Source organism: Acidobacteriota bacterium (assembly GCA_030949985.1).
In the GTDB taxonomy this organism is placed as follows: Bacteria; Acidobacteriota; Polarisedimenticolia; order J045; family J045; genus JALTMS01.
Genome location: JAUZRX010000051.1, coordinates 1 through 115,343, shown reverse-complemented (window position 1 = coordinate 115,343; position 115,343 = coordinate 1). Strand labels below are relative to the sequence as shown.

The window sequence follows — 115,343 nt, the reverse complement described above, 5'->3', positions numbered from 1 at the left end:
CGACCGGGGCCGCATCCGAAGCGGGCGCGACAGGAGCATCCGCCGCCGGCCCCGAAGGCAGCGAGGCGACGGCCACCTCCTCGGGAATGCCATGCTCCTCGAGCACGTGGGGGTCGGGGTTGTAGCTGCGCCCCCACAGCAGCTGATGCTCGAACTTTTCCTTGTACTCCACGTACTTGACGCCGAGGAAGACCGTGGCGAAGACGAGGGTCAGGATCAGCATCCAGACCAGCCCCCGCCGCTTGCCGAGCTGGGCCAGCCGCACACCCCAGGCCATCGTCAAGCTCGAGCAGATCAGAACCAGGGTATTGAAGGCGCCCAGTTTCCAGTTCAGCATCTTGTGGGCGTAGTGGAACATCTCCGGATCGTGAGCCCGAAAATACGCGTAGGCCGCGAAGAGCCCCCCGAAGAAGAGCACTTCCTGGGCCAGGAACAGCCACATCCCCAGCTTGCCGGCCTCGACCTGCTGCGCGGGGTCATCGAAGTGGTGGGCCAGGTTCCGGGGATGTTCGTGGCTCACCCCGCCCGGCGCTCTCGCCGCCTCGCTCATGAAACTATGCCCTCCCCTCGGCCGCAGCCGCAGATCGATGGACCCAGCCTTCCGCCTCGCCCTTCCAGGTCAAATCCGTGAAATCGTAGGGATCCCGCGAACCGTCCGGGGTCGACTCGAAGTTCGTCGGAGGGGGCGGTGAGGCCGTCTCCCACTCCAGCGTCGCACCACCCCACGGATTGGCCGGAGCCTTTCTGCCGTTGCGCAACGAGGCGAGCAGGTAGAAGAGCACCATGACCAGGGCGATGCCCGTCAGGTAGGCCCCGACGGTCGAAATCACGTGCCCGGAGTGATACTTGGGCAGGTAGTTGTAATAGCGCCGGGGCATACCGTTGTAGCCCATCAGGAACTGCACGAAGAAGCTCAGGTTGAAGCCCAGGAAGACGAGAACCGCGGCGATCCGCCCCAGTTTCTCGTTGTACATCCGGCCCGTGATCTTGGGCCACCAATAGTGCAGGCCGGCGAGAAACGCCGTCACGGTCCCACAAACCATCACATAGTGAAAGTGGGCCACGACGAAGTACGTGTCGTGCAGGTGGACGTCGACCGAAAGCGTGCCGAGAAAGAGGCCGGTCAGCCCGCCGATCAGGAAGAGGAACATGAAAGACAAGGCATAGATCATCGGCGTGTCGAGCCGAATCGAGCCGCCGTAGAGCGTCGCCAGCCAGTTGAAAACCTTGATCGCGGACGGAATCGCCACGGCAAAGGTCAGGAACGAGAAGATCGTACTGGCCAGGTTCGACTGCCCCGAGGTGTACATGTGGTGTCCCCAGACGAAGAAACCGATCAGGGCAATGGCCACCGAGGAGAAGGCGATGAACTTGTAGCCGAAAATATGCTTGCGCGAGAAGACCGAGATCGTCTCCGACATGATCCCCATCGCCGGCAGCACCATGATGTAGACCGCCGGGTGGGAGTAGAACCAGAAGAAGTGCTGGAAGAGCACCGGGTCACCACCGAGGTTGGGGTCGAAGATCCCGATGCCGAAGACCCTCTCGAGGGCCAGCAGCAGGAGGGTGATGGCCAGCACCGGGGTGGCGAGGATCTGGATCACAGAGGTGGCATAGAGCGCCCAAACGTTGAGCGGAAGCTTGAACCAGGTCATGCCCGGCGCACGCATCTTGTGCACCGTGACAATGAAGTTCAGTCCCGTGAAGATCGAGGAAAAACCCAGGATGAACGCCGCGAGGGTCATCGACACCACGCTGGTGTTGGTCGTCGTGCTGTAGGGCGTGTAAAAGGTCCAGCCGGTGTCGACCCCGCCGGTGGCCAGGGTCCAGATCGCGAAGAACGCGCCGAACATGTAGATGTGGTAGCTGGCCAGGTTGAGCCGGGGAAAGGCCACGTCCCGGGCACCGAGCTGCAGGGGCAGGACGAAATTGCCCAGGGCCGCTGGAATCGCCGGGATCAGGAAGAGGAAGATCATCACCGCTCCATGGAGGGTGAACATCTTGTTGTAGGTATCGGGCCCCATGATCGTACGCTCGGGCGTGAGCAGCTCCGTACGCACGAGCATCGCGAAAAAGCCCCCGAGCGCGAACATGGTCAGCGTCGAGACCAGATACATCACGCCGACCCGCTTGTGGTCGAGGGTGAAAATCCACGAGAGAATCCCGCGGGAGGCGCCGAGGTAGTTCGTCTCCGCCTGCGCGCCGGCATCGATGGCGGTCATGGCTTCTCCTCCGGGGCCGCCTCGGGGCCGCCCGAGCTGAGGCTCTTGATGTACTCGATCAGGACCGTGATCTCTTTGTCCTTGATTCTTCCCTGGAAGGTAGGCATCACCGGTTCGTATCCTTCGACCACCTTGGCCTGCGGATTGAGGATCGATTCGCGAATGTAGTCTTCGTCGACCAACACCCTGGTGCCGTCCTTCATCGTCACCTCGTGCCCGAAGACACCCTTGAGAGTCGGTCCGATGCCCCGGTTGCCATCGACCGTATGGCACTGGGTGCAGCCCCGGGTCTTGAACACGCGCTCGCCGGCCTCCACGGGAGGCATCGCCGCGATGAAATCCGAGGCCAGGGTCAACCACTGATCGAACTCACCGGCGGGATGGACGATCACCTGGGCCAGCATGTCCGAGTGACTGGTCCCGCAGTACTCGGCGCACAGCAGCGTGTAGGTTCCCGGCCGATTGGCCTTGAACCACAGCTTGTTGTAGCGCCCGGGAACGACGTCTTTCTTGACCCGGAAGGCCGGGATGAAGAGGCTGTGAATCACGTCGTTGGAGGAAAGCACGAGGCGGATTTCACGATCGACCGGAAGGTGCAGATCCTTGTCGACATAACCGTTGGGATAGGTGAACTCCCAGGACCACTTCTGGGCGTTGACCAGGATCTCGTAGGCGTTCTGCTGCGGCAGGTTCATCTGCATGTAACCCTTGAAGCCGGAGTAGAACATCACGATCACCAGGATGCTGGGGATGATCGTCCAGGTCAGCTCGAGAGCGGTGCTGTGGGAAGGCCCCTGGCCGAGTTCGCGATCGCCGCGGTAGCGGAACTTCACCACGAAAATCACCGCCAGCGCCGTGATCAGCACGAAAAAGAAAACGCTGACATAGAAAATGTAGTTGAAGGTCCAATCCACCGAGTCGGCCACGTCGGCCGCCCGAACGGGCAGGCTCAAACCATCGCCGGGCCCCGCCAGCGCCACCGCGCCGAGGAGGTGATCGAACAGGCTCATCATCGTGCTTCCGTCGCGGCCATCTTCTTTTTTCGGCGCCTGTCAACCCGCCAAAGCACCAAGAGGACCGATCCGAGTGCCGCGATCGTGATCGCCCCCATCACCCGCATCAGCGCCATCGCCGCGGGGGTGTAGCGTCTTTCCTTCGCGTCGTAGTGAAAGCAGTAGAGAATCACCCGATCGAGAGTCGTACCGATCGTACCCTCCGAGGCCTCGACCAGGGCCAGGCGAAGGGTCTTGGGCTCCTGCGAGACTCCATAGAGATAGCGTACGATCTTCCCTTCGGGCGAGAGCATGAAGAGCACGGCCGTGTGGGCGAACTCGTCCTGCTCCCGGAGATAGCGGTAATCGAATCCGACTTGAGTCGCCAATTCGGTGATCACCGGCTGCTCGGCGGTCAGAAAATGCCAGCCCGCCGCCGCCGAAGGCCGCTGGTAGCTGCGGATGTAGTTTTCTTTCTTGGCCGCCGCGAGGGCCGCGGTTTCATCGGGATCGATGCTGACGGTCAGGATCGTGAATTCCTGGCCCGCGGTCCACTCCAGTTCACGCAGCGTATCGACCAGGCTGTTCCAGATCAGGTTGCAGAGCATCGGGCAACGAAAATAGCCGAGACTGAGGATCACCGGTCGGCGGCCATCGAAGTAGTCGCCCAGGACCACCCGCCGCCCGTTTTCGTCGACCAGTTCCAGGTCCGCGGGAAGCCTGCGGCCCAGGTGCTCGGTCACGCCCACTCCCTGGAGTTCGTCGGGTACCGCCTTGACGGTCTGGGCCGCCGCCGGTCCCGCGACGAGCAGCGCCAGCAAGGCGATGGGCAGCGACGGCTTCACCGTCCCCCCCCACCCCGTGCCTCATCCTCGATCACGAGCTCCATGGCCCGCTCGATGGGCACCTGCACCCGGCCCGCCTGCTGGTCGATCCAGCGATATTCCGTCAGTTTCTCGAGTTGCTCGGCACGGACGCGGGCGAGGGTCGTATCCTCGACGGCCACGACTCTCTGTTCGAGCATCCGCCGCTCCGCAAAGTTGTAGAAGCCCTCCAGGGCCAGCACGGTCGCAATGACGATGATGCACCCGGCGGCCAGGACGAAACCCAGGGCCAGGGGGTCAGGATCGCCTTGTCCCTTGCTCCACATCACGCTCTCCTCATCCCGCCGCCGCGGACCCGGCGCGGGCGTCGCCGGACGCCCGGCTTGCCACGGGATCAGACATTTTCGAAACTCAGCGACTCGCCGAGGCGGGGATCCTTCTCAGGCACCAGCGCCGCCTTGCCGATCAACCGGGACCAGCCCGCCAGGTAGAAACCGCCGATGCCTACCAGGCACAGCAGGTCGAACAGGCTCCAGGGCACCTCCGCCGCCTCGTGGTTCATCTCCGGCAGCACGATCCAGTAAAGCTCGATCCAATGCATCGCCAGCAGCCACAGTCCGGCCAGGACCAGGATCGGCAGCCTGCGCTTGACGTGCTTGGACATCAGGAACACGAAGGGCAGCATGAAATGCCCCACGACGATCAACCACGCCACGTCGGACCAGGTCCCCGCTTCCCGGCGAAGGTACCAGCCGATCTCCTCGGGGAGGTTGCCGTACCAGATCAGCATGAACTGGGAAAAGGCGATGTAACCCCAGAAGACGAGGAAGGCGAACATGAACTTGCCCATGTCCTGGAAGTGCTCGGGGGTAATGGCCCGCTCCAGGCGGCCACGGCCTTGCAGCCACCAGACGATTCCCGGCAGAAGCGCGAAAAAGGCCAGGAATCCGCCGGCGAAGAAGTACACGCCGAAGATCGTGCTGAACCAGTGGGGATCGAGGGACATCAACAGATCGAAAGCGGCCAGGGTGACGGTCAGGGCGTAGACGAACATCAGCGGGGCCGATACCTTCTCCATGCGCTGGGTCAAGCGATAGTCACCGGTCCGGTCCTGCTTGATGGATGTCCGCAACAGGAAGAGACTCCCACCGACCCAGGCGATGAAGTAGAGCGCCACGCGGACGAGGAAGAAGTCCAGGTTCAGATACCCCGCCTTGTGCTGCAGGATATGATCGTGGGCCACGGCTTCGGCATCGAGCCAGTGATAGAGATCGTGAAGCCCGAAGTAGAGGGGCACGAACAGCAGGCCGCAGATCAACGTATTGGCCGCCAAGCCCTCGGCGATCCTCCGGAGCACCACCGACCAGCCGGCCTTGGCCAGGTGCTGGATCAGGACGAAGCCCAGCGCTCCCAACGAAATGCTGAGAAAGAAAACCCAGTTCACCAGGTAGGACCACCACAGGCGGTGCATCCCCCCTTCAGCGCCCTGGGCCAGGCCGAACGCCGCCCCCAGGCCCAGCACGCCGAGAACCAGTCCAACAAGGGTCAGCCGGGCCGACAAGCCCTCGAGAAAGCGGTTTTCCCGGCTGATGTCCGTGATCTGCTGCATCACCCACCTCGCCTCAGCGGAGAGTCGACCGCTTGTCCGCCGGAACCTCGTCGATGCTCGCGCGCCGGCTCCGCTGAAGCGCGCGAACGTAGGCCACGATGGCCCAGCGATCGGCCACTGGAACCTGCGAACCGTAGGCGGGCATGTTCCGGATTCCGTTGGCGATCGTGTTGTAGATGTGCCCCACGGGTCGCTCGACCACCGTCTGGTCGTGCAGGTTCGACGGCGGCGTCCAGGTGCCCTCCCCGAGTTCTTCGGCGCGACGGGCGACCATGCCGTCGCCGTCACCGGCCTGGCCGTGGCACGGGGCGCAGTAGATACCGTAGCGCTCTCTTCCCCGTTCGAGCAGGGCGCGGTCGACCCGCACCTGCCCGGGGAAAGTCGTCGCGAAGGCCTCGCCGACCTTGCCCCGGTAGTAGTGGTCGTCCTCTTGCAGCTCACCCTGGGCGATGGTGCCATCGACGGGCAGCCTCATCGCCCTTCCGTCCGAAAAAAGCAAACTCGCGGACTGGGCCTTGAACTTTTCCTGGGAATCCATATCCGGAACGATGTGGATACGGGGCTGGGAGGACACGCGGGTCCGCGCCCGGGCGATCCACGCCAGGGGAACGAACGACAGGCAAACCAGCAGGATCAACAGGTAGACCATCGGTCTCGGCATCGCCTCAGTCCTCCACGACTTCGACGCCGAGTCCTCCCAAGGACTCGAGGAAAGCGCGGGTTTTCTCCGGATCGAAGCTGGGATCCCGCGCCTCGATGACGATGAAGAAGCGGTCGTTGGTCACCCGCCGGAAGCGTTCACTGCGAAGCACCGGCTGATACCAGCGCGGCAGGCCGTTGGCAATCAGCATGCCCACGAACGCGGAGATCGCCGCGAAGAGGACGGTCGATTCGAAGACGATCGGAATGTTGGCCGGGATGCCGAACAGCGGCTTGCCGGCGATGTTCAACGGATAGTCCACCCCGTTCATCCACAACTGCATGGCCAGGCCCAGGGTGGCGCCCGTCGCTCCGCAGGCGAGCACGAGCCAGGGCAGCCGGGTGTCCCGCATCCCCATCGCGTCGCTCAGGCCGTGTACCGGGAAGGGGGTGTGGGTGTCCCAGTACTCGTAGCCGGCGTCCCGCACCTTCTCGGCCGCGTGGACAGCTTTCGCCACGTCGTCGAACTCGGTCATCATCCCCCAGATCCGGGGTTCCTGTCCGCTCACGATGCATCCTCCCCGTGCCGCGGTCGCTGGCGATCCGGATGCGGAGCGTCGGGCCAGTAATCGCCGAAGGGCCGGTGTCCGTCGTGGGAGACGAGCGCCTGCGGCATCACGCTCTTGACCTCCGCCATGGCCACGATCGGCAGGAAGCGGATGAAGAGCAGGAAGAGCGTGAAGAAAAGCCCGAAACTGCCCACAAGTGTGAGAATGTCGATCAGTGTCGGCGTGAAGTGCCCCCAGCTCGAGGGCAGGTAGTCGCGGCTGAGCGAGCTCATCACGATCACGAATCGCTCGAACCACATGCCGATATTGACGAAAATGCTGATGATCCAGACCCCCAGCGCGCTGGTCCGAACCTTGCGGAACCAGAAGAGCTGCGGGATGAAGGCGTTGCAGGTGAACATGATCCAGTAGCCCACCTTGTACGGGCCGAAGGCCCGATTGATGAAGGTGAACTGTTCGGCCAGATTCCCGCTGTACCAGGCGATGAAGAACTCGACGGAATAGGCGTAGCCGACCATCGAACCCGTGACGAGAATGATCTTGGCCATGTTCTCGATGTGCCGCCGCGTGATCAGGTCTTCGAGTCCGAGGAAGCGGCGACAGGGGATCAGAATCGTCGCCACCATGCCGAAGCCGCTGAAAATCGCTCCGGCCACGAAGTAGGGCGGGAAGATGGTCGTATGCCATCCAGGCAGGATGGAAACCGCGAAGTCGAAGCTGACGATGGAATGCACGCTGAGCACCAGCGGCGTGGCGAGGGCGGCGAGAATCAGGTAGGCCCGCTCGAAGCGAAGCCAGTGACGATTCGACCCGGTCCACCCCAGGCTGGCGATGCCGTAGGCGATCTGCCGGATCTTGCCCGTCGCCCGGTCACGCAGAGTCGCCAGATCGGGCACCATACCCATGAACCAGAACATGGTGGAAACCAGCGCGTAGGTGCTCACGGCGAAGACGTCCCACAGCAGGGGACTGCGGAAGTTGGGCCACATGGCCATCTGGTTGGGCAGCGGGAAGAGCCAGTACGCCAGCCAGACACGACCGATGTGAATCGCCGGGAACGTCCCGGCGCAGGCGACCGCGAAGATCGTCATGGCCTCCGCGGAGCGGTTGATGCTCGTCCGCCACTTCTGACGGAAGAGAAAGAGCACCGCCGAAATCAGCGTCCCCGCGTGGCCGATGCCGACCCAGAAGACGAAGTTGACGATGGGGAAGCCCCAGGCCACGGGCACCTGGTTGCCCCACACGCCGACACCGGTGGTGATGAGGTAGACGATGCAGGCCTTGAGGATCAGGAGCAGCGTCAGGGCCACCCCGAACGAGGCCCACCATCCCAGGGGCCAGCGCTTGCGCTCGGCGACCGCGCAGACCGTCTCGGTGACCTCGGTAAAGCCCTTGCCCCCGAGAACCAGCGGTGCCCGCTGCCGGGGATCCTGCCCCAGATTGTCGATCGGTGCCGTACTCATGGGTCAGTGGTGCTCCTTGGATCCATGCCCACCGCCACCGGGGGGAGGATTGCGAACCTTCCCCAGGTAGCGGGTACGCGGCTTGACGTTCAGTTCCTCGAGCATGCCGTAGGCCCGCCGGTGCGCATGGGCCCGGGCGACCCGACTCTCCGGATCGTTCAGGTCGCCGAAGACGATGGCCTGGGTCGGGCAGACCTGGGCGCAGGCCGGAACGATCTCGCCGTCGGCGATCGGCCGCTGCTCGTTGGCGGCCTGGATCTTCACCGCCTGGATACGCTGGGTGCAGTAGGTGCACTTTTCCATCACACCACGGGAACGGACCGTCACCTCCGGGTTGTGAACCAGCGATTCGAGCTCGGTCAAGTTCTTGTGGTAATTGAAGTAATTGAAGTGCCGCACCTTGTAGGGACAGTTGTTCGAGCAGTAGCGCGTGCCCACGCAACGGTTGTAGACCATCACGTTGAGCCCTTCGCTGTCATGGACGGTCGCCGCCACCGGGCAGACCGATTCGCAGGGAGCGTCTTCGCAGTGGTGGCAGGCCACGGGCTGGAAAGCGATACCCGCCTCGTCCGGCTCGCCCTTGTAGTACCGGTCGACCCGCAGCCAGTGCATCTCCCGCCCCTCGCCGACCCGCTCCTTGCCCACCACGGGAGTGTTGTTCTCCGCCTGGCAAGCCACGACACAGGCACTGCAACCGATGCAGGTGTTGAGGTCGATGGCCATGCCCCACTTGTGGCCGTCGTACTCCCACTCTTTCCACATCGACATCGGCTCCATCTCGTGGACCCGGTGCCGAACGAAATCAGGCTGCTCGCGGTATTCGGCCAGGTCCGCCTCCCGCACCAGCTCGCCGGCCCGTCGACCGGTCTCGTCCCGGCCGAGCTGGTCGATGGCGAAGTGGTCCTGGGTGCAGGAAAGGGGATAGCTGCGACCGAGGGGAGTGACGCGAACCCCCTCGATCCAGCCGGCACCGGCCACCGTACGCAAGGTGTAGGCGTCGACCCCCACCGAAGTGCCGACCCGCCCCGCCCGACGGCGACCGTAACCCAGGGCCAGGGAAGCGGTGCCGCGGGCCTGGCCCGGCGCGACGAAGACCGGAACCTCGAGACGACGCCCGTCGACCTCGAGAGCGACCAGCTCGCCATGCTCGGCCCCCAGCGCCTCGGCGGTGGAAGGCCCGACCATCAGCGCATTGTCCCAGGTCAGCTTGGTCAGGGGGTCCGGCAGTTCCTGGAGCCAGGCGTTGTTGGCATAGCGACCGTCGTAGGTGGCCCCCCGGGTGAAGACCAGGTCGACGGCTCCCTTGACCGCGGCGGAACCCGCGAGAGCCGCCAGCTCCGGCCGCAAACGATCCATGGCCGAGGCGGAGGGGCGGACGGTGATGGGCTCGAGGGCCGAGCCGGCGACCACGCCGTCGTGAACGCTGCGGCGCCAGGCCTTCTCGAAACCGACCTCGCCGAGCCAGTGGCGGAGGGTGCGGCGCACGATCTGGTGACCGGACGTCAAGACCCCCGTCGTCAGCAGGGAGAGCAGTTCGATGGCGCTGCGCCCATCGTAGAGCGGCGCGATCAGCGGCTGGGCCACGCTCACCGTGCCGTCCCAGGCCCGCGCATCGCCCCAGGTCTCGAGGAAATGAGCCATCGGCAGATGCCAGGAGCAGAGTTCGGAGGTCTCGTCCTCGTAGAGCCCCAACCGGATGCTCTGCCGCACCCGGCCCAGCTTCTCCGCCAGGCCGAGTTCCGCCGGAGCGTCGTAGGCCGGGTTGCCGCCGATGATCAGCAGTGTGTCCACGGAACCGGCGTCGATGGCGGCGGCCAGCTCGGTGACGGCCTGGAAGTGGGACGGACGATCGCCGTCCGGATCGGCGGTGTAGGAAACGGTCGCGCCTCCAGCACCGAGAGCGGCGTTGATCAGATGGGCCAGGGCATGGAGCACGGCCGGCTGCCGGGGGCCGACGGCAAGCACCACGTCGGGAGCGTGAGCCGCCAGGTCCTCGGCCAGGCCCGCCGCAAACGCCGCCGCGCGGGGCTCGAGGCCATCGGCCGCCAGCCCGGCTCCCCCGGGGAAAAGGCCCCGGCGCGCCAGCTCGCCGGCCACGGCGATCAGCACGCGCCCCACCTCGGCGGGAGCGACCGGCAACCGCTGATCGGCGACCGCGCCCGTCAGGGAGTAGGCGCTCTCCACGGCGTAGAGCCGGCTGGGGTCCGCCTCGTCCACCCGCCGGCGGGAATCGGCGAAGTCCCTGGCCTGGGCCAGCGCCGCGGGGTGATCGAAGATCGGGTCCGCGTCGAAACAGGCGATCACCGCCGCCCGGGCCAGCCGCAAGTGGCTGCGCAGCGGGCGCCCGAAGGCCATGCGGATCCCCTCGCGCTCGCTGTCCCGGGAAAGCGCCTCGTACTCGTGCCACCGGGCCTGGGGAAAGGCCTGGCGGAACTCGGCAGCCATCCGCCGGAAGCTGGGCGAAGAGGAGGCGGCGGTGAGCACATGCAGCCCCCGGCCGCCCCGGGCACGCAGATCGCCGAAGGCGGCGGCGGCGAAGCCGTCGAAATCGCTCCACGCCGGGTGTACCTGCTGGCCCCCTTCCCGCCGCACCAGCCGCGTCGACCGGTCGGGGTCGTAGAGCTCGAGCACCGCCGCCTGGGCCAGCGCGTCGGTGGCCCCCCGCGAGGCGGGATGGCGCGGATTGCCTTCCACCTTGACCGGGCGCCCGTCGTAGCTCGTGACCAGCAGGCCCGAGGCCGCGCCGCCCACGTCCATCGCCGTGGCGTAACGCTCGGGCACACCGGGGACATGTCCTTCCGGCCGGCGGGCGAAGGGCAGGATGGTCTCCTTCGGCCAGCGGCAGGCCGTCAGCCCCGCCAGGGCCATCGAGGCCCCCATCAGTCGCAGGAAAGAACGGCGGGAAGAGCCGGAAAGCTCCGGCATGGCGGCCGGGAACTCGCTCTCCAGCCAGCGGCGGAACTCTGCGGTCTCTCCGAGCTCTCCGAGAGAGCGCCAGTACTTCTTGTCGGGCACCGGGTTCTTCATCGATGACATGTCGAGCAGTCCGTGGAGGGTTGAAGGTTACGCTTCTCCCGCACCTGGCGACCGACCTCGGCACGATCCTCCTCAGGCGCCCAGTCGAGCTGGGTCACGTACTGGGGGGGGCGCAGGTGGACATCGGGATTGCGGTGACAGTCCAGGCACCAGCCCATGCTCAGCGGAGCCACCTGCCGGACCTCTTCCATGCGATCCACACGGCCGTGGCACTCCACGCATCCCACACCGCGGGTCACGTGAGCCGAGTGGTTGAAATAGACGTAGTCGGGCAGGTCGTGCACCCTGACCCAGGGGATCGGCTCGCCCGTGGCGTGGCTCTGGCGGACGAGAGCCAGCTTGTCGCTGGTCGCCCGGACCCGCTGGTGGCAGTTCATGCAGGTCTGGGTCGGGGGGATCGCGGCCTTGGCCCCCACCTCGACGGTGTTGTGGCAGTAGCGGCAGTCGATACCCAGCTTGCCCACATGGAGGGCGTGGGAGTAGGGCACCGGCTGGACCGGCTGATACCCGGCATTGATCGTCTTCGGCGAAAAGCCCAGCCAGACGACCACGACGAGATAGACCGGCCCGCCCACCAGGGCCAGGCCGATGATCGTCCTGATATGGTTGGCCCACTTGGGGAATACGAAACGGCGATCAGATTCCATGGTTTCCAGGCCCCGGGGTTTTCACCCAGCGCGCGCCGCCCCGCCCTTCCATCGCAAAACAGATCCTCGGCGAAAGTCGATCACCCGCTTCTTTCGCTTCGTTCCCGCGTCGCAGGGAGGTAGATGACGGCTTGGTCGAAATGATTACCCGCTCAAGGGGCCTAATCATGCATGGATAACCGGGGCAGACAAGAGGCGCCCCTTGATCCAGATCAAGCCCGCCGCTGCCGGCGACGGGGCGCCGGCAGCGGAGAGAAACCCGGCGGAGCACGGCGGCGGCTGAATAATCGGTCAGCCACCCCCCTTTTGAAGCGCCCCCGGGTCCTGCATGATGGGCGACGGCTTTCGCCCCTGGCTGAAAATGGAGTAAAAAGGGGCTGCGTGAAACCCCGTCAGGGGCCCGAAGAAGAAGTCGCGAGTGCTCAGCAGGGGCCGCCCGGCCCGAGGAAGGAACCCCGATGAAAGCTGGAGTACCCAAGGAAACCTGCCCTGGAGAAAAGCGCGTGGCTCTCGTTCCCGGAGTGCTGGCGCCCCTGCTCAAGGCGGGCGTCGAGGTCTGCGTGGAACGCGGCGCCGGCATGGCGGCCGGCTACACGGACGAGGACTACGCCGAAAAAGGCGCCACCATCGTCGAAGACCGGGCGCAGCTCTTCGCCGACTGCGAGGTGATCTTCCAGGTCCGCACGCCGGGTGCGAATGCGGCGACCGGTGACCAGGACCTGGAGCTGATGCACGCGGGTCAAGTCGTCATCGGCCTGGCCGACCCGCTGTCGCATGCCGAACGGATCCAGGCCTTCGCCGGCCGCGGCATCACGCTCTTCGGCCTCGAACTCCTCCCCCGCATCACCCGCGCCCAGAGCATGGACGTCCTCTCGTCCCAGGCGATGGTGGCGGGCTACAAGGCGGTGCTGCTGGCGGCCAACGCCCTGCCCCGGCTGTTCTCCATGGAAATGACCGCGGCCGGCACCCTCGCGCCGGCCCATGTCTTCGTCATCGGCGCCGGCGTCGCCGGACTCAAGGCGATCGCCACCGCCAAGCGCCTGGGCGCAGTGGTCCATGCCTACGATGTCCGCCCCGCGGTCAAGGAACAGGTGGAGAGCCTCGGTGGGAAGTTCGTCGAGCTGGAGCTGGAGCCCACCGCCGCCGAAGACAAGGGCGGTTACGCCAAGGAACTCGGTGAAGAATTCTACCGCAGGCAGCGCGAGGTGATGACCCGGGTCGTCGCCGAGTGCCAGGTCGTGATCACGACCGCGGCCATTCCCGGCAAGAAGTCCCCGGTGCTGGTCACCGAAGAGATGGTGCGGCAGATGAGTCCCGCCTCGATCATCGTCGACCTGGCCGCCGAACGGGGCGGGAACTGCGAATTGACCCGTCCGGACGAGGTCCGGGAAGTACACTCGGTCACGATCTACGGCCCGACGAATCTCCCCTCGGAAATGGCCTACCACGCCAGCCAGATGTACGGCAAGAACCTGGTCACCTTCTTCCGCACTTTGCTGGACAAGGAAGGCGCGCTGAAGATCGACACCGAAGACGAAGTGATCCGCGACACCCTGCTGACCCGGGACGGACGGCTCGTCAACGCCCGCCTCGAAGGACTCCTCGCTCCCCCCACGAACGACGACAAGGAATAGGAGGCTCCATGGAACTGCTGATCCTGCTGCTGACGATCTTTGCGCTGGCGATCTTCGTCGGTTTCGAGATCATCACCAAGGTGCCGCCGACGCTGCATACGCCGCTGATGTCGGGCTCCAACGCGATTTCCGGGATCGCCATCGTGGGCGCGATTCTCTCCGCTTCCACCAGCAACGACACGATCACCACCGTGCTGGCCTTCCTGGCGCTGGTGTTCGCCACGATCAACGTGGTCGGCGGCTTCCTCGTCACCCACCGCATGCTGGACATGTTCCGGAAGAAGGGCTGAGAGCCATGGGCAACGAGTTCTTGATCGACACGGGACTGGTCAACCTGGCCTACCTGGTGGCCTCGATCCTCTTCATCCTGGGTATCAAGGGATTGACCCACCCGCGCACCGCCGTCCGCGGCAACTTCCTCGGCGCCATGGGCATGCTGCTCGCCGCCCTGGCCACGCTGCTGGCCCGGGGCCTGGATTTCCGCGTGATCCTGGCCGGTATCGTGGTCGGCGGAGCGATCGGCGCCGTCTCCGCGGCCCGCGTCCAGATGACCGCGATGCCGCAGATGGTGGCCATCTTCAACGGTTTCGGCGGCATCGCCTCGATGCTGGTGGCGGGAGGCGCGCTGGCCATCACCCTGCGTGGCGAGTTGCCTCCCAACCTGCAGATGATCATCGCCACCGCGGCATCCGGCCTGATCGGAGCGGTGACCTTCACCGGCAGCGTCGTGGCTTTCGGCAAGCTCCAGGGCCTCAAGCTTTTCCCCAGCGGCCAGGTGATCTTTCCCGGCCAGAAGCCGCTCAACGCCCTGGTCGCCCTCGCCACGCTGGGCGCCTCGGTCTGGCTGGTCACGGATCCGACCAACCTGACGGCCTACTGGGTGATCTGCGGCGTCTCGGCCCTGCTCGGTATCCTGCTCGTGATCCCCATCGGTGGCGCCGACATGCCGGTGGTCATCGCCCTGCTCAACTCCTACTCGGGCCTGGCGGCCGCCGCCACGGGTTTCGTGCTGAACAACAACGTGTTGATCATCTCGGGCTCACTGGTCGGCGCGTCGGGAGTGATCCTGACCAGCATCATGTGTAAGGCGATGAACCGATCGCTGACCCACGTTCTCTTCGGCGTCCTCGGCCCCGCCGCCGACGGCCCTTCCGCCGACGATGTCTACGGCGGCAACGTCAAGTCGGCCAGCCCCGAGGAAGTCGCGATGCTCTTCGACAGCGCCCAGCGCGCGGTCATCGTGCCCGGCTACGGCATGGCCGTCGCCCAGGCCCAGCATGCCGTCCGGGATCTGACGAACCTGCTGGAATCCCGCGGGTGCAGCGTCGAATTCGCGATCCATCCGGTAGCCGGCCGCATGCCCGGGCACATGAACGTGCTGCTCGCCGAGGCGGACATCGAGTACGACAAGCTCAAAGAGATGGACGAAATCAACCCGACTCTCGAACAGGCCGACGTGGCCCTCGTCATCGGCGCCAACGACGTGGTCAACCCCGTGGCGCGCACCGATCCATCCAGCCCGATCGCCGGCATGCCGATCATCGACGTCGACAAGGCCCGGACCGTGGTCGTGGTCAAGCGTTCCCTCTCGCCCGGCTTTGCGGGCATCCCCAACCCGCTGTTCGCCATGGACAACACGCTGATGATGTTTGGGGACGGCAAGAAGGCGATCGTCGAGCTGATCGCAGCTCTCAAGGAGTCGTAGTCACCGGCTCCGCGGCCCGGGTCGTGTGCCTTTCGATGACCCGGGCCAGCTCGTCCCTGTCGATCGGCTTGCTGACGTAGTCATCCATGCCGGCGGCCAGGAACCTCTCGCGGTCTCCACGCATGGCATGGGCTGTCATCGCCACGATCGGCAGGTGCCGGCCTTCCGTCTCCCGTTCCCGAATCGCCCGGGTCAATTCCAGGCCGTCCATCACGGGCATCTGGACATCGGTGAGCAGGATGTCGTAGTCACCGCCGTCGAGGGCCTCGAGGGCCTGGCGGCCGTCCGCCACGACGGTCGATCGGTAACCCATTTTCTCCAGCAGGCGCTGGGCGACCTTCTGATTGACCGGATTGTCTTCGGCGAGCAGGATCTTGGCCTTCTTGAAGACCTTCTCGCGGATCGTGTGTCGCGTGACGAGGCGGAGCGACTCGGACCCTCCCGCCTCGCGGGCCCCCAGCACCATGGCCAGGCAATCGCGGACCTGGGACTGCTTGATCGGTCGCACCAGGTAACCGCTGAAACCGCGTTCCTTGATCCGGGCGGCATCGCCTCGACGGCCCTGGTCGGCAAGATAGACCAGCGGCGTCGAAGCGATCCCCTCGTCGGCATTGATCGCCGCCCCCAACTCCTCGCCGCTCGCGCCGCCGGCGATCCGCCCGCCGATCAACACGGCATCGAAGGGCTCCCCCCCGGCCTTCGCCGCCCGCAGGCGTTCGAGCGCCTCGTCGTATGCCGCGACTTCCTCGTGCCGGCATCCGCAAGCCTCGAGCTGGCTGGCCAGGATCCGCCGATTGAGACTCTCCCCATCGACAGCCAGAATCCGCTTCCCCTCGAGTTCCGACAGCACCACGGGTGCTTCCATCGCCTCCGCGGGCGCGTTGAGCACGACAGTGAACCAGAAGGTCGACCCTCTGCCCTCCTCGCTCTCCACACCGATATCGCCGTCCATCAGCAATACGAGCTGGCGGGAGATCGCCAGGCCGAGACCCGTGCCGCCGTACTTCCGAGTCGTCGAGGTGTCCGCCTGGCTGAAAGATTGGAACAGCTTGTCCTGCAGCGGCCCGGGAATGCCGATGCCGGTGTCCTGCACTTCAAATCGAAGTTCGAACAACGTGTTGCGCCGGGAGGCCAGGCTGACGGTGATCAGCACGCGGCCCTTCTCGGTGAACTTGATCGCGTTGCCGGCCAGATTGAGCAGAATCTGGCGCAGGCGGCCCGGGTCTCCCCGCAGATAGGACGGCACGTCCGGATCGATCATGCAGGCCAGCTCCAACCCCTTGTCCGCCGCCTTGGGGGAGAGCAACTGGATCACGTCGTCGACAGTGGCCCGCAGGTCGAAATCCAGGATTTCCAGCTCCACCTTGCCGGCCTCGATCTTCGAGAAATCAAGGATATCGTTGATCAAGGTGAGCAGCGTACGACCACAGTTCTGCACGATCAGCGCATAGTCCTTCTGTTCCGCATCCAGATCGCTGTCCAGCAGCAGCTCGGTCATGCCGATGATCCCGTTCATCGGCGTGCGGATCTCGTGGCTCATGGTCGCCAGGAAAGCCCCCTTGGCTTCGGCCGCCTCCCCGGCACGCCGCGCCATCTCGGCGGCCTGCAGGGTCGTCTCTTCGAGCTTGTTGTAGGAGAAGCTCAGCTCCGCGTTGGTCTGCTCCAGGCGCTCCCGGGCCTCACGCAGTTCCGTTTCGACGCGGCGCAGGTCGGTGACGTCCCGCAGGACCGCGACGTGCCCCCCCTCACCCCGCTCCGTGGCGACGGGAACGGCGTCCACCAGGAAATCCACGATACGCCCACCGGCACAACGCAGCCGGAGCGCCTGCCCGCGCACCGGAACTTCCGAGCGATAGAAGACCTCGGCGCCGGCCCCGGTGACCGCGTCTTCGACATGGACCAGGATGCGCTCGATGTTCAGGCCCTCGATCTCTTCGGCGGTATACCCCGTCTCCTCGAGCAGGCGGTGATTGACGGCGAGAATGGTCCCCCGTCCATCGACGGCCAGGAAGCTCACCGGGGCATTCCGGGCGGAACTCATCAGGGCGCGCAGCCCCGTCCCCTCCGACCCGAGGGGAGAGCGCGTCGCGTACCGGATGGCGAGCAGCCCCGCCGGCCAGAAAACGAGGCTCGAGACGATCGAGGCGGCCGGCCCCCCGGCAACGGGCCAGCGACCGACCACGAGGGGCACGCAGAACGAGAAAACCGTCCACAGGGCCGCGCCCCACCATGCTCGCCTGCCACCAAACCTGTACCAGGCGGATCCGTGTCTTGGCACGACTTCTCCGGTCACGCGCTCACACCCGCCCCAAGCCCGTCAGGGTCGAATATGGGCATCCCGGCACCGGCCGCAACCGGGCGCTGACCTCCGCCCTCCGGCCAGGCCGCTAGCGGGTGCTGGGGCGGAAATGACGGCGCACCATCCGGGCTCGCTGCCGGGCGGACAGGAGGCTCGCCTGGCGCACCTTGGCGGCCTCGGGCGTGGAGGGACCGGCAGGCACCCGGACTCCCCGAACCGGCTCCCGCGCCACCGGTGTCACGACGATCACCGAGTTGGTCGTCCCCCGCGGATTGGGCACCTCGACGGGATTGGCGCTGTCGATCGACCACCGGCCGGCCAGGATGAACTTGTACTCGTAACGACCCGGCGGGACGGTCAGGCGCTTTTCCCAGCCCCCCTCCACCTGGACCAGGCGAACGCCGCCGTCGGGCACCCAGTCGTTGAAATCTCCGGCCAGGCGGACCTGGACGGGGGGCAGGCGGCGGTGAGAGAAGACCAGGTCGCCGCCCCGCTGAACGAGACCCGTGAAATCGTCCTCCTCGAGCCAGCCGGCCTTGCGCCACTCGCCCAGCAGCCGCTCCGCCACCCTCGGATAGTCCATCGCGGCCCGGCATTTCGGTCGGTACTCCATCACGGTCTTCCCGACGCTCGCCGCCTGGGGAAAAACGACACTGCGGCGGATACCGGGGGCGAGCACCCACCCGGGATGCCCCGCCAGCATCTCGGCGATGACGGCCCGCCCCAGCCGATCCCTGGCCGCCGTCAGCGTGGGCAGGTACCAGCTCTCCAGGCGATGCCCGGTGAGGTCCTTCAGGGCCTCCAGGGTCTGCTCGGCACGCTCGACACCCTGCAGCGCAAAGGGCGACGCCTCGAACGGAATCACGACCTGCCGGGAAGCGGCCAGTGCATTGAGTGTCAGCAGCCCCAGGTTCGGGGGGCAGTCGATGACCACCAGGTCCCAGCGGCGCCGGCCACGGCTCAACACGGCAGCCAGCCGTTGTTCGGGCTGTTCGCGCCCGGCCAGTTCCACTTCCAGGCCGGCCAGGCCCAGGGTGCTCGGAACCAGGAACAGGCCGTCACGCGCCTCCACTGCGATCTCGTCGACGGCACCCTCGCGCGGCGTTCCGGGACTGCGCAACAAGTCGGCCAGGACCCGCCCCTCGTCGGGCGGCGCCTGTCCGAGGCCCAGCGTGGCGTGGCCCTGGGGATCGAGATCGACCAGGAGCACCCGGCAGTCCGCCGCGGCGAAGGCTGCGGCCAGGTGAATCGCGGAGGTGGTCTTGCCGCAACCGCCTTTTTGGTTGACCAGGGCCAGGGTGACGCTCATTGCGAACCTCCTTGCAGGGGGGGAGACTGCGGCCGGCGGTCCACGGGAGCCGGACGCCGGGGAAAAAGGAAGGGCCGAGCGGACAGGGGGTGAAGGCGACGCGCTGCCCCGGGACGGCAGGAGGGCCGGCGACAACCAGCGAGACATCGGGCCGGGAAGGCGTCCATCGACTGGGCCTCCATCCACCAGGCCCGCAGCCTATCGCGGGAACGAACAATCGGTCAACCCGGGGCGAATAAACGGTCCAGCGGCGCGTTTACCCAGCCCCCCCCGGCAGCGTCGCCGTTCGGCGCCGTTCCCCTCTGGCGCGGGATGGAAGCTGTCGGCATGCTTGTTCGTCCAACCCCCGACCAGGACCGCCGATGCCCCCACCCTGCCGCTTCCTCCTGCTCGCCTTCGCGTTTCTCGCCGCCGGAACCACCCTCGCCGGCGACGTCCCGCGGCTCGCGGAAGGCGGAAAACCGATCACCATCGACGGGAAGCTCGACGAGCCGGCCTGGCAAGGGGCCCTGGGCCTCGACCTGGCCTTCGAGACCTATCCCGGTGACAACATTCCCGCGCCGGTTTCCACCCGCTGCCTGCTGCTCTATGACGACCAGCGCCTCTACGTCGCCTTCCTCGCCGCCGATCCCCAGCCGGCGTCGATCCGTGCCCACTACAGCGACCGCGACCTGGCCTTCCGGGACGACATCGTGGGGATCATGATCGACCCCTTTCTCGACGGCCGGCGCGCCTTCGCCTTCATGGCCAATCCTCTCGGCGTCCAGATGGACGCCGCCGTGGCGGGTATCGGAGGTACCGGCGGATACGGCAGCCTGACCGGAGCCCCGGGAGACGACTTCTCCTGGGACGCGATCTGGGAAAGCGCCGGCACGATCTCCACCGGGGGATTCACGGTGGAGTTGGCCATCCCCTGGACGGCGCTCCGCTTTCCTCGCGGCACCGCAGAGCAGACATGGGGCGTGATCGCCTTCCGTTCCTGGCCCCGCACCCAGCGGCGCCGACTGCACTCGGTGCCCATCGACCGCAACGACACCTGTTTTCTCTGCCAGGCCGGGAAGATCTCCGGGCTCGAGCGCATGACGCCCGGTCGGGGCCTGGAGTTCACGCCGACGGCGACCTGGTCGAGGCGGGAAGAACGCAGCGACTTCCCCGCCGGGCCCCTCGAGCCCCAGGCTTCAGAGACCGACACGGGCCTGTCGGCGCGGTGGGGCATCACGCCGAATCTCAGCTTGAACCTGGCTCTCAATCCCGACTTCTCCCAGGTCGAAGCCGACGTGGCCCAGCTCGAAATCAACCGCCGGTTCGCGCTCTTCTACCCCGAAAAGCGCCCCTTCTTCCTCGAGGGAGCCGATCTCTTCGGGACGCGCTTTCGCACCGTCCACACGCGGGCCGTGGCCGATCCCTCCTGGGGCATCAAGCTGACCGGCAAGGAAGGCCCCCACGCCATCGGCGCCTACGTGGCTCACGACCGGGTCACGAACCTCGTCTTCCCCGGAAACCAGGGCTCGACCTCCACCAGCCTGGCGGAGGGCAACGATACCTACGTGCTGCGCTATCGGCGCGACGTGGGTACGTCATCCCAGCTCGGCGTGCTGGTCACCGGGCGGGAGGGCGAGCACTACCACTCCCGCCTGGGCGGCTTCGACGGCCGCATCGCACTCAGCCCGGTCGACGCGATCCACTTCCAGGCTCTGACGGCCGCCACCTACTACGCTCCGATCCTTGCCCGCCCCGAGGAGAAGATCCGCGGACATGCGCTGACTTTCAGCTATTCCCACGACGCCCGGAACTGGGGCTGGTGGGCCTGGGGCTCCCGTGTCAGTCCCGACTTCCGCGCCGACACCGGCTTCATGCCACGCGTCGACACCCGCACCGTGGGAGCCGGCCTGCGGCGCACCCTCTGGGGCCGCGACGGCAGCGTGCTGAACCGCAGCCGGTTCAACCTGGACGCGAGCCGTACCGAGAACTTCGCCGGCCAGGTCACCGACCGCGAGATCGCGCTCAGCTCCCGTTTCGAAGGCCCCTACCAGTCGCTGTTGATCCTCCGCGCCTCCCGCCGCCAGTCCCGATTGGGGAACGCTCTCTTCGACCAGGACCGGACGACGGCTTTCTTCAACATCCGCCCCAGCGGCGCCTTCACATCATCTTTCAGGCTGTCCGTCGGCGACGAGATCGACGTGGCCAATCTCCGGCAGGGGCGAATTCGGGAGATCTCTCCCGGCATCACCTGGAACCTGGGGCGCCGCTTCTTCCTTCAACTGGACCACACTCTCCAGCAGCTCGAAGTCCATGGCGAGACCCTCTTCCAGGCCCATCTGACCAACGCCCGCGTCGTCTATCACCTGGGCCTGCGCACCTTTGTCCGGGCCATCGTCCAGCGCACCGCCATCACGCGAGAACCCCGGCTCTACACCTTCCCGGTGGACGCGCGCTCACGCCGACTCTTCGTTCAGTACCTGTTTTCCTACAAGGTCAATCCCCAGACAGTGGTTTTCGCCGGCTACAGCGACACCCGACTCGGCGATGATTCCGTCGACCAGCTCCGCGCCGACCGCACGTTCTTCGTCAAGCTGGGCTACGCCTGGCTGCTGTGAGCCCCCCATCCCGCGGCGGCGCCTCCCGGGGGCCGCCGCCGGAATCGCGGGCCTACAGCGGGGTCTCGCCGCACACGTTGGTGGCCGTGACCAGGTAGAACCACCGTGCGCCGTCGGATGCCGCGCCCACATCCGTGTACTGGATACCGGGCGTCCCGGGATCCTCGTCCCCCACGCCGGCGGCGTGCGCCGCCCCCCAGGTGGAGGGGTCCGGATCGCCGTCGCGATAGACGTTCCAGCTCACGCCCGGATCCGCCGGGTCGTCCCACTCGAGCAACAGGTCGCTCCCCTGCTTGCTGATCAGCAAGCCCGTGGGATCCGTCGCGCCGTCGCAGGGTTCGTGGATCGTCAGGAACTGGTTGATGCCCACCCCGGTCAGTTCCTGCTCGACCAGGGCCGTGTTGGGCCAGCGCACCCGGACGCTGTCCACCGTCGTCGCGCCGCCCAGGCCGAAGTGCAGCGTCAGGGGGCGCATCGGCCCTTCGTGCCCGTTGCCCGCGTAGACCGTCTGCGTCTGGGTCACGCCGCCGGCGGTCACCGCCACGCGGGCTCCGATCGCGCTCTTGTTGGCGTATCCCGGCGCCCCGACGCCCACCAGCTTGATGGCGAGCCAGTTGTTGTCGGTGCCCACGTCGTTGCGGTAGAGCCGGACACCCGTGTCGCCACAGGTGATCAACAGGTCCTCGTCACCGTCGCGGTCGTAGTCCAGCGGCGTGACGTAGCCCGGCGGCAGATTGTCGATGTTGATCTCGTTGAGCCCCGAATCCACCGTGACCGGCGAGAAGGTATGGTCGGCGGCCTGCCTGAAGAGGTAGAGACGGTTGTTGCCGTAGCCGCTTTCCGTGAGAATGAAATCGACCAGCATGTCACCGTCGAAATCGATCCAGCTCGCGAAATGATCTCCGTGGTGGGTCGTGTCGGGATCCTCGGCGGCCCGCCCCGAAACGCGGTCGAAATCCCAGGAGAAGATCCCCCCGTCGTTGGTCACCACCGTCGAATGAACTCCCGTCGCGCCGTCGCCTTCTCCATGGGTCATGATCTCGAAGAAGTCTTCGTCTCCGTCGTTGTCGTAATCTCGAGGCATGCTGCCGAAGGAAACCTTCTGGCCGAAAATCCCGCGATACTCGTCGTAGTGCGTGGTGGCCTGAACCTGGGTGAAGGTGCCGTCTCCATTGTTCTGGTACTGGCGCGGAATCGAGCCGAACACCGTACGACTGTATGGCGGTGCGAAGAGATCCATCAGGCCGTCACCGTTGGAATCGAAGGCCGCCACCGCGTAGACACAGGTGTTGACCTGGTCGATACCCGTACCCACCGTGACGTTGCTGAATCCGCCGTCGCCGCTCCCCTTGTAGAGTTGGTCCCGGGTCAGCGTACTGTCGGGCTTGTACCAGTTGCCGATGAACAGGTCGATGGCCGAGTCGTTGTCGTAATCGAGAAAGACCGCCGCCGGCGTGTTGTAGGTCGGTTCGAGGTGGAACGGCGAATCCGGCGCCAGGCTGAAATGAGCGTTGCCGTCGTTGAGCAGCAGGTCGTTGGTACCGAAGTCCAGGTCGTAGCTGCGGTGCAGATAGACGTTGGTGAAGATATCGAGGTCGCCGTCGTTGTCCACGTCCGCGAAGATCGCGGCGTCGGACTGGCGGCCGTCGGCCGTGCCCTGCCGATTGTCCCGGATCCCCGAGCCGGCGGTGTGATCGACGAACTTGCGGCTGAACGGGTCGTTCGGATCGTCGCCCGGCTCGTTGAGATAGAGCCACTGCTTGTCGACCACGTCTCCCGCGGCATGGTTCGGCTCGAAGTGAATCAGGATGTCCGGATAGCCGTCTCCGTTGAGGTCGCCCACGGAGACACGATAGGCGGGGACGCCCTCGAGGCCCGATCCGGCCGTCACGTTGGTGAAGTAGGGCGGCGTGGGGTCGGCGCCCCACACGGCCGTCGGCAGGGCCGCGAAAGCGGCAATAAGCAAATATACAGCAAAAGCCGGGGACGTCGCCGGTCGACCCATGGTAAGCCCTCCTCTGGGTCGACTCATATACGGGCAGCGGCCCGGAACCCGCAACCCGATCTGACGTTCAGCCCTTCACGTCGAGGTGAGACCCGGGACGACCGCCGGGGCCGGCATGGCCGTCGGAGCTGGGCGCATGGGGTTTTCGCGTGTCCGGCGGCTGGCCCACCCGGCTCCTGGCCCGGGTCTGTTTTTCCTTTTTCTTCTCCACTTCGGCGCTGGTCGGCTGAGCGACACCCTTGTGCTGGGGCAGCGAGTTGAGCGGATTGACTTCAAGCATCTTCGCCCCTTTCCCGACCCGGAGGCGGCAGGCCACACTCCCGGTCTACGTACTCATCGGCCGGAGGGGGGCCGACTTGAGGGCCCGGCCCCGAAAATCCCGCCGCTGCAACAGGACTGTTCGCGATTTTTCAACGTTGCCGGGGGAAGTGATATCGTTTTCCCTGTGCCGTCCCGGCGCCGCGGTCTCTCCCCGGAATCGGGAGTTCAGGGGGTTCTTGTGAAAAAACCGGTTCTTTCCATCATGTCCGCTCTTCCCTTCTTTTGCCTCGTCCTGATGGCGGCGGGGGCGCCCGCCGACGCGGCGGACGACCGTCCCCTGGCGACGACCAAGGAAGAACGGGTCGAAATCCGCATGGTGCAGGTGGATGTCTCGGTACTGGACCCGAACGCGAAGACTTACGCATCGGTGCCGGGCCTGACCCTCCAGCATTTCGACCTGCGTCTCGACGGTCGCCGGCTGAGCGACCAGCAGCGGTCGAAAGTCAAGTTCGACGTCTTCTGCCGGCAGGAGCACGCCACCACCTCCGGCCCACCGCCCCAGGTGCCGGTAATCACGGTCGTCGATTTCAACTACCTCGACGCCCGCGGGCGATTCCGCGTCGCCGAGGCCATCGACCAGATCGCCGACAAGGCCCCCGAGGGGCAGGAGGTCTACAAGATCTACGGCCTGACGCGCCAGGTACGACAACTGACCGATGGCTTCACCAAGGACCCCCAGGCCCTGCACCGCGCGGCGGAAATCGTTCGGGGCACGAGTTTCCGCGGTGGCGAGTTCGTTGCTCCCGGTACGGAAGACGTACCGGAGATGAAACGCGTCACCCTCGGCAGCCTCCTCGAGTCCTTCGGCCCCTCGCCGATCCAGCTCTTCACCGACGACCAGAGCGCCGCCGGAGCCGAGATCACCATGAACTCGCTCTTTTTCGAGGCCCAGCGCACCGTCGACCCCGAGGCCGGCATGGCGGCCCTCGAGGCGATCCTGCGCGCTCACAGCAGCATGCCGGGAGCCAAGGCCGTCATTCTCTTCTCCTCCGAGGCCTTCCGCATGTTACGCGTCGAGCGGTTCGACCAGGCGGTCCAGGGCCTGCGGGAACTGGCCAAGCTGGGTTTCCGGATCTGGACGGTGGACGTCGAAGGTCTCTCGCGCCGCAAGAGCGGCGCCTCCGAGCTGCTATCGCTACTGGCGCAAGAGACGGGGGGCCAGTCCATCCGCCGCACCGGGCGACTGACCCAGGTCTTCGAAGGGGTCGCCGAGCAGCTTTCCTGCCACTACCTGCTCAGCCTTCCGGTGCCATCGAATCCCGATCGCACCGAACGGCACAACCTGGTCGTCAAGATCGACACGACCAAGTACCCCGACATGTGGAACTACCGGGTCGTCGCGCCGTCCCAGATCACCCTACCCAGCCTCAAGGCCGTGCGCCGCAATCGGCGGATCGCCGCCCTTTTCTCCCCCGAAGACTTCAACGATCCCGCCGTGGTGACGACCCTGGCCTACCCGATGGAGATCGGCGATCGTGAAATCCTGCCGGTCCGGGTGCGCGCGCCGCTGCGGGATCTGACCTGGCTGCCGCTCCCCGAAGGCGGCGTCCGGGCACGCATTCTCGTCGACGCGGTCGTGCTCCATGACACGGGTCGCAGCGCGCTCCCGGTCTGCGAACTGGGGGCCGAGAAGACGGGACCGCTCGAGATCCGTCTCAAGCGGCCGCCACGCCCCGATTCCACCGCCGGCATCGCCGTGCAGCTCCCCTGCCTGTTCAAGAAGGACGGGCTCTACACCGCCCGCGGCGTGATCACCGACATGGCGACCGACCTTTCGGGAGCCGGCCAGAGCGCGGCCATGATCCGGAAGAAGGGTGAAAAGGAATGGACGATCTACGCAGCGCGGGTCCAGGCCGCCTCGGGACGTGACTTCCTCTGGCAACCGGGCGCGAAAACGATCGAGCGTGACAAGGCGAGAACCGTGGCCCGCCAGGTGGACGACCACGCGCCGGCCACGGTGGCCGATCGGATCTTTCTGCGCTACCTGCTGTGCGGGCCCGATCCTGCCGACGCCGGGGCGCGCATGCGCCACTTCCTGCTGCGACGGGTCGAAGGCCAGGGCGCCCAGGTCGTCCAGGCCTTTTCGCCGGACGCCCTCCACGTGGCCCCCACCAGGGCCCGGGGACCGTTCTGCGCGCCGGCCCTGCTGACCCTTCCGGAGTACAGCCTGGAACCCGGCGCCTACTCTTTCGCGGTGCTCGACGCGACCGCCGACCCGACCCTGGTCAGCGAGATCCCCTTCGACCCCGACCATCCCCTCCCCCGGGGCGTGCGGGCACGGGCCGACTTCCAGGTCGCCCCCTGAGGCACGGTTCGAGGCTATCGGGCCACGCCGGCGATCAGCAGCGCCAGGGACACGCCGTTGACCAGCGCATGGGCGCAGATCGCGGGCCACAGGCTCGCGCGCCGGAGGGTGAGCCACCCGAAGGCCAGGCCCAGCAGCCCCACGGTCATCACGCCTTCCCCATGGATCGCGCCGAAGATCGCCGACGTTGCCAGCAGGGCGGCCAGGTCCCCCCAGCGGTGGCGAAGGGATGTCAGCAGGAAACCGCGGAAGACGATCTCCTCGGACAAGGGGGCCAGGACGACACCGATAAGCGCCACCAGGACGATGTCGGCCGGAGTTCTCACGTCGAAGATCTGCGCCGCGCCGCTCTGCCTGTAGAGAAACTCCGGCAGCCCCAGACGCTCGGCGGCCAGGCCCACAGCGGTCACGGCAAGCCAGGCGGGCGGGGCCGCCACCAGGCCCCAGAGAACATCCCGCCGGAGCCGACGGGTACCCAGGCCGATCTCGCTCCAGCGCCGGCCCCGCGCGCGCAGACGGCCGCCGAGCCAGGCTCCCGCCGCCACCGCACCGCCCGCGAAGGCGGCCAGCAGCGCCCTGGGATCCTCGAGGCGCCAGCCGAGGCCCACCAGGAGCGACAACTGCGTCACCACCTGGCCGACGATGAAGGCCAGCACGCCGGTCAGACCATCGAGGGCCGACCAGGGCCGACCCGACTCCCGCCGCAGCCGCTGGAAGACCAGGACACCGCCGACGAAGGCTGCCGCCAGGCCCATGACCGCCGCCAGGGCCACCAGCCAGATCACTGTCGGCAGGCGACTTTGAAGCGGAGCCTGGATCACGAAGGTCGCGGGCCGGCCCGGGCGCCAGGCCGCCAGGGCGCCCACCCCGAGAACCAGTACCTCGCCGTCTTCCCGGCCCGCGACGACGGCCTCCACGCCGCCGAGGATCCGGGGCAACGGTGGCTGGGAAAGCCATTGTCCCGCCTGGAAGGCCCAGATCTCGCCATGCAGACTGTCCACCAGCCAGGGGGTGTCCCCCGGGCTGAAGGCCAGGAAGGTCTCCGCCCCGGGACCCGGTCGAGGCGAGGGAAGATCTTCCCGACTCCCGTCGGGATGCCGCACGCCGCCCTCGCTGGTCAGCACCGCCAGATGGCCGTCGGGGTGCAGCGCCAGATCATCGATGCCGTCGGCCAGCGCCCGGGGCGCTTCCCCCGGATCCCCCAGTGTGAAAAGAGTGCAGCGGCGCGATCGCCGGGGACGCCCGAGGGCCGCGGGCGGGGACTCCAGGCACGCCCCGAGCCAGTAGAGCCGGCCCTGGCCGTCGACCAGCACAGGCCCCGTCGCCGGGGCGGAGAGTTCCAGGGCGAGAATCCGCGGCTCCCCTCCCGCGAACTGGATCCGCTCCAGCCGATCCGGGGGGTCGAGCACCCACGCCTCCCGCGCCGAGACCGCCGCCAACCAGGCCAGGCGGTCGTAGTCCCGTTCGGCGACGAGCTTCGAGGGCGGATCGGCTCCGCGGTCGAACACCACCAACCGGCCGTCGCTCAGGCCCCACAGGGAACCGTCACGCGCCTCGGCCAGGCGGTCCAACCGCTCCGGCCACTTTTCGATCACCTCTCCCGAAGCGGCATCCAGGCGGAGGGTCTGCCCGCGGGTCCCCAGCAGCCACGAGCCCTCGTCCCACCGGGCCAGGCAGCGGTAGGGGCCGAAGTTGTGCAGGGGGCCGAAGGCCGCCGCCCCATCGGGGGGCGCGTCCGGGGGAGGAGCGGCGAGGACCGGTAACACCGGCAACAGCAAGCCGACCAGCGCCAGGGAGAGCAGGTCTCGCAGCGTCATCAAACCCCTTTCCTCATGGTGACGGCCTCCTCCCTCGCTGGCGGAAGATCGTCTCGCCCGAGAGTCGGCGCAAGGCCTGGCGCGCCCGGCGGCTCAGCTCTTCGGCCTCGGCGCACTCCGTCAGGATTCGCCCCAGTTCGACCACCGCCAGCTCTCGCCGACCGGCCCGGACGAGGAGATCGGCCAATTCTCCCCGGTACTCACAGGCCGTGATCGGCGGGATGTCCCGGAGGAAGAACTCGGGACGTTCACCGCTTGTCGGATGATCCGGGTCGTCGGCGAGAAATTCACGATAGGCCGCCTCGGCCTCGTCGAAGCGACCCAACAGCGCCAGGCAGCGCCCGCGAGAGCGTACGGCGGCCTGTCGCCACGGTCGATCGAGGGCGGCGTCGTGCTCGATCCGCGCATAGAGCGGCAGCGCCTGCTCGCATTGCCCGGCCTTCTGCAGCGCATCGCCCAGCCGGGCCAGGGAGAAGGGATTGTCCGGCTCGGCCTGCCAGGCCCGGCGATAGGCCTCGAGGGCCTGATCGGAGCGGCCGGCGTGGTCGAGCACATCGCCGAGCAACACCGGGTCCGGGGGCGGCAGCATGGAGTCCTTGGGCATGGTGACGGCTCCCACGACCAGCATGGTCCCACCCACCACCGCCGCCACGACTCTCGCCCTGCCCCGCCGCCCCCCGACCCACCCGGCCGCCGCCACCGGCATCAACAACACCAGGGCGGGCAACCGGTAGCGAGCGGTGTTGAAGAAGAGCACCGGGGCGGCGGCCCAGGCCACCGCCAGCAGCAACAGGGCCAGCCCCCCGCGCCGGCGCCCGCCGGCGGCGGCGAGCACCAGGCCCGCGGCGAGCCACGGCCCTCCGAGGCTCAGTGGCAGGGCCCAGAACGAACCGTGGGCCATCAACACCTTCAGGATCGGCGAGTAGGCGCGCACCGAATCGAAACGCCGATTGTTGGGAATCTCGTAGGCCGTCAGCAGCAACAGGGCCTTGCGGGCGAGCAGGGCGGCGCCACCGGCGGGGTCGTGGAGCCATCGCTGCACGCTCTGGCGCAGGAAAAAGCGCTGATGTTCACTGCCCCGGGTCAGGCCGAGCTTTTCCGGTGCCGTGTACAGTCGGGTCCAGGTCAGGTCAGGGTGCCAGTTTCCCGATCCCTGGTCGAAGGCCGGGTCGTTGCCCATGAAGAGGTTGATGCCCCCGTTCCAGGAGACGATCACCGGGTCGTGGGCGTAGAAGGTGTTGCGCAGGGTCACGGGCGAAACCACCAGGATGGCGGGAATCAGCACCGATCCCGCGGCCCGGGCCATCGTCACCTCGCCCAGCCACCCGCGCCGGGCCGCCAGCATGGCCCAGCAGGCGGCGGCGACGACGGCCAGCAGGCCGTTGGCCCGGGTGATGCTGAGCAGTCCGAGCAGGGCGCCGGCGGCGGCCAGAAAACCGTGGGGCGGTCCATCCAGGGCCGCCAGCAGGCGGTCGGCAGTCGCCAACAGCATCAGCGTCACCAGTGGCGTGAGCAGGAGCGTGGCGTCGAAGTAGATCGCCGTCCCCCACCAGGCCAGGGCGCAGCCGGCGATCCAGGCGGCGCGCGGGCCGGCCAGACGACGGGCCAGCCGCGCCACCAGAACCACCGAGGCCACGCCGCAGACCAGCGCGACCACCCGCGCCGCCAGCACGGCGGTGTGGTCACCGAGCACGGCGATCAGCACCGCGGCCATGTAGGAGTAGAAGGGCCCCTTGTAGAAGGCCCCCGAGTGGGGCAGCAGCCAGCCCTGGCTGACGATGATCTGGGCCTGACCGAAGTGAAACCAGGCATCCACCACGGGAATCGCGAAGAGGGGATCGCGCCGGGCCAGGAAGACGAAGTGCAGCCCCCGCAGCACCAGGGCCACGGCGGCAGGGCCCGCGATCGAGGGATCGATCCGCCGTGCGAAGGACATCACGGCGCGGGCTCGAGTCGCAGCCGGTACTCGACCGGACCGGGCAGAAAAGGGGTCGGCTCGCCCCGCTCCCAGGCTTGCTGCCCGGCGCCGTAGAAAGGAGACAGGAAGTGGCCGCTCTGCCCACCGGGCATGTGCAGCAGCCCTCGCTCCTCGTGCCCCGGGGAAACCACCATTCTCTCGGACGCGCCCATACCAGGTCCCTGGACGCGCGGCATGTGGGTGTCTCCCGGCAGGGCCGCCGGCGGCAGGTCGAGCCAGCGGGCCAGCCAGGGAAGAGAGCGTGAAAAGGGGTGCCGCACCCGCACCACGTTGCGGCGGCCCCAGGTGAAGGCCGCCAGGCCGCCGCGATCGTCGACCTGGTCGAGGAGATCGTCGAGGGCCTGCTCGAGGAGGGCATCCCACGTGTCGTAGTCGGCACCGAGCAGATGGGGCGGCCGGAGGGTGAGCAGCCGCCAGACCGGCCCTTCCACCTGGCGCAGGTAGCCGGCACCCAACCGCGGGTCCGCCTCCCGGCAGGGAGCGAGCAGGGGCCCGAGCACCCGCTCGATGACCAGCAGCCGGAAGCCCCGAACCAGCCGGTAGGCCACCGAGGCGGGCTGCGCCCGCAGGGGGCCGGCACCCAGCAGATCCGCGAGGCGAGCGCCCCGTTCGCCACCGACCCCCGCCGCCTTCACCGTCTCGAGCATGAGCCGTCGCCAGGGCTCGAGCAGCAGGCCCCGGTCGTCGAGCTGAATGGCCAGCAGGCTCCGTTCGTCGTGGCGCTCGACAGCCTGCAGGTCGTCCCGGATCTGCCGGGCGCGGGCACCGAGGTCGTACCCCCCGTCTCCGAGCCGGGCCAGGGCCTCCCCCCCCACCGTACGGTTATTGGCGGTCCACAGCACTCCGTCGGCCGGATCGATGATCGTCGGCACCTCGGCGGGATCGATCCACCCTTCCCAACTCCGGCTCCCATCGCACCACCGCCCGGGCAGCAGCCCGTCGAATCCCCGGCGGCGGGGCAAGCGCCCGATCAGCGTCCAGGCGATGGAGCCGGCCCGGTCGACGACCAGGAAATTCTGCGCCGGAATCCCCGTACGGTGGGCGACCGCAATCGCCTGCCGCACGTCGTGGGCCTGTTCGAGGCCGAGCAGCGCCAGGTTGAGGGCCTCGGGCTCGTGGGCCACCCAGCGCAGGGCCCAGGGGCGTCCCCGGGGATCGCGACCGACCACCGGTCCCCAGATCGTTCGCCGATATTCGAAGTCCACCCCGTCGCCGCCGGCCACCTCGATGCGTTCCCGGACCACCTCGAAGGGGCGCCATCCCCCGGGAGCGAGGTAGCGGTCTTCCTTGCCGTCGGCGGGCAGGTCCAGCACGACCAGATCCGAGGTGTCCACCTGGGCGTTGGTAAAGCCCCAGGCCACCTGCCGGTTGCTCCCCACCACCATGACAGGGGTGCCGGGCAGCCCCAGGCCCGCCACGTCCAGCCGGGGCGCGTCCGGGGCCTCCCCCTCGAGGACGAGGCGCATGCGGAACCAGATATTCGGTACACCCAGGGGGAGATGCATGTCGTTGGCCAGCAGGGCGTCACCGCTCACCGTGCGGGAGGCCGCCACGGCCCAGTTGTTGCTGCCGGCCACCGGAGACGCCGCGAGGCCGGACTCTGCGGGGGCGGCCGTGGGCTCAACCTTCCGCAGGTCGATCGTCGCCGGATCCGGCAGCGGCGGTTCGGCCACACGGGTTCCGTCCAGGGCGGCGTCCCACCGGGTCCCCGACGCGGCGAGGAAGGCGAACAGGGACCCGGGCAGGGTCTGCGCCATCGTCGCCAGGGCGGCCTCCCGGCGTCCCTCGTCCTGGAGCAACTGGAACATGGAGGCGAGAACCAGGACGGTGTCCTCCTCCCGCCAGGGAGCCGGCTGCCGGCGCAAAAGCAGGTATTCGAAGGGCCGTGCCCCCAGGTCGGCGAGCCCCGCTCCCACCCCCCGGGTGTAGGCCGCGAGCAGAGAGCGCTCGCGGGGAGAGGCCTCCGCCACGACCCGCCGCGCCAGCCGGCGGAAGCCGTGGATCCGGGCTTGCCTGTCGGCGCTCACGGCAACCTCACCGAGCAGGGCCGCCAGTTCGCCCGCCGCCCGGCGGCGCATCAGGTCCATCTGGAAGAAACGTTCCTGGGCATGGACGAAACCGGTGGCGAAGGCCAGGTCGTCTCGGCTCCCGCCACGCAGGATCACCGCCCCCAGGGCGTCACGCTCGACGCTCACTGCCGCATGGAGGCCCTGGGCGACCACGACGCCGTCGAGGCGGGGCAGGCTCGAGCGCAGGGCCACGACTCCCGCCAGGCCGACCAGGGCCGCCAGGAGCAGCAGAACGGCGGCACCCGACAGCAGGCGCCGCCGCAGACGCGAGGATCGGGGGCGGGTCTCGGATCGCACGGAAAGTCTCCCAGTCGCTCCGGCGGCGCCGGAGAGCGATCAAGGATACGATCTTTGGCCCGCCCGCAGCACAATCACGTTTGGGAGACGGGGCATGGACGGCCTGGGGCCGAGACAGCTGTGGATCCGGAGCAGCCGGCTAGGCCTGGCCCTGCTGCTGCTCATCCCCCCATGCAGCGGCGCCGGGGCGACCGAAACACCGACCCGGCCACCGGCGGCGGCGCAGCAGGAACAGGCCGCGGGTCGCCCCCGGTGGAACGTGGTGACCGCCCTGGGGCTGGTCTCGGTCGAGGGCAATTCCCGCAGCACCAACCTGAGCCTGAACAGCACCATCAGCGCCAAGTGGGCCGTCACGCTGCTCGAACTCAAAGTGAAGGCGATTCGAGTCGAAACCAGGCAGCGCAACGTCAGCGCCGACTTCAGCGACCCCGCGCACCCCGTCCTTCAACTCGAGCGAAGCCGCGGCCTGACCACCGAAGAATACGGCCTGCGCACCCAACTCAATCGAACCGTCAGCCGGAGGCTGGGGTGGTTCGTCTCGGGGAGCTGGGAGCAGAACCGGCCTGCGGGCCTGTCCTCCCGGGCCGCCGTGGGCGGTGGCATGTCCCTGCTGCTGGTCGACGGCGGCAAGGCCCGGCCGAAGAACACCCTGCGCATGGAAGCCGGTTTCGACGGCACCCGGGAAACGCCGGTCACCGGCACCAACAAATCCTACTTCGGCACTCGCCTGGCGATGAAGTACAGTCGCGCGCTGACCGACACCACCGATCTCCATGGCTCGATCGAAGTGCTCGAAAACCTCAACGACACCGAGGACCTTCGCATCAACGCCGAAACAGCCCTGAGCACCACGATCAACAATCACCTGGCGCTCAAGGTCTCCTACACGCTGAACTACGACCGGCAGCCCCAGTTCAAGGTCTTCCCCAACCCCCAGGGAGATCTCGGACCCGACTTGATCTTCACTTTCGACACGTTGGATTCGGTGTTCTCCACATCCCTCGTGATGAAGTGGTGAGCCTCGCTCAGCGGGCCGGCGGATTTTCCTCCGCGGGGCGGTAGAGAGAGATCACTCTTCCCTTGCGCTCGATGACCTCTGCACCGACCCGCCGGGCCAGTGTCGCGGCCACCTCCGCCGGCGCCAGGGGGCACGAGCGGCCCACGGCGACCTTGATCGCCTCCCGGGCGGCGAGGGCCTGCTCCACGGAAACGATCACCTCCGGTTCGAGTCCGGCCTTGCCCACCTGGACCACGGCACGCTCGTCGTGGAGGGCCGCCCGGATCGCCCGGCGCTGCTTGCCCCCGGCCGTAAAGCGGGTCTCGTCGGTCATCTCTCGCCTTCTTTCTGTTCGATGCGCCGCTCGCGCTGATACTCGTAGAGAAAAGCGTACTTCATGAAGGCCCCCACGGCCGTGGCCCCCGCCACGAGCAAGCCGCGCACACCGTCCAGAAAGCCCCTCTTGAGCAGGAAACGGCGCAGGAAAGCGGCCGGCGGCCGCAGCAGGAGCTGACTCCAGTGGAAGCGCCGCCCCCGGGCGTAGGCGCTCTCGGCACTCAGCCGGGAGTAGGCCACGAGGCGCGTGTAGTGATCGGCGAGATTCTCGTAGGAGTCGTGCAGCAGCTTGCCCTTCAGCCGTCCCACGGAGCCGTCCACCACCAACGCCTCGTGAACCGGCCGGTCCGTCCAGCGGCCTCGCCCGCGGCGCACCAGCCGCAACACCCAGTCCGGCGACCAGGCATGACGAATGTACTCGCCCTGGTAGGCGGTCAGCCGATCCATCGCGTAGCCGTCGAACTCGTCGCCCTCCCCCCGGGCCACGGCGGCGAGGCTCTCGGTGAGCTGCGCGTCCGGTAGCTCGTCGGCATCGAGCGAGAGCACCCACTCGCCCCGGGCTTCTTCGAGGGCGCGCTGCTTCTGTCGGCCGAAACCGGGCCAGTCGCTCTCGATCACCCGGGCGCCATGGGAACGGGCGATGGCGACGGTGGCGTCCGTCGACCCGCTGTCGACGACGACCACTTCGTCGGCGAAGTTCCGGGCGGCCTCGAGCAGCCGCGGCAAGTGCTTCTCTTCGTTGAAGGTGATGACGGCGAGACTCAGACGGGGAGCTTCCGGCGCCGCTGGTTTCACCATCTCGTACCTCCCATGTCGTATCTTTCCCCGGCCTCCGACCTCGCGCCGCGGTTCGCCATGCCCCGCAGTCTATCGCCTCGAACCCACTCCGGCAGCAGCCCGCGCGAGAACGTGTCCGGGCGCTTTGTCCGCTGTTCGGCAATTTCGACACCCCCCGGGCACGACGCGTCCGAACCGAAAACGTCCGGGAACTTCCTGCCCCTTGCATTTCGTTGCTGGCGCGGCTCTTGCACTACGGAGGCCCTGCGGTGGGCGCGCGCTGTGCCTGTCCGACGGGAGACCAACTGTCTCCCGCAGGCGCCACAAACCCAGCATCAAGCATGTGGCAGAGAAGAGGGTAAAGATGATGACCAGACGATCGCTTGCAGCATGGACCGCCTCGCTCCTCTCCCTGCTGGCCCTGGTGGCGCCGGTCATGGCGCAGCAGGCCGTGGGAACACCCGCCGGCATCGTGCCCGACCTGACGGCCATCCAGGTCGCCGTCAACGGCCACGTCAAGTCGGCGCCCGACCTGGCCCTCTCGCTCGACGGCCACACCCCCAGCGACCGGGTTCGTGTCGTGATCAGCTACGACACGGCGGCGAATCTCGTCGCAGACCTGGCCCTGGTCGGCGGGGCGGTCGTCGCCGACCACCAGGCGTTCGGCCTGGCCGTGGTCGAGATCGAGGTGGACAGGCTGACCGCAATCCTGAACGCGGCGGCGGTCGAATACGTCACGCCCAATCGTGCCCTGTTGATGGCGGCGCTGCCCACCGCGTCGAACGACAGGTCACTCCTCGCAGCCGACCCCGCCCTCGACAGCCATGTTCGCGTGGCGACCGGCGTCAGGGCGATGGCGGCCGTGACAGGCCCTTCTCCCACCGCCGTGCGCGTCGCAGTGGTGGACTCGGGCATCGCCGACCACGCTGACTTCAGCAGGGACGGACAGCCCGGAACCAGCCGAATTCTCGGTCACCTGGACTTCACCGGCCAGGCGCCGAGCGGATCCTGGGATCCCTATGGACACGGGACCCACGTGGCGGGCCTGATCGCCGGTAACGGCGCGTTGATGTGGGGCACGGGACTTCGCACCTACAGCGGCATCGAACCGCAGGCGGAGTTGCTCGACCTGCGGGTCCTCGACGACACCGGCACCGGCACCCTGGATGGGCTGCTGCAAGCCTTGAACTGGCTGCTCGACAATGCCGCGGCCCAGAACATTCGCGTGGTCAACCTCTCGGTAGGCACCGCACCCTACGAGTCCTACGAGAACGACCCCCTCTGCGCGGCCGTGGACAAGCTCGTCGAAAACGGACTGGTGGTGGTCGTGGCCGCCGGCAACGTGGGCAAGACCCAGAACGGCGAGAAGATCTACGGCGGGATTCTCTCCCCGGCCAACGCGCCGCGCGTGATCACCGTGGGCGCGGCCAATACCTTCCAGACCGACGCCCGCGCCGACGACGGCGTGACGACCTACTCGTCACGGGGACCGACCCGCTCTTTCCGCGGTGAAGATCTCGATGGTGACGGCACTCTCTCCGAAGACGAGAAAGACTATGACAACCTGATCAAGCCCGACCTGGTCGCCCCCGGCAACAAGATCGTCTCGACCCTTTCCCCGGACTGCCGCCTGGTCATCGATCACCCGGAGCTGCGGATCGGTGAAAGCTACCTCGAACTCTCCGGCACGTCGATGGCGGCGCCGATCGTCTCCGGCATCGCGGCGCGGCTGCTGGCCCAGAGACCGGATCTGACGCCGTCGCTGGTCAAGGCGACCCTGATGTACACGGCCCAGAAGCTGACCGGCTTCAACACGCTCGAACAGGGCGCCGGCCTGGTCAACGCCGTCGGCGCTCTCGAGATGGTTCAGCAGATCGTACCCAACCCAGGGAACCTGCTGCCCGGCGAGAGCGCCACTCCCAATCTCGCCTTGCGCTTCGCTCCGGTGGACGCGATCGCGGGCGAGAACGTTCCCTGGGGCCGCAGCGTGATCTTCGCCAACGGCTGGTACTTCGGCAATCAGCTCTACCGCAGCCAGGGTATGCGCTGGACCCTTGACGGCCAGGGCATCCTCTGGTCCGACGGCATCCTCTGGAGCGATGGAATTCTCTGGGCCGACGGCATTCTCTGGGCCGACGGGATCCTCTGGGGCGACTGATGTCCCTCCCCGGCTCCGGGGCATGACCCTCCTCCAGGGAGGCGCCGTGCGAACGGCGCCTCCCATACTTTTCACCGTGGAGCGAAAAATGTCGTTCCCAGCTGGCCGGCTGGGGGGGCGGCATCCGGACGGTCAGCGCAGGCGACTGCGCAGCCTGGGGGCCGGACGAAAGGCCGGCACGTCGGCGGCATCGAGCGTCCTGCGTCGGCCCGTCCGGGGATCGATCATCACCCGCGCCCCGCGCCGCCGCAGGTAGAAGGTGCCGAAGCCCGGCACGACCACTCGACCGTCCTTCTGCAGCCCCTCCAACATCAGGCCATCGTCATCACCGACCCCGAAGAGCAGGTCGAAGACAGTGCGCGCCATCAGGCGCGTCACACCACCCCGTCGAGCCAGCTCGGCAATCATCTCTCCACGCGTCATCCCGGCGATCCTCCCCCCACCATCTACCGGCTCGCGGCGGCCGGCGCACGCTCCCGGCACCCCGCCCAGGGTTCCCGCCTTGCCCCGATGAGACGCGGGCTCCGCCGAGGGGGTAGAATCGCCCGGAGCGATCAACGGCAGGAGACGAAATCGTGGAGAGAAAAGTCGTCGCCCACACCCTCGACGGACAGGTGCACAAGGGGGTGACCCGGGATTTCGATCCCGGCCGGGAATACTTCCACGTCCTGCCCGCCGAAGGGGGTGGGATTCCCCTTCAGCTCCAGGTGTCGGGCCTCAAGGCCCTGTTCTACGTCAAAGATTTCCTGGGCGACAAAAAATATGATCCGCCCCCGGGCTTCGGCCCGGGCAAGGCGCCGGGACGCAGGTGCGTGGTGACCTTCTCCGACGGCGAGGTGATCTTCGGCTTCACACCGGACTACGTGGAGGGGTCGGCGGGCTTTACCCTGATCCCCTCCGATCCCGCGGACAACAACGAGAAGATCTTCGTTTCCCACGGGGCGATCCAGCACATTCAGTTTCCCGACTGACTCACTCCGGGGGGGCGGCCATCAGCGACCAGGCGGCAAGCAGCAGGATCTCGAGACCGGGGAGCAGCGCCGCCTCGGCGACACGGAACGCCGGCGAGTGGTGGGGGTGGTGCGAACCGCCGGCCTCGTCGGCCATGCCCAACAGGCAGAAGGCTCCCCGCCGGCGCTGCAGGTAGAAGGCGAAGTCCTCGCTGGCCATCGTCGGCGGACCCGCCGCCACTCCCGAACGGCCCAGGACCTCCTCCGCCGCCGCGCGGTACACCGCTGCCACGGCCCCGTCGTTGACCGTCGCGGGGTAGCCCGTGCCGAAATCCACCTCCGCATCGACCCCGTGGACCCGGGCGATGGCGTGGGCCACCTCGCCGATGCGGTGGAGCACCCGGGCTCGGGTCTCGCCGTCGCCGGCGCGGAAGGTGCCCTCCACCAGGGCCTGCCGGGGGATCACGTTGGGCGCCCGTCCGGCCTCCAGCCGACCGACGGTAAGCACGGCGGGACGCACCGGGTCCACGTCCCGGGAGACGACACCCTGCAGCGCCACCACCAGGTGGGCGGCGGCCAACACCACGTCCTGGGTCTCGTGGGGCAGGGCTCCGTGTCCACCGGGCCCGCCGAAGCGCACCTGGAACTCGTCGGAGGAGGCGAGCACCGTCGCGTCAGGAATGATCGCCTGTCCCAGGGGAGCGAAGGACCACAGGTGCAGCCCGAGAACGAAATCGACTTTCAGGCGATCGAGCCAACCCGCCTCCACGATGCGCCGCGCGCCGCCTCCAGCCTCTTCGGCGGGCTGAAAGAGCAGCAGCAGCCGGCCCGGCAGGGCCGGCCCCCCCCCGACCAGGGCCCGGGCGGCTCCCAGGACCATGGCCATGTGGCCGTCGTGACCGCAGGCGTGCATCCGGCCGGGATGACGCGAACGGGGATCGTGTTCGGGGTGTTCCTCGATGGGCAGGCCATCCATGTCGGCCCGCAGCATCACCGTCGGCCCCGGCCCGCCCCCGGGGAGTTCGACGATCACCCCGGTTCCCTCGATACCGGTCCGCGGAGACAGGCCCAGCGCCTCGAGACGCTCGACGAGGTAGCGGGCCGTGGCCTTCTCCTCGAAGGCCAGTTCCGGTATCTCGTGCAGGGCCCGGTAGTCTTCGACCAGGGCCTTGCCGAGGGCTTGCCGGCGCCCGGCCAGCCATCCACGCAGGGGGCAGTCGGTGAGAGGAGAACGCGCATCGCTCACGGAGACCCTCCTTCCTCGGCCTGGGGCTCGAGGCAACCGAGCAGCGCACCGATCTGCTGCAACCGCGGCCCGGCGCCGTTCTTCCGACGGGCCGACTGGCGGCGCACCAGGTCTTCCACCGAGGCCAGCAGGGCGCGCCAGGACCGCCCGATCTCTTCCCCGGGAGGGGGATCGAGCCGGAGCCGCTCCCACGACTCGTCGAGGCGCCGCCGCAGCCGCCGGGGCTCGAGAGCCTCGGCCAGGAGGTCACGCAGCTTGCCGGCCTGCCTCCGGACCCAGCGGCGGGAGGACGCGTCGGCCTCGGCCAACACGACGGCGAGTCGCTCGAGAGCGCGCCCCGCGGCGTCTTCCCGCCCCGGCTCCAGCAGGCAGGCGCCGAGGGCCAGGGGCCGTGCTGGAGACGCGGGTTCGGCGTCCCGAGCAGCGGGCTGCGGCGGCTTCCCGGGCGGGTGGATCTCGAGCACACCGGTGAGTACGCCCCGGGAGGTGGTGGGCGCGAAGCGCAGCACGAGTTTCTCGGCGCGCTTGCCCTCCGGGGGCTCGATCCGGGCATCGAGACGCAGGGGTGAGGCCCCGACCTTGCGCATCAAGGTCTTGCCCTGCTTGTCCTCGAGCCACAGGCCGGCCACCGCACGGCCCTCCCAGTCGGCGATGAAATGCCATGCGCCGCCCTTGTCGGGATGGACCGAGACCCGGTAGGCCCCCGGCAGGCCATCAGCCGCGTCGAGGCGGTAGCGACGCACGCCTCCCTCGGCTCCCAGTGCGAAAACGAAGGTCAGGGTCCCGAGGGCCGCAAGCGCAAGGAGACGGTGGAGAGCGAAACCTGGGGCGGATCGAGGACCTTCCCCCCCCGGGCGCGGATCTTCTTGCGCAGCACGATGGCGCGGCCGGCCTGTCGCCGAGTCGCCCCGTAGTCGATATCGCACTGAAACCACTCCCTTTCTGCCTCCGGCGTGGTGACATCCCGACGGGTGTCCCGCTCCCACGAACCTTCCCACACGCGGCGCGGCCGGCGAGGATCGTCCACGGCGTAGATTTCGGCCCAACGGTCCACGCGCCCGGCGACCAGGGAGCGGTCCCAGGAGAGAACCAGCTCGCTGCCGCCGTCACCGTCGAGGTCGACAGCGGTCAACTCGCCGTCGTGGGCCGGCGAGCCGGTCTCTTGCATCACGTAACGTTTCCAGAGCAGTGTCTTGCCGTCCTCGTCGTAGATCCCCAGGGCGACCTCCACGCCCTTCTCCGGTGTTTCCGATCCGGTCAAGGCGTTGACCAGCCGCAGGACCTCCCGGCGACCGTCACCGTCGAGATCGGCGCGCAGGCGCGTGGTGGAAAGCTGGGCGGCCACCGGAATCCGGGCCGGATCATCGGACCCGGGCGGGGTCGACCGGCGGGCCGAAACGGTGAAAAAAGCCCCGACGACCAGCGCTGCCGCCACCGGCCAGGCTCCACGCATACCGTTGCCTCCTCGTCCCGCAGTAGACGGGCTATCATGATACATGGCCTGGGCCGCCGCGAGCCCCGGCCGGCGGCGGTACGGGCCGCCGGAGAACCCGGCATCGACCTTCCGAGGAGACCCCGAGTGATGACAAGCCGAGTGATGGCCCTGGCCGGCTGCCTGCTGGCCCTGATGGCGACCGGAGCCGTCAGCCCCGCTGAAGAAATCGCCTGGGGCGAGAGTGTCGGCCGCGCCCTCGAACAGAGCGGCAAGACCGGCAAGCCGGTGCTGGTGGACGTCTGGGCCATCTGGTGCGTACCCTGCCGCGAAATGGATGAAACCACCTATCGCCGGGCCGACGTGGTCGAGGCCATCGAAGATTTCATCCCCGTCAAGGTCGACGCCGACGTGCAGAAGGTCTTCATCGAGCGCTACCGGGTCGAGGCCTTCCCCACGGTGCTTGTCCTCGACGACGAGGGCAACGAGATCAGCCGGGCTCTCGGCTTCGTCTCGGCCGACGAGATGCTCGCCCTGCTGGGCGCGGTGCGGGAGGGCTACGCGGAGTACCTGGAGCTGCGGGACGAAAAGCGGGATCCCCGGGCCCTGGCCCGCGTCGGGCGCTACCTGGCCCACGTGGGCAACCCGGAAGAGGCCTGCGGAGTGCTGCGCCGCGCCCTCAAGGCCCACAAGAAACGCGATGCCGTCCGCGAAGGCCTCGAACTGGACCTGGCGCGGGCCCAGGCCGCGGCGGAGAACTACGCGGCCGCGGTGAAGATCCTGCGCCGGCTGGCGGACGCGGCCTCTTCGGACGCAATCCGCGCCCGGGCCCTGCTCGCCCTGGCCAACGCCGAGGCCGCCCGGGGTCACGAGGACGAGGCCGCGGCGGCCCGCCGACGCCTCGACAAGGAGTTCCCGGGCGTCACGCCCTGAAGCGGCGGCGGGTCACGGCGCCCCGGCCGGGAACCCTCGCCAGCAGGACCGGTCGCCACCGACGCCTGCCGCCTGTTTCGACGCACCCGAAGGCCCGGCCGGCAGTCCGCCGAGAAAGTCTCCCCGAGCGAGGCAGCGAGCCTCCGGCGGAAGCTCGGTGCCCCCGCATCGAGGAGACCCGGCGAACGGCTAGCGGTCGGCCTCGGGTATGCCCATGCCGCGGCGATTCGGATAAGGCGGCCGCTGGACGGGTTTGCGGGGCGAACGTTCGAGTTCCGCCAGCAGTTCCTCGATGGCCCGGTCGAGTTGCGGGTCACCGCCGTCCACCATCAGGGCCGGATCGTCGATCACCTCGATGTCGGGATCGACGCCGTGTCCCTCGACCCCCCACGTACCGTCGTTCTCGTAAAAGGCGAAGCGCGGCACGGTCACGGCACCGCCGTCGATCAGCGGCGGGTTGCCCGAAATGCCCACCAGGCCGCCCCATGTGCGCGTACCGATCAACTTGCCCAACCCGGCCTGGCGGAAGTACCAGGGGAAGGCGTCTCCTCCCGAACCGGCCAGGCCGTTGATCAGCATCACCTTCGGCCCCTCGTGGGCATCCGGGGGCCAGACCCAGTCCTCGCCGTCCCGCCGCGCCCAGTAGTTGGTCCGCGGCCGGTTGAGCAATTCGATGAAACGGGTGGGAATCTGGCCGCCGGAGTTCCAGCGATCGTCGATGATCAAGGCCTCTCGACGGAGCTGGCTGAAGTAACCCCGCACCAGTTCGTTCTGACCACCGATACCCGTCGAGGGCACGTGAACATAGCCGATACGGCCACCGCTCTTCTCGGCCACGTAGGCCCGGTTCCGCTCGACCCACTCCCTGTAGCGCAGGCCCATCTCGTCGCGGAGGCTGATCGGTTCAACGACGATCTCCCGGGCGTCGTCATCGAGCCGCGGCTTGGCGCTGACCGTCAAGGTCACCGCGCGACCGATCTTGCCGATCAACGGCGCCCAGGGATCGGCCGCCGGATCGAGAGGCTCGCCATTGATCGCCAGCAGGTAGTCGCCGACGGCGACCTTCACCCCGGGCTGACTGAGGGGTCCGCGACCGTCCACGTCCCAGGGCCCGCCCTCGATGATGTGACGGATGCGAAAAGCGCCGTTTTCAAGCTCGAAGTCGGCTCCCAGCAGACCCGCCTGCAGACGAGGCGAGTGGATACCGCTGTCACCACCGAAGTAATAGGCATGTCCCACGTTGAGTTCCGCGATCAGTTCCCGAATGACGAAGCTGAGGTCGTCACGGGTGACGCAGTCGGCCACCATCGCGCCGTAGCGCTCACGCATGGCGGGCCAGTCGACGCCGTGCATGTTGGGGTCGTAGAAGAAGTCACGCTGAAAGCGCCAGGCGTCGTTGAAGATCTGCGGCCACTCCTCGCGGGGATCGACCCACATGTCCATCCCCGCCGTGACCACCTTTTTCGCGTCCTTGTCGGATTTCGCCGCCGCCTTCTGGATGAAGGCGGCGCCGGCCCGCATCACCAGCAACGATTTCCCGTCGGCGGAAATATCGAAGCCGTGGGCCCCCTTGGAAACCAGTTTTTCTTCCCGCTCGTCGTCTTCGAGGTCGAAGATCATGATCGAGGGCTTCTCACCGCTACCCCGCACACCGCTCCGGAGGTAGACCAGGTGTCCCTTGTCATTGACGGCCAGGCGTCCGAAAACGCCGGGATCCACCGGCAGGGCCACCGCCCGACGCTCGAAATCGTCGAAATCGATCTCCACCTCGATTTTCTTGTCACTCCCGGCGTCAGCGACGTCCGTCTCCCCGTCGCCTTTCTTTCCCTTCTTCTTTTTCGCCTTCTTGCCCTTCTTCTTGTCGGCCGTACCGGTCTCCGCCTCGGCCTCGTCGCCGTTTTTGGCCTTCTCGTCTTCGCCGACCTTCTCCTCGTCGCTCTTGGGCGCGAAGGGCGAAGCCTGGTCGGCCTGGAGCGGCACCACGAAGAGCATCTCGGTCTTGGCGTAGAGGAACGATGTATCCAGTTCACCGTAGAGGGGTGAGAAGTGGCGACTGGAAGCGAAGAACAGGTACTTGCCCTTGCGATCGAAGGTGGGACCGAAATCGTTGAACATCCCCGACGTGACCTGGTGCTTCTCGTTCTTCTCCACGTCGTAGATCCAGATCGAAGCGTTGCCAAGGCCCTCGCCCCGGCGATCGTAGGCGATAAAGCGGCTGTCGGGTGACCAGCTCACCGAGGGGGAAGCGGCCAGGGGGTCGCGGTCGATCTCGAGGAATTCACCGTCTTCCACCGCAACCAGCAGCAGGGCGCCCGCCTTGTCGGTGACCAGCAGCTTCTTCGAATCCGGAGCCCAGGCGATCCCGGTGTAGAAGGTGGCTTGTCCCCGGGCCAGGATCCGGCTCTCCCCCCGGCCGTCGGCCGGAGCGAGGGTCAACTCGTACTCGCCGCTCGCGTCGGAGAAGAAGGCGATCCACTTGCCGTCGGGGCTCCACTCCGGCCGCCGTTCGGCGACGCCGCCGGTACGGGTGAGATTCCGCGGCGAGCCATGCTCCCGGGGCAGGGTCCACACGTCACCCCGGGCGGAGACCACCGCCCGCCTGGCCGAGGGAGACAGGGCCCAGCTGGAGACGAACTTGGCGGCATCCACGTGACGCCGCCGCAAGGTGGGCCGGGCCCCGGGGATGCGCACCGGCACCTCACGCAGGCGGCGACTGCCCAGGTCGAGCAGGTAGAGGGCATCACGGTTTTGCAGAACGATCTCGCCTCGTCCCCCCTCTCCCGGTCCGATAGCGGCGTAACGGACGTCGAACTCCTCGAAAAAGGTGATCTGCTCTCGCCGGCCGGTGGCGGGATCGTAGATCCACACGTTGCGCCGGTGGGCCGGTCCCGCGTCGGAGAGATAATAGAGCTTGCCGCCATGCCACATGGGCTCGGTATCGGTGCCCTCCCAGCGGGTGGCGCGGTGGGAACTGTGCTCGACCAGGTCGAAGATCCAGATATCGGAGGCCATACCCCCGCGGTAACGCTTCCAGGAACGCTCGTCGCGATTGGTAGGCGTGTAGGCCAGCAGCCGCCCGTCGGGGGTCAGCGAGGCCTTGGTGCCGTAGGGCACAGGCAGCGCCTCGGGCAGGCCACCGGCGGGATCGACCGTGTAGAGCCGGGGTATCCGGCTGCTGCGGTTCATCGCGGCGGTGTAGAACATCAGCCTGCCGTCGGGCGTCCAGTCGGCCAGCGTCTCCCTGCCGGGATGATGGGTCACCCGGTAGGGAGCCACACCACCCCCCACCGGCAGGGTGTAGATCTCGGAGTCACCGTCGTAGTTGCCCGTGAACGCGATCGTCCGACCGTCCGGGCTGAAGCGGGGACGCAATTCGGGTCCCGGGGGACTGGCCAGGGGAACGGCCAGGCCGCCCTCCCGGGAGACGAGCCAGAGATCGTCGGCATAGAGAAAGACGATGCTCTCCGCCGAGACATCCGGAGAACGGAGCATTCCAGGATGGGGCGCCACCTCGGCCAGGACAGAGGAGGCCGGGATCGCCAAGCCGGCGAGCAGGACGAGCAGGATCAGGATGGGCGGCAAACGATACAGCGTCGACTTCGTCGTCACGGACTTTCCTCCACGGTCACCCGCCCGCCCGAGCGTGCGGCCGGAAGCGGGACGGTCGGCCGATGATAGCCGCACCTCCCACCGCCGCGCCCACCGCTCACAGCCTGCTGGCAACCACCGGCTTCCCGGGCATCGCCGCCTGCCGCCAGGCCCCCGCCGCAACCGTGCCCGACCGTCGCCCCGGGACGAGACGCCCCGGAAAAACGGCGATCAGCGATCGCGACCCGGCGCTACCCCTGGGCTCTCACCACCACCGCACCAGGGCGCAGGCGCTCTCGTAGACCCCGGCGGCGATGAAGACCCAGCCACTGAACCTGCGCCCGACGCGGTCGAGGCTTTCGAGACGGGAATAGGCCCGCGCCACACCCCGCGCTCCACCGGCGAAGAGCAGCGCGAAGACGAAGGCGGGCAGACCTGTCCCGACGCCGAAGACGGCGGGCACCACCACCGCCGAGCCGTGCTTGAGGCTCAGGGGCACCAGGCTGCCGAAGAAGAGCGCGGCCGATACCGGGCACAAGGAGAGGGCCAGCAGCAGACCCAGCACGACGGCCCCAGCCATACCGCCGATGGCCGCGCCCCGCCGGCGCAGGCGCTCGGCCCAGCGGCTGCCCGCCCCCCCCGTACCGAGCCATCCCAGCAGAAAGAGTCCGGTGACGATCAGCCCCGGTCCCAGCAACTGGAAAGCCACGCCCTCCAGCCAGCCGGAGAGGTCGATCATCGACACCACGCTGACGGCGATCAGCGCTCCGAGCAAGGTATAGGCCGTCACGCGACCGGCCACGTAGGCAAGCCCCGCCGCCAGCACCCGCCACGGCCGGTGAGACTCCCGGCCGATGTAGGCCACCGCGGCGATGTTGGAAGCCAGGGGGCAAGGCGAAATCGAGACCAGTACGCCCAGCCAGAGCGCCGCCATCGAAGCCCAGAACAGTTCGATCACGGGGGACCTGCCCGCGGGGTACCGGCTCCGTCCCCCGGCGGAGCCCGCCCCGCCAGGAAAGCGTCCACCTCTTCGCGAATGTAGGCTGCCAGCCGCTCGGGTCGATGGGCCAGGGACCAGGCCTGGTCCAGGCGCCGGTAGCGCCGGGGCGGCGGCTGACCGGCGAACTCGGCGAGCACCAGGGTGCGCGAGGGCATCTCGAAGTCCCGGTGGAAATGCCTGTACCGGGGTTCGTCGATGTTCAGCGGCAGCCAGGCCAGAACCCCGCCGTCGAGTGGGGCGCGGAAATGCTCCTCGAGCAGGGACTGGGCGGTATCCTCGATCCTGCGACAAGTGCGGCAACGAAAGCCGGAATAGAAGTAATAGACCACGAAGCGCGGAGGCTGACCCGCAAAGCGCTCCAGGGCCCACGATGCCGGAGCCTGGGCCCGCGGCCACCAGGATTTCGCCGCCACCAGGGAGACGACGACCAGGACCAGCACGACCAATCCCACAGCCACCGGTCGGCGCTGGGGCATGCTTCCTCCTGCCTCAGAACTCCACGCCGGGAATCCAGCCGATGACGCCCGCCAGGATCACGGCGATGGCCAGGGGGGCCACGTAGCGTATCACCAGGCCCCAGACAGATCCGAGGGGCAGGGGCGACCCGCCCCGGGCGATCTCTTCGAGGGCCGAGGCGATCCCCCATTTCCAGCCGACGAAAAGGCAGATCAGCAAGGCCCCCACGGTCAGGCCGTAGTTGCCGAAAATGACATTCTGCCAACCGAGAAAGGTCTCCGACAGGGCCGAGGGCACCGCGAGCAAGAAACAGGCGGCTGTCACCAGCCAGGTGGTGCGCTCCCGCGACCAGCCCTTTTCATCGACGAAATAGGAAACCACCACCTCGAGCAAGCTGATGGTGGAGGTCAGGGCCGCGATGGCCAGCAGCGCGTAGAACGCCACCGCGAACAGGCCACCGAGCGGCAAGTGATGGAAGATCGAAGGGAGGGTGACGAAAACCAGTCCGGGGCCTCCTCCCGGATCCCCTCCCGCCGCGAACACCGCGGGGAAGATGATCAACCCCGCCAGCAAGGCGATCGCCGTGTCCGCCGCCGCGACGGAGAACGCCGCTCCGGGAAGTCGCTCGTCGTGGGAGAGGTACGAGCCGTAGGTGATCATCGCGCCCATTCCCAGGCTGAGGGAGAAGAAGGCCTGTCCCAGGGCTCCCACCACCACCGAGAGCGTGATCTTCGACAGGTCCACGTGAAAGAGGAAGCGCAGCCCGGCACCGGCGCCGGGCAAGGTCACCGCCCGCAACGCCAGCCCCATGAGCAGGACGAAGAAGATCGGCATCAGGATCTTCGAAGCCTTCTCGATGCCGCCCTGGATGCCGGAGCGCACCACCAGGGCCGTCAGCACCAGGAAGAGCGCTGTCAGGGCGATCGAGGCGACCGGCGCCCGGGAAATGGCGTGGAAGGCCGCCAGGCTTTCCTCGTTCGTCAGGGCTCCCGAAAAGCGACCCGCCAGCGCCCGCCCCAGGTAGCCCAGGGTCCAGCCCGCCACCACGGCGTAGAAAGCGAGAATCGCGAATCCCGTGATCACCCCCAAAGCCCCCACCAGGGGCCAGGCGCTCGAGGGCGCGAGACGGGCGAAGGCGCCGACGGGGCTCTTCTGGGACGCGCGGCCGATCGCCAACTCGGCGAAGAGCACCGGCAGGCAGAGTACGACCACGCAGACGAGGTAGACCAGGATGAACGCCGCGCCTCCGTGCTGACCGGCGGAGTAGGGAAAACGCCAGATGTTCCCCAACCCGATCGCCGACCCCGCAGCGGCCAGGATGAAGCCCATCCGTGACCCGAAGGCCCCTCGCTTGGTCATGGCTGCCACGAATCCCTCTCCTCGGCCCCCCAACCGGGGGACTATACCGCGGTCCGAGCCGGCGATGTAAGGAGGCCTGGCACGGTACCCCCGGTGGAACCGGCCCAGCGCCCTTCCGGGGGTCCAGCCCTCTTCGGCCCCCGCCTCGGCGAGCCGTGGCGGGGAGTCGAGAAGGAAAAGGGACGTCGCCAGGGGGAAGGGACGTGGCTCGCAGGCGGCCTGGCAGAGCGGGCGCTGAAAAGCGCAACAGCCGGCGTTGGGATCCTCCACACGGCCAAGGCCCTGGGCCGCCGCGACTTGCCGGCCTCCGGGCCGGCCAGCGGCCGCCCCTTGTAGAAAAACTCCATACGCGAGACTCGGCGGTGGTGTTGAATGCCACATAACGCCTTAAAAATGAACTCGTTAGGGGCGGCCCCAAGGGCGGCACAGATCTTGCTTGAACCGGGGTGCGGCGCCGTAGATGGAGCGCCCCGAAGGGAGTCGATCATGACCGCCGTCCTCGTCATCTTGACCATCGTCCTCTTCATCGCCATCGACCTGGTCCGGCTGCGCTACGAGCGGCGCCGGCGCGCCGATCAGGCGCAGCCGGTGGCGGCCTTCTCCCCGCTGCGCTATCCGCGAGGCATCTTTCTCAGCTCGGGCCACAGTTGGGCCTCCCTGACCGACGTGGGAGAGATCCGCGTCGGCGCCGACGAGTTGGTGACCCAGGCCCTGGGCCGGGTCGATCGGGTGGAACTGCCCGAGGCCGGCACCCACGTGGAGCGGGGTCGCCCCCTCGCCCACCTGCAAGAGAAAGGTCGCACGCTGGCGATCTGTTCCCCGGTCACGGGGGTTGTCGTGGCCGTCAATCCCGCGGCCCCGGAGAGCCTTCCCGACGCGCTGAAGGACGATCCCTACGGCGCCGGATGGTTCGCCAGGATCTGGCCCGCCGAGCACACCGAAGCCCTTGCCGGGTTGAAGGTGGGCGAGCGGGCAGCCGCATGGCTGCGCTCCGAGGTCCAACGCCTGGCTGATTTTCTCTCCCGCCGCAGCGCTCCCCGGGGCGAGGCGCCCGTGCTGGCCGACGGCGCCCAGCCCGCCCTCGGTGCCATCGGCCTGCTCGACGATGCGGGGCTCGAAGCCTTCGGCGAGGAGTTCCTCCACATGCGCTGACCGGCCCCGGCGCGGCGTCCGGCGGCTCAGGTCATCCCCAGGCGCCGCGCACACTGCGGACAGTAGCCCGCATCCTTCAGGTCGACTTCCTCCGGTGTGCGCGACGGTGCCATCGAGCACCAGGAGCAGCGGCAGTGGATCAGTCCGGCCGTGTGGCCGAGTTCGTGCAGCGCTTCTCTCAACAGTCGGCCGGCAGTCGCCTTCCCTCCGGGATCCACGTCCGTCCCCCGCAGCCGGTGGCAAGAGACCACCGCCGCCGGGCCTCCCAACTGGGCTGCGCCGAAGACGTGGGTGAACACCGGCAGGAACAGGTCCACCCGGGTGACACCGAGCAGGCGCAAGCCCGGCGGCGGGCTCCGCCGGCGCAGAAGCTCGAGCAGCACCTGGGCCGAATACTGCCGCCGGGCCGGGTCGAAGGCGTCGTCGAGACTCAGGGGACTCGCCGCGATCCTCACCGGTCGGGCCAGGCCGCGGGCCAGGTCCGCTCTCAGCTCCCGCAGGGTTCCGGCAAGCAAGGGCCCCAGCGCCACGATCTCCACGTCCCACGAGCTCATGGGCGCTCGATGTGGTACTTGCGCATCTTGTTGTAGAGCGTGACGCGATCCACTCCCAGCAACTTGGCCGAACGGGTGACGTTGAAGCCCGTGAGCTTGAGGACCCGCCGCACCTGCCGCCGCTCCACGCTCTCGAGGGAGAGGTCGCTGGGATCCTCCCCGTTGTCCCCGTCGGCGGATCTCGCCACCGGCAGGTGGTGGGATTCGATGGTGTCGCCGCGGCAGACCACCAGCGCGCGCTCCACCGCGTTGGCCAGTTCCCGGACGTTTCCCGGCCACGGATAGCGCATCAGCAGCTCCCGGGATGCCTCGGAGAAGCCCTTGACCCGACGGCCCATGGACGCCGAGAAGCGGGCGAGGAAATGCTCGGCGATGGGCAGCACGTCCTCCGGCCGCGCGCGGAGAGGGGGAATGAAAATCTGGAAGACATGGATCCGGTAGTAAAGATCCTCCCGGAAGGTCTTGTCGCGCACGGCTTGCTCGAGGTCGCTGTTGGTGGCGCAGACGACGCGGAAATCCGTCGGGATGCTCCGGGTTCCGCCGACGCGGGTGAAACGCTTTTCCTCCAGCGCCCGCAGCAACTCCACCTGCACCTTGGGCGACATTTCGCCGACCTCGTCGAGGAAGAGCGTACCCCCATCCGCCAGCTCCAGTTTTCCCCGCCGACGGGCGCTGGCCCCGGTGAACGACCCCTTTTCGTGTCCGAAGAGCTCCGACTCCAGCAGGGTCTCCGACAGCGCGCCGCAGTTCACCGCCACCAGCGGTCCGTAGGCCCTCTGGCTGCGGGAGTGGATCATGCGAGCGATGAGTTCCTTTCCCGTGCCCGACTCTCCCCGCACCAGCACGGTCGTGTCCGTCGGAGCGACCGAATCCACCAGTTCGATCACCCGGCGCATCTCCTGGCTGACGCCGGTCACGAACTCCGGCCCCTCGCGCTCCTCCAGGCGTCTGCGAAGGGCCAGGTTTTCCTCCTCCAGTCGAATCTTCTCGCAAGCCTTCTCCACGACCCGGGACATGTCTGCGGGATCGAAGGGCTTGACCAGGTAGTCGTAGGCGCCTTCCTTGAGTCCCTGCACGGCAGTGGCCACCGAGGCGTAGGCGGTGACGAGAATGATCACGAGATCGGCGTCGACCCGGCGCACCCTGCGCTGCAGCTCCAGGCCGTCCATCCCCGGCATCTTGATGTCGCTGATCATGATGTCGAAATGCTCGCGGCCGAGCAGCGCCAGGGCCTCCTTGCCGCCGGGAGCCGTGGTGACCTCGTAACCGTCGTCGGTGAACCAGCTGGAGAGTGACTCCCGCACGTGCACCTCGTCGTCGACGATCAACAGTTTCGGCCTGCGTGCACTCATCGCGAATTCTCCTGGTCCGGGGGCTCGAGGGGAAAGCGCAGCGTAAAGCAGCAGCCGTCACCGGGCGCCGTCTGCAGGCTGACGCTGCCCCCGTGCCGCTCGAGAATGCCGTAGACCACCGACAGCCCGAGGCCGAGCCCCCCGTCCTCTTCACGGGTGGTGAAGAAAGGCTCGAAGACGCGCTCAGCCACCTCCGGCGGCATACCGGGGCCGTCGTCGGCCACCTCCAGCACCACCCACGCCTCTTCGGAGCGCGTGCGGAGCGTGACCGTCCCGCCCCCTTCGAGCGCCTGGCTGGCGTTGATCAGCAAGGCCATCGAAGCCTGCTGCACCTGGTCGGGGTCGGCGACGATCACCGGCAGGTCCGGAGCCAACTCGCGCCGCACGGTCACCCCGTTCATGTCGAGTTGGTGTTGCAACAAAAAGACCGCCTTTTCCACCACGTCGTTGATCCGCATCGCCGTAAAGCGGCCGCCCCTTTGCCGGGCGAAGGCCAGCAACTGACTGACGATGGCCCCACAGCGGGTCGCCTCGGAGGCGATCGATTCGAGACACTGGAGATTCTGCTCGGCGCTCGGCCCGGTGCGCCCTTCACGCAAGCGTCGAACGAGGGTGCGGGCGTAGGTGACGACGCTGGAGAGGGGGTTGTTGATCTCGTGAGCCACCACGGCGGCGAGTTTGCCCAGCGAAGCCATCTTCTCCGCATGCAGGACCTGGTCCTGGGCCTCTTTCAGCTCCCGGGTCTTTTGTTCGACCCGCACTTCGAGAGTCTGGGTCAAATCCATCAGCTCGCCCCGAGCAATCTCGAGATCCCGCGCGAGCTGGTTGAAAGTGCGGGCCAGCTCCCCGATCTCGTCATCGGACGTTTCGGGAACCCGCGCCGAAAGGTCGCCGTCGCCCAGCTTGCGTGCTCCGCGGATCAGGGCCCGCACGGGCGCTTGCACCATTTTCTGCACGGATACGATGGTGGTGACGAGCACCAGGAAGATCGCGACCGCCGAAGTCAGCACCAGTTCCAGAGCGCTGCGCACGCGGGCTTCATCGTACGGCCCGAGAGCCAGGTGAACGTCCAGGATGCCCAGCAGTCTTTCGTCCGGCCGGTGCTCGTGGCAGGCGGCGGTGGAGCAATCGGGCTCGTTGTAGATCACGCGGGTGATGCCCAGGGCCCGGCGACCACCGGACTCGATCACCCGGACCCTTTCCGCGGCGGGCAGCATCTCGGGGGGCTGGGGCTGTTGGTGACAGGTGATGCACTGCTCGAGGCGGCTGTCGAGGATGGAGCCGAGTTCCTCGGCCACGGTGGAATAGGCGATCTCGCCGGTCTTACGCAAGATACGGATGCGTTCGACATCGGGCTGACGGGCGAGGGAGTCGACCATCGCCGCGATCCGTTCCCGGTCGTTGTGCAGCATCGACTCCCGCGTAGCGCCGGCGATCATGTCGGCGATGCTGGCGCCGTTCCGGCTCAAGATCGTGTGCGCGGCCCGTTCCTGAATCATCACGTTGAGCCAGGTTCCCAGGCCGAAGACGACGATCAGCGAGACGGTGACGAGGATCGTGAGTTTTCCGGCGACTGTACCCGGCATCACGGCACCTCCGGGGAACCGCGCCGGCGCCCGGGTTCAGGGCGCCAGCGTGGAGAGGGGATCGGTGGGGCGCGGTCGCGCGAGGGGGCCTTCCGGGAACACGGGCAGGAAGCGCACGGCCAGGGCGAAGAGAGCAAAACCAACGGCGACCAGGCCGAGAGAGATGACGAATTCCTGCCAGTGAGGTACGTAGGACACCCCCGTACCCAACTGGAAGGCCGTGATCGCAACGTTCATGCGCTGAAAAATCAAACCCAGTACGACCAGCAGCTGCGCGCCCAGCAGCGCCAACGGCCGGCGGCGCACCCGGCTGCTGAAGAGCAGCAGCATGGGCAGCATGCCGCCCGGGCCGACTTCCAGCAGGAAGAAGATCGAGGCCGTGTCGAAACGGAAGGCCTGGTCGAGCACACCACGCACGAAGAGATCTTCGAAACGCAAGGTGAGGTAGAGCAGCAAAGTCACCGCGGTGGCCCGGCCGAGCCCCCGCAGGATCCCGGGCTCCAGGCGTTTGCCGAAGGCGCGCAGGGAGAGGAACGACTCCACGCTGGTCATCGCCAGGCCCAGGGAAATCGCGGAGACGAAGAAAAGCAGCGGCAGGATCGGTGAATACCAAAGGGGGTGCAGCTTCCCGGGAACGATGACGTAGAGCGTACCCAGGGACGATTGGTGCAGGGTGGAAAGCAGCACTCCGGCGATCACCAGCGGCGGCGTCAGGTAGCGGCTCCAGAGAGTCAGGGCGCGCTGGATGCGGAAGCGCTCGAAAACCAGGGGCAGAAACTCGAGGAAGAGCACGGTCGTGTAGAGCATCACGCACCAGCCCACCTCGAACATCACCGAGTGCGGATTCCAGAAGATCAGCGGATGCCAGATATTCCAGGGACGCCCCAGATCCACCAGCAGCGCCGCGATCACCATCAGGTAGCCCAGGAAAGCCGTCAGCAGGGCGGGACGGACGATGGGCCGATAGCGGTCCAGGTGCAACAAGTAGACGATCGCGGTGATCGTAAAGCCTCCCGCCGCGAGAGCCACGCCGGAAAGCAGGTCGAAGCCGATCCACAGCCCCCAGGGCATTTCGTCGCTGAGGTTCGAAACGGCTCCCAGGCCGCCGGTGAAACGGCGCACGAGCACCACGCTGAAGAGAATCATCAGCAGAATGAAGAAACCCGGCCAGAAACCCGGACTGCGCACTTTGCGGCCGCTCATCGGGACACCTCCTCTCTCCCCCCCTCGCCCTCGGCGCGGGCCACCGCCTGACGGCGCTGAGTCAGCCAGTAGACTCCACCGAGGAACACGCCCCAGACCGGAATGATCAGCGGTAACTTTTCCAGCACGCTCCAGGTCAGGCGAGGCAGGTCGTAGAGCGGAACGTCCCCCGGCAGGTGGGCGGCGCCGACGGAGCGACCGAGCAGCATCAGCACCGACGTGCCGCCGGCCTCCCGCTCTCCGTAGACGGTGTCCATGTAGGTTTCCGGATCGGCCTCGACGCGGGCATGGGCCTGCTCGAGCAACGTCCGCCGCTGGCCGAAAACGGTCGCGCCCACGGGACAGGCCGCCGAACAGGCGGTGGGTTGCCCCGCGGAGACCCGCGGAAAGCACATCTGGCATTTGCGCAACTTGGGGTTGGGGCTGTCCCACTCGTAGCGGGGGACGTGAAAAGGACAGGCCAGCATGCAGTAGCGACAGCCGATGCAGCGTTCGGCCGACCACGTCACCGGGCCGAGAGGGCTCTTTTGCAGAGCGGCCACCGGGCAGACGGAAGCACAGGTCGGGTTCTCGCAATGCATGCAAAGGTGGCGGGCGTAGTTGTCGTCACCCAGGTCCTCCACCCAGGTGAAAGAGTCGGCGTCGAGACGCCGAGCCTCGTGGGGGGGGTGACCGTTCTCCTGCTGACAGGCCTCTTCGCAGGCGCGGCACCCCACGCACAACGTTTGGTCGAAGAGAATCGCGTAGACAGACATCTCACCTCCAGGTCCGGCAGCGCCCTTGCGCGACGGACAGGAGACATGCGAATGTCGTGCCACAGGTCACGATTGAATGATCGTACGTTTTTCCAATGACTTACGGTACCTCCAACACGTGTTGCGCAAGGCTCGCTGCAGAACTTTTCAACAGCGCCGAAGAAAGATCTCGACGCCGACGGCCAAGTGACGGCAAACGTGGAGGTTGTCGGCGCTGCGAAATTCAGCGCCCCGGCGTCGGGTTTTTCAACGCTTTCCGGACGGGCTCCGGAGCCCTCACCCGCCGCTCCGACTCCCCGGCTCGTCGCCACGCCCGGGGGCCGCCCGCAGGGCGAGATAGCCCAGCAGGCCGGAAACGAACGAAGCGCCCAGGATGCCGAGGCGTTCGAGTCCCCCGAAACCGCCCGCCCCCTCGTCGAAGGCCAGCGAGGCGATGAACAGGCTCATGGTAAAGCCGATACCGCAGAGCAGGGTGATGCCGTGGAGCTGCCGCCAGCCGACACCCTCGGGCAGCGCGGCGAGCCTCAGGCGAATCGCCAGCCAGCATGCCCCCAGCACGCCGACCTGCTTGCCGAGGAAGAGCCCGGCCATGATGCCGAGGGGCACCGCGTGAAACACGTCGTCGAGGGAAAGTCCGCCGAGAGGGACGCCGGCATTGGCCAGCGCGAAGACCGGCAGCACGCCGAAGGCCACCCAGGGGTGCAGCACGTGCTCCAGGTGGCGCAGGAGCGATGCGGCCGGCTCGGCGCCTGGCTCGCTTTTCTCGACACGCAGCGGGATGAACATCGCCAGCACCACGCCGGCCAACGTGGCGTGGACGCCGGACTTGAGCACCGCCACCCAGAGCGGAAGACCGACCAGGATGAAGGCCGCCGGCCGGGTGACGCCCAGCCGGTTGAGGGCGGCGAGGGCCAGGATCAGCACGGCGGCCACACCGAGGGAAACCAGGGAAAGCTTGGCCGTGTAGAAGAGGGCGATGACGATGATCGCCCCGAGATCGTCGAAGATGGCAACGCTGAGCAGGAAGGCTTTCAAGGTGGTCGGCACGCGCTCGCCGAGCAGTGAAAGCACCCCGAGAGCAAAGGCGATATCCGTTGCCGTGGGGATCGCCCAACCTCTCATGGCAAGACCGTCCCCCCAGTTGAGGGCGGCGTAGCAGGCGGCGGGAAGCACCATGCCTCCCAGGGCGGCGAAGACGGGCAGGCTCGCCTTGCGCAGGGTCGAGAGGTGTCCTTCGAGAATCTCCCGCTTGAGTTCCAGGCCGACGAGAAAGAAGAAGATCGCCATCAGGCCGTCGTTGATCCACAGCAGGAGCGGCTTGGCAATCCCGAAAGAACCGACCCTGACCTCCACGGAGAGGTTCAAAAGGGCCGTGTAAGAGGCCGCGAGGGGAGAGTTGGCCACCACCAGCGCCAGCACGGCGGTGGCCATCAGGACGAGCCCCCCGGCGGCTTCCAGGCGAATGAACTCCTGGAGCGGTTTGATCAGCCTGTTGAGCGGATGAGTCATGGGAGTCGGCAAACCCCTTCACGCACCACTCGAGTCGGGGCCCGAGTCGGGGCCCGAGTCGAGACATGTCCCGGCCCGGGTGGGATGCGAAGCAGCGTCAGTGCCATCCGTTCGTCATGCCTCTCCTGTCCGCCCCCACCATACCGGCAAAGATCCCCCGGGGGAAGATGGGGGCCTGCCCCCGTGTCCGGGGCTCCTGCGGGGTCAGGAAGAAGCCCGATCGGAGTCCTGCCGGCAGAGCCGGTACTGCACCTTTTCGAGGGTGATCAGGCCTTCGGGCACCGCCTCGGCGAGCTGGGGGAGAAAGGCCTCGATGCGGGCCTCCCGGTCGACGATCTCCACCACCAGCGGCAGATCGTCGGACAGGGCCAGGATGTGGGCGCTGCGGACCTGCCGATGACCGCCGAAACCCTGCAGTCCCCGCAGCACCGTCGCCCCCGCCAGCCCCTCCTCGAGGGCCCGCCGCACGATCCAATCGGCCAGCGGCCGGCCTTCGTGGCGCTCGTTCTCGGAGATGAAGATCCGCAGGAGGAGGCCCGGTTCGAGGCGTTGCTTCATGGTCGTCTCCCCTTCGCCCCCCGGGGGCGGGCCCATCACGCCGGTCAAAGCCAGCGGATGATGCTGTGACCGATCCAGACCGCGGCGAGGCCCAGGCCGACCTGCAATGCCACATTCACCAAGCCCAGAGCCAGTTGTCCCTCCCGGGCCAGTTCCAGGGTCTCGAAGCCGAAGCTGGAAAAGGTCGTAAAGCCCCCCAGGATGCCGATCATCAAGAAGACCCGCGCCTGGGAAGAAAACAGGCCGTGGTACTCCACCAGCGCCCCGGCCAGGCCGATCAGGGCGCAGCCCACCACGTTGACCAGCAGGGTGCCGCCGGGCAGACGCATGGCGGGAAACAGCCGCTGGACGGCCCCTGCCGCCAGGTAACGCGTCACCGAGCCGACGAAGCCCCCCAGCCCCACCAGGAACCACAACGGCAGGACTCGAGCCATCACTCGCTGCGCCAAGTGCTCACGTTGCCCGCCTGGTCGGTGACCCGCACGGCCAGCCCTCCCTTCGGCGGCGCCTGCCCGAGCCCGGCGGCAAAGCTCTCCTCCGCACCGTCCGCCACTCCGTCGGTGGCCGCCAGCGGCAGCCAGCGGCCGCCGGCGACGGCGATCTCCGCCCGGGCCAGGCGCCCGCCCGGATCCGAGGCCCGGACCCGCACCTCGACCCCCTCTCCCTGCGCCAGCGCCGTCGTCGTCACCTCGACGATGGTCGGCGGGTGGTGGTCGATCACCACCGGACCCGAGATCCGGCTGTGGCTCCGCTCCTCGCCGAGGGGGTTGACGCCCCTGTCCGTGGCCGTCACCCGAAAGCGATAGACCCCGTCGGGCAGCGTCCTCGAGTCGAAGGAGAAGAAGTTGCGGGTCAGCTCCTCGGCCAGGACCTGCCACCGCCGGCAGGCCCCGCCGCGATCACGGCAGAACTCGAGGCGGTATTCCAGGCGATCCCCATCCGGATCCCCGGCGGACCAGCGCAAGGTCAGCGCCCCGGCCTCGTAGACTTTCTTCGATCGCCAATTGCGGCTTTTGCCCTTGAGCGCGCGACGGACCTCCGCGGCGTGGGGCACGCTGACCACCGGTGTCTCGCCGGAGGTGATCGAGGAGGGAGGGACCGGCCGGTAGGCCACGCCCAGGGGCAACGCCTCGACCTGCTCCACCCGGGGCGGACGGTTGACCGGCCGATAATCCCAGGCCACCCGGTCGATCCCGGCCCCTGCCGGGGGATCCTCGCTGCTCACCCGGACCTGGGCAAAGCGCGCCCGGTTCAACGGCGCCGCGCCTCCGTCACCGGTGGGTGGCCCCGCCGCTCCGGGCACCTCGACCCACGCGCTCCACCCCGCGTCGGGACGCCGGGTGTTGCCGGACCGCGCTTCCACACGCCAGCGGGCCGCGCCCTCGGGCGCCGTCACCACCCGCACACGGCCCAACACCGCCGCCGAGCCCGCGTCGAAAACATCGGAAGTCCAGCGGGCCCGGGCGGTGACGGCGTCCTCCCAGAGCAGCACGAGGGCGGGGTGGTTGCCCGCCACGGCCATGCGCTCACCGTCCCGGGCCAGCGCCGCCAGAGAGCGCACCTCGTCCTGTTCGAGCCACAGGCCCTCGCGTCCCTCACCGTCGATCCACAGCACGCGAGCCGGGGAAGCGGTGGCCACCAGCACCCCGCCCCGGTGACTCGACAAGGCCAGGGGCGTCTGCTTGCCGTCACTCCACACGCGGCGCACCAGCCCGTCGGGATCGATGCGCACCACTTCGCCACCGGCCGGGGACGCCGCCGCGGACGCGGGTACATCGCCCGATTTCTTGTCCTTGCCGTTGGACCCCGCAGCGTCTTCCGCCCGGGCCCGCACCGTGATGGTGGTGGTGACGCGCTGGCCTCCGTTCTTTTCCCGCGGGGATGAGCCGGAAGTCGACGATCCGTCGGCTTTCTCGCGGCTCCCGGAAAAGGCCGCCCACACGCTGCCCGACGGCCCCACGGCCAGCGCCGAGACCTCGGCGCGATCGGAGTCCCACAGGACGAAAGCGTCCCCCTGGGGGCGGAGTTCCACGATCCAGCCTGAATCCGATGTCCCGGCCAGGATGCGCCCGCCCCCCGCGGCCAGGCAGCGCACGTGGGACTCCTGGCTTTCCCAGAGCGGCTCGACCTCGCCGCCGGCCGGGTCGACCCGCACGACGGTGCCCGGCAGACCGGTGGCCACGAGCAATGCCCCGGAAGGCAGGAGCAGCAGGTCCCAGATGTACTCGGCCCGGGGGCGGTAGATCTCCCTCACGTCGCCCGTGGACAGGTCGAGGCGGTAGACCGCTCCCCGCGGCCCGGTGGCCACGTAGAGGACGTCCCGCTTGCCGGGGGCCAGCGCAAAAGCCTGGCCGCCGTCGGGCAGGAAGTGTTCGACGGCGGGCTGACCGGGCCGTCCGTAGACCAGGACCCGGGCCGGATCGCCGGCGGCCACCACCAGCCTCCCCCGACTGAACGCGGCGTCCCACAACACCCCTTCGGCGGGTCTCCCCAGTTCCACCCGGGCGGGAGCCGGCACGAGCCGGCCCGCCGGGGTGACCTGCATGCCCTCGAGCTGACCGGCCCGAAAGCCTGCCCCTTCCCGCGTCCAGCTCTGCTCTTCCACCGCCACGACGGCGGGAAGAGCCAGCCCGAGGGCAAGCCCCGTGATCAACCCGACGATTCCTGCAGGCCTCATTCTGTGGACTCCTCTGCTTCGATGACCAGGGAAAGGCGCGCCAGGCCGGTCACGCTGCGTTCCATCTCGCGCCAGGCGCCGGCCAACCGCCGCCACCGCGAGTGGTAGAGTTCGTTGCCGCCGGGACTCGAGCGCAGCAGCAGGTGAGCCGTCGCCGGCAGGGCCGGGTACTCTCGGCCCCGGCTGACGATACCGGCTGCCGGACGGACCAGCCGCGCCTCGAGCAGCGTGTCGCTCGAAAACGAGGCGAGGGCGGCGAGGTACTCGTCGGCCGTGCGGGCCGTACGCCGGCGGGCCTCGGCCACCGCTCCGAGTTCTCCGTCGAGCGTCCGGGCAGACCCCACGGCTACCGTACAGCGACCCGGCAGGGTTCCCGCCGGGATCTCCACGTCGAGGACTTCCCAGTTCCGCTCGCCCCGGGGGCCGGACAATTCCACCCGCAACTCGAGACGGCCTCCCGCGCGGACACTGAGGCGATCCGGCACGGCGCGGATCACCTTCCACGCTCCATCCCGCTCGATGGCCCGCACCTCGAGTTCGACGCCCTCGACAGCGGGCACCTCCATCGGGGCCTGGAAGAGGGCGGCGAGCACCCGGGCCAGTTCGGCACCGATCCGCGCCACCGGCGGGGATGGGCCCGCGCCGCCACCGATGACCACCCGGACAGGCGCCCTGCCTTCGAGGAGGATGTTGCCCTCGAGGCGCAGGGTCTCGTCCAGTTCCGCCCCGCTGGCGTCGACCACCGCCGAGCGCAGGGCGAAGTTGGCCAGGGGCCCCACCAGGCGGGGAGAGCGCAGGACCTGGAAGTGCCGCTCGATGTCGGGCGCTCCCGGCCGCCGGACCCGAACGTCGATCGGCAGCCCCTGAGGGACGGGACCGATTTCCGCCGCGATGCCGACCAGCCGATCCTGGGTCAGGGTGCCGGCCGGAGCACCGTAGCGGGAGATCTTGAAGGAGTTGAACCCGGAGGCCACGGTCCAGACGATCTCCGCCGGGGCCACGGGTCCGCCGCTACGCCCCCGACCGAGGAAGGGGTGGCCGAAGGCCAGCAGCTTGGAGCCCTCGCGCCAGGTCACCGTTCCCGTCGCACCGACCACCTTGTCGCCCCAGATCAGCATGGCGCTGACCGGCATGCCGGGCTGCAGGTCGTCCGCTCCCATGGCCGCGGCGCCCGCCGCCGGCCGGGCCGCGGCCGCGGGGGCCAGGCCCATCTCCCGCCACAAGTCGTCGAAGGCACCGAGCCGGTCGGCGGCCACACCCCGCACGCCCACTGCCAGGGGAATCGCCTGCAGCAGACCGTCCACGGCCGCCACCCGCCCCTCCCGGCGCCAGGGCAGCTCGCCGGCCGGCAGACTCCCGAGCCTGAGCATGGCCTCGATGGGAGTGATGCCGCAGATCGGTTCCTTGGTGAAGTTGCCCACGCTGTAGCTCAGGGCGCCCACCAGGCGACCGTCGATCATCACCGGGGAGCCGGACATGCCGGCGGCCACGCCTTCGAAGCGGCCCCGTTCGTCGGTGAAACGCCCGAGGATCAGCGGCACCCCCGGCCCGATCCAATCGTCGAGAACGCCCAGCACTTCCACCCGGAGGGTCTCCGGCTCCCTCCCCTGCAGGACGGTAAGGACCTCACCCTCCAGGCCCGCGTGGACCTCGGCGAGGGGAAACACCTCCACCGCGGCGGCCGGAGCCGCCGGCAGCGCCAGGAAGGGCAGGAAAAGGCCGAAAAAAAGATGGCGGAGGGTGTTCCGTTTCGACACAGGGGTCTCCCGGTTGTGCAGCGGGCTTGGATTATAGGGGCCGTCGGCAAGACGCACCCATCCTCGCTTCCAGGTAACACGGACAGGCTGGCCCTGTTTGGCCTGTTCCGGACTCCAACAAGACCTGTCCGCGCCTGTCGCATCGATTCCGGGATCGTGTATCCCGCGGCATTGACTCGGCTGGCCGCGGAACCGAGCTTTTTCCGTGGATGCCCCGTCACAGGCCCACCAGGGGCAACGCCCCGGGGAAACGCAACCCGGGCGGAGAGGCCAGAGAGGAGAGACCCATGTTCGGCAGGAAGATCTGGATCATCATCGCGGTTGTCCTGCTCGTTCCCATGGCGTTGGCCGGCGAGCAGCAGGCGGAGCTGAACACGCCCGCACCCACGCCGGGCCTCCTCGCCACTGTAGGCGCCTTTTCGCCCGCAGCGGTGATCGAGGCCGTCCTCGACTTCGACCTGCCCGGCCTGATCGCCGGAGCCATCGGAAAGACCCCCACGCCGCCGCCCGCCGACACCGCCAGCTCCGGGGTACTGCCCCCCGGAGAAACGACGGGAAGCTCCGATGTGGCGCCGGCCCGCGGCGGTGACGACCCCTCCGGCCCCTGGCCATAGCCGCCCCCCCCGGGCGGAACCCACCCCCGACTCCCTCCGGGTCCTCCCCGGGGGGAGTTGCCTTTTGGGCGGGAGGGCGACCTTTCGGATCGGCTCCAACGGCCAGGGCAGGCTTCGCTCGACGGTGGACGGTCCGTCCCCCGCCGCATGCTACGATGAAGCATGTCCGGCTCCTTCCTGGCTGGGTATTCTTTGCTGGACACGCTTGGCGCCGGCGGGTGCGGCGAGGTCTATCTCGCCCGCCACGAGTCGAGCGGCCGCCTGGTCGCCATCAAGAAGGCTCATCCCGACGACCCGGAAAGCGCCGCCGAGCTGGCCCGGGAATTCTCGCGCATCGCCTCCCTCGAGCATCCCGGTGTCGTCCGTGCCGTCGATTTCATCCCCCCGGGACGCGAGGGCGGCCCCTCGATCGTCTTCGAGGTGGCCGAAGGGCTTTCCTCCGAGCAGGCTTGCCGGGGGGCCGGCCCTTCCGAGCCCCTGGCCTGGACCGCGGGGCTGGCCGAGACCCTCGACTACCTCCACCGCAGCGGCCTGCTCCACGGGGACCTCAAGCCCGCCCACGTCTTCATCGACGAGCGGGGCGTCCCCCAGTTGATCGATTTCGGCCTGGCCCGGGAACCCGGAACCCAGGCGGCGGGCACCGCCGCCACCGCCGCCCCGGAGGTGCTCCGGGGCGAACCCTGCACGGTGGCCTCCGAGCTCTACTCCCTCGGGGCCACCCTCTTCTATTGGCTCTTCCAGCGCTATCCGTGGGGCGAGGACCCGGCCGGTCGCCTGGCGGCGGCCGACAGGCGACCGGCCCTCCCCCGCAAGGAAGGTCTGCCCGGGGGAGCCGTACGGCTGCTGCGGGAATTGCTCTCCCCCCACCCCGCCGAGCGTCCCCGATCCGCCCGGGAAGTGGTCACCCGCCTGGAGGAGATCGGCGTCGCACTCCCCGACCCCGCCTTCGCCGATCCGGCCACACGAGCGGGGGGCCTCGACCTGGTGGGTCGCCGGCAGGCCCTCGAACGCATCGAGGGCTACATCGCCCAGCAGCACGCCGCTCACTTCGTCGTGCTCGCCGGGCCCCGCGGGGCGGGACACACCCGCCTGCTGCGGGAGGCCGCCGGGCTGGCCCGCCTGGCCGGGCGACGGATCGAGTTCCTCGGTTCCTCCCCCGGCGCCCTGCCCCTCTCCCCGCGCCTTCCGGCCCGCCTGCGCCTGCTGGCCGAAGCGGCCCCCCTGACCGTGATGGCCGATGACCTGCATCACCTGGCTCCCGACCAGGCGGAGGTGCTCGCCGGCCTGCCCCGGCGCCTGGCCGGCTGCCCGGGCCTGCTCGTACTCGTCGCCGGGCCCGTACACCCGGGACCGGGTTGGCGGGAACTGCCCCTCGACCCGCTGAGCCGGGAGGAGGTGGGAGAGCTGGTGCGGGCCCTGCTCCCCGGCCCCCCGCTGCCGGCCCACCTGGCGACCCGCCTCGCCTCCCACACGGCGGGACAGCCGGGCAAGATCGTCGCCATCCTGCTCGAGGCCGTCCGTCGCGGAGTCGTCGACCGGGTCGGCCCCGCCTGGCGCCTGGATCGGTTCGAACAGATGCCCCTGGCCCGGCTCGACCCCGCCGGGGCGGGACGGGATCTCCAACACCTCGACGCCCGCCAGCGGAAGGTGATCGAAGCGCTCTCCGCCGCGGGAGCCCCCGCGGAACTCGACGCTCTCGCCACGGTCACCGGCCTCTCCCTGGCCCGGACCGCCGAGGCGTGCCGGCAACTGGTCGCCGCCGGACAGCTGTTCCGGGATGCCCGCGGCCGACTGCGCCTCGGGCCGGGACGTCGCCGGGGCCACCTCGCCGCCCCCGATCCGGAACTCCACCGCCGATGGCTCGAGCACCTGGGCAAGCATCCGCCCCGGGAGGGCGTCCGGCGGGAAGAACGACTCGCCCGCCTCAGCCGCCACGCGGCCTGGGCGGGTCGGCTGGGGCTCGCCGCACGCCTGGCCACCCGCGCGGTGCAGGCCCTGCTCCGCCGGGAACGACCCGACCTGGGGGCCGGCGTGCTCGCCCGGCTCCCCGACCGCGAGACCTTCCCCCCGGCAGGACGGGGGCGACTGGCGGCGGCCGCGGGAGAGATCCACCTGGCCCGCGCCCGCCCGAAAGAGGCGGCGGGCGCCTTCGAGGAGGCCGTCGCCTGGCTCCGTGCCGGCGGACGGCCGCGGGAGGCCCTCGGTGCTCTTTGCCGACTGGCCCGCTGCCTCGGAGACCTGGGCCGGGCCGAACAGGCCCTCGAGCATCTGGGCTCCATCGTCGCCCAGGCCCCCCCAGCGGCACTGGCCGCCGAAGCGCATCTCGAAATCGGCGTGCTGCGGGCCCGGCAACAAAAGTACGAGCAGGCCCTCGAGGAGATCGAACGGGCCCTCGAACTGGCCCCGGAGGGCAGCAGGGTCAGCCGCCGGGCACGGGCCGCCCGTGGGCGCTGCCTGGTGCTGGTGGACCGACTGGTGGAAGCCGAGGCGGAGCTTTCCCGGGCTCGCCTGGAAGCCGGCGCCCACGGAGAACGGCAACTGGAGACCGCTCTGATGCTCGCCGAGTTGCAGGCCGCCGGCCGGGCCGCTCACCACCGGCGGCTGGTGGACCGCGCGGGCCCGGTTCACAAGGCCCTGGCCGACCGGGGCGACGCGGACGGACTCGCCCTGCTGCACGCCCTGCTCGCCGACGCGCGCCTGGCCCTCGGCGACCCCCTCGGGGCCGCCCGGGAAGCCGAGCAGGGGGTGGGCTGGCGGGAGGTCCACGGCCACCGGGGCTGGCTGGCCGCCGCATGGCATCGGCTGGCGCGCATCCGCCTGCACCTGGGTGACCTGCCCGAGGCCCGCGCCGCGGCCCGTCGGGGACGCAGGGAAGCGCGGGCCGCAGGCGCCCTCGACGAGTTGATCGTCGGTCGCTGCCTGCACAGCCGGATCGAAATCATCGATGGGCGCCCGGCGGTGGCCCTGCGACTGGCCCGGGGAGCGCTGGCCGCCGCCCGACGATCCGGGCAGGCGCTGGACCTGTGCCGGGCCCGGGTCGCCATGGCCCGGGTGTTGATCCACCGCGGGGAGATGCCCGTGGCGGCCTCCCTGCTCCGGGAAGTGCTGGCGATGGGCGAAGGCGAGTTGAGGGCCCAGGCCCCGGAAGCCCTTCTCGAAGCCCGGGTGCTGGCGGCCGAGACCGCGGTCGTGGTGGATCCCGCCCGTGCCGTGACCCTGGCCCGGCAGGTGGAGCAGGAGGCCGAAACCCTCGACCTGCACGACCTGGTGATCGAGGCCCTGTCCGTGATCGACCGGGCCCTGGTGGCCGATGGCCAGGAGGAACAGGCGCGATCCCTGCGCTCGCGGGCCGGCTTGCGTCTCGAGGCGCTGGCCGCCGGCATCGACGATACGGCCGCGGCCCGACGCCTGCTCGAGCGCCCCGACCGGCGCGCCCTGGCCGAGCGCTGGGGGGCCCGGGACACCCAGCGCCTGGACGTGCTCTACCGCTTCGTCGCCGACCTCAACAGTCTGCGGGATCCACGGGAAGTGGCGGAGACGATGATGGACCAGGCCCTGACCGTGCTGGGAGCCGAGCGGGGCGCGGTGGTCACCGCCCGGGAAGGGGGTGAAGTCTCCCTGCTCCTGGCCCGCGGCGTGGAGAAGGAAACCGCCGAGGACGCGCTGCAACTCTCCCGCACGGTGATCGATCGGGCCCAGGGCGGGGAAAGCGTACTGGCCGTGGAACCCGCCAGTGATCCACGCTTCGCCGACTCCCACTCCGTACGCCTTTTTTCCATTCGAGCCGTGATCTGTGTGCCCCTGCGGTCGAAGGGCCGGCTGGTGGGGGCCCTCTACGTCGACAGCCGCGACCCTTCCCGCTGCTTTTCCAGGGAGGACCTGCGCTTTCTCGAAGCCCTGGCGGATCACGCGGCCCTGGCCCTCGTCAACGCCCGCGCCTTCCACCGCCTCGAGGAAGAAAACCGCCGCTTGAAAGCCGACCTGGGCCGGCGGGACCGCCTCGGAGACCTGCTGGGCCACAGCCGGAAGATGCTCGAGGTCTACCGCCTGCTGGAGGCCGCGGCAGCCAGTGATCTCCCGGTCCTGATCCACGGCGAGTCCGGTACGGGCAAGGAACTCGCCGCCCGAACCCTCCACCGCCTCGATGCGCGCCGGGAAGGCACCTTCGTCGCGGTCAACTGCGCTGCCCTGCCCGAGCCGATCTTCGAGGCCACGCTCTTCGGTCACGAAAAGGGGGCCTACACCGGCGCGGAAACCTCGCGCACGGGTCTGCTGGTCGAAGCCCACCGGGGGACGCTCTTTCTCGACGAGATCACCGAACTTCCGCTGGGATTGCAGGCCAAGCTGTTGCGCGTGCTGGAGGACAAGCGCGTGCGCCCCCTGGGCTCCGGCCGCGAGATGGAAGTGGATTTCCGCGTCGTGACCGCCAGCCGGCAGGACCTGGGGGAGGCGGTCCGCGAAGGCCGCTTTCGCCAGGATCTGCTCTATCGGCTGGACGTGCTCCGGGTGGCGCTGCCTCCTCTGCGCGAACGCCTCGAAGACCTGCCGTTGCTGATCGATCACCTCCTCGAGCGCCTCTCCGGCAGCTTCGGCCGGGTACGGATCCACCCGGCCGTGGTCCCGCGCCTGGCTTCGTGGAACTGGCCGGGCAACGTGCGCGAGCTGGAGAACACGCTCTCCCGCCTGGCCCTGCACGCGACGGAAGGCACTATCGACCTGAAGACCCTCGAGGCCGACCCGGAACTCGCCGAACGTTTCGGCAGTACTCCGAGCGACGAGACCCAGCTCGAGGAAGTCGAAGCGCGGGCCATCCGGCGCGCCCTCGAACTGACCGGCGGCCACCGTCTGCGGGCCGCCCAGTTGCTCGGCATCGGGCGGGCCACCCTTTTTCGCAAGATCCGCCGCTACCATCTCGAAGCGGTGGGTCGTCGCCCTCCAGGAGGCAAAAAGGTCTCACCCTGAGACCCTTTCGACGCCCCCGCCCGGTCTCCCGCCGGGACCGGACCGGGCGATCCTTCGTCAGAACAGGGACTTGGCGATCACCCCCCTCCGAACCGCGGATCTGGCACGCTCTTCGCAGATGGAGAGGCAGGCTTGTCAGAGTGGACCTCGGCGGGAGCCCGGACAAAAAGGGTTCCCGCGCAAGCTTCATACCCCAGGACCTCAACCTGGTTTTGGCAGACCAGGCAGCGAGCTTCCTTTCGACTCCCTCCGACCGCTCCCCGGAGGCTCGCTGGTCCGGCCTGATGGCATGGGGCCGCGTACAGGGCTTCCCCGAATCCCGACCCAACCCTGTCGCGGCCCCGCCACTTTCTCTCCTCCCCCACAGAGCCCGGCGCGAGCCGGGCTATTCGTTCGCGCCCCCGACGCCCAGGGCGGCGAGTCGACGGCGGGCGGCACGGTCGGTGAGCGCCGGACGAAGCAGCCAGCGGCGGAGGGTCCGGGGGCCCGGCCGCGCGCCCGCCACCGAGCGAGGCTCCACGGGAGCGGCCAGGTGGGCGGCCAGGACGGCATCGAGACGCTCGAGCGCCGCCGACCCGGGCGGCAGGGGGTGCTCCGCGCCCATCGCCCGGGCCCGCAGCGCCGCGACGAGGAAGGCCCCCGCCGCCCGGCCCAGCCCCTGCACCCCCCGGCCTGAAGCCACCAGGAGATTCTCCCGGGCCTGGTACACCGCGCCGCGCCGCCGACAGCCGGAGAGCACGCGTCGCAGGAGCGCCGTCCCCTGCCCGGTCTCCCGCAGGCGTCGGCCCAGGCGCGCCTCTTCGCGCAGCAGGTAGACCTCCGGGTAGAGATCCGCCAGGTAGAGGGCCGGCCCGATCTCGAGGCGTCGGGGATCGATGTCCACGGCGCGGGCCAGGGCCGTGATCACACCGTGAACCATCAGGGGCAGATCCATTTCACCGCGTGCTACGGTCTGCCGGGCCCAGTGACGGTAGACCCGCGACAGGGCCGCCAGGCGCTCGCCGGGTTTGCGCGGCCTGGTGGCCCAAAGCCGGCCCCGCGCGCGCATCCAGGGCGCGGCGGGCCGGGACTCGAACTCGAGGTCCGTCAACACCCGGGCCACGCGTCCGGCGCCCCCCATGCGCTCGAGCCGCCGGGGCAGATGCTCCGAGGCCAGGTGGGCCTCACCGAAAACCGCCGCCACCCGCCCCCCCCTTCCGGCCTCGGCGCTCAGCCGGACCAGGCGCTCGGCCGCCACCTCGTCTCGCAGGGGCAGGTCCTGCGCCCCGCCCCGGGGCGAGATGTCGAGGGCCGCCACCCGGCCCCCCGTGCGCCGGGCCACCTGCAACAATCTCCGCACCGGCCGCCAGGGGTATCCCCACTCCTCCCGGTAGCGAATGCGGCGGTGAAACTCCCGTTCACCGATCCGTCCGGCCATCAGCGCGTCGAGGGCGGCCTGGTCACGACGATAGACCATCTCGAGGGCCAGCAGCCGGGGCCCGCGACTCCGCTCGGCCCAGGTCACGAGCAACTCTCCCGCCGTCTCGAGGGCCCCGGGTAGAGGATGGTACTCGCCGATCAACACCAGGGAACACGATGCCAGGGCGCGGGGTACACCCCGCCCCCCGCAGGGCGACCAGCCCAGGCTGTCGGCCTCGTCTTCGAATCGTCGAACGTAGCGGGAACCGGCGGCAGGATCGTAGACGCCGAGGCGGCGGCGCAGGTGCTCGGCCGAGGCCGAGCTGCGCTTCAGGATGGCGACCCTCCCTTGGGATCGCTCTTGTCCTCTTCTTGCATTTCCTTCATGGCACCACGGAAGTTCTTGATCCCTTCTCCCAGCCCCTTACCCAGTTCGGGGAGCTTCCGCACACCGAAGAGCAGGACCAGGATCAGCGCGATGATGAGCAGTTCGGGGGCCCCGAGGGGTCCGATCAGCGCCAGGGGAGCAGCGGAGAAGGTCATGGTGTTTCCTCCGAAGTGCGGCTCTCGATGCCAAGGCAGCACGGGGTTCCATTATTCACGATTAAGCGTCACTGTCCACGCGCAGCACCCGCGTCGCACCGGCCCGGCGGGTGACCCCCTGGTCGTCGAGCTTCTCGAGAATCGGGATGGCGTACTTGCGGGTCAGGGAGAAAAGATTCTTGAATGCGGGCACGTCGAGCGTCTTCCGGCCCCCGGCCGCCTCGGCCCGCAGGACAGCGATCATCTCCTGCCAGGGTCCGCCGGCGATCCAGGTTCCGTTACCCAGCCGCACCGCCCGACCCGTCCGCTCGGCCCAGCCCAGCAGGTGCCCCATGGACGCCGCCTCGGCGCCCAGCCAGGCCTCCTCGTCCAGCGCTTCCAGGCCGGCGGCTTCCAGCCTGGCGAGGGCCCGTTCGAGCGCCTCGGTCTCGGCGGCGCCGGGCCGGGTGTCGTGGTCGGCCAGGCGGACCTCCTCGCGGCTCCAGATCACCCGCCCCGCCCTCTCGGCACGGGCCAGCAGGGCACGCCATGCCGCCGGCGAGAGCGTGGGGGCGCCATCCGCCCGCAGCCTCTCCGGCGCCGGCCCCGGGGCCAGGGGATGCCGGGCGTGGTGCTCGGCCAGTCGCCGGAGCAGGTCATCGAGAATCGCCGCCTCGGCCTCGGGAGCGAGCAGGTGCTCCCCGGCGAGCAGCACCAGGGAGCCCGGCGGGGAGGCGGCCACGACCTCCGGTTCGACACCCTCCCGCACCAGCGAGGCGACAGAGCGCCCCGGCGGGCCGGCGGCGCAGACCTGGAGCAGGATCCGCTCGGCGGGTGCGGCCTCCGCCAGGGCCCGGACGTGTTCGGGCCAATCCGACCGACGGCGACGATGACGGGGGGGATCCAGTTCCGCGATGCGCCCTCCGCCGAGAGTGACCAGGGGGCTGTAGCGCCGCAGGATGAAGCGATCCCCGGGCAGTGCCGCCAGGGGCGCCTCGAGGCGCAGCTGCACCGCCCCGGTCGCGCCCGGAGCCAGGCTGCCCCCCCCGGGCATGCGCACCCGGCAAAACACCTCGGCGGTGCCATGGTGCAGGCGCAGCCGCTGTCCGTCGTCCACCCCCACGGGAGCTTCGTCGATCACGGTGATCCAGGCGTCCAGCACACGGGCGGTGACCTCCCGGCCCTCGGGAACCAGCACCATCCCCCGCCGAAGCTGTTCCCGGTCCACCCCCTGGAGATTCGCCGCCACCCTCCGGTGGGCCTGGACCCTGGATGCGGACCGGGAGTGCACCTGCAGGCCGCGAATCCGGCAGCGACGGCCACCGGGAATCGCCACCAGGCTCTGGCCCACCTCGAGGGGGCCGCCGAGCAGCGTGCCGGTCACCACCGTGCCGAAGCCCTTGGCCGCGAAGACGCGGTCGATGGGAAGCCGAGGCCAGGGCCCCCCCTCCCGCTCGGCCAGGCCCGACGCCTGCTCGACCAGGGCCTGCCGCAGTGCCGGCAGCCCCTCACCGGTGACGCCGCTGACCCGTACCACCGGAGCCCGCTCGAGAAAGGTGCCCGCCAGGACCCCCCGCACTTCCTCCTCCACCAGGTCGACGTACTCCGCGTCGGCAAGATCGACCCGCGTCAAGGCCACCACACCGCCTTGCAGGCCGAGCAGCCGGCAGATCGCCAGGTGTTCGCGGGTCTGCGGCATCACCGACTCGTCGGCCGCGACCACCAGCAGAACCAGGTCGAGCCCGGTGGCCCCCGCCAGCATGTTGTGCACGAAACGCTCGTGGCCGGGTACGTCGACGAAGGAAAAGCCGCGCCCCTCCAGTTCGACATGGGCGAAACCCAGATCGATGGTGATGCCCCGGCGCTTTTCTTCCTCCCAGCGGTCGGGGTCGATACCTGTCAGGGCCTTGACCAGGGTGGACTTGCCGTGGTCGATATGGCCGGCGGTTCCGACGACGACGTGGCGATCGAGCGTCATGACCGGGGAGCGAGCATCACCTGCCGACGATCGCGCGGGCCGTTTCGAGCACGACGCGAAAGTCGAAGGGCTTGGGCAGACAGGGGCGGTGGAGCCGGCGCACCAGCGACTCCTCGGCGAGGGCCTCGGGATCGCCGGTGGAGAAGACCATCCGCTCGACCATCTCGGGCCGTCGCCGGCAAACGGCCTCGAGGATCCGCGGGCCGTCGATGCGGGGCATCCGCAGATCGCAGATCACCAGGTCGTAGGCATCCGCCAGCAGGCGCTGGAGTCCCCCCGCCCCCTCGTGAACCTGCTCGACGACGGCCCCCGCCTGGCGCAGGAATTCCGTCAGGCAGTCGGCCACGGCGGGCTCGTCGTCGATCACCAGGACCCGAACGCCGTCCAGGCCGCCTTCGACCCGGACCTGCCCGGACGAGGCTGGGGCGGCGGCCGGGGCGGTCTCCACCGCGGCCGGCAGCAGGATGCGGAAGCAGGCGCCGCCGTCCTCTCCCGGATCCACCGCGATCCTGCCGCCGAAGTCCTCCACGGTGGCGGCCACCTGGCTGAGACCCAGGCCGGTGCCCTTGCCCTCTTCCTTGGTGGTGAAGAAGGGCTCGAAGATCCGCTCCCGCAGGGCGGCCGGAATACCGGGGCCGCTATCGGCGACCACCAGCGACACGTGCTCACCCTGGGGGGCGATCTCCACCCGCACCTGCCGCGGGCCATCGTGCTCCTCGAGGGCATGGAGGGCGTTGGTCAGCAGGTTGATCAACAACTGCAGCAGGCGGTCGGCGCCGACCCGCACGGCGGGCGTCTTCGAGTCGACCCGCAGGGACGCCGCGATCCCGGCCCGCCGGTAGGGATAGGCCACCAGGGACAGGGCCTTTTCGGCGATGGCGCCGAGGCAGACCAGTTCTCCCTCGCTCTCGTGGGAACGGGCCAGGGAGAGCATGTTGCCCACGATGCGCTGGCAGCGACGTCCCTCTTCGAGAATCGTGGCGATCCATTGCTGGCGCGTCGGAGCGTCGGAGTCGGCCACCAGCATCTCGGCGTAGCCCAGGATGGTCGACAGGGGATTGTTGATCTCGTGAACGACACCGGCGATCAGTTCCCCCATGGCCGAGAGCTTCTCGGCCTGGGCCAACTGCTGCCGTTGACGTCGCTGCTCGGTGACCTCGTCGAGTACGAGGACCACCTCCCCGGTGGCCGCCCTGGCCGCGGCGGGGACCAGGCGCATTTCCACCACCCGGCGACCCTCGGGGAAGAAGGCCTCGGCCGAGGAAGAGCGGCCCTCGAGAGCCGCGCGAACCTGGGGCAACAATTCCACCGAACCGAGTCGCTCGAGCACGCCGCCGGCACCCGGCCAGGCATCGAAACTCTCGAGCAACCTGCGGGCGGCGGGGTTGACCAGCCGCAGCCGCCCCTCCCCGGTGAGCAGGGCCACTCCCAGGGGCAGGCCCTCCATCGTCCGCAGCAGGCGGTCCTCTTCGAGCCGCCGCTGGGCCTCCAACCGCCCGGCGGCGAGGACCAGCGACGCCTGGACGGCTCCCGCGATACGGCGCGCGGAGGGGGGCGGGGAGCCGTGCCAGCCGAGCACCAGGCCGGCGGCGCCTTCCTCCGGGAGCAGGGAAAGCCAGTGGAGCGAAGGGTCGGAGGCGCTGGAGCCGTCGAGACGGGCGCGGGCTCTCCGGCCCAGTTCACCCGCGGGCCAGCAGCCCGTCTCCGGCTCGCGCCCGGCGGCCTCCAGCCGGATCGCGCCGCAAACCGGCGTGACGAGTTCCACAAGACAGCGCCACGCACTATCCATCACGTCCCGCGGGCCCAGGGCGCGGGCCAGGGAGCGATTCATCTCGAACAGGGCCGACAGTTCTCTCGCCGTGCCGGCGTCGTCCCGCTCCGCCCGCCCCCCGCGGTGATGCTCGAGAGCCGCGGCGAGCCAGGCCGCCTCCTGCTCGGCGGCCGACACCTCCGCCGGGCTGAACGCCGCCCCCGCACGCGCCAGCACCAGCGCGCCCACCGGCTCCCCCAGGGGCACGATCATCGCCCGGGTCAGCGAGAGCGAGTAGAGGAGGTCGGCCAGCGGGCTCGAGCGCCCGGAAGCCAGGAGCAGTTCCTCGGTGCGGGGGGGCAGGGCCTCGAGACCGGCGGGAGGCAACGCCACCGGGACCCACTTCCGGTCCTCGCGCCTGAGAGCCCGGAGCGGGGCCAGGGTGCGGGGGTCGAGCAGGGCCACCAGGTCGGCCGGGGGGCGCACCTCGAGCGCCCAGCGACCAAGGCACTCCTCGGCGTCCGCGGCGCCGACCAGCGCAGTGGCCAGAGCGGCCCAGCGGGGGGCCCGGGACATCCCCTCTCCGTGCGCGTCGTGCTCGACCGGCAAGACTCTCTCCTCCGGGCGCACCGGGCACCCGCGGGAGATTGTAGCCGGTCGGAGCGGTGAAGAGTCAGAGATTCGTGCGCGACCGCATGCTGCGGGAGGCGTAGCCGGTGTTGCGCGAGCCACGCAGGTTCCGCGGACGGCTGAACATCCGCCGCAGGCGCTGCTTGGCCTGGGTTTCGATCTGGCGTACCCGCTCGCGGCTGACACCCATCTTCGCGCCGATCTCCTTGAGGGTCAGGATCGGACAGCCGTCGAGGCCGAACCGGTGGCGAATGACGACCTTCTCCTGGTCGTTGAGATGGGTCAGGGCCCGAGTCACCAGCCCCGTGCCCTCGCGACGCAACACCCAATCCTCGGGGCTGTCGGCATCGCGATCCACCAGGTAGTCGCTGACCGGCGTCTTTTTTTCTTTCCCGATGGTGTCGTCGATCGACATCTCCCGGGTGTTGACCTGCAGCACCTGGTCGACCTTCTTCACCGACACGGAAAGCCGGTCGCTGATTTCATGACGCTCGGGGCGGCGACCGAGTTCCTTGCGCAGGGTGTGCTCGGTCTCCCGCACTTCCTTGACCTTTTTCATCTGGTAGGTGGGCACCCGGACCAGGTTCACCTGTTCGGCCAGGGCCTTGAGGATGGACTTGCGGATCCACCAGATGGCATAGGTGATGAACTTGGTGCCCTTGGAGGGGTCGTAGCGCCGGGCGGCCTCGATCAGGCCCAGGTTGCCCTCGTTGAGCAGGTCTTCGAGGGGCAGACCCAGGTTGCGGTATTCGCTGGCCACCTTGACGACGAAGGAGAGATTCGAGGCGACCAGTGTCTCGAAGGCCTCGGTATCACCCTTCTTGACTCGCTTGGCGAGGTTTTGCTCCTGCTCCTTGGTGAGGAGGGGGTACGCGCGGATCTCTGTGAAGTATCGACTGAGAACGGTTTTCTCGCTGCTGTCGATTCCCATTTCGCTCCTGTGCCTCGCCGCAGACGCAAAGGATTCGGAACCGACATCTCCGAGCCGACCAACAGCCCGATTCTCGATCTGCCAGTTATCCCTTCCCGCCTGTGCCGTTTCCCAACGGCTTCTTCCCCGTTGCGGATGAAAGACTCCCCATTTCCCCATCCGCCGACGATACCGTTCTTCTTCGCTTCGACCTTGCCGTTGTCTTTCGATCTTGCCCGGCCGCCGATATCGCCTTCTATCTCTGATACCCAATTTGACGGCAAAACGGCCCGGCCGTCAACTACGATTTCGTCTTCGAACAAAGAGCGAACCAACTTCGCCGAAAACGGATGACGCAGGCGCCACCCCGCTGAAACGCCGCGCCCCCGGGACCGTCCTCAGTGCCATCCACCGGGACCGCCACCACCATCGTAGGTGCGAAACTTCGGCTTACGCCGGAACAGGCCGAACCCGCCACCGCCTCCCCGACGCAGCATGAAGCGGATGTAGAGGTAACCACCGGCCATACCGCCGAGGTGGGCGAAGTGGGCGATACCGTCGCCGGGGTTGGCGTCGATGGCGCCGAAGAGATCGATCGCCCCGAAGATCAACGCGAAGGTGCGTGCGCGAATCGGAAAGGGCAGCGGAAAAATGAACAACTGCCGCTGCGGGAAGAACATCGCGTAGGCCAGAACGAGCCCGAGCACTCCGGCGGAAGACCCGATGACCGGCTGGGGATAGCTGCTGAACAGGCCAAAGACGGTGTGCAGGACCCCCCCTCCCACCACGCAGGCCGCGAAATACTGCAGGAACCCCCGGGAGCCCAGGTAGCGCTCCACCTCGCCACCGAGCATCCACAGCCCCAGGGCGTTCATCAACAGGTGCCACAAACCGCCATGGAGCAGCGCATAGGTCACCAACTGCCAGAGGGCGAGATAGCCGCTGGAGGGCAGGTCCAGCCGCAACCAGCGCTCGATGAAGAAGAAGCCCGCCTTGGCCAGCAGGACTTGGACGAAGAAGGTCGCGGCCAGAACGATCAGGATCCGCCGCACCATGGGAGTGACTGGGGGCGCCGCGAAAGTGGGGCCGCTCCCGCCGGGAACACCACCGTAGTAGGACATGGAGCGAACCTTACACCGTGGCCCGCCGGTCGCCAACAGCCCGACCGCCGGGAGCCGACGGAGATTTGACCGCAGTTCGGCCCGATGTGTTCAACAACCGCCATTGGCACCGACGATCTCCAAGCCCCACTTTCTTTTACGTGGCCAGCGGAAACACAACCAAGACCCGTGAACGGGAAGACGTCCTGCTCATCAAAGGCGAGGAGAGCGTCCTCGAGCGCCTGGGGAAGATGGCCGGCGAACTGGCGCTTGCGGCCGAGTCGGCGGCACCCGAGGAGGCGATGGAGGCCCTTGCCCGGCGCGAAGGCTGCGTCGTCGTCAGGGACCTCAACGCCGACAGCGCGGGAGCGTGGCGCTGGCTCGAACAGGCCCGCCGCTGCGGCTTCGAGATTCCGCTGATCTGCATCAGGAATCCCTCGGCCGACAGGCTTCCGGAAGACGAGCCGACCCTGGTCACCGACCAGGCCCGTCCCCTGCCCTCGACCTACTACGACCCTCTGACCGGATTGCCCAACCGGGCGCTGTTCACCGAGTGGCTGGCGCGGGCGATCGAACGGGCCGAACAGCAGGACGGGTACCGGTTCGCGGTGCTCCTCCTCGACCTCGACCGATTCAAGATCGTCAACGACAGCCTGGGGCACGAGACAGGGGATCGCCTGCTGATCCGTGTCGCCCGGCGGCTGCTCGGCCACCTGCGCTTCTCCGACGCCGTGGCGCGCATCTCGGGCGACGAGTTCACGATCCTGCTCGACGACGTGGAGGACGCCAGCGACGCGGTGCGCATCGCCGAACGGGTTCACGCCGCCCTGAAAGATCCCTTCCTCGTCAGCGGGCAGGAGATCTTCCCCACCGTGAGCATCGGTATCGCACTGTCCGCCACCGGCTACGACCGCCCCGAGGAAATGCTTCAGGACGCCGAGACGGCCATGTACCGGGCCAAGGGCACCGAAGCGGGGTACGAGATTTTCGACCCGGAGATGCGTCGCAAGGCGCGGGACGTCCTGCTGCTCGAATCGGACCTGCGCGGCGCGATGGAACGACGGGAGTTCCAGCTCTACTACCAGCCGATCCTCTCGATGTCCGAGAGCAAGGTCCTGGGCTTCGAGGCCCTGCTGCGCTGGCATCACCCCGAACGCGGTTTCGTCTCCCCCGCCGAATTCATTCCCGTCGCGGAGGAGACCGGGTTGATCGTCCCCATCGGCGACTGGGTGCTCGAGGAGGCCTGCCGGCAACTCGCCCTGTGGCAGAAAGACTTGCCCCTGGCCCGCAACCTGACGATGAACGTCAACCTCTCCCGCAAGCAGCTGTGTGACGGTGACCTGGTCCGGCGGGTCGAGGAGATTCTCACCGCGACCCGGCTCGAGCCCTCCCATCTCAAGCTGGAGATCACCGAAAGCATGGTCATGGAACGGGAGCAGGCCGCGATCCAGGTTCTCGCCCGCCTGCGCAGCCTGGGCGTGTATCTCTGCGTCGACGACTTCGGCACCGGCTATTCGTCGCTTTCCTGCCTGCACCGCCTGCCGATCCAGACCATCAAGATCGATCGCTCTTTCGTCAGCCGCATGGGCCTCGACGTGGAGAGTTCGGAGATCGTGCGCACCATCGTCGCCCTGGCCCGCAACCTGAACAAGAAGGTCGTCGCCGAGGGCGTCGAGACCCTCGACCAGCTCTCGCGGCTCGAGGCGCTCGGCTGCGACCAGGCCCAGGGGTTCCTCTTCTCGAAGCCCGTCTGCGCCGGCGAGGCCGAAGCCTTGATCGAACGGGCCTACTTGTTGACTCCCACCGTGCGCTGAACAGCCCCCGTCAGACTCCCAGTCGATCGAGCGCGTTGTGCATCTGCACCCCGTGGACCAGGGTGATGCCCGCGTCCATCGCGGCGGCCACGTGAACGGCCTCGGTCATCTGCTCCGGGTCGGCACCGGCTTCCAGGCACGCTTCCGTGTAGGCGTCGATGCAGTAGGGGCATTGGCGCGAGTGGGCCACGGCCAGGGCGATCAGGGATTTCTCCCGGCGGGTCAGGGCACCGTCTTCACCGGTGACCTTGCCGTAGTAGTCGAAGAAGAGATCCATCAGTTCCTTGCGGAACTTGCCCACGTCCTTGAACTTCTTCAGATCCTCGGATTCGTAATAGTGCATGGTGTCCTCCGGGGGCGGACCGGGCGCCCCGTGTGGGGGAGAATGTCACGGCACGGACGCTGCGGCTACGGACAGCCTCCGCTGCCGCTGCGGGTCCCGCCCCCGCTTCCCGATCCCCAACCCCCGCGGCTGAGACCCAGTTCGAAGCGCACCAGGTAGAAGAAACCCGCCCCCGCCGAAGGCGAGTCGCCGTCCGGGTGATCGGCGGTGCTCGTATCGACGGAGTCGTCCTCGATACACAGGAGCGGGCCCAGGTCGACCCCCGACGCGTCCGCCCCCAGGGACGCGACATCCCCCCGCACCACGTCGTAGACAGCCCCTTCGCCTCCGGGCACGGCATCCCATTCGACCACGGTTTCGACCGTGTCCACCAGCCGGACTCCGCTCACCTCCCCCTGGCCTTGCAGGTCGAAGCCCAGCAGCAGGAAATCGTCGATCGCGCCCTCCACCACGTTTTCCGCGCCGTCGTCGGCGACCCGGAAGCGGAAGCGCGTATCGGCCCCGGGTTGCGCCACCGCGTCGAGCAAGACTTCCGTTCGCGTCCAGGCGGGCGCCGCGTCGGCCGTGGCGCTGGTCGTCCGCAGCGAGTCGAGCAGGAGCCAACTCGCCCCGCCGTCGGTGGAGACCTCCAGGTCGAAGCGATCGACGGGATCCGCCGCATCCTTGCGGAACCACCGGCGCCAGCCCACCCGCACCCCGTACCAGCCGGAGAGGTCGTAGGAGGGCGAGACCAGGCTCGTCACGCCTCCGTCCACGTCGTCGGACGTGAAGCCGGCCGCCGCCTGGTTGCCCGTGACCCACGCGTTGACGCCCCGCCCCGGTGTGCCGTCGAATCGGGGCGCGCCGAATTCCAGGTCGCCGAAGACGGCGTCCCCGTCGTGGGTGCCCTGGGGCTCGCCCCACTGCCACCGGCCGTCGGTGGCGGTATCACCGGGGAAACCGGAGGTCCAGGCGAGAGCCGTGGCCGGATCCTCGAAGTCTTCGCGCGCCAGCACGTTCGCTCCGGCCGGCTCGAGAGCGACGCCCAGGGGCACGTAGGGAGCATCGGCGACGGTCACGGGAATCACCGCCTCGGCGTATCCCGGCGCCCGCACCCGGAGGGTGTAGTCGCCCGGCACGACGATCAGGTGAAAGCGACCGGTATCCGCCCGGCTGGTGGGCTGGCGCCCGTCGGGAAGATTCATCTCGTCGAGGCTGATCTCCGCCTCGAGCGGCCGGCCGGTCAGTGCGTCGGTGACATGGCCGCCGACGGCGGGCCCTCCCATGCGCTCGATCAACCACTTCCATCCGGGGCGCTGCCCCTGCACCGTGGCGTCGCGATAGGTGCCGTAGTCGGGCCGGAAACCTCCTTCCGCCGCGTTGTTGACCTCGGTGACGAAGGCGATCGAACCGTTTTCCCGGTACTGGTTGTCCCGCCCGGTGCCGTCGACCCGCGAGCCGTAGGGAGCGGCGCTGAAACCCTGCCCGCCGTCCGCCTGCACCAGGCGCGCCGCGTAGTCCTCGGCGATGACCCGGCTGATGGAGGGATCGCCGCCCGGGATCGTGCTCAGCGTCGGCGAGAGCGAGGGATCGCAGGACAGGGCGTAAAAGACGTCTTCCCCGTAGGCGTGGTACTCCACGTCGAAAACCGGCCGCCAGGTGCGGCCCCACTCGATCAGGGCCTGGCTTTCGGGCTCGGAAAGCTCCCGGGGGCCACGATAGGTGGCCGAAGCGAAGAGACTCGACGACCCCCGGCATTGACCGCCCCAGCCCCACTGGTAGTTGCGGTTGAGATCCACGCCGTCCTGGCTGTCGATCGCGCCGTTGCCATCGTTGTCCCGCAGATTCTTGCGCCAGTTGTCGTCCACCTCGTGGACCCGGGCCACACCATCGGGATTGACCATCGGAACGCACCAGATCTGGTAGGTATCGACCATCGACGTGATCCGGGGATCCGTACCGTAGTTGTCGGTGAGTTGATCGATGGTGTCCATGACCACTTCGGGGGTCATCACCTCGCGGGCGTGATGAGCGGCGTTGAAAAGAATCGCCAGCTCGTCCTCGTCCCGGTCCGCGTTGTCCGAAATCATCAGCCCCCAAAGGGTCCGCCCCTCCACGCTCTGGCCCAGCGAGACCAGGCGCGTGATCGCCGGGTGGTCGGCGGCGACGGTTTCGAGAAAGGCCTGCACCTCGGCGGGGTCGTGGTAGCGGTCATCGGGCAGGGGACCGTCGAGATCCGCCCGGCCGCCACTGCCCTGCTCGAGGGGCCGGGGAGCCGGACGATGCTCGATCAGCACCAGGTGAAAGCCCCGCTCCACCAACCGTCGAAGCCCCCGTTCATCGGTGATCACCTCGACGCGGTCGCGCTCCAGATCGTGGCCCGCGATGTCGTACCCCATGGCCGAGAGCCGATCCCGGCCGGCCGCATCCGCCTCCACCAGCAGCCGCCAGACCGGCCCCTCGGCGGCGGCGCTTCCGCCGAACAGCACCAACACCCCCCACACCCACCACCAGCAGCGACCGCCCAGACTCCGGACCATGGGGATCTCCTCTGTCAAAGCCAGCCGCGAGTATACGTTCAAGGGCACGCCCGCGGCCGTCCGGCCGATCCCCGGTCAGGAGCCCGGCACCGGGCACGGCCCCTCGCCCGAATCGAAAGTGGTCGGCACCAGGCAAAGCATGACCAGCGGCTCCCGGGGGTGGGTGTTGACGTACTGGTGCAACGCCCCCGGGGGCACCAGGACCACGTCGCCGGCGCCGATCTCCCGCACCTCGCCATCGGCCTCCACGGTTCCGCGACCGGAGATGATGTAGTTCTCGTGCTCGTAGTCGTGCCGGTGCCGTGGCGTGTGACCGCCCACGCCGACGGTGAAATGACGCAGCGCGAAGTTGGGCGCGCCGTCGCGGCGCGAGATCATCATCCGCAGGGTGACCTCGCGGGCTCCTTCCAGTTCCATCGGCTCTGCGGGGGTCCGATCGACATTACGTACCAGCATGGGGCTTCTCCTCGTTTTTGGGGGTATGCTCGCCGGATGCCTACCACTTCCCGAGATCATATCCGCAACCTCGCCGTCATCGCCCACGTGGACCACGGCAAAACGACCCTGCTCGACGCCATGCTGCGCCAGGGGGGCGTCTTCAGGGACCATCAGGAGGTTCAGGATCGGGTGATGGACTCGATGGACCTCGAGCGCGAGCGGGGGATCACCATCCTGGCGAAGAACACCGCCATCGACTTCCGGGGAACGAGACTGAACATCGTCGACACCCCTGGACACTCCGACTTCGGCGGCGAGGTGGAGCGCGCGCTGCACATGGTCGACGGCGCCCTGCTCCTGGTCGACTCCAGCGAGGGCCCCCTGCCCCAAACCCGCTTCGTGCTGCTCAAGGCCCTGGCCGCGCGGCTTCCCCTGGTGCTGGTGGTGAACAAGATCGACCGTGCCGACGCCCGGGTCGAAGAGGTGATCTCCGAGGTCTACGACCTGCTGATCGACCTGGGAGCCACCGACGAGCAGATCGAGCTGCCGGTGCTGCTCACCGATGCGCGCCGGGGCGTGGCCCACCGCCGCCTGGACGACGGCTCGGAAAGCCTGCTGCCCCTGTTCGAAACGATCCTCGAGGCGATACCCGCTCCCCGGGGCGATCTCGAAGCCCCGCCGCGCTTCCTGGTCACCAACCTGGACTACGACCCCTACCTCGGTCAGCTCGCACTGGGCCGGCTGCTCGACGGTGTGCTGGAGACGGGACGGACCTACGCCCAGGCAAGGGAAGACGGTTCCCTGTGTCGTTTCCGCCTGTCGGCCCTGCTCGGCTTCCAGGGCCTGACGCGGGTCAAGGTCCCGCGCGCCGAAGCCGGTGAAATCGTGATGCTGGCCGGTATGGACGAAGTGCGCATCGGCGACACGATCACAGACCCCGACAACCCGGTGATCGAGCCGCGGATCTACGTCGACGAACCGACGGTATCGATGGTCTTCATGGTCAACGACGGCCCGTTCGCCGGCCGCGAAGGCAGCCGCGTCACCTCGCGCCAGATCAAGGACCGGCTGGAGAACGAGGTACGCCGCAACGTGGCCCTGGAACTCCGACCCACCGACCGGGCCGACGCGATCGAGGTCTGTGGCAGGGGCGAACTGCAACTGGCCGTGCTGCTCGAAACCATGCGCCGGGAAGGCTTCGAACTGCTGGTCTCCCGCCCCCGGGTGATCGAGCGCGAAGAGAACGGCCAGCGACTCGAACCCTTCGAGCGGATTCACCTGGACCTGCAGGAAGATTACGTCGGCGTGGTCACGGAGAAACTCTCCCTGCGCCGCAGTCGGATGGTCAATCTGGTCAATACCGGTTCGGGGCGCGCCCGGCTCGAGTTCATCTGTCCTTCGAGGGCGCTGATCGGCTTTCGCGGAGAGTTCCTCACCGATACCCGCGGCACCGGCGTGATCAACAGCCAGCTCGAAGGCTACGGACCCTGGGCCGGCGAGATTCCCCGGCGCAAGAGCGGCGCCATGGTGGCCGATCGACCGGGCCGCGTCACGGCCTACGCCAGCTACAGCCTCGAGGAGCGGGGCGAGATCTTCGTCTCCCCCGGTGACGAGGTCTACCAGGGGATGATCGTCGGCGAGCGCAACCGGGCCGGCGACCTGGATGTCAACATCGTGCGGGAAAAGAAGCTCACCAACATGCGCTCGGCCACCGCCGACACCTTCGTCACCCTGCGCCCCCCGCGGCGCATGGGCCTGGAGGCGGCGATCGAGTTCATCGCCGACGATGAGCTGGTGGAGATCACGCCCCAGGCCGTACGCCTGCGCAAGCGCACGCTCGACCCGTCCCGTCGCGAGGTCGAGCGCAAGCGCGCGCGCTCGGAAGCCGGCTAGCCGCGGGCTTCAGGCACCGTAGCGGCGAATCGCCCGATCCAGGCGCGAGAGCACCAAGAACAGGAACAGCGCCACCAGCGCCGAGACCCCTGACAACAGCAGGAAGAAGTAGAGGGGGTCCATCAGCCCCTGGATCGTACCGAAGAAGCCGGAAAACTTGTTCCCGATCGCCGTGGCCAGGAACCAGCCCCCCATGGCCAGGCCGACCAGTCTCCTGGGTGTCAGCTTGGTCACCAGTGACAGGCCCATGGGAGACAGGCAGAGTTCGCCGAGGGTGACGATCATGTAGAACGTCGCCAGGTAGAAGCCCGAGACCTTGACGGTTCCCGACCGGGTCATCAACCCCGCCAGGGCCATGAAAGCCAGCGCCGCCGCCGTGAGCAGAATGCCGTAGAGCAACTTGTGGGCCGTGGGTACCGGCTTGCCCCGCTTGACCCGCCACGCGAAGAAGGCCACCACCACCGGCGTGAGCAGGATGACGAAGAACGGATTCCAGGACTGGTAGACCTCGGGCGAAACCACGGTCAGAAACTCGCCGGGAGGCAGGAGCGCCGGCTCCTTGCCGTAGAGCCGCCGGTAGCCCTCATAGATGCTCTCGTAGGTATGGGCATCCACCACGAAGACCGCCATCGGACGGCCCTCCACCTCGCGCACGAAGGCGACCTGCCGGAGGGCCTCGGCCCCGTCGGGCACCGACACCGAGATCGAACGGACCCCGTGAGCGTCGGCGGTTTCCTCCACCGTGACCGTCCCCGAGGCGTAGACCGCGGCGGCGCGACGGGCCAGGGGGCCCTGAGCGCCCTCGCCGATCTCTTCGACCCGCACTTCCCCCGTCGCGGCGATGGCCCGCACCGCCTCCTCGTCGAGGCGCTGCTGACCGTACATGGCGGCCACCCGCGCATCTTCCACCACCAGCAGCGTGCGCGGGTCCGGCCGCGGCACGTCCTCGGCGGCATTGATGTAGTAGCGCGGCAGGGCTTCCTGGTGGGTCCACGTCAGCGCCCGGGTCACACCCCCCACCTGGCGATCGGTCTCGTCCCGCGCCCACTGGGTCATGGCACTGCCGTTGAGGTGGAGGATCATGAAGAACGCGCCACCCGCCACGAATATCGGCAGCAGCGCGAGTAGACCCGGGCGTTCCTCTTCCCTGGCCTTGAGCGCCAGCACCACGAAGAAGAGCAAGACGGGAATCGAACCGACGAGGAAACCGAAGTCGGAGGGGCTGACGACGCTCATCCCCACCTGGCGGGCGAAGAAATAGCCCGCCAGGCCCACCGCGAAGGCGGGAAGGATGATCTTGGCCAGCACCGCGCCGAAACCCATGTCCTCTTCGCTGTGTTCCGGCTGGCGATCGGCGTGGGCCAGGATGCGCCACTGGGTCGCCAGGATGACCACCGCCAACAGCACGCCGATGCCTGCCGCGCGAAAGGTCCACAACCAGCCGAAGACGTTACGCATCAGGGGCGCCACCAGCAGCGTGGCGAGCAACGCCCCGATATTGATGCCCATGTAGAAGATGTTGAAGCCCGCGTCCCGGCGAGGGTCACCCGGCTCGTAGAGGTTGCCGACCATCACCGAGATATTGGGCTTGAAGAAGCCGTTGCCCACGATCAGCCCGATCAGGCCGAGCACGAAGTAGGTGAAGCCCGGCACGCCCATCAGCAGCAGGCCGCCGCCCATCAGCAGCCCACCCAGGGCCACCGCCCGTCGATAGCCGAGGAAACGGTCCGCGATCATCCCGCCGATGAACGGTGTGAAGTAGACGAAGGCCAGGTAGAGGCCGTAGATCTCGTTGCCCTGCTGGGCCGGAAGGCCCAGGCCGCCCCGCTCCGTGTCGGTCGTATAGAGCAGCAGGATGCCGACCATCGTATAGAAGGCCAGCCGCTCCCACATCTCGGTGAAGAACAGCGGGAACAGTCCCTTGGGGTGTCCGAATGCCATCGGCCGCTCCTTCCGGAAGCGCAGCGGGGTCCAGGTCGAAGTCGTGCATCTTCTTCGATCGGGCACCCGATGGCAAGACCCTCGGGGAGCCGGGCGCCGTGACGCCTACGGCGCGGCGCAGCGCCCGGTCAACATGCACAGCCGGCCCGCACCGCACTGCACGTCCGGCGCCGACCCCGTGATGTCCCGCGCCCGGGCCTCGAGCAGTTCGAGAGCTTCGGTGGTGCTGACGAAGCCGAGTTTCTGCATCAGCAGGCTGGTGGCCCCGGCCACGTGGGCCGCGGCGAAGGAGGTGACGAAACCACCGCCGGAGAAGGTCGCCGTGCTCACGTCGGCCGGAGCGCAGAGCGCCGGCGAGGCCTCGCCTTCCAGGCCCCAGGGCGAGAAGGGTTCGACCTGATCGGCCGGCGAAGAGGTGCCCACCCCCACGACTCCGGGAGTGTCCGCCGGGATCATCCTGTTGCCGGCCGTGATCGAAAACGGGGGCTGGAAGCCCGCGGAGAGCTGGCCCGGCAGGGACAGGTTGTCCGCCGCCCAGTAGAGGTGGAAGCGGTTGTCCCCCAGGGCGAACTCGGCGAAGATCGCCAGCTCGTAGCACACGGTCCCGGTCCCCGGGTTGAACAGATCGAAGGTGTCCCAGGGATAGTCCCCCTCCTCCCCTCCCTGGAAGTTGTCGGGCAGCGAGGACGAGGTGTCGAAAAGCACCAGCTTGCCGTCGACCCGTTCCCAGAAATCGAGGGCGTAGTCCTCGGTGGTCTCCGGAATACCGTCATTGTCGGCGTCGACCCAATCGTCCCAGACCAGGTCGAAAAAGATGTAGTCTCCCGGACCGAGGCAGAACTCGTTGAGCCAGGTCTCCCCCGCCTGGGGGTCCTGGTCCGGCAACCACTGGTCCATGTAGCCGTCCGCGTCGAACTGGCCCCGGAAGAGGTGGTCGACCTGGTCGGCGAAGGGCCCGGTCCAGTGATCCCGGGCCGGGGCCGGGGTATCGGTGCCGTAGAGCAGAAAGCTGAGATAGTCGAGGTCACCCAGGTCGTTGATCCAGGTCACGCCCTGGGCGGTGAGTCGAGAGATCAGCCGGCTGTAGGGACCGCTGCCGAAGCCATCTCCACTGAGGCCGGGGGCCCATACCGCGCCTCCGACGACGATCGGCGCCAGGGGACCACCGCTTCCGGAACCCGCCAGGTAATCGATGGCCTGCTGGAAACTGGAGTAGCTGTCCGGATCCACCGCGACGAGAATCAGCTCGACGGTCGGGTTCATGTCGGTGACGATCTCCGCCAGCGCGGTGCCCGCGGCGAAACAAGGCGCCAGGGGATCGGCCGCCAGGCACCCCTCGATGTCCCACGCCGGAGCGAAGTCGGCGGTGGTCACCGCGGCCGGCAACTCGGTACCGAGAAGGTCCGCGTAACCGAAGAAGCCCGCGTCGACGATGGCGACGGTCACCGGGGTCTCCCGCTCCACACCGAACTCCGAGCTGTCGAAGGCCTGCCAGATATCGGCGCCGCTCAGGGGCACGCCCTCGGAAACCACGCTGCCCGCCGCCAGGCTACCCGCGCCCGCGGCCAGCACCCGCGACCGGTCGCTGTCACGCCCGGGTCGGCGCGCCAGGCGGGCCGCCTGCACCGTGCCCGCATCCTCGAGCCGGGACAGGCTGTCGTAGGGCACCCAGGCGGTGACCACCGCGTCTGTCGCGCGAATCACCTCCGCCGAGAGCCTCTCGAGATCGCGCTCGAGCCCCACCGCCCCCGGGCGAAGCAGAAGCTGCAGGCGGATGCGATCGCCGTCGAGCACTTCGAGGGTGTCCTCCCCCAGCAGGTGCGCCGGCAGGGCTGCGCCCCGGCGACTGGCCTGCACCAGCTCCCGGACCAGGGGGGAAAGCCGCCGCGGGCCCTGCGGGCGGTTCTTGGCCGCCACGACCCGTTGACGCCGCAGGCCGGAAAGGAGCGCGCCGGAACCCTGCCCCGGGTCGCGACCCAGCCGCCCCCCCAGACGGGCGAGACGGCTGGCCGCCAGCGGCGTCCGGTTCGAGACCCCGCGCGTGCGCACCTGGCCTCGGGGGGAAACCTGGCGGCGCGGCGACACGTGCGCGAGAGCCTCGCGCCGAGCCTGGGCGGCCGCCCGCCGGGAAGCGCTCCGCTCCACCGCGAAGACCGGCGGCAGCAGCAGGAACCAGGCGAGAAGCGCGACGAGAAGCCTCAACGACGGCTGCAGACGGGTGTTCATGGTCGATCCCCTAGAAGTAGTACCCGATGAGAATTGCGAAATGGAGGGAGTCGAGGTTGGTCGTCCACTCGCGGGTGCGACGGATCGTCGGCGGGACTTCGAGACTCCCCTCGCTGGTCGCTCCGAGAGCCTGGTAGCGCGTCTGAGCCTCGACGAACCAGCGACCGTCGGCCAGGTCGAAACGCAGCCCCAGTTCGGCGCTGAACCCCACCGAATCGACCGACCAGTCGGTATCGAGAACGAAGCCCACGTCGGGAACGACCCGCCGCTCGGCGTCGAAACTGTCGGCCAGCGGTGTGCCGACCCCCAGGCCCACGAAGGGAAAAAAGGCCAGGTCCGAACCCAGGGGGTACCAGCGCAGCACCGCCGAGCCCAACAGCACCGTGCCGTCACCGGGCATCAGCCAGGGAGCCGGGCCCTCCTGCATGCCGTCGGAACTGAAAGCCAGGGACTGGAGACGGAACCCCAGGTCCCATTTTGGTGAGAGCACATACCATCCTGTCGCCTCGAACCCGAGGGAGCCGGTGATCGGCGCATCCCCGTCGCCTGTCTGGACCAGTCCCGCCGAAGCCGCCCAGTGGCCGATGGGGGCGGCCGCCGGCGTCGCCGGGATCGTCAGCCACAGCAGCATCACGCAGACCGGCACGACCCTTCCAAGTACCCTCTCCATCACTCATCTCCGCGATCTCGTCCGTCGCCACGGGCTCCGGGCGAGACAGGTCGGGCGGCACCGGAACTCGACCGCCGGCCCGGGCCCTCCTCCACCACCCAATCTAGGGGGCGGCGGACGAAGCTGGCAATCCCGGGTGGCCGCGAATGTTCCCGGACACGCGCTTGGCCCCCCATTGTTGCAAGAAGCGGGCCGTCCCGCCCCCCCTCCCGGCAGGGTCAATCGGCGGCCTCGTTCTCCGCGGCTTCCAGTTGCTCGGCCTTCTCGGCCCAGGCGGCCGTCAGGACTTCGAGCCGGCGGGCCACCTCCCCGCGCTCGGCAGCCAGGAGCCCGAGGCGGGGGCCGTCCGCATGGACGGCGGGATCCGCCAGCCCGGCATCGATCTCCGCCAGGCGCTGTTCGGCGGCGTGGACCTCGTCTTCCAGGCGGGCGACCTCCTCCTGCAGGGGGCGCAGCCGGCGCCGGCGCGCCTGGAGGGCCTCGGCCCGCGCCCGGCGTCCGGCCCTCGAGCGGTGGTGCGCCGACGCCCGGCCCACCCGGGCCCCGGGCGACTCCACGCCGGCCGCGGCCACCGCGCTCCGGCGGGCCAACCACTGGCGCCAGCCCCCCTCCAGGCGCTCGACCCGGCCTCCTTCCACCACCAGGCTCTCGCGGGTCAGCCGCTCGAGGAAGACCCGGTCGTGGCTGACCACGATCAGGGTGCCCGGCCAGGCCTCCAGGGCCTGCTCCAGGGCCTCCCGCAGCGGCAGGTCCAGGTGATTGGTCGGCTCGTCGAGCATCAGCAGATGGCAGGGTTCGAGCAGCAGGCGGGCCAGGGCCAGGCGTGCCCGTTCCCCTCCCGACAGGGAACTCACCGGCCGGGAGATGTGTTCTTCTCCCAGGCCCAGGGTCCCCAGCGCACGACGCACCTGCTCGGGAGTGCGACCCGGCGCCGTGCGACCGGCCTGCTCGAAAACGCTGGCCGCCGGATCCATCGCCTCGAGCTGGTGCTGGTGGAAGCGGGCCACGAGCAGACCCCGGGCCACCTCGCGCCGCCCCGCGAGCGGGAAGAGATCGCCGGCCAGACCCCGCAACAGGGTGGTCTTGCCCGCACCGTTGGCGCCCAGCACGGCCAGGCGGTCCCCACGCCGGAGGTGCAGGTCGACCCCCTCGAGCACCGGCCGCCCGTCGAAGCCGAACGCGGCCTTCTCGAGACTCAACAACAGGTCCGGGCCCGGCGGCGGCGGCGGCCAGGAGAAGGACCAGCTCCAGGCCGGATCGAAGACCAGGGCGCGGCGTTGCCCGCGCACCTCCTCCAGGCGTCGTTTGCGGTCGGAAGCCTGGCTGGCCTTGGTCGCCTTGGCGCCGAAGCGCTCGACGAAGCGTCGCAGACGATCTTCCTCGGCGGCGAGCTGACGATCCCGGGCCTCGAGCTGTTCCCGCTCCGCCCGCCGGCGCCGGACCCAGGCCGAGTAGTCGCCCCGGGTGACCCGCAGACGACCCGCCACCAGGTCGGCGATGCGTTCCACCACCCGGTCGAGGAAGATGCGATCGTGGCTGACCACCACCACCGCCGCGGGCGAGGCCCCGAGATGGGCCTCGAGCCAGGCCAGGGCATCGAGGTCCAGGTGGTTGGTGGGCTCGTCGAGCAGCAGCAGGTCGGCACCGGACAGCAGCATCCGCGCCATCAGGACCCGCATCCTCCATCCCCCGGAGAGGGTGCCCACGGGAGCGTCGCAGGCCTCCCGGCTGAAGCCCAGGCCGCCGAGCACCACCCGGGCGCGGGCCTCGAGCCCATCGCCGCCGAACCACTCGAAAAGGGAGCGGCGCTCGCCATAGGTCGCCGCCACCTCGGCCAGGGCGGCGGCGTCTCCCCGGGCGTCGAGTTCCGCCATGCGCTCGGCCAGGGCCTCGATTTCCCGCCCCAGCTCCCGCACGTGATCGGCACCGGACAGGGCCGCTTCGAGCACCGAGGTCCGGGGGTGCAGTTCGGCCTCCACCTCCTGGGGCAGGTAGGCCACGTGCAGTCCCCGGCGGCGGCGGATCCGGCCCCGGTCAGGCTCGTCCACCCCGGCGATGATCCGTAGCAGGGTGGTCTTGCCGCAGCCGTTGGGCCCCACCAGGCCGATGCGGTCGCCCGGATGGATCGTCCAGCTGACGTCTTCGAAGAGGGTGCGTCCTCCCACCGAGCGGGAGATGGCGGCCAGGGAGAGCATGGCCCCAAGATTACTCGGCGGGGGCGCTGGAGGCTTGCGGGGCGGGCATCGAGCACCGGAGCTGGTGCAACGCCGCTCCCATGCCGGCGATGGTGAAGAACAGCCAGAGCAGCTCGCCCGCCACGGGAATGAAATCGACCACGAAGAACGCTCCCACCCCCACCACCAGGGCCAACGCCGGGTGCCCTTCGCCGCGCAGCAGGGGACGCAGCAGCATCTGGCCGGCGATCATCTTGCCCAGCAGCGAGCCGAAGTAGATCAACGCACCGAGAGCCGAGAGCAGTCCCAGGCTCAGCGGCAGGACGATCAGGCAGAGCAGAGAGAGCACGAGGGCCACCAGCAGGCAGACCAGGCCGACGCCGAAGCTCGAAACGAGCAGCGTGGCGCCCCCGGCATGGGCCAGCGACCCGTCCACGAAGGGGCGGAAGAAAAGCACCAGGAGCAGGCCGCCGAGCAGGGCGACGAAGGCCAGGTAGACGTGGAACGTCACCCGCGCCGCCGGCGAGAACGCGAGGAAGGAGTTGCCGCCGTCCTCCTCCGCCAACTCCTCGGGAGTCATCTCCACCTGCCGGATCTCGCCGTCCACGCTCCCCGCGGGGGGGGCCACCGTGTTGCGCGCCTTGTAGACCAGGTCCCCGGCGATATGGACGCCCGGCTCGAGGGTCAGTTCGTCGCACTCGACCCAGACATCGGCACCGAAGCTCCCCGAAAGACGGACGGCGGCCCCGTAGATCCGCACGGGGCCGGCCACATCGCCTTCGAGCGAGACATCGGCCGAGTAGATCAACAGCCCGCCGAGTGCGGAGCCGGCGGGCTCGAGATAGAAGCTGCCGACAAAGGCCAGCAGGTCTCCGGCGACCCGCCCTCCGACCCTCAACGACTCGCTGAAGACCCGCACGTCATCGGCCACCTCACCGTCGATTTCGACGTGGCGGGCGCAAACGTTGAGATCGCCGCTGACCCTGCCGCCGATATCGAGCTCGGGGGTCAGGACCGACAGGTCCCCCTCGACGACGCCCCGAATCGTGGTATCACCGGAAAAAGCGTAGGTGTCGCCCACATCGACCCGGTCGCTCTCCACCAGCAGCCTGCTCGCCTGGACGAACCGCGTGGTCCCCAGCCGCATCACCCGATCGGCGCACTCTTCCGCCTCGGCCGCGGAGATGCCGGCCAGGACCGCCAGCACGGTCGCCAGCATCGCGATGACGGGGCGGTTTCTCATCGGTCGTCGCACTCGCTCCGGAAAATGGCGCATCAGAGGAAAGTCCCTTGTCCAACAAAGCACCTTGGCCGTTCCACTGCCCCTCCCCAGTGGCGAGCGGTCGCCGCTTCGACCACCAGCGGTCGTCCCCGCCCGACGAGCGGTGCACGGCGAACAGCGCTCAAAACCCGATCTCCTCTCGCAGCGCCCGGGCCCGGCGGCGGCTGAGAGGGACACGAGTCCCCTGGCCATCGCTGAGTTCGAGCAGGAAGTTGCCGGATTCCGCGGGACGCACCGCGGCAATGGCGGCGAGGTTGACCAGCACCGAGCGGTGGGTCCGCCGGAACCCCAAAGGGGTGAGTTCCTCTTCCAGGCTCTGCAGGGTGCGCGGTACCAGGTAGGAGTGACCTTGCTTCCAGGCGAAGACCAGGGTGTGGTCCGCACTGACGTGACTGACCTCTTCCGGCGCGAGGAGCACGATCCGGCCCCGGCGACGGGCGACGATCCGCGGCGGCATGCCCGGCCGCTGGGCCAGCATCCCGGGAATCCCCGCCTGGACCTGCTCCCTTTCGAGGCGCCGCTCGACCCGGTCCAGGGCTTCCACCAGGCGATCGGAGGTGACCGGCTTGACCAGGTAGTCCACGGCATCCCGTTCGAAGGCGCGCACGGCGAAATCGTCGTAGGCGGTGACGAAGACCACCAGCGGCAGGGTTTCGAGACGCTCGAGCACGTCGAAGCCCTCGCCACCGGGAATCCGGATGTCGAGGAAGACCACCTGGGGGTCGTGATGGCGGATCTTGGTCACGGCGTCGCGCACCGTGTCCGCCTCGGCCAGCACGTCCACGCGTCCGGTCTCCTCGAGCAACCGCCTCAGCCGCCTCCGGGCCGGCGGCTCATCTTCGACGATCAGGGTTTTCAGCGTCATCGGTCAGTCTCCTTGGCTGGTCAACACGATGCGGGCGGTGGTCCCCGGGCCCGGCGCGGCGGGGCCCACGACCAGCCGACCCCCGCAGAAGGCGTCGACGCGGGAGGCCACGTTCTCGAGAGCATGGCCCTGTGGCCACTGGCCGTCGACAGCCCCGGGACCGGGTCCTTCGTCGCGGACTTCCAGCACCAGGCTTCCCGCCCGTCCCTCCTCGGCGCGAACGAGGACCCGGCCCTCGCCGGTCTCCGGGTCACGACCGTGCAACACGGCGTTCTCCACCAGGGGCTGGAGAATCAGCGGCGGCAGGGTTCGCGAGGCGAGTGACGCGTCGTAATCGACCTCGAAGCGCAGCTTGTCGCCGAAGCGGGCCTGCTCGATCTCCAGGTAGTCGCGAATGAAAGCCATTTCCTCGTCGAGTCGAACGGCCCGCTGGCTGCCCCGGCGGAACGCGTAGCGGAACAGGCCCGCGAAACGCTCGAGAAGATGCTCGGCGTAAGCTGGATCTTCCGAGACGTAAGCCGTGGCCGTGTTGAGCGCGTTGAAAAAGAAGTGGGGGTTGATCCGGGCTTGCAGGGCCTGGAGTTCGGCCCGGGCCGCCCGCTCGCGGGCCTGGGCCTGGGCCACCCGCTCGGCGGCCAGCATCGCCCGGGTGCGATCGAGCCGGCGGACCAGGTCCTCGTAGACGAAGACCAGCGCCCCGGCCACCAGGGCCAAAAGACCGTTGATCGAACCGACGAGAATCACGCTGCGAACGCTGCGGATCACGTACCAGGGATAAATCCAGAAGCCGAGCAAGGTGGCCGCGAACGCGCCGCCGACCAGGCTGAGCACCATCAGCGCGGCCCGCACCGGAAACGAGTAACCCACCAGGCGCGGCAGCACCTCGCGGCCCGTGACCACGGCCACCACCCCGGTGACCAGACCGCTGATCACTCCCAGCACCAGCAGCGGAGCCTCGACCCTCCCCTTTTCCAGCACCGAGGCCAGCACCGCGTTGAGGGCCCCGATGCCCCCGCCGAAGCCGCCGCCCAGGATCAGCTCCACGCTCATCCGCGCCAGCAGGCCGTCGCCGGCACCCCGCCCCGAACCGATCTCATCCCGCAGGCTGGTCATCGGGTCCCTCCCCGGGGAGAACGGCGGCCCCGGAACGGCGCACGACGAGCACGGTGGTGTCGTCCGCCGCAGGCTTGTCCCCGACCCAGGCGGCAAGGGCTTCGAGCACCCGCTCGAGCAGCGCCTCGGCTCCCTGTTCGTGATGGCGCCGGGCCAGATCCATCAGCCGCTGTTTGCCGAACTCCTCGTCGGCGCCGCTCTCCGGCGGCGCTTCCACCAGGCCGTCGGTGAACAGCAGCAGGGTCTCCCCGGGAGCCAGCCGGTCGGTCCCCTCCCGGTACGCCACCAGGTCGGTGATGCCCAGGGGCAGCCCCCCCCGGTCCAGTTCGCGCACCCCCGCGGGTCCCACCACCAGCGGAGGATGATGACCGGCCAGGCTGTAACGCAGGTCTCCCGTGGCGGGGTCGAGGTAGACGCACGCCAGGGTCACGAAACGACCGGGTCGGCCGCGCCGCCCCAGGGCGGCGGACAGGCGTTGATGGAGGCGGGCCGGGGAGGGCTCCCCCGGGGCCAGCGCCCGCACCAGCGACTGGAGGTTGGCCATCAAAAGGGCCGCGGCGATGCCCTTGCCCACCACGTCACCGACCACCAGGCCGAGCCGGCCTTCCGGCAACTCGAGAAAATCGATGCTGTCTCCCCCCACCGCGGCGGCCGGGCGACAGGTGAAGGCGATATCCAGCCCGGCGATCCGGGGAGAGGCCTCCGGCAGCAGCTCCTGTTGCACCTCCCGGGCCAGGGCCATTTCCCTTTCGAAAGCTTCCTTGACCCGCAGTTCTTCCCAGGCCCGCTCGAGGGAGCGCTTGAGGGAATCCCAGGCGATCAGAGCGACGGAGAGCATCACCGCCAACAGGGTATTGACCGCGACCAGGGCGAAAAAGGCCAGGGGCCGGGTGAAGATGATCCCCGGCCGGGTGGCCAGGGAAATCAGCCCCGCGAGCAACGCACCGCCCAACAGGGTCAGGACGATCATGCCGTAGTGCAGCAGGACCGGCAGGTGCTCGAAGTGGGGAAAGGCGTGGCGCGCCCCGACCACCGCGGTCAAGACGATCATCTCCACCGCCAGGATGTACTGCCAGACCAGCGACCACTGGATGGGCTGGCCCGCCACGGTGTGGGATAGCAGTTCCACCGTCAGACCGAAAACCGCCCCCGCCAGCGCGGCGCCGACGAACCACAACAGGAACCCGCGCACAGGGTGAACCACCCGGCGGAGCACCCGGCCGGTGGGCCAGGTGTGGATGCGGAGTAGGGGCTGACCCGTCAAGCTGGTCTCCGAAGAGAACGGTGATGGCGGTGGGCGGGGGGGTGCCTGTGCCGTACCCTACTACAACGTCCCCGGCACGCACCCGGTTGCATGGGAGGCCCGTCCACCGTACCTCTTGGGGGCCAGATGTCGGACAAGATGAGGGGTCGGGCCATGGAGCGGGAACTCTCGCATTTCGCCTTGCGCGGTGTGGGCAAGGCACTTCCGCAGCGCAGGCTTTCCAACGAGGAACTGGGGCGCGCCCTACGAACCGATCCACGATCGATCCGCGACCGCACCGGCATCGAACAGCGACGGATCGCCTCGACACGGGACACGGCCTCCAGCCTGGGAGCCCAGGCCGCCGTCCAGGCCCTCGAGCGGGCCGAACTCCCCGCCGAGGAACTGGACCTGGTCCTGCTCTCCACCTACACCCCCGACCACCTCCTCTGCCCCACGGGCCCCGCGCTGGCCCACCGCATCGGGGCCCACCGGGCGGGTGCGTTCGACATCAACGGGGCCTGTTCCGGCGGCGTGACAGCCCTGATGACCGCCTCCGCCCTGCTCGCCTCGGGTAGCTTCCGGCGCATCCTGGTCGTCACCGCGGACGTGACGACCAAGTACATTCGCCCGGACGATCCCAAGACCCGCCTGGTTTTCGGCGATGGAGCCTCGGCTCTCGTGCTCGAGACCCAGGGGGGGCGGGGGACCGGCTGGACCGTTCTGGCCAACCTGTTGGGTGCCGACGGCTCCGGCGCCGATCTCTTCCGGGTCGCGGCGGGCGGGTCGGTGCACCCCCCGATGCTCAACGGGGTGCGGCACGAAGCCGCGCCCTCCGTGGAGATGGACGGGCGAGCCGTCTTCCGCTTCGGCGTCGACCGGGGCATGCGGGTGATGGACGAACTCTGCGAGCGGGCCGGTATCCACCCCACCGAGGTTTCCTGGCTGATCCCCCACCAGGCCAACCTGCGGATGCTGACGTCGATGATCGGCCGCAGCGCCATCCCACCCGAACGCTGGGTGATCAACATCGAGAACTACGGCAACACCGCTTCCACCTCGGTGCCGCTGGCCCTGACCGAGCTGGTCGAATCCGGTCGAGTCCGGTCGGGAGACGTGATTCTGCTCGTGGCCTTCGGCGCCGGGCTGACCTGGAGCGGGATGGCCCTGAGGGTCGACTGAATTTTCGTCATCGGTGGAATCCCCCGGCCGGCGCGGCCTCCCAGCGCCGAGGCGATCCCGAACCGAAGCTAAACCGAATACATACAAAAACTTGACCGCGGTTTTTTTACAGCGAGAAGACCCGCCTGGTCTTTCCGGGCGCCGAAATTCATGGGACATTTTTTCCTGGACGCCGGCGCTCCTTCCCGCGTCCGTCTCTCTGCCCAGGCGCGGCGCGGGCTCTGGCCCCCACGTCGACTGACCTCCCGAGAATGCTGTTTTCAGCTCTGGAGCCTTCAGCCGCGCCACTTTTCCGGGCCTCCCCCCGACCGGCCCGCCGCAGCCATCGGGCGAAGCCGGGTAGAATGCACCGCCGTGAACGGGCCCAGACTCCTGATCCTGGCAGGGCTCCTGGCAAGCCTGCCGGCGCCGACCCCTGCCGCACCGGACGAGCTCCGGGAGCGCTACGTGCGCGCCCTGAGGACTCACCTGGCGGGCGACGCCCCGGCCGCCCTCGAGCAACTGGCGGAGCTGGCCGAGCGGGCCCCCGCCTCGATCCCGGTCCATCGCTCCCTGGCTCTCATGGCCCTCGAACAGGGCACGGAAGAAGCGACCCGCTGGTCCAAGGTCTTCCGCAAGCGTCTGCGCCGCACCCGGCGCGACGTGGGGGCCAGCGTAGGGCGCGCCTTGATCCTCGCCGCCTTCGACCGGCGCCGTGAGGCCCACAACCTGTTGCTTTCGGCCGTCATGGCCGGCGCCCGCAGCCCCCTGCTGGCCGAGCCCCTCTGTCGCACCTCTCCGGATCCCCCGGGGTTGCACGAGTGGATGGCCGCCCGAGCCCGGGCCATCGGCAAGGACCCCGATTTCGCCGCCCTGCGGGTGGAGACCCTGCTGGCCTGCGCCCAGCCCGCCGCGGCGGGAGAGGTTCTGGCGGCGGCGGTCTCCCGCTATCCCCAGAGTCGATGGCTGCTCACTCTCCACGCCGATCGCCTGCGGGCCGATGGCCGCTTTCGGGAAGCCGGCGCGGCGGCGGCCCTGGCGGTGGGCCTGCCGGGCATGCCCCAGGTGCCGGAAGTCCGAATCCCCGGCCGGCTGGCCCTGGCCCGGGCACTGATCGCCGCCCACCGACCGGATCCGGCGCGGGGCGTGCTGGCAACCCTCGGCCCCGTGGTCGCCCCCCGCGACACGCGCCGGCTGGAGGCGATGATCCAAGTAGTCTGGGCCGAACTGGAACTGGCCCGGGGCCGACCGCTGCGGGCCCTCGAGCGTCTGCCGACAGAGCCGCTGCCGGAAGCCTGGCGGACCGCGGCCGAAGCCGTCCGCACCCGCGCCCGGACCGGCCTGGGCCTCTCGCCCGTGCCGTTGCAGGCGCGGTCCGTCGGCGCCCTGGCCCTGGCCGACCGGGGGCAGTCCCTCGCCCTGTCCGCCGCGGCGAGCCGGGGCCCGGATCGAACGGCCCTCGCCCACCGCCTGGGGGAGGTGGCCGCCTCTCTCGCCGGCGCGGGGCTGGTACACCGCGCCGCGTTGCTCGAGACGGCCCAGGCCTTCCTGCTGGGGGAGGAGCCTGGACACCGGATCCTGGACAGGGCGCTCGGCCGCCTGGCGGCCGGCGGCGACCCCCGGCTCGAGGCCGCCGCACGAATCCTCCGGGCCTCCTGGGCTCTCGACCGGTCCGAACCTTCCGTGGCGCAAGAGCTGTGTCGGCTGGGGCCCCGGGCGGCCTCGGCGACCCCCGGCCGCCTGCTGGCCGCCATGCACCTGACCGCCGCCCGCGCGGCCCTGGCGGCCGGTGACGAGGAGGAGGCTTCCGCGGCGGTGGCCGAGGGCCTGCTCGATCTGCAGGAAGCCGACCTGACGCGCATCGTCGCGCCGGAGGAGCTGCGCCCCATCGAGGAGATGGAAGGCCGGCCGGCCCTGGCCCTGCCGGGAGTCGGTCTGGCCGCGGACCTGGCTGCCGGGCACCCGGTGGCGGCGGCCACCTCCCGGCTGCTGAAGAATCTCACCCGCACCTCCCGCGGCTGGTCGGTGCTCGACCGGAGCTGGGGGGAGAGCCCGGCGGAAATCGCTCGCAGCCTGCCGGGGGAAGCCTGCCTGGTGCTGGCCACCGCCGATCCCCGGGCGCCCTGGATCGCGATCGGCCCCGAAGGCGCCGCGGCGGCCCTGCCCCCCGGTGACCAGGCCCTCTCCCGACCCCCTTGCGCCGCCGCGAGCGTGCTGTACTGGGCGGGCCCCGCCGCCGCTCCGCCCGGGCTCACCTGGCCCGGCAGGCCGGACCTGCTGGTGGTGCGCGTGGTGCGCCCCGTGGCACTCCCCCGCAGCCCCGCCACGCCGACCGGCGCCCGCCGCCCCTGGCGGCTCGTGGGCCCCGGACCCCAGCGCCCCCTGCGCCGCCTGGTGGAGGACCTGGCCGGAGCCCCGGAGTTCCCGGGAAAGGCGGCTCCCGCCGGAGGCGAGGGACACTGGCCCCTGCACGTGGGAGCCGGCCTGGTCCCCCGCCGCTGGCCCCTGGCCACCGGGTGGCTGATCCCGCCGGCCGGCGCCGGAGAACGGGGCTGGATGGAGGTCGAGCGGCTCGGTCGACAGGCGGAGGCCCCGGATATCGAAGATGGGCTGGTGGTCGTGGGACTCCGGGCGGGAGCCGACCGGCTGGGCCTGCGGGTCCTGGCCGAAGCCGCCCTCGACGGCCCCCGCCGCTACGCGCTGCTCTCTGTCGAACCCCTCGAACCGGAGCAGGCCCAAACCCTGGCGGGGCTTCTGCCCGCCTGGGATCGCAACCCCCTGGCCGGCGCCGTTCGACTCGCGACCCGGCAGCCCCGCCTGGCCTCCCGCCTGACCCTGTGGACGGCCCCCGGAAGGCTCCCCTCGCCGGGGCGCTTTTCCCGGGCGGCGAGCCTGGCGCTGCTGGCCGCCATGGCCGCCGCCGCCGCCGGCCTCTATCTCTGGCTGCGCCGCCGGAGAATCCGCTGATCGGCGCCTTCCACCAGGGGCCTGGGCAGGCTCCAGCCGCCGTCCGCCAGCAAAATCGTGCCCGTCATCCAGGCCGCCGTCGGGCCGGCGAGCAGGCAGACCAGTTCGGCGATCTCCTCGGTCTTGCCGAAGCGCCCCAGGGGAATCTGCCCGCGCACGGCCTGTTCGATCTCTTCGCTGGGCCAGAGACGATCCGCCGCTCCCTGGGAGGTGAAGGGTCCGGGAGACACCGCGTTGACGCGAATACCCAGCTCGGCCCACTCGGCGGCCAGGGAACGGGTCATGGCTTCCACGCCGGCCTTGGCGCACACCGAGTGCACCACACCGGGCTTGCCATCCCGCGCGTAGGGCGCCGAGATGTTGACGATCGCCCCCCCCGTCTTTCTCATCTGCAGGGCCACCTCCCGGGACATGGTGAACACCCCGACCAGGGCGATGTCGATCACCGTCTCGAAGGCCTTGGGAGGCAGGGCCAGGGCGGGCCGCACGAAATTGCCGGCGGCATTGTTGACCAGGATGTCGATCCGGCCCCACTCCTCGCCGATCTCTCGCACCACCCGGCGCACGGCGCGATAGTCCCGCACGTCCAGTTCCCTCGAGATCACCTCGAATCCGTGTTTCGCGGCCCGGGACAGCAGTTCCTCGTGATGCGCGGTGTCACGGCTGACGCAAGCGACCCGTGCGCCCAGTTCACCGAGGCGGGTGGAAATCTCCAGGCCGAGACCCGTGCCCCCTCCCGTGACGATGGCGCACCGGCCCTCGAGAATCCCCCCGGGCAGCCACCGCGAACGGTCACTCATCGGGGCCAGGTCTCCGCCACGCGCTCGGTGTCCAGGTAGTCCTGGATCTCGACGACTTTGCCTCCCTCCTCGCGGAAGAGGGTCACACCGCGGTTGGCATAGGCCCGGCCATCGCGGGTCGTGCCCCGGTTGGTCCACTGGGCCACGGCCCGGTCACCGATCACTCCGACCCAGGAGAGGTCGAAGCGCAGGCCGCCGCGGAACAGGCGCTGGTTCTGGCGCAGGAAGACCCGCACGCGCCGGAGGCCCCGCACCTCGCCCCCGAAGCGGCGTCCGGGAAAGACCAGCAGGACGTCCTCGGCGAGCACCCGCTCGAGATCGTCGAAATCGGCGCGCTGCAACGCGTCGAAAAAACCCCGGATATCGTCCTCGGTCATGGACCGAGGATAGCCCTGAAGACGTCGGCGCAAAAGGCGAGCCCCCCGGCGGAGGGAAGCGGGCCTCCGACGGAGCCCCGAATCGAGCGTCTCAGCCGCCGAGGAAGAGTCCGCATGCGCCGCAGCAGCCATCGGCATCGAGGCGGGCGGCGGCCCCACAGGCGGGGCAAGGGCCGTCCGCCGCGGCGGCCGTCTCCTCCTCCGCTCCCGGCGCGATGACCTGGACGAACTCGGCGGCCAGGGTCGGCCGGTGCTCCTGGTGAAAGAAGGCCTCGGCCCGCTCCACGTCCCGCGCTTCGAGCAGCAGCAACAGCTCCGGGCGGCAGGAGGCGCCGCACTCGCCGGGAGATGCCGCGACGGAAGGAATCTGCCGGCGGGCCAGGGCGTCACGCAGTTCGCCGATACCGGCGGGCGAGCCCGAGAAGGCCGGCACCAGGTCCCGCCCGCGCAGCATCTCGGCCATGGCGCGGGGATCGGCGAAAGGATCGGCGGGCAGGCGGTCGTGTACCAGTTCCACCTGGCATTGCCCGCAGTGGGTGAAGCCGTCGCGGAACTCTCCCTGGCACTGGGGGCAGTAGGGCATGGCCGGATTCTACGCGGAGCCGAAGGCCCGCTCCAGTTCGCCGAGCAGAGCCGCCGGCCCCTCGAGGATCAGATCCGCGGGAAGATCCCGGGCCGCAGGCCCCAGCATCACCGCAAGGGCGCAGCCGGCCTCTCGAGCCGCCTGGAGATCCCAGCGGGTATCACCCACCATCATGCTTTCCTCCGGCCGGCGCCCCAGCCGCCGCAGGGCTTCGAGCAGGCTCTCACCCGAGGGCTTCCAGAGTCCCGAATCGCGGGTCAGCACCACGTCGAAGCGCAACGCGAAGCGCCGGAGAAGGGCCTGGGCGTTGGTTTCGGAGTTGTTCGTGACCAGCGCCAGGGCCATGCCGCGGTGACGCAGGAAGTCGAGCACTTCCCGGGCCCCGGCGATGATTTTCGCCCCCCGGGTGGCCTCCGCCTCGCGCTCTTCGAGGCGGGCCCAGCCGGCCCGACGGGCGGCGGGATCGCGGGCATTGAGTTCGTCGATCAACGAGTCACCATGGATCCCCAGCTCCCGGCGGATCGCGGGCCAGTCGTAGGGCGACGCGACCAGCGTGCCATCCAGGTCGAAAACCGCGGCACGCAGGCCACGCACACGTTGGCGAAAGATCGACATCGGCTACCCGCTCCTTTGCGGCATGGGGCGACGGCTGGCCATCTTGCCGGAAAATTCCGTCTCTCACCGCCCGCCCCGGCGGACCTTGCGTTCTGCTGACGCCCGCCGATATTGACCCCAGGGGATTTCCACGTGCGGGGGAGACCCGACCCAACACCCGGCCCCGGGGCGAACCCAGGCGGGCGGAGTTCCCATGAATTCGACCAGCCGCCAGGACGACAAGATGAAAAGGCGTAAACGGCTCGGTGACCTCCTCGTCGAGCGTGGCGTGATCACCCCCGCCCAATTGAGCAAGGCGCTCGTGCTGCACAAGAGTTCCGGCAAACCTCTCGGGGAGACCCTGGTCGAAATGGGGCTCCTCGACAGGCCGACCCTGTGTTCGATGCTCGGCGAATTGCTCGACACACCGGTGATCAATCTCGACGCGACCTACGGCGACCCCCAGATCCGCGACGTGATCCCCAAGGAGAAGGCCTTCGAACTGAAGGTGATCCCCCTCTTCCTGGTGGGCCATCAACTGACCGTCGCCCTGCACGACCCCTACAACCTGGCGAAACTCGGCGAACTGCGCTTTCTGACCGGCAAGGAGATTCTGCCCGTCCTCGCCCTCGAGAGCGACATCGAGCGGCATCTCACCCACTACTACGGCGAGATGGCGGAAGACGCCGAGGAACTCTGTGGCCTCGAATTCGAGGCCATGGAAGAGAACGAGGACTCCGACCTGGCGCTGAACGTCGAGGGCGAAGAGGAGGATCGTCCGGTCATCCGACTGGTCAACCTGATCATCGCCCGCGCCATCCAGGAACGGGCCTCCGACATTCATCTCGAGCCCCAGCAAGACAAGATGCAGGTGCGCTACCGCATCGACGGCAGCCTGCAGCCCAAGCCCTATGTCCTGGCCGACGCCGCCGTTCCAGCGCTGATATCGCGGGTCAAGATCCTCGCCCGAATCGACATTGCCGAAAAGCGCATGCCCCAGGACGGGAAGATCCGCATCCGCTACCGCGGACGCAACATCGATGTTCGCGTCTCGACCTTCCCCTCGATCCACGGCGAGAAGGTGGTCCTGCGCCTGCTGGACAAGGAACAGCAGAACTTCACTCTCGAAACGGTCGACATGTCCGACTCGATCCTCACCGCGTGGAAGTCGGTGCTGAACCGGCGCCAGGGGATCGTCCTCGTTACCGGCCCCACCGGATCCGGTAAGTCCTCGACGCTCTATGCCACGCTGCGGCACCTGCACCGCAGCGACGTCAACATCGTCACCCTGGAAGACCCGGTGGAGTACGAATTACCCGGCGTCACCCAGGCCCAGGTCCAGCCGGCGGTGGGATTCACCTTCGCCAAGGGCCTGCGCTCGATCCTCAGGCAGGATCCCGACATCATCCTGGTCGGCGAGATCCGCGACGAGGAAACCGCCCACATCGCCGTGCAGGCGGCCCAGACCGGCCACCTCGTTCTCGCCTCCCTCCACACCAACGACGCCCTGTCGGCCATCACGCGACTGCTCGACATGGGCCTGCCGCGCTACTTGATTTCGGCTTCCCTCGTCGCGGTGCTGGCCCAGCGGCTCGTTCGGCGCCTGTGCTCCCACTGTGCGCATCCCGTCGAGCCCACCGAGGACGAACGGCTCTACCTCGGCCCGTGGATCGAACGCGAGTCCCTGCCCTACCTGGCGGGAGCAGGATGCGACCGCTGCATGGGCATCGGCTACCGGGGCAGGATCGGTGTCCACGAACTCGTATCGATCGGCCCCCACATGCGGCGCCTCATCGCCCAGGGGGCCGCCGACGACGCCCTCGAAGCGATGGCCGCCGAGGAGGGATTCCGCCGGCTCTGGTGGGATGGCCTCGAGAAGGTGCGCGCCCGCTTGACATCCCTGAGAGAACTCGCCCGCCAGGCCGATCCGGATCACGCTGCACTCGAGAACGATACGGCCTCGCGATCCACCTCACGATCGCCCGGGGAGACCGATCATGCCGAAGTGTTGCACACACCCTGAGCGCCCCGTCCGGGCCGTCTGCAGTGCGTGCAGGCGAGACTTCTGCGACGAGTGCCTGATGGCGGGAAGCCATCCTCCCGTCTGCATCGAGTGCGCCATCGCCATCGCCGGGAGCCAGGTCGGCAGCAAGGCCGTCAACGGCCACGCACGCCGGTCGGTGGCCCCGGTCGACGGCAGCCGCCACCGGCGCACGGTCTTGCGGCTGCTCATCGCCGCCGGGTTGATCGTCGCGGCCGGAGAAATCGCGGCCATCCTGTGGCTCGGGCCTCCATCCCCGGGCAGCCTGCCGGGCAGCGGCGGTCCGTCCGTCGAGCGGTCCACCCTGGTCCAGCAGGCCGCCAACGCCTTTCTCCTCCAGGCGGGCCTCGAGGCCCACCGCCGACGCACCGGCGACTACCCGGAAGACCTGGCCGTCATCACGCACCGGCTGCCGCCGGCCATCGCCGGGAAAATTCTCGCCGACGGTATCGCCTACAGCAAGATCGAACAGGGGCGCTATCGCCTGCAAATCACCGCCGGCTCCACGCCGCTCATCCTCGAATCTCCTCCCCCCACCCCCCTGTTCGAGGAAGCCCAGCGATGATGATCCCTCATGGCAACCGCGGCCTGACCTTCGTCGAACTCTTCGTCGTCCTGGCCCTGCTGGCGCTGGTCAGCTCCCTGGCCGTGCCGGCCTATCGTTCGGCCATCTTCGCCGTCGAGCGAGCCCGCATGCAGAGCCAGATGAAGATGCTGATGAATGACGAGTCGCTCTACGAACGAGACCACGGCACCTTCTACCCCGAGCTTCCACACTTCGGATCCCGGGCCCTGGCCTGGGCGACCTTTGCGCACGACGAGCCGATGTTTCTCGCCGGCCAGAACGTCACCCTGCCGGCCGGCAACAGAAAATACACGTTTTCGGTGTTCCGCTTGGAATCCCATTTTCACGAACCGATCATCTTCGCCTGCGCTCACCCGTTCCTGGCCAACGACCTCGACGGCGATGACTGGCCCGACCTGTGGGTCAAGATCGGCCAGGGCCCGGCCCAACTCTACATCGACGACCTCACCGACACCGTGAAAGCTCCCCGGGGAGAGTAGCAGCCCGTTGATCAAGCCTTTTCGATGCAAGGGGCGGAGTTTGCGCAGTCAGCGCGCCCGACGGGACGAAGTCGTATCGGGCGCACGGCGGGTTTCGCCGGGTGTGCCGACCGCCGGAAACCCGGTTCCCCGCGCGGGAGGGGCTTTGCGGGCGGGCCTTTAGTCGCCCTCCCCCCCGCGATGCGGCGCGGCCGGGAACAGGCCGGCGAGATCCCGCCGCCGCACTCCCAACGCCCGCCCCCGCTGCAGGGCGGCGTCCACGTCGTAGCCCTGGTAACGGATGAGATAGGCCACCCACAGGTGCATGGCCCGGCCCGCGACGGCGCAATGCAGCAGGACATCCCCTGAGTGACGCCGCAGGACATCCTCCAGCCGGTCCACGGCCTCGGGGGAGTAGGGATAGTCCCGCCCACCGAGGGGAATCGGCACGTATTCCATCCCCAGTGCCTCGACGACCCCGGCCTCATCGAAAGGAACCGCCCGACGGTTGTTCATCTCGGCGGGGGTCCTGAGGTTCACCACCGCCTGCACGCCGCGCCGGGCCAGGGCCCGCAAGGCCGACTCGGAGGGCTGGCCGGTGATGAAAACCCTTCCGTCCTTCAGCACTTCCCGGCGGATCCCGTCGATCTCCCGGAAGGGTTTCGGCAGCGAGTCGGGATCGATCTCCAGCGCCACCGTGGACCGGGGCGTCCCGGACGGCGCCCGGAGCGCTTCCTCCGTGGCGCCCCCCCGCCCACAGGAGAAGATCCATCCCTTCAGCATCAGCAGGCCCACCATCATGGGCCAGAGCCTCTTCCGCATCGCTCCCTCCACGGCACCGGACCCGGCACCGCACCGCACCGAGGTTACCAGACCTTGCCGGCCGTTCCGGTCGCGATTCGACCTGCGACTCGGCGTCCCGCCGGGTACTGGCGCCCGCCGGGATTCGGCATTAGCGTCTGGACCTCGCAGGGCATTGCCAGCCCTGCCCCGGAGTCCTTGCCATGTCGTTGAGATGCCCTGCTGGTCTTCCTTTCCTGCTGCTCGCGGCCGCCGCCTTGCTTGCCGCCGGCTGCGCCGACCCGGCCCCCCGGGCGGAGAGCGCCGAGGCCGCGCCTCCGGCCCCTGCCGGCGACGGACCGATCGTCATCCCCGCCCCCCCGGAGAACGCCGGCACGGGCCCGGCGGCCCTGTCCTGGCAGGCCCCGGACCGGTGGATCGCCGAGACACCCGCCTCGACCATGCGCCGGGCGCAGTACCGGATCAGCGGCCCGGGAGGCGATGCCGAACTGGTCGTCTATTACTTCGGTCCCGGCCAGGGCGGCGACCCGATGGCCAACGTTCAGCGCTGGGCCCACCAGTTCACCCAGCCCGACGGCTCGCCGTCCTTCGAAGCGATGCAGGTCACCGACCTGGAGGGCACGGCGGTCCCGGTCAAGATGGTCGAAGTCACCGGCACCTACACCGGCGGCATGGGCTCGGGGCCGGGCGACGCCATGGACAACGCCATGCTGCTGGGAGCCATCGCCTCCGGCCCCGACGCTCCGTGGTTTTTCAAGATGACCGGACCCGAGGCCACGGTACGCTCTGAAAGGGAGGCCTTCATCGCCCTGCTGCGCGGAGTCCGCGCGGGGTCCTGAGCCTCCCCGGAGGACCGGCACCCGCGCCGTTCGGAGTCGCGGTGTTCCGCGGGGCCCAGGGCCTTGCCCCGGCCCCCGCCCGCGGGAGATGATCCCACTCGATATGAGCAAACAGATCGTGATCATCGGCGCCGGCGTGGTCGGCATGACCTGTGCGCGGCGCCTGTCCGCCGACGGTCACGACGTGGTGATGATCGAGCGGGACGGCGAGAAATCGCGAGAACTCCTCGACCGCCTCGACATCCAGGTGGTCACCGGTAACGGCTGCGCCCTGCCGGTCCTCAAGGAGGCCCGCCTCGACAGCGCAGACCTGCTGCTGGCGGTCACCGACTCCGACGAGGTGAACATGATCGCCTCGCTGATCGCCGGCGCCTCGTTCGACGTGCCGACCAAGGTGATCCGCCTGCGCCACCAGGACTACCTCGAGAACCTGCCCGATCTGACCCGCATCTGGTCCGGTCAGACCCACGCCATCAATCCCGACCAGGTGGCGGCACGACGCATCCTCTCGCTGATCCACGTGCCCGAGGCCGTGGACGTGGCGGAGTTGCTCGGCGGCCGAGTCCTGGTGGCGGCTTTCCGCATCGCCCGGAACTCTCCCCTGGCGGGTAAGACCCTGCGGGAGTTGCCGCGGATGTTTCCCCGCTACCGCTTCCTGATCCCGGTCATCTACCGCGCCGGGCGCGCCTTGCTCCCCGGCGGCGAATCCGCCATCGAGCCCGGCGACATCGCCTACTTCTCCTCCGAACCCGAAGGGATCATCAACATCCTGCGCATGATGGGGCGGGACGTCGACCGCCTGCCCCGCCTGGTCATCGGTGGCGGCGGGAATATCGGCCGACTGGTGGCCCGGGGGGCCCTCGAGCAAGGCCACAGCACGACGATTCTGCACAGAAACCGGCAGGAAGCCGAGAAGTTGGCCGTGGAGCTTCCGGACGCCTTCGTCATCCACGGCGACATTCTCGACGAGAGCATGCTGGCGGAAGCCGGCATCGAGCGCACGAACACCTTCATCGCCGCGACCAACGACCAGGAAACGAACCTGCTCTCGGCGGTGCTCGCCAAGCGCATGGGCTGTCCCCGGACGATCCCGCTGGTGGACAACACCACTTACCTGGCCGTGGCCGAGGGCATGGGCGTCGATGCCGTCGTCTCGCCGCGCCTGGCCTCGGTTTCGGAGATCCTGCGCTTCGTCCGCGGCACTCACTTCGAGGAGGTGGCCAGTCTTCCCCACGAGGCGGTGGAAATCTCCGTGATCGAGGTCGACGAGCGGTCGCCGCTGGCCGACCGTCCGCTGCGAGAGCTGAAACTCCCCGATGGCGTGATCTTCGCGGCGGTGGCCACGCCCGATCGCGTCTTCGTGCCCGGCGGCGACGACCGGATCCCCCGGGGGTCGAGGGCCGTGGTCTTCGTCCTGGCCGAGGCCTCGGAAAAGTTCGTGAGCTTCGTCGAAGATGCCTGAACCGGACCGGTCCAGAAGATGCATCTCCGGCTGAACCTGCGCATCCTCGCCGCCCTGGCGGCGCTGATGACCACTTTCCTCCTGCTGCCCGCGGGCCTGGCCATCATCCTCGGCGAGAGCCCGGCCCCGTTCCTCTCGGCGCTGGCCGTCAGTGCGGGCCTCGTTCTCGCCTTTTTCCTGCCGAGCCGGGGTGCGCCGCGCGCCCTGTCCACCCGCGACGGCTTCATCGTCGTCACCTCGGGATGGATCGTCGCATCGGCGATCTCGGCCCTGCCCTTCGTCTTCGCCGGCGCCCTGGCTCCGACGGACGCCTGGTTCGAGGCGGTCTCGGGCATCACCACCACCGGCTCGACCGTCATCACCGATATCGAGGCCCTGCCCCAGAGCCTGCTCTTCTGGCGCTCGTTCACCCAGTGGATCGGCGGGATGGGCATCATCCTCTTCACCATCGCCATCCTCCCCCTGCTCGGTGTCGGCGGCATGCAACTCTTCAAGGCCGAGGTCCCGGGGCCCGTGGCGGACAAGATCGCGCCGCGGCTGGCCGTCACGGCACGCTATCTCTGGTACATCTACGTCGGCCTGACACTGGCCGAAGCCATGGCGCTGAAGTTGGGCGGCATGCCCCTTCTCGAAGCCTTCGACCATGCCTTCACGACCCTCGCCACGGGGGGCTTCTCGCCCCGCAACGCGTCGATCGCCGCCTATGCCAGCCCCTACCTGCGCGCGGTGATCATCGTTTTCATGTTCATGGCCGGGATGAACTTCGTGCTGCACTTCAAGGTCGTCTCGGGGCGCGGCCGGGAGGTGCTGCGGGATCCCGAGTTCCGCTGGTACATCACCTTGACCCTGGTCTTCTTCCTCCCCACCTGGATCGGTCTTGCGGCCCACGGCGCGCCGCTGCTTCGCGCTGGAGAGGACGCCCTGTTCACGGTGGTCTCCCTGATGACCACGACAGGCTACGCGACGGCGGACTATGAGCTCTGGCCGGTGGGCATGCAGGGCCCGATCGTCCTGCTGCTGATCCTCGGCGGCATGGCCGGCTCCACCGGCGGCGGTGTCAAGACCCTGCGCACGCTGCTCGCCTTCCGCGGCCTGCGTTCCTCGTTTCGGCGGATGGAAAGCCCGCACGCCGTACGCCCGGTGACCTACCATGGCCGCGCCGTGCCCCCGGAAGTCATGGCGGCAGTGTGGGGTTTCTTCGCGGCCTACCTGACCCTGGCCGCCATCGGCAGCCTGATCCTCAACGCCGGCGGCATCGACCTGGTCACTTCGTGGAGCGCCGCCCTGACGGCCCTGGGGAACGTCGGGCCGGGACTGGCCGGGGTGGGCCCCACCGACCATTTCGCCTGGCTGTCGGCATACGACAAACTCGTGCTCTCGTTCTTGATGCTTTGCGGCCGCCTCGAACTCTACACGGTGCTGCTGGTCTTCTCGCCCGGCTTCTGGCGCCGCTGAAGAAAGCCACGACTCGCACCGTGCCCGCCCGGGCGGGCCGGGGGCGACGGGGCGGGCATCGCCCTCGTCCGTTGATCCGGCGGCACTTTGCCCGTAGTTTCTGGGACCGAGCACCGCAAACGGGGAGCGTCCGAATGATGCGATACATGGTCTGTGGACTCCTGTGGGCCCTCGCCGGCCTGCTTCCGGCCCTGGCCGCGGAAGACCCGCTGACGGCCACCTACATCCACGGCATCACCCCCGAGACGGCCCGGCGGGCCGTGGGCGCCGAGGCCGGCGAGCGGCTGCTCGCAGCCCTTGCCGACCCCACGTTCCCGCGGCGCGACAACATCGTCGCCTTCCTCGCCCACCTCGGCGGCCCGCAGGCCACCGGGGCCCTGGCCCGGCTGCTGACGGATCCTCCCGCCGATCCCCGCAGGCCGGAGGAGGAGCGGGCCCTGCTGCTCGCTCCCCAGGCCCTGGGCCGCATCGCCGCCCGCGGCGACAGCCACGCCCTCGACCTGTTACTGCGCATGACCGCCGCCACCCCGGACGAGAGCCTGCTGGCCTCGTCCCGCCGCTTCGAGACCCCGACCGACTGGCGTGACGCCCTGATCGAGGCGGCGGTGCGGGGGCTGGGCTGGTCGGGACTCCCCGCGGCCCGGAACCGCGTCTCCGACATCGCCCTCGGGCGCCTGGTGCCCGGGGGCATGAGCCGCGACCCGGCCGAAGCCGCCCTGGCGGCCCTCGAACTGCTGAAAAGCGTGGAACGCTCCGGTGTCTTGCCGACACCTTCCGTTGCCGCCGGTCCCCGGGCCACGGGCGACGGGTGGGGCGAAATCGATCCGGGGGGAGCCCCCTCCCCGCCGGGAGCCGAGGCCTTCGACCCCGCCGGTCGCGTGCACCGCAACGACATCACCTACGCCAATCATGTCAGCATCTCGAATCCCATGGACAACGGCCGCCTCGACGCGATCCTCGAGGAGGCCTCCCTCCGCGCCGGCCGGTCCGACTACTCGGGAGACGTGGGCTGCTGCATCACCGTGGCCCGCTCGGGCAACGCCAGGAGCTTCGGCAGCACCGGTGACGGGCTGGACGTGATCGACGACAGCGCGGAACTCAACGCGGTACTCAACGACTCGGTCGCGCGGGCCAAGGTGGTCCGCGCCATCAACTGGTGCGGCGGTCCCGGCTTCAACATCATCGGTTGCGCCTGGACCCCCGGCAACGGCCTGGCGGTGGTCCGCACCAGCGGCTTCGGCACCGAGGCCGTGTTGTGGATCCACGAGTACGGGCACAACACGGGCCTGCCCCACGCCAACGACAGCCGGCAGATCATGTACGGCACCGACAACGGCGCCAACCGCGGACTGGTCCAGGCGGAATGCGACACCTACCACAACCCTTCGTTCCTCGCCGGCGCCTCGGTGACGGACATCGGCGTCTGCAGCGACGATGACGGCGACGAGGTGCAGGACCTGATCGACAACTGCCCCACCGTGGCCAACAACAACCAGGCGGACGCGGATGGCGACGACCTGGGGGACGTCTGCGACAACTGCGTCAACACCAGCAACCCCGACCAGGCCGACTTCGACGCCGACGGAGCCGGCGACGCCTGCGACGCCGATGACGACAACGACGGCGTCGATGACGCCGCCGACTGCGCCCCACTCGACGCCTCCGTTTCCGCGGTGGCCGGCGAGGCGGACAACGTCGCGTGGGCGGCGCCGAGCAAGGTCACCCTGACCTGGACCCCCGGCAGCCAGGCCGCCTTTTCCAATGTCTACCGGGGCGACTTCGCCATCACCTTCGACGCCTCGTGGAACTGCCTGGCCGCCGACATCGCCGGCTCGAGCCATGACGACACGGACACACCGGCGACGGCCGCGGGTTTCCATTACCTGGTGACCAGCGAGAACATCTGCGGCGAATCCACTCCCGGCAGCGCGAGCGACGGATCTTCCCGCAGCCTGAACGCCTGTCCCTGAGTCCGCGAGTCCGCCGGGCGGACCGGCGGCCGTTGCAACCCGGCGGGCCCCGTGCAATCGTCTTCCGGCTGGAGGCGATCGCCATGTCCGAGTCCATCGCACCCGCCCCGGATCGGGGCGCCATCGTCGCTCTCGCCTTCGGGACCACGGTGGCCATGTGGGCCGTAGGCTATTTCTGCCGCATCCCCCCGGCCCGGGTCCCCAGTCCCCTGCTGCTGGGCGGCCTGCTGGCCCTGGTCTTCGCCGGCGGCGTGGTCGCCGGCAAGACCACCGGGCGGGGCGCGGCGGCCGGGCTGGCCACGGGCCTGCTCGCCGCCGTCCTCAACATGCTGATCCTCGGCAGCCTCCTGTCGGGCGATGCTCCGGGCACCCTGGCCCCCTCGGCCCTCTGGTGGTTCCCCGGCGCCCTGGCGCTGGGCGCCGCGCTGGGCGCCGTCGGCGGCTGGGTCGGATCGCGTCGGCGAGGGGCCGCGACCCGGGAACTCAACTGGCTGTGGCTGCTGGTCGTCGTCGACCTGGTCGCCACGGGCCTGCTGATCGGCGTGGGCGGCCTGGTCACCAGCTGGGAGGCGGGCCTGGCCGTCGTCGACTGGCCGAATTCCTTCGGCTACAACATGTTTCTCTATCCGCTGTCGCGCATGACCGGGGGCATCTACTACGAGCATGCCCACCGCCTGTTCGGCTCGCTGGTCGGACTGACCACCCTGGTGCTGGCCTTCCGCTTCTTCCGCGACGAGCGCGGCCGGCGCTGGCGATGGCTCGCCCTGGCCGCCCTGGTGATGGTGGCCGTGCAAGGACTTCTCGGCGGCCTGCGGGTCACCGGCAAACTGACTCTCACGACCGATCCCTCCCAGGTTTCACCCAGCCTGACCCTGGCCATGGTCCATGGAGTCTTCGGGCAGCTCTTCCTGTCGGTGCTCGCCGCCCTGGCGGCCTTCACCTCCACCGCCTGGAGTCGGGCGACCCCCACGCCCCACCCCTCCGCCCGCCTCGATCAGAGGCTCTCCGCGGGGCTGGCCGTGGTGGTCGTGATCCAGCTCATGCTCGGCGCCCTGGTCCGTCACGTGGAAAGTCAGCAAATGGACGCGGGCATCGTGACCCACGTTTCCCTGGCCGGCCTGGTGGCGGTCGCCGCGCTGATCGCCGGCCTGCGCGCGTGGGGCGCCCACCGGGAGATCCCGATTCTCCGGCGGCTCGGCGCCTGGCTGTTGTGGATCATGCCGCTCCAGCTTCTGCTGGGACTCGGCGCCCTGGTGGCCGTGCTCTTCCGCGGCGGCCGGGGCGAGCCCTCCTGGACCGAGGTACTGGTCGCCACGGCCCATCAGCTCAACGGCGCCCTGCTACTGGGCCTGTGCGTGCTTCTCGCCTGCTGGACCCGTCGCCTGCTCAGAACTCCGGCCTAACGGCCCGCTCAAAGCGCCCTTCTCGCGCAAAGAGCCGATCTTCCCGGGTCGGCGCACCCGGCCGACAAGGGCGAGCCCGGCTCACCCGGCAGGGATCCACCCGGCGCTCGAGATGCCACACGGCTTCCCCCGCAAGCGCCGCCGCTCGCGTCACCCGGCGGCCCGGCCGATAGTGGCGCAGCCGGCTCGAAAGGCGGTGCCAGGATCTCTCGACCCGCAGGAAGCGCTCGGCCACCTCCCGGCGATCCAGCCCGCGTCTGCGGGTGGCGCGGTAGAGTCGGCGCGTGTGTCGTTCGAAGTCCTCCGCGGCCCCGACCAGCGCGGCGTGTTCGAAACGGCTCGGGGGCCGCCAGGCGTGCTCGACGGCGACGCGCAGGCGTCGCGCCGCCACGACCAGCCCGCCGGCCTCGACTTCCACCCGGACGGCGGGCGGCCGGCGGAAACGATGGTGGTGCTCCCGGTCGGCGAGAGCCGGTCCGGCGGTGAAGAGCAGCGGCAGGGAGACAATCAGCAGGCTTCGGGGGCGCATGGTCGGCTCCTTTCGGGGACTGGACCCTCGAAAGCCGCAAAAGGCGCGCCAAGGGGCCGAAACGCATGCTTTCAGCGGCTTGCGGGCGTTTTCCGGACCGGCGTGTCCACCTTTTCCCCCCACACCGTCCATCGACGGGGACGGGGCGGGATCCGGGAGGCGTCAAACCGGGGCCGGCTGACGGCGGAGTCGGTCGCGCCCCTCCACGGCGAAGTGGGCGAGGGACGAGTCCGAGCAGTGCTGGAGGATGAAGTCGTAAATGCCGGCGGCGTCTTCCCGGCTTTTCCCGTCACGCTCCATCATCTCCGCGACCTGGAGCAATCCCCGGATCGCCTCGGAGCGTCCGGGCTCGACCCGCAACACCTGGACATAGATCCGGGCGGAAGCCCGCGTTTCCCCTGCGGGCTTGAGGGCTCCGGCCAGGGTCAGCAGGACCTCGATCCCAAGACCGGCGTCCCGACCGAGGGAGAGATCCCCGGCGAGCAGGGCCGCGGCCCGCTCCACCCGGCTTTGCCGGAGAAAGAGAGGCAACGCCTCGACGCGCAAGGCGCGGGCCCGTTGCGGTTGTTGCCGCCGATCATGGAGTTCCGCCAACGCGGCGAGCAACTCCGGGTGGGGCTCGTGAGACGCGCGATAACGCTCGAGCGCGGCGACGGCGCCCTCGAGATCGTCCTCGGCCCGGTGCCGGGCGATGGCGATGACCGCTTCGACGTCCATCAGAAGACTCCCCTCGACCCGGCCGGCGCGGAGGAGCGATGCCGAGGAAGTGGCCGCGGGAAAGGACCCGGGCGGACCGGGGAAACCGGCGCGGGAAGCCCGCCGGCAAGGACGCGGGGCGAACCGGATCCGCAGGCGGGAGACTCTCCGGGCATCCTGCCGGCCGCATGGTCGAAAGCACTGACCCCTTCGTAGTTCATCGATCCCGGTCCCGCGGCGCAGCCCCCCTTGCTCAGATCGGCCGGGATCGTCGATTCTTGAGCTCTCAGCGGCCCGAAAAACGAGGGGGACGCTTTTCCACGAAGGCGCTGAGAGCCTCGCGCCGGTCCTCGGTGGGCAGCACCCGCTGGTAGCAGGCCTGTTCGACGGCCAGGCCGGCTTCGAGACTGCCCGCGCCGAGTCCCGCATCGATGGCGGTCTTGGCCGCCCGCAGGGCCACGGGGCCGCAGCGCGCCATGGCGCGGGCCTGCTCGAGGGCGGCTTCCTCGAGCCGATCGTCATCGACCACCCAGTCCACGATACGGTCGGCCAGGGCGTCGTCCGCGGTGCCCACCCGGGCGGAGAAAATCCACTTCTTGGCCACCGCGGGCCCCGCGATGCGAGCCATGCGCTGAGTCCCCCCGGCACCCGGGATGATGGCCAGCGAACATTCGGTCAACCCGAGTTTCGCCGACCGTGCGGCGATGCGCAGGTCGCAGGCCAGGGCCAGTTCGAGGCCTCCCCCCAACGCCGCGCCGGAGATCACCGCCAGGGTGGGCTGGGGCAAGCCGGCGACAGCTCGGGTCAGCGCGCCGATACCCGCCACCGTGGCCCGCACCTCGCTCTCGCTCATGCCGCGGCGCTCTTTGAGATCGGCTCCCGCACAAAAAGCCCGACCCCGGGCGGCGATGAGAATCACCCGTGCGGCGGCATCACGCCCCACCTGGTCGACTTCTTCGCGCAACCGGGCCACCAGGGCCCGGGACAGGGCGTTGACGGGGGGGCGATCGAGAACCAGGCGGGCGACCCCCGCGACGGGCTCGTCCCGGTGGACCCAGCGGGAGGCGTCAGACTCGTTGCCCATGGAGACCCTCTTGGCAGGAGAGGCGGGTTGCGGGCAGGATCTTCGCATGACCTCGCCTCGAATACCATGGTGGGCGATGGCCCTCGCATGGCTCAGCGCCGGTCTCGCCCCGACGGTTCCGGCCTGGGGGGCCCAACGGCTTCCCGTGGTCTACGACAGTGACTACGACGGCTATGTGCCGGTCGTCGATGGTATCGCAAGACCCGACCTGGCGGCCCGGGACGGACGCCTGCCAACCTCGGCGCGGACCGCCCGGCGCCGCGGGAAACGGGCGCTGCGCAAAGCGGCGGACGCGCCCGTCACCCACCGGCTGCTTCTGCCGCGGGAAGGCGCACCGCTCGATGAGCCCCTCCCGCGGCGTTTCCTCAAGCGGCGGGCCATCGTCACCGACCTGCTGGTGCTCGGCGAGCACGAACAGCCCATCGAGGGCGCCCGTGTCTATCGCTACCACGATCCTTCCTTCTACGGCGTCAGCGAAGCCCCGGACGGCGCCCGTCTTTTCGGCCTGCGGCGTTGGTTGCCCTACCCCTTCCCGGCCGTCCACGCCCTGGAACTGGTACGCGACCTGGATCCCTGGTGGCGCCAGTCCGGCTACACGGCGGTGCAGCGGGCCTCGGGACGCTGGTCGCCCGACCACCATCCTTTCGGCACCGGTTTTCAGGCCCTGCCCCGGCTCCCCATCGAATACCTGGGACGGACCGGCACGAGCGGCACCCTGCGCTCGATCAGCGGCATCTTCGACATGGCCGATCCGCGGCGCTTTCCCGGCTCGATCTTCCCCCGCAAGGTACGGGTCGGCTTCGTCGTGGTCGCCGAGGGCTACCAGCCGGGGTTGAGCGAACTCCAGTACACCCAAGGCGGCGTGACCGAACGTCGCACCGTGCACCTGCTGAAAAACAAGGAGCACGCCGTGCTGGGCTCGCTCCGCCTGCGGGTGGCCGCCCTGCTGGTCGACGGCCTGGCCCTGGCCGATCGCAGCCCGGAAGACATCGACCGCGCTCTCGACCGCTTCGTCGAGCGGCTCGAGGGCGACAGCGCACGGCTGGAAAAGACCGCCCGCCGGGCCGCCCTGGCCAAGGTGCGCTCCCTGCTCCTGGCCCGGTTGCTGCGGCGGGCGGGCGCCGAACTGCGGGTGCCGCTGGCCCGGCGGGGCCTGCAAGCCGAACCGGACGCCCTGGCCTGGAAGCTCCTGCTGGCCCGCGAACTGATCGTCGCCGAGCGGCGACAGGCGCACTGGAGTCAACGGGTCGCGCCGCGCACGCCCAACCGCATCGAGGCCCGCCGGCTGCTCGAGGCGGCGATCCGGCAGCAGCCCCGCTGTCTGCCCGCTTTCGTCCTGCTCGACGGGCTCCTGGTCGAAACGGGCGCCGCAGCCGGGACCCGGCGAGCCTGGCTCGAACGCCTGCTCGAAGTCCTGCCTTTCGACGCCTGGGGCCGGGCCCGACTGGCCGCCATCGACCTCGAAGCCTCCCGCATCGTCGAGTCCTTCGATCACCTGCGCTATACCTGGATGACCCAGCGCGCCCTGCGGGGAGACCGCGAACTGGCCCTGGCCCTGGCCCGCTACTACTGGCACCTGGGCCTACCGGAAAAGTCGGGAAGTTTCGTCTGGCTCCACACGGGCCACGCCCCGGAAGACCCCTTGCATCCCCTGCCCGAAGAACCCGACGGGATTCCGGTCCGGGACGAAGGCGCGGTGCCTTGAGTCGACCCGGGCAGCCGCGCAACCGGAGCAAGGCCGTCGTGCGCTTCGAGCGGCGCGACGGGCTGGAGGTGGCGGTCAAGGACTACCGACAGGCGGGCCCGTGGCTGCGGCGGCTCTACGGCCGCCCGTGCCTCGACCGCGAGGAGAGGGCCTATCGCCGACTGGCGGGACTGGAAGAAATCCCGCGACTGATCGCCCGAGAAGGTCCGGACCGCCTGGTCCTCGAAAGGGTTCCAGGCCGTTGCCTGTCGGAATGGGCCGCCCCGGATCTCCCCCCCGGGCTCTGCGAACGCCTCGACCGGGCGCTGCTCCGATGCCACCGGCGGGGTGTGGCCCTCGTGGATCTGCACCGGTCCAACGTGCTGGTCGCGGAAGACGGCCGCCTCTGGCTGGTGGACTTCGCCCTCGCCCGAACCCGCCCCGCGACCCGGCCGGACCCGCTGCAACGGGCTCTCTTCCGCCTCGACCACATCGCCGCCGAGCGCATTCGGGCGCACCTCGAAGGCCGACCGGCCGAGCTGCCGGGGGGCCTGGTCGGCCGACTCTACCGCGCCGGTCGATGGCTGGCCCGGCACCGACGACCCCGTTGACCCCCACCGTGGAGCGAAGAATGTACCCCGTGGCCCCGGGGGCCGGGGGGGGCGCAAGCCGCCGGGGGTGTCCGGACCCTGTCCGCGGCACCTGTCCGCATGCGGACGCCTCGTCCCCAAACTCCGCGCCCGAGCGCGGGTTCAAACTGGCCCCGCTCTTGCTCTCCCACGGGGCATGGACTGGC

89 protein-coding genes (1 of these 89 running past the window's edge) are annotated in these 115,343 nt (G+C 69.0%); 26 read left to right on the top strand and 63 right to left on the bottom strand.

Annotated features, from left to right (window positions below; translation table 11 throughout):
* The 11 genes from Q9Q40_11640 to Q9Q40_11590 form a co-directional block, all read right to left on the bottom strand.
* Window positions 1-550: the 5' portion of a cytochrome c oxidase subunit 3 family protein gene (locus Q9Q40_11640; GenBank protein ID MDQ7007873.1), read on the bottom strand. Its footprint begins 278 nt before the window's first position; 550 of the gene's 828 nt are visible here — the first part of the coding sequence; its start codon is at window positions 548-550; its stop codon lies beyond the left edge, outside the window.
* 4 nt (window positions 551-554) lie between these two features.
* Window positions 555-2,222, bottom strand: a complete 1,668-nt coding sequence (gene ctaD / locus Q9Q40_11635) for a cytochrome c oxidase subunit I (GenBank protein ID MDQ7007872.1) — start codon at window positions 2,220-2,222, stop codon at window positions 555-557.
* Complete coding sequence (gene coxB, locus Q9Q40_11630; protein MDQ7007871.1) at window positions 2,219-3,235, bottom strand: cytochrome c oxidase subunit II; 1,017 nt, start codon at window positions 3,233-3,235, stop codon at window positions 2,219-2,221. The genes ctaD and coxB overlap by 4 nt, the downstream gene beginning before the upstream one ends.
* Complete coding sequence (locus Q9Q40_11625) at window positions 3,232-4,059, bottom strand: SCO family protein (protein ID MDQ7007870.1); 828 nt, start codon at window positions 4,057-4,059, stop codon at window positions 3,232-3,234. The genes coxB and Q9Q40_11625 overlap by 4 nt, the downstream gene beginning before the upstream one ends.
* A complete protein-coding gene (locus Q9Q40_11620; GenBank protein MDQ7007869.1) occupies window positions 4,056-4,364 on the bottom strand; it encodes a hypothetical protein in 309 nt (102 codons plus the stop codon). Before Q9Q40_11620 ends, Q9Q40_11625 begins: the two co-directional genes overlap by 4 nt.
* Window positions 4,365-4,432: 68 nt before the next feature.
* Window positions 4,433-5,647 (bottom strand): quinol:cytochrome C oxidoreductase, encoded by a 1,215-nt coding sequence (locus tag Q9Q40_11615; protein ID MDQ7007868.1) that lies wholly within the window; start codon window positions 5,645-5,647, stop codon window positions 4,433-4,435.
* Between the two features lie 13 nt (window positions 5,648-5,660).
* Entirely contained in the window at window positions 5,661-6,308 is a 648-nt protein-coding gene (locus Q9Q40_11610) for a cytochrome c (protein MDQ7007867.1), read from the bottom strand.
* A 4-nt stretch (window positions 6,309-6,312) separates the two neighbouring features.
* On the bottom strand, window positions 6,313-6,855 hold the full coding sequence (locus Q9Q40_11605; GenBank protein ID MDQ7007866.1) for a DUF3341 domain-containing protein: 543 nt from the start codon (window positions 6,853-6,855) through the stop codon (window positions 6,313-6,315).
* Entirely contained in the window at window positions 6,852-8,318 is a 1,467-nt protein-coding gene (gene nrfD / locus Q9Q40_11600; protein ID MDQ7007865.1) for an NrfD/PsrC family molybdoenzyme membrane anchor subunit, read from the bottom strand. The genes Q9Q40_11605 and nrfD overlap by 4 nt, the downstream gene beginning before the upstream one ends.
* 3 nt (window positions 8,319-8,321) lie before the next feature.
* The gene (locus tag Q9Q40_11595; protein MDQ7007864.1) at window positions 8,322-11,333 is read right to left on the bottom strand and encodes a TAT-variant-translocated molybdopterin oxidoreductase; all 3,012 of its coding nucleotides are present in this window, start codon (window positions 11,331-11,333) and stop codon (window positions 8,322-8,324) included.
* Between the two features lie 8 nt (window positions 11,334-11,341).
* The gene (locus Q9Q40_11590) at window positions 11,342-12,001 is read right to left on the bottom strand and encodes a cytochrome c3 family protein (protein MDQ7007863.1); all 660 of its coding nucleotides are present in this window, start codon (window positions 11,999-12,001) and stop codon (window positions 11,342-11,344) included.
* 458 nt (window positions 12,002-12,459) lie between these two features.
* On the opposite strand from Q9Q40_11590, the gene Q9Q40_11585 reads away from it, so the two are divergent.
* From Q9Q40_11585 to Q9Q40_11575, 3 genes are read left to right on the top strand one after another with little or no spacing between them, the layout of a single operon-like run.
* Window positions 12,460-13,635, top strand: coding sequence for a Re/Si-specific NAD(P)(+) transhydrogenase subunit alpha (locus tag Q9Q40_11585; protein MDQ7007862.1), 1,176 nt, complete (start codon window positions 12,460-12,462; stop codon window positions 13,633-13,635).
* An 8-nt stretch (window positions 13,636-13,643) separates the two neighbouring features.
* The gene (locus Q9Q40_11580; GenBank protein ID MDQ7007861.1) at window positions 13,644-13,925 is read left to right on the top strand and encodes an NAD(P) transhydrogenase subunit alpha; all 282 of its coding nucleotides are present in this window, start codon (window positions 13,644-13,646) and stop codon (window positions 13,923-13,925) included.
* Window positions 13,926-13,948: 23 nt separating this feature from the next.
* Window positions 13,949-15,340 (top strand): NAD(P)(+) transhydrogenase (Re/Si-specific) subunit beta, encoded by a 1,392-nt coding sequence (locus Q9Q40_11575; protein MDQ7007860.1) that lies wholly within the window; start codon window positions 13,949-13,951, stop codon window positions 15,338-15,340.
* On the opposite strand, the gene Q9Q40_11570 is transcribed toward Q9Q40_11575, so the two are convergent.
* On the bottom strand, window positions 15,327-17,618 hold the full coding sequence (locus Q9Q40_11570; GenBank protein MDQ7007859.1) for a response regulator: 2,292 nt from the start codon (window positions 17,616-17,618) through the stop codon (window positions 15,327-15,329). The two genes, Q9Q40_11575 and Q9Q40_11570, sit on opposite strands and share 14 nt — an antisense overlap.
* 109 nt (window positions 17,619-17,727) lie before the next feature.
* The gene (locus Q9Q40_11565; GenBank protein MDQ7007858.1) at window positions 17,728-18,948 is read right to left on the bottom strand and encodes an AAA family ATPase; all 1,221 of its coding nucleotides are present in this window, start codon (window positions 18,946-18,948) and stop codon (window positions 17,728-17,730) included.
* A gap of 362 nt (window positions 18,949-19,310) precedes the next feature.
* Between Q9Q40_11565 and Q9Q40_11560 the strand changes: the two genes are divergently transcribed.
* Complete coding sequence (locus Q9Q40_11560; GenBank protein MDQ7007857.1) at window positions 19,311-21,545, top strand: DUF5916 domain-containing protein; 2,235 nt, start codon at window positions 19,311-19,313, stop codon at window positions 21,543-21,545.
* A gap of 52 nt (window positions 21,546-21,597) precedes the next feature.
* Here the strand turns inward: Q9Q40_11560 and Q9Q40_11555 are convergent, their stop codons facing one another.
* On the bottom strand, window positions 21,598-23,550 hold the full coding sequence (locus tag Q9Q40_11555) for a CRTAC1 family protein (protein ID MDQ7007856.1): 1,953 nt from the start codon (window positions 23,548-23,550) through the stop codon (window positions 21,598-21,600).
* 67 nt (window positions 23,551-23,617) lie between these two features.
* Entirely contained in the window at window positions 23,618-23,830 is a 213-nt protein-coding gene (locus tag Q9Q40_11550) for a hypothetical protein (GenBank protein ID MDQ7007855.1), read from the bottom strand.
* A gap of 243 nt (window positions 23,831-24,073) precedes the next feature.
* Here Q9Q40_11550 and Q9Q40_11545 point away from each other — a divergent pair, with 243 nt between their 5' ends.
* Entirely contained in the window at window positions 24,074-26,176 is a 2,103-nt protein-coding gene (locus tag Q9Q40_11545; GenBank protein MDQ7007854.1) for a hypothetical protein, read from the top strand.
* A 14-nt stretch (window positions 26,177-26,190) separates the two neighbouring features.
* Here the strand turns inward: Q9Q40_11545 and Q9Q40_11540 are convergent, their stop codons facing one another.
* The 3 genes from Q9Q40_11540 to Q9Q40_11530 are packed head-to-tail and all read right to left on the bottom strand — an operon-like array spanning window position 26,191 to window position 32,337.
* The gene (locus tag Q9Q40_11540) at window positions 26,191-27,993 is read right to left on the bottom strand and encodes a CPBP family intramembrane metalloprotease (GenBank protein MDQ7007853.1); all 1,803 of its coding nucleotides are present in this window, start codon (window positions 27,991-27,993) and stop codon (window positions 26,191-26,193) included.
* Between the two features lie 13 nt (window positions 27,994-28,006).
* Complete coding sequence (locus Q9Q40_11535; GenBank protein ID MDQ7007852.1) at window positions 28,007-29,929, bottom strand: glycosyltransferase family 39 protein; 1,923 nt, start codon at window positions 29,927-29,929, stop codon at window positions 28,007-28,009.
* A complete protein-coding gene (locus Q9Q40_11530) occupies window positions 29,929-32,337 on the bottom strand; it encodes a penicillin acylase family protein (GenBank protein MDQ7007851.1) in 2,409 nt (802 codons plus the stop codon). Before Q9Q40_11530 ends, Q9Q40_11535 begins: the two co-directional genes overlap by 1 nt.
* 94 nt (window positions 32,338-32,431) lie before the next feature.
* Between Q9Q40_11530 and Q9Q40_11525 the strand changes: the two genes are divergently transcribed.
* Window positions 32,432-33,355 (top strand): DUF481 domain-containing protein, encoded by a 924-nt coding sequence (locus Q9Q40_11525; GenBank protein ID MDQ7007850.1) that lies wholly within the window; start codon window positions 32,432-32,434, stop codon window positions 33,353-33,355.
* 7 nt (window positions 33,356-33,362) lie between these two features.
* On the opposite strand, the gene Q9Q40_11520 is transcribed toward Q9Q40_11525, so the two are convergent.
* Together Q9Q40_11520 and Q9Q40_11515 are read right to left on the bottom strand one after the other, a co-directional pair.
* Complete coding sequence (locus Q9Q40_11520; protein ID MDQ7007849.1) at window positions 33,363-33,668, bottom strand: YhbY family RNA-binding protein; 306 nt, start codon at window positions 33,666-33,668, stop codon at window positions 33,363-33,365.
* Complete coding sequence (locus Q9Q40_11515) at window positions 33,665-34,468, bottom strand: glycosyltransferase family 2 protein (GenBank protein ID MDQ7007848.1); 804 nt, start codon at window positions 34,466-34,468, stop codon at window positions 33,665-33,667. Before Q9Q40_11515 ends, Q9Q40_11520 begins: the two co-directional genes overlap by 4 nt.
* Before the next feature lie 343 nt (window positions 34,469-34,811).
* On the opposite strand from Q9Q40_11515, the gene Q9Q40_11510 reads away from it, so the two are divergent.
* Complete coding sequence (locus Q9Q40_11510) at window positions 34,812-36,605, top strand: S8 family serine peptidase (protein ID MDQ7007847.1); 1,794 nt, start codon at window positions 34,812-34,814, stop codon at window positions 36,603-36,605.
* Between the two features lie 132 nt (window positions 36,606-36,737).
* On the opposite strand, the gene Q9Q40_11505 is transcribed toward Q9Q40_11510, so the two are convergent.
* Window positions 36,738-37,028, bottom strand: coding sequence for an HU family DNA-binding protein (locus tag Q9Q40_11505; protein ID MDQ7007846.1), 291 nt, complete (start codon window positions 37,026-37,028; stop codon window positions 36,738-36,740).
* A 152-nt stretch (window positions 37,029-37,180) separates the two neighbouring features.
* On the opposite strand from Q9Q40_11505, the gene Q9Q40_11500 reads away from it, so the two are divergent.
* Window positions 37,181-37,576, top strand: coding sequence for a hypothetical protein (locus Q9Q40_11500; GenBank protein MDQ7007845.1), 396 nt, complete (start codon window positions 37,181-37,183; stop codon window positions 37,574-37,576).
* A 1-nt stretch (window position 37,577) separates the two neighbouring features.
* Here the strand turns inward: Q9Q40_11500 and Q9Q40_11495 are convergent, their stop codons facing one another.
* The 3 genes from Q9Q40_11495 to Q9Q40_11485 are packed head-to-tail and all read right to left on the bottom strand — an operon-like array spanning window position 37,578 to window position 40,254.
* Complete coding sequence (locus Q9Q40_11495; protein MDQ7007844.1) at window positions 37,578-38,801, bottom strand: M20 family metallopeptidase; 1,224 nt, start codon at window positions 38,799-38,801, stop codon at window positions 37,578-37,580.
* On the bottom strand, window positions 38,798-39,544 hold the full coding sequence (locus Q9Q40_11490; protein ID MDQ7007843.1) for a hypothetical protein: 747 nt from the start codon (window positions 39,542-39,544) through the stop codon (window positions 38,798-38,800). Before Q9Q40_11490 ends, Q9Q40_11495 begins: the two co-directional genes overlap by 4 nt.
* Window positions 39,545-39,576: 32 nt before the next feature.
* Window positions 39,577-40,254 carry a hypothetical protein gene (locus Q9Q40_11485; protein MDQ7007842.1) on the bottom strand — a complete coding sequence of 226 codons (678 nt, stop codon included), beginning with the start codon at window positions 40,252-40,254 and terminating at the stop codon, window positions 39,577-39,579.
* A gap of 129 nt (window positions 40,255-40,383) precedes the next feature.
* On the opposite strand from Q9Q40_11485, the gene Q9Q40_11480 reads away from it, so the two are divergent.
* Window positions 40,384-41,166: a thioredoxin domain-containing protein gene (locus tag Q9Q40_11480; protein MDQ7007841.1), complete on the top strand. Its 783-nt coding sequence runs from the start codon at window positions 40,384-40,386 to the stop codon at window positions 41,164-41,166.
* A gap of 189 nt (window positions 41,167-41,355) precedes the next feature.
* Here Q9Q40_11480 and Q9Q40_11475 read toward each other — a convergent pair whose 3' ends face one another.
* From Q9Q40_11475 to Q9Q40_11460, 4 genes are all read right to left on the bottom strand, one after another.
* A complete protein-coding gene (locus Q9Q40_11475; GenBank protein MDQ7007840.1) occupies window positions 41,356-44,775 on the bottom strand; it encodes a PDZ domain-containing protein in 3,420 nt (1,139 codons plus the stop codon).
* Between the two features lie 244 nt (window positions 44,776-45,019).
* A complete protein-coding gene (locus Q9Q40_11470; GenBank protein MDQ7007839.1) occupies window positions 45,020-45,712 on the bottom strand; it encodes an aromatic aminobenezylarsenical efflux permease ArsG family transporter in 693 nt (230 codons plus the stop codon).
* Window positions 45,709-46,230: a nitrophenyl compound nitroreductase subunit ArsF family protein gene (locus Q9Q40_11465; protein MDQ7007838.1), complete on the bottom strand. Its 522-nt coding sequence runs from the start codon at window positions 46,228-46,230 to the stop codon at window positions 45,709-45,711. Before Q9Q40_11465 ends, Q9Q40_11470 begins: the two co-directional genes overlap by 4 nt.
* 13 nt (window positions 46,231-46,243) lie before the next feature.
* On the bottom strand, window positions 46,244-47,569 hold the full coding sequence (locus Q9Q40_11460; protein MDQ7007837.1) for a sodium-dependent transporter: 1,326 nt from the start codon (window positions 47,567-47,569) through the stop codon (window positions 46,244-46,246).
* A 486-nt stretch (window positions 47,570-48,055) separates the two neighbouring features.
* Here Q9Q40_11460 and Q9Q40_11455 point away from each other — a divergent pair, with 486 nt between their 5' ends.
* Window positions 48,056-48,721, top strand: a complete 666-nt coding sequence (locus tag Q9Q40_11455) for a hypothetical protein (protein MDQ7007836.1) — start codon at window positions 48,056-48,058, stop codon at window positions 48,719-48,721.
* Between the two features lie 26 nt (window positions 48,722-48,747).
* On the opposite strand, the gene Q9Q40_11450 is transcribed toward Q9Q40_11455, so the two are convergent.
* From Q9Q40_11450 to Q9Q40_11405, 10 genes are all read right to left on the bottom strand, one after another.
* Window positions 48,748-49,275 carry a peptidase M54 gene (locus tag Q9Q40_11450; GenBank protein MDQ7007835.1) on the bottom strand — a complete coding sequence of 176 codons (528 nt, stop codon included), beginning with the start codon at window positions 49,273-49,275 and terminating at the stop codon, window positions 48,748-48,750.
* Window positions 49,272-50,627, bottom strand: a complete 1,356-nt coding sequence (locus Q9Q40_11445) for a sigma-54 dependent transcriptional regulator (protein MDQ7007834.1) — start codon at window positions 50,625-50,627, stop codon at window positions 49,272-49,274. The genes Q9Q40_11450 and Q9Q40_11445 overlap by 4 nt, the downstream gene beginning before the upstream one ends.
* Window positions 50,624-52,213 carry an ATP-binding protein gene (locus Q9Q40_11440; GenBank protein MDQ7007833.1) on the bottom strand — a complete coding sequence of 530 codons (1,590 nt, stop codon included), beginning with the start codon at window positions 52,211-52,213 and terminating at the stop codon, window positions 50,624-50,626. The genes Q9Q40_11445 and Q9Q40_11440 overlap by 4 nt, the downstream gene beginning before the upstream one ends.
* A gap of 36 nt (window positions 52,214-52,249) precedes the next feature.
* Window positions 52,250-53,416 (bottom strand): Ni/Fe-hydrogenase cytochrome b subunit, encoded by a 1,167-nt coding sequence (hybB, locus tag Q9Q40_11435; protein ID MDQ7007832.1) that lies wholly within the window; start codon window positions 53,414-53,416, stop codon window positions 52,250-52,252.
* On the bottom strand, window positions 53,413-54,171 hold the full coding sequence (locus tag Q9Q40_11430; protein MDQ7007831.1) for a 4Fe-4S dicluster domain-containing protein: 759 nt from the start codon (window positions 54,169-54,171) through the stop codon (window positions 53,413-53,415). Before Q9Q40_11430 ends, hybB begins: the two co-directional genes overlap by 4 nt.
* Before the next feature lie 276 nt (window positions 54,172-54,447).
* The gene (gene nhaA / locus Q9Q40_11425) at window positions 54,448-55,680 is read right to left on the bottom strand and encodes a Na+/H+ antiporter NhaA (protein MDQ7007830.1); all 1,233 of its coding nucleotides are present in this window, start codon (window positions 55,678-55,680) and stop codon (window positions 54,448-54,450) included.
* Between the two features lie 204 nt (window positions 55,681-55,884).
* Window positions 55,885-56,238, bottom strand: coding sequence for a DUF190 domain-containing protein (locus Q9Q40_11420; GenBank protein MDQ7007829.1), 354 nt, complete (start codon window positions 56,236-56,238; stop codon window positions 55,885-55,887).
* Between the two features lie 44 nt (window positions 56,239-56,282).
* Window positions 56,283-56,672 carry a fluoride efflux transporter CrcB gene (gene crcB, locus Q9Q40_11415; protein ID MDQ7007828.1) on the bottom strand — a complete coding sequence of 130 codons (390 nt, stop codon included), beginning with the start codon at window positions 56,670-56,672 and terminating at the stop codon, window positions 56,283-56,285.
* Window positions 56,672-58,915 (bottom strand): hypothetical protein, encoded by a 2,244-nt coding sequence (locus tag Q9Q40_11410; GenBank protein MDQ7007827.1) that lies wholly within the window; start codon window positions 58,913-58,915, stop codon window positions 56,672-56,674. The genes crcB and Q9Q40_11410 overlap by 1 nt, the downstream gene beginning before the upstream one ends.
* Complete coding sequence (locus Q9Q40_11405; GenBank protein ID MDQ7007826.1) at window positions 58,912-60,672, bottom strand: SpoIVB peptidase S55 domain-containing protein; 1,761 nt, start codon at window positions 60,670-60,672, stop codon at window positions 58,912-58,914. Before Q9Q40_11405 ends, Q9Q40_11410 begins: the two co-directional genes overlap by 4 nt.
* A gap of 287 nt (window positions 60,673-60,959) precedes the next feature.
* On the opposite strand from Q9Q40_11405, the gene Q9Q40_11400 reads away from it, so the two are divergent.
* A complete protein-coding gene (locus Q9Q40_11400) occupies window positions 60,960-61,286 on the top strand; it encodes a hypothetical protein (GenBank protein ID MDQ7007825.1) in 327 nt (108 codons plus the stop codon).
* Window positions 61,287-61,448: 162 nt separating this feature from the next.
* Window positions 61,449-66,248 carry a sigma 54-interacting transcriptional regulator gene (locus Q9Q40_11395; GenBank protein MDQ7007824.1) on the top strand — a complete coding sequence of 1,600 codons (4,800 nt, stop codon included), beginning with the start codon at window positions 61,449-61,451 and terminating at the stop codon, window positions 66,246-66,248.
* Between the two features lie 385 nt (window positions 66,249-66,633).
* On the opposite strand, the gene Q9Q40_11390 is transcribed toward Q9Q40_11395, so the two are convergent.
* The 6 genes from Q9Q40_11390 to Q9Q40_11365 form a co-directional block, all read right to left on the bottom strand.
* Window positions 66,634-67,812, bottom strand: a complete 1,179-nt coding sequence (locus tag Q9Q40_11390; GenBank protein MDQ7007823.1) for a ChaN family lipoprotein — start codon at window positions 67,810-67,812, stop codon at window positions 66,634-66,636.
* Window positions 67,813-67,976: 164 nt separating this feature from the next.
* Window positions 67,977-68,189: a twin-arginine translocase TatA/TatE family subunit gene (tatA, locus tag Q9Q40_11385; GenBank protein MDQ7007822.1), complete on the bottom strand. Its 213-nt coding sequence runs from the start codon at window positions 68,187-68,189 to the stop codon at window positions 67,977-67,979.
* 61 nt (window positions 68,190-68,250) lie between these two features.
* Window positions 68,251-70,146, bottom strand: coding sequence for a selenocysteine-specific translation elongation factor (gene selB, locus Q9Q40_11380; GenBank protein MDQ7007821.1), 1,896 nt, complete (start codon window positions 70,144-70,146; stop codon window positions 68,251-68,253).
* A gap of 16 nt (window positions 70,147-70,162) precedes the next feature.
* The gene (locus Q9Q40_11375; protein MDQ7007820.1) at window positions 70,163-72,472 is read right to left on the bottom strand and encodes an ATP-binding protein; all 2,310 of its coding nucleotides are present in this window, start codon (window positions 72,470-72,472) and stop codon (window positions 70,163-70,165) included.
* Between the two features lie 97 nt (window positions 72,473-72,569).
* Window positions 72,570-73,457 (bottom strand): RNA polymerase sigma factor RpoD/SigA, encoded by an 888-nt coding sequence (locus Q9Q40_11370; GenBank protein MDQ7007819.1) that lies wholly within the window; start codon window positions 73,455-73,457, stop codon window positions 72,570-72,572.
* A 377-nt stretch (window positions 73,458-73,834) separates the two neighbouring features.
* Complete coding sequence (locus tag Q9Q40_11365; protein MDQ7007818.1) at window positions 73,835-74,557, bottom strand: rhomboid family intramembrane serine protease; 723 nt, start codon at window positions 74,555-74,557, stop codon at window positions 73,835-73,837.
* A gap of 140 nt (window positions 74,558-74,697) precedes the next feature.
* On the opposite strand from Q9Q40_11365, the gene Q9Q40_11360 reads away from it, so the two are divergent.
* Window positions 74,698-76,350, top strand: a complete 1,653-nt coding sequence (locus tag Q9Q40_11360) for an EAL domain-containing protein (GenBank protein MDQ7007817.1) — start codon at window positions 74,698-74,700, stop codon at window positions 76,348-76,350.
* Between the two features lie 10 nt (window positions 76,351-76,360).
* Here the strand turns inward: Q9Q40_11360 and Q9Q40_11355 are convergent, their stop codons facing one another.
* From Q9Q40_11355 to Q9Q40_11345, 3 genes are all read right to left on the bottom strand, one after another.
* Window positions 76,361-76,693 carry an arsenosugar biosynthesis-associated peroxidase-like protein gene (locus Q9Q40_11355; GenBank protein MDQ7007816.1) on the bottom strand — a complete coding sequence of 111 codons (333 nt, stop codon included), beginning with the start codon at window positions 76,691-76,693 and terminating at the stop codon, window positions 76,361-76,363.
* Window positions 76,694-76,758: 65 nt separating this feature from the next.
* Window positions 76,759-79,212, bottom strand: a complete 2,454-nt coding sequence (locus Q9Q40_11350; protein ID MDQ7007815.1) for a M14 family zinc carboxypeptidase — start codon at window positions 79,210-79,212, stop codon at window positions 76,759-76,761.
* Window positions 79,213-79,287: 75 nt separating this feature from the next.
* Window positions 79,288-79,668 (bottom strand): cupin domain-containing protein, encoded by a 381-nt coding sequence (locus Q9Q40_11345; GenBank protein ID MDQ7007814.1) that lies wholly within the window; start codon window positions 79,666-79,668, stop codon window positions 79,288-79,290.
* A gap of 36 nt (window positions 79,669-79,704) precedes the next feature.
* On the opposite strand from Q9Q40_11345, the gene typA reads away from it, so the two are divergent.
* Complete coding sequence (typA, locus tag Q9Q40_11340; GenBank protein MDQ7007813.1) at window positions 79,705-81,543, top strand: translational GTPase TypA; 1,839 nt, start codon at window positions 79,705-79,707, stop codon at window positions 81,541-81,543.
* A 9-nt stretch (window positions 81,544-81,552) separates the two neighbouring features.
* Here the strand turns inward: typA and Q9Q40_11335 are convergent, their stop codons facing one another.
* From Q9Q40_11335 to Q9Q40_11300, 8 genes are all read right to left on the bottom strand, one after another.
* Window positions 81,553-83,484 carry a peptide MFS transporter gene (locus tag Q9Q40_11335; GenBank protein MDQ7007812.1) on the bottom strand — a complete coding sequence of 644 codons (1,932 nt, stop codon included), beginning with the start codon at window positions 83,482-83,484 and terminating at the stop codon, window positions 81,553-81,555.
* 105 nt (window positions 83,485-83,589) lie between these two features.
* Entirely contained in the window at window positions 83,590-85,710 is a 2,121-nt protein-coding gene (locus tag Q9Q40_11330) for a S8/S53 family peptidase (protein MDQ7007811.1), read from the bottom strand.
* A gap of 10 nt (window positions 85,711-85,720) precedes the next feature.
* Window positions 85,721-86,380: a hypothetical protein gene (locus Q9Q40_11325; protein MDQ7007810.1), complete on the bottom strand. Its 660-nt coding sequence runs from the start codon at window positions 86,378-86,380 to the stop codon at window positions 85,721-85,723.
* 218 nt (window positions 86,381-86,598) lie between these two features.
* Complete coding sequence (locus tag Q9Q40_11320; GenBank protein ID MDQ7007809.1) at window positions 86,599-88,575, bottom strand: ABC-F family ATP-binding cassette domain-containing protein; 1,977 nt, start codon at window positions 88,573-88,575, stop codon at window positions 86,599-86,601.
* Window positions 88,576-88,585: 10 nt separating this feature from the next.
* Window positions 88,586-89,797, bottom strand: coding sequence for a polymer-forming cytoskeletal protein (locus Q9Q40_11315; GenBank protein ID MDQ7007808.1), 1,212 nt, complete (start codon window positions 89,795-89,797; stop codon window positions 88,586-88,588).
* Window positions 89,798-89,957: 160 nt separating this feature from the next.
* Window positions 89,958-90,701, bottom strand: a complete 744-nt coding sequence (locus Q9Q40_11310) for a response regulator (GenBank protein ID MDQ7007807.1) — start codon at window positions 90,699-90,701, stop codon at window positions 89,958-89,960.
* A 3-nt stretch (window positions 90,702-90,704) separates the two neighbouring features.
* Complete coding sequence (locus Q9Q40_11305) at window positions 90,705-91,814, bottom strand: histidine kinase (protein MDQ7007806.1); 1,110 nt, start codon at window positions 91,812-91,814, stop codon at window positions 90,705-90,707.
* Window positions 91,795-93,078, bottom strand: a complete 1,284-nt coding sequence (locus tag Q9Q40_11300) for a PP2C family protein-serine/threonine phosphatase (GenBank protein MDQ7007805.1) — start codon at window positions 93,076-93,078, stop codon at window positions 91,795-91,797. The genes Q9Q40_11305 and Q9Q40_11300 overlap by 20 nt, the downstream gene beginning before the upstream one ends.
* 126 nt (window positions 93,079-93,204) lie before the next feature.
* On the opposite strand from Q9Q40_11300, the gene Q9Q40_11295 reads away from it, so the two are divergent.
* Together Q9Q40_11295 and Q9Q40_11290 are read left to right on the top strand one after the other, a co-directional pair.
* Window positions 93,205-94,239: a ketoacyl-ACP synthase III gene (locus Q9Q40_11295; protein ID MDQ7007804.1), complete on the top strand. Its 1,035-nt coding sequence runs from the start codon at window positions 93,205-93,207 to the stop codon at window positions 94,237-94,239.
* Window positions 94,240-94,593: 354 nt separating this feature from the next.
* The gene (locus Q9Q40_11290) at window positions 94,594-97,185 is read left to right on the top strand and encodes a hypothetical protein (GenBank protein MDQ7007803.1); all 2,592 of its coding nucleotides are present in this window, start codon (window positions 94,594-94,596) and stop codon (window positions 97,183-97,185) included.
* Here Q9Q40_11290 and Q9Q40_11285 read toward each other — a convergent pair.
* The 4 genes from Q9Q40_11285 to Q9Q40_11270 all read right to left on the bottom strand — a co-directional run bounded on the left by Q9Q40_11285 (window position 97,152) and on the right by Q9Q40_11270 (window position 99,560).
* Window positions 97,152-97,985, bottom strand: coding sequence for an SDR family oxidoreductase (locus Q9Q40_11285; protein MDQ7007802.1), 834 nt, complete (start codon window positions 97,983-97,985; stop codon window positions 97,152-97,154). The genes Q9Q40_11290 and Q9Q40_11285 overlap by 34 nt on opposite strands.
* Window positions 97,982-98,362, bottom strand: coding sequence for a nuclear transport factor 2 family protein (locus Q9Q40_11280; protein MDQ7007801.1), 381 nt, complete (start codon window positions 98,360-98,362; stop codon window positions 97,982-97,984). The genes Q9Q40_11285 and Q9Q40_11280 overlap by 4 nt, the downstream gene beginning before the upstream one ends.
* A gap of 91 nt (window positions 98,363-98,453) precedes the next feature.
* Window positions 98,454-98,945: a hypothetical protein gene (locus tag Q9Q40_11275; protein ID MDQ7007800.1), complete on the bottom strand. Its 492-nt coding sequence runs from the start codon at window positions 98,943-98,945 to the stop codon at window positions 98,454-98,456.
* A 9-nt stretch (window positions 98,946-98,954) separates the two neighbouring features.
* On the bottom strand, window positions 98,955-99,560 hold the full coding sequence (locus tag Q9Q40_11270) for an HAD family hydrolase (protein ID MDQ7007799.1): 606 nt from the start codon (window positions 99,558-99,560) through the stop codon (window positions 98,955-98,957).
* 193 nt (window positions 99,561-99,753) lie between these two features.
* Here Q9Q40_11270 and Q9Q40_11265 point away from each other — a divergent pair, with 193 nt between their 5' ends.
* From Q9Q40_11265 to Q9Q40_11255, 3 genes are read left to right on the top strand one after another with little or no spacing between them, the layout of a single operon-like run.
* Window positions 99,754-101,562, top strand: coding sequence for a GspE/PulE family protein (locus Q9Q40_11265; protein ID MDQ7007798.1), 1,809 nt, complete (start codon window positions 99,754-99,756; stop codon window positions 101,560-101,562).
* Between the two features lie 58 nt (window positions 101,563-101,620).
* The gene (locus Q9Q40_11260) at window positions 101,621-102,145 is read left to right on the top strand and encodes a hypothetical protein (protein MDQ7007797.1); all 525 of its coding nucleotides are present in this window, start codon (window positions 101,621-101,623) and stop codon (window positions 102,143-102,145) included.
* Window positions 102,142-102,645, top strand: a complete 504-nt coding sequence (locus Q9Q40_11255) for a hypothetical protein (GenBank protein ID MDQ7007796.1) — start codon at window positions 102,142-102,144, stop codon at window positions 102,643-102,645. Before Q9Q40_11260 ends, Q9Q40_11255 begins: the two co-directional genes overlap by 4 nt.
* Window positions 102,646-102,804: 159 nt before the next feature.
* Here the strand turns inward: Q9Q40_11255 and Q9Q40_11250 are convergent, their stop codons facing one another.
* Window positions 102,805-103,446, bottom strand: a complete 642-nt coding sequence (locus tag Q9Q40_11250) for a sulfur transferase domain-containing protein (GenBank protein ID MDQ7007795.1) — start codon at window positions 103,444-103,446, stop codon at window positions 102,805-102,807.
* Between the two features lie 182 nt (window positions 103,447-103,628).
* Here Q9Q40_11250 and Q9Q40_11245 point away from each other — a divergent pair, with 182 nt between their 5' ends.
* From Q9Q40_11245 to Q9Q40_11225, 5 genes are all read left to right on the top strand, one after another.
* The gene (locus tag Q9Q40_11245; GenBank protein ID MDQ7007794.1) at window positions 103,629-104,264 is read left to right on the top strand and encodes a hypothetical protein; all 636 of its coding nucleotides are present in this window, start codon (window positions 103,629-103,631) and stop codon (window positions 104,262-104,264) included.
* A 103-nt stretch (window positions 104,265-104,367) separates the two neighbouring features.
* The gene (trkA, locus tag Q9Q40_11240) at window positions 104,368-105,726 is read left to right on the top strand and encodes a Trk system potassium transporter TrkA (GenBank protein MDQ7007793.1); all 1,359 of its coding nucleotides are present in this window, start codon (window positions 104,368-104,370) and stop codon (window positions 105,724-105,726) included.
* Between the two features lie 18 nt (window positions 105,727-105,744).
* Window positions 105,745-107,181: a potassium transporter TrkG gene (locus tag Q9Q40_11235; GenBank protein MDQ7007792.1), complete on the top strand. Its 1,437-nt coding sequence runs from the start codon at window positions 105,745-105,747 to the stop codon at window positions 107,179-107,181.
* A 134-nt stretch (window positions 107,182-107,315) separates the two neighbouring features.
* On the top strand, window positions 107,316-109,151 hold the full coding sequence (locus Q9Q40_11230; GenBank protein ID MDQ7007791.1) for a thrombospondin type 3 repeat-containing protein: 1,836 nt from the start codon (window positions 107,316-107,318) through the stop codon (window positions 109,149-109,151).
* Between the two features lie 83 nt (window positions 109,152-109,234).
* On the top strand, window positions 109,235-110,554 hold the full coding sequence (locus Q9Q40_11225; protein MDQ7007790.1) for a COX15/CtaA family protein: 1,320 nt from the start codon (window positions 109,235-109,237) through the stop codon (window positions 110,552-110,554).
* Here the strand turns inward: Q9Q40_11225 and Q9Q40_11220 are convergent.
* The 3 genes from Q9Q40_11220 to Q9Q40_11210 all read right to left on the bottom strand — a co-directional run bounded on the left by Q9Q40_11220 (window position 110,538) and on the right by Q9Q40_11210 (window position 112,863).
* Window positions 110,538-111,083, bottom strand: a complete 546-nt coding sequence (locus Q9Q40_11220) for a hypothetical protein (GenBank protein MDQ7007789.1) — start codon at window positions 111,081-111,083, stop codon at window positions 110,538-110,540. The two genes, Q9Q40_11225 and Q9Q40_11220, sit on opposite strands and share 17 nt — an antisense overlap.
* Window positions 111,084-111,245: 162 nt before the next feature.
* Window positions 111,246-111,800: a hypothetical protein gene (locus Q9Q40_11215; protein MDQ7007788.1), complete on the bottom strand. Its 555-nt coding sequence runs from the start codon at window positions 111,798-111,800 to the stop codon at window positions 111,246-111,248.
* Window positions 111,801-112,065: 265 nt separating this feature from the next.
* On the bottom strand, window positions 112,066-112,863 hold the full coding sequence (locus Q9Q40_11210) for an enoyl-CoA hydratase-related protein (protein ID MDQ7007787.1): 798 nt from the start codon (window positions 112,861-112,863) through the stop codon (window positions 112,066-112,068).
* A gap of 46 nt (window positions 112,864-112,909) precedes the next feature.
* Between Q9Q40_11210 and Q9Q40_11205 the strand changes: the two genes are divergently transcribed.
* Together Q9Q40_11205 and Q9Q40_11200 are read left to right on the top strand one after the other, a co-directional pair.
* Window positions 112,910-114,568 carry a hypothetical protein gene (locus Q9Q40_11205; protein MDQ7007786.1) on the top strand — a complete coding sequence of 553 codons (1,659 nt, stop codon included), beginning with the start codon at window positions 112,910-112,912 and terminating at the stop codon, window positions 114,566-114,568.
* Window positions 114,565-115,158: a hypothetical protein gene (locus Q9Q40_11200; GenBank protein ID MDQ7007785.1), complete on the top strand. Its 594-nt coding sequence runs from the start codon at window positions 114,565-114,567 to the stop codon at window positions 115,156-115,158. The genes Q9Q40_11205 and Q9Q40_11200 overlap by 4 nt, the downstream gene beginning before the upstream one ends.
* The last annotated feature ends 185 nt before the right edge of the window (window positions 115,159-115,343 follow it).

Coding starts and splice junctions, on each gene's coding strand:
- ctaD (MDQ7007872.1), bottom strand. CDS start 2,222: ATGACCGCCATCGATGCCGGCGCGCAGGCGGAGACGAACTACCTCGGC.
- coxB (MDQ7007871.1), bottom strand. CDS start 3,235: ATGATGAGCCTGTTCGATCACCTCCTCGGCGCGGTGGCGCTGGCGGGG.
- Q9Q40_11620 (MDQ7007869.1), bottom strand. CDS start 4,364: ATGTGGAGCAAGGGACAAGGCGATCCTGACCCCCTGGCCCTGGGTTTC.
- Q9Q40_11615 (MDQ7007868.1), bottom strand. CDS start 5,647: ATGCAGCAGATCACGGACATCAGCCGGGAAAACCGCTTTCTCGAGGGC.
- Q9Q40_11610 (MDQ7007867.1), bottom strand. CDS start 6,308: ATGCCGAGACCGATGGTCTACCTGTTGATCCTGCTGGTTTGCCTGTCG.
- nrfD (MDQ7007865.1), bottom strand. CDS start 8,318: ATGAGTACGGCACCGATCGACAATCTGGGGCAGGATCCCCGGCAGCGG.
- Q9Q40_11590 (MDQ7007863.1), bottom strand. CDS start 12,001: ATGGAATCTGATCGCCGTTTCGTATTCCCCAAGTGGGCCAACCATATC.
- Q9Q40_11585 (MDQ7007862.1), top strand. CDS start 12,460: ATGAAAGCTGGAGTACCCAAGGAAACCTGCCCTGGAGAAAAGCGCGTG.
- Q9Q40_11580 (MDQ7007861.1), top strand. CDS start 13,644: ATGGAACTGCTGATCCTGCTGCTGACGATCTTTGCGCTGGCGATCTTC.
- Q9Q40_11565 (MDQ7007858.1), bottom strand. CDS start 18,948: ATGAGCGTCACCCTGGCCCTGGTCAACCAAAAAGGCGGTTGCGGCAAG.
- Q9Q40_11560 (MDQ7007857.1), top strand. CDS start 19,311: ATGCCCCCACCCTGCCGCTTCCTCCTGCTCGCCTTCGCGTTTCTCGCC.
- Q9Q40_11555 (MDQ7007856.1), bottom strand. CDS start 23,550: ATGGGTCGACCGGCGACGTCCCCGGCTTTTGCTGTATATTTGCTTATT.
- Q9Q40_11550 (MDQ7007855.1), bottom strand. CDS start 23,830: ATGCTTGAAGTCAATCCGCTCAACTCGCTGCCCCAGCACAAGGGTGTC.
- Q9Q40_11545 (MDQ7007854.1), top strand. CDS start 24,074: ATGTCCGCTCTTCCCTTCTTTTGCCTCGTCCTGATGGCGGCGGGGGCG.
- Q9Q40_11540 (MDQ7007853.1), bottom strand. CDS start 27,993: ATGACGCTGCGAGACCTGCTCTCCCTGGCGCTGGTCGGCTTGCTGTTG.
- Q9Q40_11535 (MDQ7007852.1), bottom strand. CDS start 29,929: ATGTCCTTCGCACGGCGGATCGATCCCTCGATCGCGGGCCCTGCCGCC.
- Q9Q40_11525 (MDQ7007850.1), top strand. CDS start 32,432: ATGGACGGCCTGGGGCCGAGACAGCTGTGGATCCGGAGCAGCCGGCTA.
- Q9Q40_11520 (MDQ7007849.1), bottom strand. CDS start 33,668: ATGACCGACGAGACCCGCTTTACGGCCGGGGGCAAGCAGCGCCGGGCG.
- Q9Q40_11515 (MDQ7007848.1), bottom strand. CDS start 34,468: ATGGTGAAACCAGCGGCGCCGGAAGCTCCCCGTCTGAGTCTCGCCGTC.
- Q9Q40_11510 (MDQ7007847.1), top strand. CDS start 34,812: ATGATGACCAGACGATCGCTTGCAGCATGGACCGCCTCGCTCCTCTCC.
- Q9Q40_11505 (MDQ7007846.1), bottom strand. CDS start 37,028: ATGACGCGTGGAGAGATGATTGCCGAGCTGGCTCGACGGGGTGGTGTG.
- Q9Q40_11485 (MDQ7007842.1), bottom strand. CDS start 40,254: ATGCGTGGAGCCTGGCCGGTGGCGGCAGCGCTGGTCGTCGGGGCTTTT.
- Q9Q40_11480 (MDQ7007841.1), top strand. CDS start 40,384: ATGACAAGCCGAGTGATGGCCCTGGCCGGCTGCCTGCTGGCCCTGATG.
- Q9Q40_11465 (MDQ7007838.1), bottom strand. CDS start 46,230: ATGCCCCAGCGCCGACCGGTGGCTGTGGGATTGGTCGTGCTGGTCCTG.
- Q9Q40_11460 (MDQ7007837.1), bottom strand. CDS start 47,569: ATGACCAAGCGAGGGGCCTTCGGGTCACGGATGGGCTTCATCCTGGCC.
- Q9Q40_11455 (MDQ7007836.1), top strand. CDS start 48,056: ATGACCGCCGTCCTCGTCATCTTGACCATCGTCCTCTTCATCGCCATC.
- Q9Q40_11450 (MDQ7007835.1), bottom strand. CDS start 49,275: ATGAGCTCGTGGGACGTGGAGATCGTGGCGCTGGGGCCCTTGCTTGCC.
- Q9Q40_11445 (MDQ7007834.1), bottom strand. CDS start 50,627: ATGAGTGCACGCAGGCCGAAACTGTTGATCGTCGACGACGAGGTGCAC.
- Q9Q40_11440 (MDQ7007833.1), bottom strand. CDS start 52,213: ATGCCGGGTACAGTCGCCGGAAAACTCACGATCCTCGTCACCGTCTCG.
- hybB (MDQ7007832.1), bottom strand. CDS start 53,416: ATGAGCGGCCGCAAAGTGCGCAGTCCGGGTTTCTGGCCGGGTTTCTTC.
- Q9Q40_11430 (MDQ7007831.1), bottom strand. CDS start 54,171: ATGTCTGTCTACGCGATTCTCTTCGACCAAACGTTGTGCGTGGGGTGC.
- nhaA (MDQ7007830.1), bottom strand. CDS start 55,680: ATGACTCATCCGCTCAACAGGCTGATCAAACCGCTCCAGGAGTTCATT.
- Q9Q40_11420 (MDQ7007829.1), bottom strand. CDS start 56,238: ATGAAGCAACGCCTCGAACCGGGCCTCCTCCTGCGGATCTTCATCTCC.
- crcB (MDQ7007828.1), bottom strand. CDS start 56,672: ATGGCTCGAGTCCTGCCGTTGTGGTTCCTGGTGGGGCTGGGGGGCTTC.
- Q9Q40_11410 (MDQ7007827.1), bottom strand. CDS start 58,915: ATGAGGCCTGCAGGAATCGTCGGGTTGATCACGGGGCTTGCCCTCGGG.
- Q9Q40_11400 (MDQ7007825.1), top strand. CDS start 60,960: ATGTTCGGCAGGAAGATCTGGATCATCATCGCGGTTGTCCTGCTCGTT.
- Q9Q40_11395 (MDQ7007824.1), top strand. CDS start 61,449: ATGTCCGGCTCCTTCCTGGCTGGGTATTCTTTGCTGGACACGCTTGGC.
- tatA (MDQ7007822.1), bottom strand. CDS start 68,189: ATGACCTTCTCCGCTGCTCCCCTGGCGCTGATCGGACCCCTCGGGGCC.
- selB (MDQ7007821.1), bottom strand. CDS start 70,146: ATGACGCTCGATCGCCACGTCGTCGTCGGAACCGCCGGCCATATCGAC.
- Q9Q40_11375 (MDQ7007820.1), bottom strand. CDS start 72,472: ATGTCCCGGGCCCCCCGCTGGGCCGCTCTGGCCACTGCGCTGGTCGGC.
- Q9Q40_11370 (MDQ7007819.1), bottom strand. CDS start 73,457: ATGGGAATCGACAGCAGCGAGAAAACCGTTCTCAGTCGATACTTCACA.
- Q9Q40_11365 (MDQ7007818.1), bottom strand. CDS start 74,557: ATGTCCTACTACGGTGGTGTTCCCGGCGGGAGCGGCCCCACTTTCGCG.
- Q9Q40_11355 (MDQ7007816.1), bottom strand. CDS start 76,693: ATGCACTATTACGAATCCGAGGATCTGAAGAAGTTCAAGGACGTGGGC.
- Q9Q40_11350 (MDQ7007815.1), bottom strand. CDS start 79,212: ATGGTCCGGAGTCTGGGCGGTCGCTGCTGGTGGTGGGTGTGGGGGGTG.
- Q9Q40_11345 (MDQ7007814.1), bottom strand. CDS start 79,668: ATGCTGGTACGTAATGTCGATCGGACCCCCGCAGAGCCGATGGAACTG.
- typA (MDQ7007813.1), top strand. CDS start 79,705: ATGCCTACCACTTCCCGAGATCATATCCGCAACCTCGCCGTCATCGCC.
- Q9Q40_11335 (MDQ7007812.1), bottom strand. CDS start 83,484: ATGGCATTCGGACACCCCAAGGGACTGTTCCCGCTGTTCTTCACCGAG.
- Q9Q40_11330 (MDQ7007811.1), bottom strand. CDS start 85,710: ATGAACACCCGTCTGCAGCCGTCGTTGAGGCTTCTCGTCGCGCTTCTC.
- Q9Q40_11325 (MDQ7007810.1), bottom strand. CDS start 86,380: ATGGAGAGGGTACTTGGAAGGGTCGTGCCGGTCTGCGTGATGCTGCTG.
- Q9Q40_11320 (MDQ7007809.1), bottom strand. CDS start 88,575: ATGCTCTCCCTGGCCGCCATCTCCCGCTCGGTGGGAGGACGCACCCTC.
- Q9Q40_11315 (MDQ7007808.1), bottom strand. CDS start 89,797: ATGAGAAACCGCCCCGTCATCGCGATGCTGGCGACCGTGCTGGCGGTC.
- Q9Q40_11310 (MDQ7007807.1), bottom strand. CDS start 90,701: ATGACGCTGAAAACCCTGATCGTCGAAGATGAGCCGCCGGCCCGGAGG.
- Q9Q40_11305 (MDQ7007806.1), bottom strand. CDS start 91,814: ATGACCAGCCTGCGGGATGAGATCGGTTCGGGGCGGGGTGCCGGCGAC.
- Q9Q40_11295 (MDQ7007804.1), top strand. CDS start 93,205: ATGTCGGACAAGATGAGGGGTCGGGCCATGGAGCGGGAACTCTCGCAT.
- Q9Q40_11285 (MDQ7007802.1), bottom strand. CDS start 97,985: ATGAGTGACCGTTCGCGGTGGCTGCCCGGGGGGATTCTCGAGGGCCGG.
- Q9Q40_11280 (MDQ7007801.1), bottom strand. CDS start 98,362: ATGACCGAGGACGATATCCGGGGTTTTTTCGACGCGTTGCAGCGCGCC.
- Q9Q40_11275 (MDQ7007800.1), bottom strand. CDS start 98,945: ATGCCCTACTGCCCCCAGTGCCAGGGAGAGTTCCGCGACGGCTTCACC.
- Q9Q40_11270 (MDQ7007799.1), bottom strand. CDS start 99,560: ATGTCGATCTTTCGCCAACGTGTGCGTGGCCTGCGTGCCGCGGTTTTC.
- Q9Q40_11265 (MDQ7007798.1), top strand. CDS start 99,754: ATGAATTCGACCAGCCGCCAGGACGACAAGATGAAAAGGCGTAAACGG.
- Q9Q40_11260 (MDQ7007797.1), top strand. CDS start 101,621: ATGGCGGGAAGCCATCCTCCCGTCTGCATCGAGTGCGCCATCGCCATC.
- Q9Q40_11255 (MDQ7007796.1), top strand. CDS start 102,142: ATGATGATCCCTCATGGCAACCGCGGCCTGACCTTCGTCGAACTCTTC.
- Q9Q40_11250 (MDQ7007795.1), bottom strand. CDS start 103,446: ATGCGGAAGAGGCTCTGGCCCATGATGGTGGGCCTGCTGATGCTGAAG.
- Q9Q40_11245 (MDQ7007794.1), top strand. CDS start 103,629: ATGTCGTTGAGATGCCCTGCTGGTCTTCCTTTCCTGCTGCTCGCGGCC.
- trkA (MDQ7007793.1), top strand. CDS start 104,368: ATGAGCAAACAGATCGTGATCATCGGCGCCGGCGTGGTCGGCATGACC.
- Q9Q40_11235 (MDQ7007792.1), top strand. CDS start 105,745: ATGCATCTCCGGCTGAACCTGCGCATCCTCGCCGCCCTGGCGGCGCTG.
- Q9Q40_11230 (MDQ7007791.1), top strand. CDS start 107,316: ATGATGCGATACATGGTCTGTGGACTCCTGTGGGCCCTCGCCGGCCTG.
- Q9Q40_11225 (MDQ7007790.1), top strand. CDS start 109,235: ATGTCCGAGTCCATCGCACCCGCCCCGGATCGGGGCGCCATCGTCGCT.
- Q9Q40_11220 (MDQ7007789.1), bottom strand. CDS start 111,083: ATGCGCCCCCGAAGCCTGCTGATTGTCTCCCTGCCGCTGCTCTTCACC.
- Q9Q40_11215 (MDQ7007788.1), bottom strand. CDS start 111,800: ATGGACGTCGAAGCGGTCATCGCCATCGCCCGGCACCGGGCCGAGGAC.
- Q9Q40_11210 (MDQ7007787.1), bottom strand. CDS start 112,863: ATGGGCAACGAGTCTGACGCCTCCCGCTGGGTCCACCGGGACGAGCCC.
- Q9Q40_11205 (MDQ7007786.1), top strand. CDS start 112,910: ATGACCTCGCCTCGAATACCATGGTGGGCGATGGCCCTCGCATGGCTC.